The organism is Streptomyces sp. CA-251247, assembly GCF_050952975.1.
Lineage (GTDB): Bacteria > Actinomycetota > Actinomycetes > Streptomycetales > Streptomycetaceae > Streptomyces > Streptomyces achmelvichensis.
Genome location: NZ_CP191861.1, coordinates 4,261,373 through 4,374,053, shown reverse-complemented (window position 1 = coordinate 4,374,053; position 112,681 = coordinate 4,261,373). Strand labels below are relative to the sequence as shown.

Genomic DNA, 112,681 nt, shown 5'->3' with positions numbered 1-112,681 from the left:
ACCACAGTCCGACCGCGCGCGCCCGGTCGTCCGGATGGAAACTGGCCTGGATCAGCGCGAGCGATCCCGGGGTGAGGAGCGCGCCGCCGACGCCCTGGAGGGCGCGGGCGAGCACCAGGACGATGTCGTTGGGCGCCAGGCCGCACAGCAGCGACCCGCCGGCGAACCAGATGACACCGATGACGAAGACCCTGCGCCGCCCGAAGCGGTCACCGAGTGCCCCGCCCAGCAGGATCAGGCCCGCCAGCGCCAGCGTGTACGCGTTCACGGTCCACTGGAGGACCTCCAGGTCCGCATCGAGATCCTCGCCGATGCGCGGCAGGGCCACGTTGACGACGGTCGAGTCCAGCAGGGCCATGGCGGAACCCAGCACGGTCGTCATGATCACCCACCGGCCGGTGACCGAGGAGAGTCGGATGTCGCCCGGGCGGTTGTCCATACCGGGATCATCCCAGTGGCGGGCGTCTCATTCGAGTCGGCGGAGGGCGCGAATCAGCGCGTCCACCCCTTGTTCGGCCTTGGCGCGGGGGCAGCCGACGTTCAGCCGGACGAAGCCCTCGCAGCCGTATGTCGTACCCGGCATGATGGCCACTTTCTCGCGCTCGATCAGCTCCCGCTGAAGCTCCGCGTCATCGATCCCGAGGGCCCGCAGATCGATCCAGGCGAGGTAGCCCGCCTGGGGCGGCTCCCAGCCGAGCTGCGGAAACGCGGCGGTGAGCCGCTCGGCGACCATGCGCAGATTGCCGGCGACGTACGAGTCGAGCGCGTCGAGCCACGGACCGCCCCGGCGGTAGGCGGCGATGTGCGCGGTCAGCGACAGCACGGCGGGCGAGGCGAGCCCCTCCCCGGTCTGCATCCGGCGCAGAAACGCCGCATGGTCGTCGGGATCGCCGATGATGCCGTACGAGCCGCTCAGCGCGGGGAAGTTGAAGGCCTTGGTGGCGGAGGTGATCAGGGCCCAGCGGCCCGTGCCGAAGCGCGTCCAGGGCAGATGCCGCTGACCTGGGGCCACGAAGTCGGGGTGGACGAAGTCGGCGTGGATCTCGTCGCTGACGACGGCGACTCCGTACGCCGCCGCCAGCCGTGCCGTCTCCGTCAGCTCGGCCTCCGTCCACACCCGGCCGGTCGGGTTGTGCGGCGAGCAGAGCACCAGCACGGTGCTGTCGGGCCGGGCGAGCTGCCGCTCCAGAGCCGCCATGTCACCGGCGGGCACCCCGCGCAGCTCCCGCCCGAGCCCGGATATCGCCTTCAGGAAACCGTCGTAGGTGGGGGTGTGGACGACGATCCCGTCACCGGGCTCGCTCCACATCCGCAGCAGCTGCGAGAGCTGGTTGAGCACGGAGGGCCCGTAGACGAGCCGGCCGGTGTCGATCGCGGTGTCGTAGCGGCTGCTGAACCAGTGGCCCACCGCGGACAGGAAGTCCTCGTGACGCCAGTCGGTGTATCCGAAGACACCGTGGGCGACGCGCTGCTGGAGCGCGTCGAGCACCTCCGGCGGGGAGGTGAAGTCCATGTCCGAGATGGTGAACGGCAGCAGCCCGTCCACCCCGAAGCGCTCGGCGACCCCGTCCCACTGGATGCACCAGGTGCCGCGGCGGTCGACGACGGTGTCGAAGTCGTACGTCATGGTGAGATCTCCTGACGGCATGCCGCGGGCCCGGCACCCCGGGAAGGGGTGCCGGGCCCGGCGGGCGCGAGACTGCGGTGCGGACGGTGCTTACTTGAGCCTGGTGCCCGTGGAGCGCAGGGCGGCGCAGGCCTCGGAGACACGCTTGGCCATGCCGGCCTCGGCGGCCTTGCCCCAGGTGCGCGGGTCGTAGGTCTTCTTGGAGCCGACCTCGCCGTCGACCTTCAGCACACCGTCGTAGTTCTTGAACATGTGGTCCGCGACGGGGCGGGTGAAGGCGTACTGGGTGTCGGTGTCGAGGTTCATCTTGACGACGCCGTTCTCCAGCGCGGTCGCGATCTCCTCGGCCGTCGAACCGGAACCGCCGTGGAACACGAAGTCGAAGGGCTCGGCCTTGCCGAACTTCTTGGCGACGCCCTCCTGGAGGTCCTTCAGCAGCTCGGGGCGCAGAACGACGTTGCCCGGCTTGTAGACGCCGTGGACGTTGCCGAAGGAGGCGGCGAGCAGGTAGCGGCCCTTTTCGCCGAGGCCGAGCGCCTCGGCGGTGCGGATCGCGTCGTCGACGGTGGTGTAGAGCTCGTCGTTGATCTCGTGGGTGACACCGTCCTCCTCGCCGCCGGTCGGGGTGATCTCGACCTCAAGGATGATCTTGGCGGCGGCGGCCTGCGCGAGCAGCTCCTGCCCGATGGCCAGGTTGTCCGCGAGGGTCTCGGCGGAGCCGTCCCACATGTGGCTCTGGAACAGCGGGTTCCTGCCCGCGGCGACGCGCTCGGCGGAGATGGCGAGCAGCGGACGGACATAGCCGTCCAGCTTGTCCTTGGGGCAGTGGTCGGTGTGCAGGGCGACCGTGATGTCGTACTTCGCGGCGACGATGTGCGCGAACTCGGCCAGGGCGACCGCTCCGGTGACCATGTCCTTGCTGTGCTGGCCACCCAGGAACTCGGCACCGCCGGTGGAGATCTGGATGATGCCGTCGCTCTCGGCCTCCGCGAAGCCGCGCAGCGCAGCGTGCAGGGTCTGGGAGGAGGTCACGTTGATGGCCGGGTAGGCGAACTTGCCTGCCTTCGCCCGGTCGAGCATCTCGTTGTAGACCTCGGGGGTTGCGATGGGCATCTGTCCGCTCCTTGGGATGTGCGGGTGTTAAGTGCTGGCCCTGACATGGGGGCGACGTCATCGTCGGCGCCTATCTTTCCAGACTCTTCACCGGACTCCACCCCGCCCGGTCTGCGCGTATGCGAGAAGGGCGGACCGTTTCACGTGAAACAGCCCGCCCTTCATCGTCTTCGCAGGTCAGAAGCCCTCGTCGGTCAGGCGAGGCCCAGCTCGTCCAGCGAGTACGCGTACAGATACGGCACCCCGGCCGTGCCGCTGATCTTCTCCCCGGCGCCGGTCGCCCGGTCCACGATCGTCGCCACGGCCACGACCTCGCCGCCGGCCTCGCGCACGGCCTCGACAGCCGTCAGCGGCGAACCGCCGGTGGTGGAGGTGTCCTCGACGACGAGGCAGCGCCGGCCCGTGATGTCCGGGCCCTCGACGCGCCGCTGCATGCCGTGCGCCTTGGCCGCCTTGCGGACGACGAAGGCGTCCACGCGCTGTCCACGCGCGGCGGCAGCGTGCAGGATCGACGTGGCCACGGGGTCGGCGCCCAGCGTGAGCCCGCCGACGCAGTCGAAGTCGAGGTCGGCGGTCAGGTCGGACATGACCTGACCGACGAGCGGCGCGGCGGTTCCGTCGAGCGTGATCCGGCGAAGGTCCACGTAGTAGTCGGCCTCAAGACCCGACGAGAGGGTCACCTTGCCGTGCACCACGGCCTTGTCCTTGATCTGCTGGAGCAGCTCAGCGCGTACGTCAGTCATGCCCACGAGCTTAGGGTCTTCCGCAGGCCTCCCCGACGGTCACAGCCGGCGCCAGCTCCAGGTCGTGGCCATCTCCAGCGGGTCGATCGGGGTGACGAACCGCGGATCGGAGTCGAGACCGTTCGGCGGACCGGACTGGGGTTCCACGCACACGGCCTCGTCCTGCTCGTCGTAGACCACGACCCACTCGGAGCGGCTGGCCACGGTCAGCTCCAGCTGCTCGGGCCAGGTGAGGGTGACGAGAACACCGTCGGGCATGCCGAAGCAGTCGTCCCACGGGCTCGGCTGGGGCGGGATCCGGTGGCCGGTCGGGAGGTGGTCCTCGCCGCGCTCCTCCTGCCAGGCGGCGGTGAAGTCGATGCGCACATCCTGGCCACCGAGAGTGCGCAGGAACCAGGGGTGCCAGCCGGCCTGCGCGGGGAACGAGGTGTCGTACGTCTCGACGCCCATGGTGAGCGTCAGCGAGTCCTCCGTCAGCTCGAAGGTCTGCGTGACGCGCCCGGTGTACGGCCAGGGCTCGGCGAGTTCGAAGGTGAAGGCCGCCTCGTCCTTGCCGGCGCGGGCGGTGCGCCAGGCGACGTCCCGGCCGGTGCCGTGAATGGCGTGCGGCGGGGAGTTGAGCGGTAGTTGATGCACCACGTCACCGTTGCGGAACCGGCCGTCCCCGACCCGGCCGCACCACGGGACCATCGGGAAGGAGCCGTACCGCTCGCCCTGCCGGAGCACCTCGGTGCCTCCGATGACCAGGCTTGCGACGCGGCAGCCGTTCTGCGGATGCACGGTCAACTCGACGTCTCCGGCGGCCAGCCGGACGCTCTCTTCGCTGCTACTCACACGACGACACTACTGTTCGCCGCGCCGCCGTACGGCGGACTCCCCGGTCCCGGTGGCCGGGACGTGCGCGGTCCGCGGCGGCGCGCGGTGACCTACCTGCGGCGGCGCAGCGCCCGGCCCACCACGACGGCCGACGCGACCGCGAGGGCCGCGGCGGGTGCGAGCCAGCGCAGCGGCACGCCCACACCGGTGGCGTCCGGGGCGGGCAGGGGCGCGTACCGGCCGCGCGGCGGCGCGTGGTCGACCTCTTCGGCGCTGCGTCCGATCATGGTCCGGCGGGCGTGCGCGGCTTCCGCCATCGGCTCGTCGGAAGGGCCGGGGAGATCGTCCAGATCGTTCTCCTCCAGCTCGTCTGCCGCGCCGGGAAGATCCGTGTCGAATTCGTCGTCGGCGAGCGGTCCGAGCGAGGGCGGCGGCACCGGGGCGTCGAAGACCGTCTCCTCCGTCGAGGGGGTCTCCTCGTCCCCGGGCTCCTCCTCGTCGAGCGGGTCGGGGGCGATGTCGTCCGTCCCGGCGGTCGCGCTCTGCGTGGCGCCCCCGGCGCGCGCGTCCCCCGCCGGCGCCGCGTCCTCGTCGTCCACGAGTCCGAGGCGCTCGGCGTCGTCCGAGCTCACGGGCCCCGGGCTCTCGCCGCCGCCGGCCCCCGCGGGCGGCTCGATCGCCACGGTCGCCAGACGCTCCGCGAACCGGTCGAGCATGCGGTGGGCCGCCTGCTGCGCGGACTGCTCGGACAGCTCGGAGAGTCTGCCCTTCGCCGTGGACGTGCCGGTGAAGCCGATGGTCGTGCCGCCCTCCGCCTCGGTGGGGCGGATCGTGAGCGTCACCTGCACCGAGCCCGTACCGCGGGACTCCACACCGTCGCCCTCGACCGTGAACACATCGTCCCGCTCGACGATGCGCAGGGCACCGCGATAGGTGATCGAGTGATTGGCGATGCGGACCTTGAGCCGGCCGGAGAGCGGGCCCGCGGACTCGTCGGCGTCCTGTTGGAGGCCCGTGACACAGCGAGCGACCCGGGCAGGGTCCCTCAGCGTCTGTCGGACGGTCTCTGCCGGAACCGGAACGAACACCTCATGGTCCATGGAAGTCGAGCGTACCCAGAGCGACCGCTCACGTCTGCGATTCACTCCGTGTATCGCGGATGGACCAGCGTCGACGGCGGCAGGTCCCGGCCTCTCGTGCGCTCGGCGCCCCAGGCCTCGGCGGCCAGCACGGCCCGGCTGAGCGAACGCAGGCGCGGCGCGCGGGGATCGAGCCCGAGCTCCGGGGTGCGTCCCGGCGCGGCCAGCAGAAGCCCCCAGTCGTACGGCTCGAAGGCCCGGCCGGTGGCCCGGTCGGGTCCGGCGGCGAAACCGGAGGCCCGCGCGGTGGCGCGATAGGGGCTGGTGCCGAATCCCGCCGCGCGCAGGGTCGCGTCGACCGTCCAGTAGGTGCGCGGGCGCGAGGTCACGGGCCCCGCGTGCACGGCGAGCCGGCCGCGGTCCGCGAGCACCCGCGCGATGAGTCCGTAGAACTCCTGGGAGTAGAGCTTGGTGCTGGGGGTGATGCCGGGGTCGGGCAGGTCGGCGATGACCACGTCGTATCCCCCGCGCGCCGAGCGCAGCCAGCTGAAGGCGTCCTCGGTGACCACCCGTGTCCGCGGATCGCGGTAGGCGCGGTCGTTCAGCTCGGTCAGGGCCGGGTCGGTGCGGGCGAGCCGGACGACACCCGGGTCCAGCTCGACGACCGTCACCGAGGTGACATCGCGGTAGCGCAGCACCTCCCGCGCGGCGAGCCCGTCCCCGCCGCCGAGCACCAGCACCCGGGCGTGCGGGCCGCGCATCGCGGGGTGCACCAGCGCCTCGTGGAAGCGGTACTCGTCGCGGCCGCTGACCCGCAGCCGTCCGTCGAGGAAGAGGTCGGGCGGCCCCGACGGGCGGCCGGTCAGCACCACTTCCTGGATGTCGGTGTGCACGGCGACCCGCACCTGGTCGCCGTAGACCGCGCGGCGCGCGGCCCGCTCGAAGTCGTCGACCAGCGCGGTCGCGGTGGCGAGGACGGCGAGCACCAGTACGTTCGCGACGAGGAGCCAGCCGCGCGAACGGGGGGTCAGATCCCGGCGGAAGAGCCAGAGGACGAGCGATCCGCCGGCGATCGCGTTGACCGCGCCGGTGAGCAGTCCGCCGGTGAGCTGGCCGAGCCAGGGCAGCAGCAGAAAGGGGAAGGCGAGCCCGCCGACGAGGGCGCCCACATAGTCGGCGGCGAACAGGTCCGCGACCGTGCCCTCGGCGTCCCGCCGGGAGATGCGCTGGATGAGGGACATCAACAGCGGGATCTCCGCGCCGATCAGCACCCCGATGGCGAGCGAGAAGGCCACCAGCACGACCCGGGACTCACCGATCCACGCGAACGCCGCGTACATCACCATCGCCGAGCAGCCGCCGACGAGCGCGAGCGTCAGCTCCAGCAGCCCGAACCCGACCGCGGCGCGGCAGCGCAGCCGCTTGGCCAGCAGCGAGCCGATGCCCATGGCGAAGACCATCACGGAAAGGACCACGGAGGCCTGGGTGACCGAGTCGCCGATCAAATAGGAGGCGAGCGCGACCAGTTCGAGCTCGTACACCAGTCCACAGGCGGCGCAGACGAAGACCGCCGCCAGGACGAGGAACCGGCCGGCATCGGGGCGCACGGGCAGGCACACCGCGCTCTGGGGCGGAGACAACTGCTCCTGCCGGTCGATCATGCTGTAACGCTACGTCACGGTTCGGGCGCACCCTGTCACCCACAAGGGTGCAACTAGGTGCAACTAGAGGGACGCGGGCTCGAGGAGGGACGGGGACGTGCGCCGGGCGGGCGAGAGCGCGCCCACGCGTGTGCGGGTGACGACGAGGCGGCCCTCCTGGGGATAGGCGTGCCAGGTGCGCCACCGCACCTGGCCCTCGAACCGCTGCGCCATCATCGCGGTAAAGGCGTGCGGTGAGCCGGGAAACGTCCCGGCCAGCGAATGAGGATGGTCGGCGACAAGAGCCAGCAGTTCCTGCGCCCGGCCCGCGAACGAGCCCTGCGACAGCGTCTCGACGCGGGCGGCGAACTCGTACTCCCAGTCGCCGAGTCTCTTGGCGACACCCAGCGGCAGCGGCGTACTGCTTCCGGGCATACAGGCAACGGTCTCGGAACAGCTGCTGCCGTCTTCCTGGAGCAGCACCTGGTGGGAGGCGCCCAGCAGCCTCAACTGCAGTTTTGCCCGGCCCAGTTCGAGGTCGAGAACGGCCAGGGCGGGGAGTGGCTCCCGGCCCAGGGCCCAGGCGAGGTCGGCGGCACGGGTGTCGGTGTAGGCAGTCTGAAGGGTCGTAAGCATGGGTCGGCTCCGCAAACATGCTTCGGCGGGGGTGGACACGTGGACCTGGGGCGCCCCTGACAGGGAGTTCAAGAGGTTCCGGGGACCGCTGCGCTCGGGTCGGGTCCGAGCTGGTCCAAGGGCTTGATGGTTCCAACAGGTTCCAACAGCGAGGGAATCACGAAGTAAGCGGCGCTCACCGCGTTTTTACCCAAGTTGGAGTGGTTTCCATCCCCTCGGGGGCCTTACGGTTCAACTGTTCAACAAAAAGCTCCGGGCGGGTCAACGTGACGCCGGTGGCCTCCGCGCGGTACCGGGGCGGGGCGCCGCTCGTGCTGCGCACGCCGCCAACGCCGAAAACGCCGACAACGCCGCACGGCAGCAGCACCGACAGCACCGACACACAACAGGGCACCCGGCGGTGGTTGCCCACCGGGTGCCCTGTCGATGTGCACGGACCAGCTGCCCCGTGTCAGCTGCCTCCGCCTCCGCAACCGCCGCCGCCTCCGCCGCACGACGACCCGCCGCCGCAGGACGAGGATGAGCCACCGCCGCACGAGCTGCTGCCGCCGCCGCCGTCACTGCCGGCCCACCAGCTGCCGCCGCCGCCCGCCCCGCCACTGCTCCGGGCCGTACGCCTGCGCCGCGTGCTGCTGCTGCCGCCCCTGACCACCGAGATGATCACGACCAGCACGAAAATGCCCACCAGAATGCCGAAGAAAGCCGGCATCGCTCTCACCGTCCTCTCGTTCCCCCGAAGCGAGACCCCCGCGTCTTCGCGTGACCGCTTCTTGCGTGGGAGGGAGATGCCCCCGGCGTCTCGGGCCCAAAGCAGACTTGAGGAACTCCAGAGCTTGCGCACAGGATGGCGACCATGAACGTACGCGCGCCCGAGCCCCGGCCCCTGCTCAACCGCCGTCTCGCGGAGTTCGGCACGACGATCTTCGCGGAGATGTCGGCGCTGGCCCTGCGGACCGGATCGATCAACCTCGGCCAGGGGTTCCCCGACACCGACGGACCCGACGAGATCCGGGAAGCCGCGGTCCGGGCGCTGCGCGACGGGCGCGGCAACCAGTACCCGCCGGGCCCCGGCGTGCCCGAGCTGCGCACCGCGATCGCCGACCACCAGCGCACCCGGTACGGCCTCGTCCACGACCCCGACACGGAGGTGCTGGTCACCGCGGGGGCGACCGAGGCCATCGCGGCCTCGCTCCTCGCGCTCGTCGAACCCGGCGACGAGGTCGTCGCGCTGGAGCCGTACTACGACTCGTACGCCGCCTGCATCGCGATGGCCGGCGGCCGCCGCGTGCCGGTGACGCTCCGGCCGCGGGACGGCGCCTACCACCTCGATCTCGACGAGCTGCGCGACGCCGTCACCGACCGGACCCGGCTGATCCTGCTGAACACCCCGCACAATCCGACCGGCACCGTGCTCAGCCGCGAGGAGCTGGCCGCGATCGCCCGCCTCGCCGTCGAGCGGGATCTGCTGGTCGTCACGGACGAGGTGTACGAGCACCTGGTGTTCGACGGCGAGCACACGCCGATCGCCACCTTCCCGGGGATGCGGGAGCGCACGGTCACCATCGGGTCGGCGGGCAAGACCTTCTCGTTCACCGGCTGGAAGGTCGGCTGGGTGACCGCCGCGCCGGAACTCGTGGCCGCCGTGCGCTCGGCCAAACAGTTCCTGACCTATGTGTCGGCCGGGCCGTTCCAGTACGCGGTGGCCGAGGCACTGCGGCTGCCGCAGACGTACTTCGACGGGCTCCGCGACGACCTTCGGGCGAAGCGGGACCTGCTGAGCGCCGGGCTCGCGGACGCCGGCTTCGCGGTCTACCGGCCGTCCGGGACGTACTTCGTCACCACCGACATCCGGCCGCTGGGCGAGGACGACGGCTTCGCGTTCTGCCGTGCGCTGCCCGAGCGGTGCGGCGTGGTCGCCATCCCCAACGCGGTCTTCTACGACCACCGCGACCAGGGAGCGCCCTTCGTCCGGTTCGCCTTCTGCAAGCGGGAGAACGTACTCCAGGAGGCCGTGACCCGTCTCAAGGGGCTCGCTAGCGGCTAGAGCCGCGCCTGTCACGGCCGACACGCGTCCCTTCGACCGACCGGGTAGGAACCGGCCCCGTCGGCCGGTCAGCGCGTGCGTGTGCGGCCGCGGCCGCTCATGGTCGGATTGTCCGACCCATGTGCGCGCCCGGAGGTGCACCCTGTCCGCCGAGACTTTCGACCGAGCAGCGGCGGCGGGCGCACGGCCCGTACCCCGCTGGCGCGCCGCACTGCTGCGTGCGGCACCGGCGCTGGGGCTGTTCGCCGCGGCGAGGCTGACCGGGCTGCTGGTGATGGCCGGCTGGGCCTGGCACATCGGGCGCTCGCCGCGGGCGATCATCGCCCGGGCCTGGGACTCCGACTGGTACATGCTGATCGCCGAGCACGGCTACGGGCGCACGCTGTACTGGCCGGACGGCGCGGTCCAGAGCGACCTCGCCTTCTTCCCGCTCTATCCGGCGCTGATCCGGGCGGTGACCACCGTGCTGCCGGTGACCAGCGGGACCGCCGGGCTGCTGATCTCCTGGTCCGCGGCGGGCGCCGCGGCCTGGGGCATCTACGCCGTCGTGGAACGGCTGCACGGACGACGCACGGCGACCGTGACGGTGGTGCTGTGGGGGCTGCTGCCCCATTCGATCGTGCTGTCCATGGCGTACACGGAGCCGGTGCTCACCGCCTTCGCCGCCTGGTCGCTGTACGCGGTGCTCACCCGCCGCTGGCTGTGGGCGGGGACGCTCGCGACGCTCGCCGGTCTGTCGCGGCCCAACGGGATCGCGGTGGCGGCAGCGGTCGTGGCGGTGGCGGCGTACGAACTGGTGCGGGCGGCCCGCACGGGCGAGCGGGCCGGGTGGCGCCTCTGGACGGGCGCGGCCGTGGCACCGCTCGGCTGGTGCGGCTATGTGCTCTCGGTCGGCTTCCGCAAGGGCGATGTGCTGGGCGGGTACTTCGCCGTACAGCGCGGCTGGACCTCGAAGTTCGACTTCGGGGTGGGGGCGCTGAAGGTGGTGCGGGACATCGTGCTGAAGCCGACGCTGTTCTCGCTGATGGTGGCGCTGCTGGTGGTCGCGGCGGCGATGCTGCTGTTCGCGCTGCTCCTCCTGGACAGGCCACCGGCCGCGATCGTCGTCTACACGGCGGTGCTGCTGCTGATCACGCTCGGCGGCTCGGGCTTCTTCGAGTCGAAGCCGCGCTTCCTGCTGCCGGCCTTCCCGCTGCTGCTGCCGCTCGCCCGCGCGCTGACAAAAACCCGGCCCGGAACGGCGGTCGTGATGACCGTCGCCCTGGCCGGGCTCTCGTTCGCCTACGGGACGTATCTGCTGACACTGTCCCCCATCGCGCTGTAGCCGGGGCTCAGGCGTCGTCGGCGGGCTTCTCCTCGGCCGGCTCGAGGCCGAGCTGCTCGACGAGCCACTTGTCGAACTCGATGGCGGCGCGCACCCAGCTGACGGTGGAGGACACAAAGTGCTCCAGGCTGACGCCCGTGCCGGTCAGCATCTGCGCCTCGCCGATGAGACGGATGGTGGCGGGGGTCTCCTCCTCGTCGTGGAGGTGTGTGTAGACCTTGGGCCACAGGGTGCGGCGGTTCCAGTCGTCGATCACGTCGAGGATCTTCTGCTTGTCCTCGACGGGCAGCGGCCGGTCGTAGAAGGTCCGCACCGAGAAGACCTGCTGGTCGTCCTCGCCACGGAACATGAAGTACGTGCGGAATTCCTCCCACGGGGCGGCGAGGTCACCCTCGTCGTCGACGACGTACTTCAGCTCCATCTGGTCGAGGAGCTGCTTGACCAGGTCCTGGTCGGGAACGACGGGGCCCGCCGGTCCTGCGGCCTGAGGCTGGTTCTGGCCCCCGAAATTCGGAATCGAGGACGGATCGATGGTCACCGTGGATTTCCCTTCGTACGGATGTGGCCATCCTCCCCCATGCGACGCGGGGGCTGGCAACCCCTACCGGCGACGCGGCGCGATCTCCCCGCTCCGGGTCAGTGCGCGGAGCGGGGAGACGGGGTTCGGCGACCCTGACCGGAGGTCTTGCCGGCGGCCGGTCGTAGAGCGCCTTGCCGGTCGCCGCGCTAGAGCGTCTTGCCGGTGGCCGGGCCGACGATCAGACCGTCCCCGACGCGGTCCACCCGGACCGTGTCGCCCTCGGTGACCTCGCCCGCCAGGATCTCCTTCGCCAGCCGGTCGCCGATCGCCGTCTGGACCAGACGCCGCAGCGGCCGGGCGCCGTACGCGGGGTCGTTGCCCTCGTCCGCGAGCCACTCCAGGGCCGCCGGGGTGATGTCCAGCGTGAGGCGGCGCTCCGCCAGGCGCTTGGCGAGCCGCTCGATCTGGAGCTTCGCGATGCGGGCCAGCTCGTCCTTCGACAGGGCGGAGAAGACCACCAGGTCGTCGAGACGGTTGAGGAACTCCGGCTTGAACGAGGACCTCACGACCTCGAGGACCTGTTCCTTCTTCTCCTCCTCGCTGGTGAGCGGCTCCACCAGGTACTGGCTGCCCAGGTTGGAGGTGAGGACCAGGATCGTGTTGCGGAAGTCGACCGTGCGGCCCTGCCCGTCCGTGAGACGGCCGTCGTCGAGCACCTGGAGCAGGATGTCGAAGACCTCGGGATGGGCCTTCTCCACCTCGTCCAGCAGGACGACGCTGTACGGGCGCCGGCGCACCGCCTCGGTGAGCTGGCCGCCCTCCTCGTAGCCGATGTAGCCGGGAGGCGCGCCCACCAGGCGGGCGACGCTGTGCTTCTCGCCGTACTCCGACATGTCGATGCGGACCATCGCCCGCTCGTCGTCGAAGAGGAAGTCGGCGAGGGCCTTGGCCAGCTCGGTCTTGCCCACGCCCGTGGGGCCGAGGAAGAGGAACGAGCCCGTCGGGCGGTCCGGGTCGGCGATGCCGGCGCGGGTGCGCCGTACCGCGTCGGACACCGCCTCCACCGCCTCGGACTGGCCGATGAGCCGCCGGCCCAGCTCGGCCTCCATCCGCAGCAGCTTCTGCGTCTCGCCCTCCAACAGGCGTCCCGCCGGGATGCCGGTCCAGGAGCCGACCACGTCCGCGATGTCGTCGGGGCCGACCTCCTCCTTGACCATCGTGTCGTGGCGGACCTCGGCCTCCGCCTCGGAGGCCTCCTCCAACTCCCGCTCGACGGACGGGATCTCGCCGTACAGCAGCTTGGACGCGGAGTCGAAGTCGCCGTCGCGCTGGGCGCGTTCGGCCTGGCCGCGCAGCTCGTCGAGCTTCCCCTTCAGCTCACCGACGCGGTTGAGACCCTCCTTCTCCTTCTCCCAGCGGGCGTTGAGGCCGCGCAGCTCCTCCTCCTTGTCGGCGAGGTCGCGGCGCAGCTTCTCCAGCCGCTGCTTGGAGGCGGCGTCGGACTCGTTCTTGAGCGCCAGCTCCTCCATCCGCAGCCGGTCGACGGCGCGCTGGAGTTCGTCGATCTCCAGCGGCGAGGAGTCGATCTCCATCCGCAGCCGGGACGCGGCCTCGTCCACGAGGTCGATCGCCTTGTCGGGCAGGAAGCGCGAGGTGATGTACCGGTCGGACAGCGTCGCCGCCGCCACCAGCGCGGAGTCGGCGATCTGGACCTTGTGGTGCGCCTCGTAGCGCCCCTTGAGGCCGCGCAGGATCGCGATCGTGTCCTCGACGGTCGGCTCGGCGACCAGCACCTGCTGGAAGCGCCGCTCCAGCGCCGGGTCCTTCTCGATGCGCTCGCGGTACTCGTCGAGGGTCGTCGCGCCGACCATGCGCAGTTCACCGCGGGCGAGCATCGGCTTGAGCATGTTGCCCGCGTCCATGGCGGAGTCGCCGCCGGCGCCCGCGCCCACGACCGTGTGCAGCTCGTCGATGAACGTGATGATCTGTCCGTCGCTCGCCTTGATCTCGGAGAGCACGGTCTTGAGCCGCTCCTCGAACTCACCGCGGTACTTCGCACCTGCCACCATCGCGCCGAGGTCGAGGGCCACCAGTCGCTTGTTCTTGAGCGACTCGGGCACGTCCCCCTTCACGATCCGCTGGGCGAGTCCTTCGACGACGGCGGTCTTGCCGACGCCGGGCTCACCGATGAGCACGGGGTTGTTCTTGGTGCGCCGGGACAGCACCTGGACGACCCGGCGGATCTCCTGGTCCCGGCCGATGACCGGGTCGAGCTTGCCCTCGCGGGCCGCGGCAGTGAAGTCCGTACCGAACTTCTCCAGCGCCTTGTACTGACCTTCGGGATCGGGGGTGGTCACCCGTCGTCCTCCCCTTGCCGTCTCGAACGCGTCCAGCAGTTTCTTCGCCGACGCGCCCTGCTGCGCCAGCACTTCACCGGCAGCCCCGCCCTTGGCCGCGAGGCCGATCAGCAGGTGTTCGGTGGAGAGATAGTCGTCCCCGAGCTCCTTGGCCCGCTGTCCCGCGTCGGCGACGACGGCGAGCAGCTCGCGGTTGGGCTGCGGCGGAGCGACGGTGGACCCCGTGACCCTGGGCTGCGCGGCCAGCAGCCGCTCCACCCCGGACCGCACGGCGGCCTGGTCCGCCTCCACGGCGGCCAGCAGATCGGTGATGTTGGCGTTGTCCTCACCCGTGAGGAGCGCCAGCAGCAGATGCGCGGGGGTGAGATCGGGATGGCCCGCGGTCACCGCCTGACTGGTGGCGGCGTTGATGGCATCCCGGCTCTTGTTGGTCAGCTCGGCGTCCACGTGCGCTCTCTCCTCCTTGCGGGTGGGGGTGTTCCCTCAACACTGACTCAGCGAACTTGCACAAAGTTGAGTCTATTCCACTCAACCAGTCGCGCGTCACCGCGGCATGGCCTTCGGTCCGTCCACCGCCGGACCCGACCTAGCCTGGGGCCATGGCCACAGACGTATCCCATCTCAGTCCCGAGTACCTCGCGTTCTGGCGTGAACACCATCTCTGCACCCTCACGACCCTGCGGCCGGACGGCAGCCCGCACGTCGTGCCGGTGGGGGTGACCTTCGACCCGCAGACGGGGACCGCCCGGGTGATCGCCAACCGGCACACGCGCAAGGTGGCCCATGTGCTGGCGTCGGCCCGGGCAGAGGGGGAGGCGGAAGGCGCGCAGGGGCAGGGCGCCCGGGTGGCCGTCTGCCAGGTCGACCGCAGGCGGTGGGCGACGCTGGAGGGCCGGGCGAGGGTGCGCACGGAGCCGGACGCGGTCGAGGACGCGGTGCGGCGCTACGCGGAGCGCTACGGGCGGATGCCGAAGCCCAACCCGGACCGGGTGCTCATCGAGATCTCCGTGGAGCGGGCACTCGGCAAGGCCTGACCGGAGCGCCGGCGGGCCGGAGGCGCCGTGGAGCGCAGGGCCCGCGTGGAGCACCGCGGAGCGCAGGGCCCGGGGGGAGGCCGCCGAGCAGTACGGGAAATGCACAGCGGCGCCATCGTGTTTCAGGTCCACGATGGCGCCGCTGTGTGGGGGAAGCACCCGAGCGATTTACAACGACGGGGGAATCGCTCAGGCACTGCGGGGGGTGGCAGTGGTGGTGTCTGGCTCGACCATCTGGTGGTCTCGCTGGTCGAGATTGACAAAAATCATGCCGTAGCGGATGGCGCAGCGGACGGGCTGCGGCGCTCCACGGGGCCGGCGAAGGCACCGGTAGGCACGGACGTCCTCGTCCTCCTCGCGCGCCACGACGATCGGCTCTCCGAACAGGGTGACCATCAACGAGTCGCCACGGTGGGGGATTGCCGTGACGAGGTCGATGAAGTGCCACCCCGATCGATAGGCCGTAGCCATCTCGCGCCGGAAGACCCGGTCGTCCGGGGGAACCGTCATGCTTCTGTGCTGGTCGGAGGGACGACTCCCCAGGAAGGCTCGCCAAGGTCGTTGACGACCTTCGCGGGCGCCGAGGCACCCCAGGACGGCTCGGGCGGAATTCCCGCCACTTCACCCGTGGGCACGGAGGCGGCCTGCGCCGTCGCCACCGTGTCGGCGGAAGTGCCGCTCCAGGAGGTCTCGCCGGAAGCCACCGCGCCTAGCGCGGCCGCCGCTAGGGCAAAAGCACAAAGAGCACGTAGCGTCCTAGACATGGGTGATCTCCACCTCTTTTGATCATTCCTCCTCCCCCGCGAATAAGACGATGTCTCACTCCGAACGCTTGCACCAGCGACGGCAGGCATCATGTTCCTGTATTGCAGGAGCCTGAGGGGGTGCGTATGACAGCAAACGAGGGCGAAACCGGACACTCTCACGCAGACGGTGAGCTGTGCGAAGCGGGGAAAAGTCTGTACATCACCGCTCTGCGTACCGGGCGTATAGCCCGGTCAGAGGCAGCGGCCACACCGTGCCTCTTCGATCTCGCCCTGCTGCACCCGGATCCCGACGACGCCCAGTGGCTCCGGCCGGTTCCGCCGACCACCGCGCTGACACAGCTGATACACCCCATCGAGCGGGAGATCCAAGAGCGCAGGCGCCGAACTGTCGCTCTGACCGATGCTCTTGAGCCATTCATGGCGTTCACCGCTCAGAACTCCACCGTCCCACAGGGGATCACGGTCCTCGAAGGCCTCAACCGGATCAACACAACCCTCGACCAAGTCACCGCAGACTGCACCGAGGAGCTTCTCACGGTCCAGCCCGGCAGCGGGCGGCAACCGCATGTTCTGGAGAAGGCCCTGCGCAGGGTGGAACCGCTGATCGAGCGGGGCGTTCGGATGCGCACGCTCTACCAGCACACCGCCCGCCACCACCCCGCCACGCTCGCCTACATGGAGGCGGTCGCGCCGGCCGGAGTGGAGGTGCGCACCCTGGAGGAGATCATCGAGCGGTTGATCATCATCGACCGCAAAGTCGCGTTCATCCCCGCGAGCAGCGACCGGCTGTCCGCGCTGGAGCTGCGGCACAAGGGGATCGTCGATTACCTCGTCGGTGTCTTCGAGCAGTTCTGGCTGCACGGCATCCCATGGGAGGAGCCGATCTCGTACGGACCGGTCGTCGACGGCATCACCGGCGTCCAGCGCTCCATCGCGAAACTGCTGGTCGAAGGCCATGTGGACGAGGCGATCGCGCGGCGTCTGGGGATGAACGTACGGACCTGCCGCGCCCACATCGCCAAGCTGGGCTCGTCACTCGGCAGCGGCAGCCGCGCCCAACTGGGCTATCTCATCGCCCGGTCGGGGATTCTGGAGCAGGACGCGGAGTCGATTCCCGTCAGCCGCTGACGCGTTCGGGGCGGTGCACAGACGACCGGAATCCGTCGCCCCCGGGGGGCGGGGCGACGGATGGCGTGTATGGCGTGTGCATGCCCGCGCCGAGCGGCGACCTGTGTCGGACGGGCGCGTGCTCGCGGCAGGCGGCGACCTGTGTCGGACGGGCGCGTGCTCGCAGCAGGCGGCGAGTTGTGTCAGGCGGGCGCGTGCTCGCGGCAGGCGGCGACGATCTCCTCCAGATCGGTGACGGCCGCGGGCACTCCCTCGGTCAGCAGCACACCCGCCGGGTTGAGCATCACCTCGTCCACCCCGGCGGCCCGGTAGCCGGCGAGCGCCTCGGCGATCTCCCGTGGGCTGCCGGTGACGACGACCCGGTGGTCCAGGAGCGCGGCCGCGCTCGCCGCCGGGTCGTGCGGGTCGACGGCGACGCCCGCCCGGCTCAGCATCGCGGCGTAGTGCGGCGCCTTCAGGTGTTCGCCGGCCGCGGCGAGCGCGATCCGGCGGGGGTCCCGGCCGGGCCGGGCCACGGCCACATGGACGGCGGTCGCGATCCGGGGCCGCAGGGGCCCCTCAGCGGCCCCCTGGCGGCCTGCGGCGCCCTCGGCCAGCGCGGGGGCCAGCACCCCCTCGATGTAGCGCGGAGGGGTCATCCAGGTGATGGCCACATCGGCCACCGCGCCCGCGGTACGTGCCATCCCCGGCCGAAGCACTCCGGCACCGATCTCGACGCGGGAATGGCCCAGCGGCAACAGCCCGCCGTGGAGCCGGTGGTAGGGCCCGTCGTGCTCGACCCGCTCGCCGTCGAGCAGGGCCCGTACCGAGGTCAGATAGTCGTGCACCGCCGTGCGGGGACTGGCGTACGGGCTGCCGGTGAGCCCGGCCACGAACCCCGGATTGCCGATGCCGTAGCCCGCCACCACCGGTTCGCCGGTGAGCAGGGCGAGCGAACGGGCCTGCAACGCGGCCTCGTACGGGTGGCGCAGCGGCAGCAGCGTCACGGAGGTGCCGAGCGGGACGTTGTGGCCCATGCCCGCGAGGTAGGCCATGACCTGGTGGGTCTCCGCCTTGAACGACTGGCACAGCCACAGCCTGCGGGCGCCGGTGCGCTGCACCAGGGCGGCGAAGGGGGCGACCAGTTCGGGGTGGTCGGGCTGGAGCGGGTAGAGAACGGCGGGGTTCGTCGGGGAGTTCGGCGTGCTCATCGGGGAGTTCGGGGTGCTCATCGGCCTTCCTCGTCGTACGTCGCGATCACGGCTTTCGAGGGATCGAGGAAGTGGGCCGCGGCCGCGGCCACTTGGGCGTGGGTGACCTCGGCGAGCACGCCGCGGTAGGCATCCAGCCAGTCGAGCGGAAGCCCCGCCGCGGCGAAGCCGGCCAGCGCGCTCGCCTCCTCCGTCCTGGTGGCCAGGGCGAAGCGGGTGAACCCGGTGGCGTAGGCGCGGGCCCGATCCACCTCCCGCGCCGTGGGACCGGCGTCGGCCAGCTCGCGCAGGGCGTCGGTCACCTCCGCGGCCGTCCGGGCCGCCGTGCCCGGGGCGCCGGAGCACTCGACCTCCAGCCAGCAGCCCGCGCGGTACTCGCGCAGTTCCGCGGAGACCGCGTACGCCAGCCCGTGGCGGTCCCGCAGCCGCCGGGCGAGACGCGAGGAGGCGTGCCCGCCGAGCAGCAACTGCGCCAGATGCAGGGGTGCGTGGCCCGGGTCCGCCGCCGGCACCGCCGGTCCCGCGGTCAGCACCATCGCCTGTGCGGGGTCGTGCGAGGAGAGCGTGACCCGGCCCGGGAACGGCTCGGCCCGCTCGAAGCGTGGCAGCGTCAGCCCGGACGGCCCACCGCTCCAGCTCTCCAGGCGCTCCCCGGCCAGACGCAGTACCTCCTGCGGATCGCGGTCCGACATGACCAGCAGGACGGCCCCGTCGGGGACGACGGCGCGGGCGTGCAGCGCCTCGACCTCACGCCGGGACGGCGGGTCGTCGACGGGGGCGGGGTGGGGGCGGGTGAGCGGATGGCTGCCGAAGGCGTGCGCGAGGACCGAACCCCGCAGCCTCCCCAGCGGCCCCGGGGCCCGGGACGCACCGGCTCCGCGCCGCCGGGCGAGGGCGAGTTCGTCCTCGGTGTACCGGGGGCGCGTCAGGAGATCGGCGAGCAGGTCCAGCGCGCCGGGCAGCCCGGCAGAGAGCACGCTCGTCGCCAGGACCATGGACTCGGCGGTGACGACGGTGCTCAGCTCGGCGCCGAGATCCGCCGCGCGGTCGGCGATGTCCTGCCGGGTGCGCGCCGGGGCGCGGGTCCCGGTGCCCAGGCAGGCGGCGAGGAGCTCCCGGGTGGCGGCGAGCCGGCTGTCGCTGCACGCGTACGGCAGAACGAGCCGGGTCTCGGCGAGGGGCGCGCCGGGGGCCAGGACGGCCACCAGGCGCAGCCCGTTCGCGAGGACGGTCTCGGCGGTCTCGCGGTTCACCGCGGCCCTCCTACGAATTCGGTCACGACGGGCGGCGCGGCGAGCAGCGCCCGGGCGGCGTCGGCCACCTGGAGCGGGGTCACCGCGGCCAGTTCGGCGGCGGGTGCGCTGAGGTGCCCGCCGAAGAGCAGCGCGGCGCGGCCGTGGCCGACGGCCCGCGCGACGAGCGCGTCCTCCTGCCGGTGCGCGGCGACGAGGAGGGAGTTGAGGGCACGGCGGTGTACGTCGGCGTCCACCGGCCCGTCGGCGACGGCACGCAGCACCTCGCGCCACGCGTCCACGGCCTCCGCCGCTCCGGTCCCCGGAGCGCACCCCACCCGTACGAGCGCCACATCGGGTGCGGCCGAGGCGAGCCACTGCCCGTACAGGCCGCAGCTCATTCCGGCGGCGGTGAACCGGGGGTCGCGCCGGACCAGGCGCGGGAAGTGCGAACGCGCGAGGACCTCGGCGAGGACGACATGGGCGAGGTAGGCGGACCGCGAGGCGACGGGGTCGGGAAGGCGGTGGCCGAGGGCGACACCGTCGGTGGCGACGGTGAGGTGCAGAGGTACGACTGCGGCCGTCGCGGGGCGCGTGCTCCGGGGCGGCGGCCGGGTCGACGCCGTCCCGTCCGACGCGGGCCGCGCGCCCGCGAAGAGCGAGCCGACCGTCGCCGTCACGGCCGCCGTGTCGACGTCACCCACGACCGAGAGGACCATCCGGTCCGCCGTGTAGTGGCGGCCGAAGAAGGCCAGCGCCTCCTCCCGCGTCGTACGGGCCAGTTCGGACGCCGTGCCGAAGCTGTCCCGGGCGCCGGGTACGACGGACGCCAGGACGGTGTCCCAGATCCGGCTCCCCGCCGCACCGCGGATCTCCTCGGCGATCACCTCCGTCTCCGTGCGGATGGCCTCGGCGGACGGCGCGAACTCCCGCAGCCGCCGCGCCTCCCAGGCCAGCACGTCGTCGAGCATCGACGCCGGCACCGTCGTGTGGAAGACCGTGTGGTCGCGGTGGGTCTCGGCGTTGCACACCCCGCCCGCCCCCTCCACCCGCGCGACATGACTGTCCGTCGCGTCGTCCGCCGCGGACCCGCCACCGTCGTACGCCTCGCGCATCTCGTACGCCTCCGCGCGCGGGAACATCAGGTGCTCCACCAGGTGCGCCATGCCGTGGCGGCCGGGCGGGTCGTCGTCGCCGCCCGCCGCCACGGTGAGCGCGACGGCCGCGAGACCGCGTGCGTACGGAACGGACTCGACGACCAGGACCGGGCCGTCGGCCGGCCGCTCGACGTGCAGGCTCACGTCAGCGGCCGGAACACGGAGACGCACATCTTGCGGCTGTCGCCGCCGTCGAAGGGCTGCTCGCGCCAGCCCGCGTACCGCGCGGTGAGCTCCAGGCCCGCGATCGCGGCCAGCAGATCCAGCTCGCTCGGCCACAGATACCGCATGACCGTCGTCGCGGACCGGGGCGCATCGCCGTCCAGGAACAGCGTGTTCTGGAGCATCATGTTCTGCGACGCGGGCAGCACGCCGACCGACTCGATCATCACTCCGCGGTCGCCGACGGGGTACGTGGTGACCTCGTTGCTCTTGCGCACGTGGTAGTCGCTGGGGTCGAACGTCTCGACCACCACCGCGCCGTCCGCCGCCGTGTGCCGGGCGATCGCGTGCATCAGGGCGATCTGCTCGTCCACCGCCATCGCGCAGCACAGGACGTTGAAGGGCGCGAGGACGACGTCGAAGGTCCGGCCGAGGTCCAGGCCCGCGAAGTCGCCGCGCACCGGGGTGATCCGACCCTCGGGGTCCTTCTCGGCCAGCCGGGCGAGCATGCCCTCGGACGACTCGACGCCATGGACCCGAAAGCCCTGGTCGGCGAGGGGAATCGCCACCCGGCCGGTGCCGACGCCCAGTTCGAGGACGCTCGCGCCCTTCGGGGTGAGGGTGAGGAGGAACTCCCCGATGTCGGCGAGGTCCGGTGTGGCGGGGTAGACGTCGTCGTACACCGCGGCGAGCGCGTCGCTGTAGGCGGCGGTCACGGCGGCTCCGAAACCGCCCATGTCCGCGGGCAGTTCGGTGGCCCCGGCCGCGTCGGTGTCCGCGGGCAGTCCGGTCGCCGGTTCAGCGGTCTCGGTCGTCATCTCGGCTTCCTTCGTTCGCGGTGAGGTTGTTCTCGGGGTGGAGCGGGTCGATGCCCGCCTCGGTGAAGGCACGGGCGACGCGCTCCTCCAGCGATCCACCGTCCGGCGATCCACCGTCCAGCGGCCCGCCGTCCGTCGTCGCGTGGTCCGTCGTCGCGTGGTCGGACGTCGCGTGATCGGACGTCGCGTGATCGACGAGAGCCGTTGCCAGCGCAAAGCTGCGGTGCTGGCCGAAACTCATCCCTCCGTGCCCCGGCCGCGGGTCCTGCGGGTCCCACGCCGCGGCGACGCCGGGCGCGAGCTGCCGGGTGAAGAGCGAGGTGCTCTCACCGGCCCCGAGTCCCGCGACCGCCTCGACGACGGCGGCTTCCGCCTCCTCGTGGCGGCCATGCAGATAGATCACGATGCCGTCCCGGCGCGGGAAGTCGTCCGGGTCGGAGAGCGCCTTCGCGTGGTACCGCGCCCCGGTCCGCTCCAGCGCCCTGAGGGCGGCGGCCCACAGCCGTACCGCACCGTCCGTGTCCGTCGCGTGCAGAAAGAGCCGGCGTACGGGACCCGGAGGACTGGGCAGGGCGCGCGAGCCCATCACGTAGAAGAAGCCGGGCGACAGCGCCGGACGGCTCGCCTCCAGCGCCAGGTCGACGAGCTGTCCCGGCTCGCAGGGGCCGGGGGTGAGCAGCCGGTCGGCGGGCACGCGGGCGGTGATCTCCGGCAGTCGTACGACGAGTTGGTCCCCGTCGGGCCGGCGCAGCACCTCGATCAGCCGGCCGCGCACCGGCGTCGTGGCGTGCGGCACCCCGGCGGCGAGCCGCCCTTCGAGGCCGGCGTCACGCAGGCTGCGGCGCGGCGGGGTGTCCGCCTCCCGGCGGTGGGCGCCGTTGCCGGCGTGGAACTCCTCGTACAGCGCGTTGCTGAGCCGGCCGCGCAGATCGCGCGGACTGTCGGCGGTCAGCGGCCGGCCCGCGACGGCGGCCGCGAGGCCGTCGGCGCGCACGGACACCCGGTCCAGGGCGGCGGCGAGCCGTGGGGCAAGCGTCTGTGCGGGCGCTTCGGCGGTGAGGGTCATGGGGTGCTCCCGGACGAAGGGCCGAGCCGCAGCGTCGCGACGGCGGCGGCGGGGTCGAGCAGAAGGGTGCGGCCGATGCCGGCAGCGGCGCGGGCGACGGGGTTGAGGACGGCGTGCGCCTGCGCGGTGGCGATCAGCCGGTCGTACAGATGCCAGCCCGCGAAGGCGACGGCCCGCTCGGCGAGACCCGGATCGGGGTCGCGGCACTCCAGATAGCCCTCCCAGAACGCCGCGATACGGGGGATGTGGCGGCGCAGCCCGGCCGATCCGCGCTCGACGATCTCCTCGTGTGTGAGGTCGAAGCCGAGGGCGGGAGCGTCCTTGTCACCGGTCGGCGCGAACACCGAGTACGTCGCCTGGAAGAGCCACTCCCCGGCGAACGCCCCGACGTCCCGTGCGGCGTCGGCCAGCCGGAACTCCTCCCAGTCGCACAGGTGCAAGGTGCCCTCGTGCAGGATGAACTGGTCGAAGCGCAGGTCGCAGTGGGCCGGTGTGCGCGGCGCCGCCCGCTCGGCCTCCCGCAGCCGCCGGAGAGCGGCCACGGCATCGGCGTCGTCCTGCACGAGCTTCCACGCGGCGATCTGCGCCATGCTGCGGTCGCCGACCTCGCTCCAGGGGAATGCCTCCAGCCAGCGCAGCGGCGGCAGCGGGGCCTCGCTCGTGTCGATCCCCTCCACGCCCTGCGGGTCGAGGGAGTGCAGGGTGGCGACGGCCCGGCCGGCGGCCCGGCACAGGTCCTCGCCGAAGTCACCGTCGAGGGCGGCCTCCGAGCCGGATCGCGCGCCGGGCAGCAGCCGGTAGGCGCTGATCGCCGCGTCCTCGTGGGTGCCGAGATGCTCGGGAACCCGCAGCGGGGACTCCGGCGTCAGCCCGGCGGCCAACTGCTCGAAGACAAGGGCGCGTTGCAGTTCGGGGCTGGTGCCGTCGGGGCCACGGGCCACGGTCTTGACGAAGACCTGTGCGCCGCCGCCGGTGGTGCCGGCCCAGTTGTCGTTGCGTCCGCCGAACGACGTGAGCCCGTCGGGCACGAACGGCCCGAGGCCCAGACGCTCCAGCAGCTCGGTCACCTGCGGAGCGGCCTCGGTGGGCCGGTACCGCAGCAGAGCAGGCTCGGTCGTGGTGGTCATGACTCTCCCTGGGGGACCGCGCGGCGGCCCTCCTCGTCGATCAGCTCGGCGGTGAAGTCGAGATAGCCGTGCAGCTCGTCGCTCCACCCGCCGTAGGTGGCGAAGTCCTGCATGTGTGTGGCGACGCGCAGCACGGCGCACCGCCCGACGGCCACCGGGTCGGGACCGGGGCCGTACGTGTCGAGAAAGCCGCGCCGCAGGTCGTCGTTGCCGAAGTACGGCATGGCCCAGGCGAGTTCGACGAGATCGCCGAGCATCCACCCGAGGTCCAGTTCGGGCCGGCCCACGGCCAGGTCCTCGCCGGTCAGCAGCGCCACGCGGCCCCGGCTCAGGGGCGGTATCAGCGCGCCGACGGAGGCCCAGCCGTGGACCAGGTGTGTGCCCCGGGCGGCGTCGTCCGCCCAGGAGGCCAGCCGTGCGGTCCGCCGCTCGCCCCAGACGTCCCGGGCGAGCTCCCGCAACCGTCCTGCGGAATCCGGGAGTTGTTCCCCCGCGATCCACGCGCCGAGCCGTCGCAGTCCGGGCGGGGTCCGCGGCGGGCCCGGTACGCGGACCCGGTGCACCGCCCGCAGGGTCCGGGCGGCCGAGACCAGTGAGTGGGCGGCGAGCCGCCTGGCCTGCGGACGGGGGTCCCGCAGCCAGGCGGCGAGGGAGGCCGACCCGGCGGCCCGGTGGAGCAGCCCGTCGCCGTACGGTTCCGCGACGGCGGCGAGCGCGGCCCCCGTCTCGGGACCGAGGCGCGGTACGAGGGGTGCCAGGGGTGCGGTGAGCGGCCGGGCCGCGAGCGGTCCGGGCAGATGCCACCAGAGGAAGCCGCCGCCCGGATCGTGCAGGACCCGGGTGAGCTGGAGGTCCGTCCCGTACTCGGCCACGGGAGCCGCGGTGGTCACACGGCCGCCTTCGCCGTGGCGCGCGCGACACACAGGTCGTACAGCTCGTTGAGCGGCGCCGAACCGCCATCCGCGACCTCGCCCGTACTGGCGCTCTCGGCGACGATCGTGGGCGCGAGCACCACGCCCGGCCGGTTGCGCAGCACCTCCAGATGTCCTTGGACCACGGGGCTCTTGAGGGAGCCGGGCGGAAGAGAGGGTGCGACACCCACCAAGGCGTCGGTGGAGTGGAGGGCGAGCATCAGTGGTGTGTCGGCGGCGCCGAGCGCGAACCTGCTCACGAAATTCAGGGTGGCGGGATGCACCAGGACGAGATCGGCCCAGCCCGCGATGTCCACGTGCGGGACATTCGGCCCGGAGAATTCGTTCCAGTCGTCGACGACGACATCCCTTTTGGACAGTACGGACACGGCGTCCCGGGAAACGAAACGGCATGCGGACCGGGTGAGCGCGACCCGTATCTCCGTATCGGGAAGGGAATTGTTCAGCCAGTTGATCCAGAAGGGCAGAAAGGCCACCTGGAGCGCTCCCGTTCCGACGACGAGTACGCGTCCGAACCGTGTGTCCGGAAGATCCATGACGCCTCCTCGTGGGCTCGGCGGACGGGACGGGGCCGGGGTCCGGCCGGCAGCGCGGGCGCGCCGGCCGGACCCCGAGGCTCAGCTCACGGCAGGCGTGATCAGCACTTCTTCTCGACGGTCTTCGCGGCGAGGGAGCCGAGCGCGGCGGCACACTGCTGCGAGGAGCGGGCGGTGATGATGGTGGCGCGGATCGCCCACGGGATGGTGGGGCTGAACGCCGGGGCGGCCTCCTTGCCGTCGTGCAGGCCCAGCTCCTCGGCCGAGGTGTAGGCGGTGTAGCCGTCGAACAGGTCCTTCTCGGAAACGTTCTGCATGAGAATTCCTTCGGTGGGTAACTGCCCTTTCGGGCTTATCCGTTGCGGACAGATCGATAGTGGCCCACCTCGCGGACCCGGCACCATTGGCTGTTGCGGCAACGACCGTTGCGGCATTGCCGCTCGGGGCATGGCCGGTCACGGCATAGCCGCAAGCGCCCATTCCCCCCGCACATATAGAGGGACTAGAAATACCGGGGTGAACACACCTGACGCAGAACAGCCTCCGGCCGAGCGGCCCGCGCTGCGCGCGCTGCTCTCGTATGCGCGGCCGCACCGCGGAGTCCTCTCGGTGGTGCTGCTGCTGACCCTGCTGGGCAGCGCCGCCGGCCTCGCCCAGCCCATGGTCATCCAGTCGGTTCTCACCAAGCTGATGACCGGCAGCAGCCTGCGCGACGACATCCTTCTGCTGGTCGGGCTGCTGGTCCTGTCGGTGGGACTCATGTGGTCCCAGGCCTGGTTGAGCGAGCGCACTGCCGAACGCGTGGTCCTCCAGGTCCGCCGCGGCCTCATCTCCCGGCTGATCCGGCTGCGCACCAGCGAGCTGGACCGCACCGAACCGGGCGGCCTGACCACCCGCGTCACATCGGACTCCACGCTCGTGCAGCACGCGGCCACCGGCGGGCTCATCCAGCTCGTCGACGGATCGATCCATCTGCTCGCCACCATCGTGCTGATGGGCATCACCAGCCTGCCGCTGCTCGGCATCACCTCGGGCGTGCTGCTCGTCATCGGCGTCGCCATGGGCGTGGTCATGCCGCGCATCCGCCGCGTCACCACCGAGGCACAGCGCTCCGTCGGCGACATCGGCGCCGCCCTCGACCGCTCGCTGGGCGCCGCCCGCACCGTGAAGGCCAACGGCGGCGAGGCGAAGGAGACCGAACGCGCCACGGCGGCCGCCGAGAGCGCCTACCGCGCCGGACTCACCGGCGCCCGCTACCACGCCATGATCGCCGTGCTCTCCGGCCTGATCGTGCAGGCGTCGTTCCTCGCGGTCATCGGGTTCGGCGGCGCGCTCGTCGCCACGGGCACCCTGGACCTGGCGGCCCTGATCGGCTTCCTGCTCTATCTGTTCAACCTGGGCGGGCCCGTGCTCTCGCTCGTCGGCGGAACGACCGCGCTCCAGCAGGGGCTCGGCGCCCTCGCCCGTATCGAGGAGGTGCGCGAGATGGAGGCGGAGGACGACGTGGACGAACAGCCCGCCGCCCCGGTCGGCCCGCCGCCCCGGGTCACCGTCGAGAACCTGACGTTCGGCTATCCCGGACGGACGCCCACGCTGGTGGGCACCAGCTTCACCGCGCCCGCCGGCGAGGTCACGGCGATCGTGGGCCCCTCCGGGTCGGGGAAGACCACCGTGTTCTCCCTGATCCAGCGGTTCTACGACCTGGACGGTGGCAGCATCCTCCTCGACGGCACCGACATCCGCTCGTTCACCCGGGCCGAGCTCAGACGCCGTATCGCCTATGTGGAGCAGGACTCACCGATGCTTGCCGGCACGATCCGGGAGAACCTCCTGTACTCCGCGCCCGACGCGAGCGAGAACGACATCGCGGACGTGCTGCGCAAGACGCTCCTGGACGGCTTCGTGGCGGGCCTGCCCGACGGGCTCGACACCGCCATCGGCTCCCGCGGCCTCGCCCTGTCGGGCGGGGAACGCCAACGCCTCGCCATCGCCCGCGCGTTGCTGCGTCGGCCCCAGGTGCTCCTCCTCGACGAGGTCACCGCGCATCTGGACGGCCTGAGCGAGACGGCCCTGCGCAAGACCGTCGAACAGGCCGCCGAGGACTGCACGGTGCTGCTCATCGCGCACCGGCTGTCCACCGTGACCTCCGCCGACCAGCTGATCCTCTTCGAGGGCGGCCGGGTTCGCGACCACGGGCTGCACCAGGACCTGCTCGCAAGGAATGATCTCTACCGGGACCTCACCGCGACCCAACTGGCCGCGGCCCACTGAGCACCACCCCGACACACTGTCGTGAACCGTCAGTTCTGACCACACTGAAGGACCGAAGGACCCCCCATGAACGACACCGCCCCCACACCCGCCCCCGTCCAGGACGACCGCTTCGGAGAGCTGCGCATCCGGCTGGAGGGCCAGGAATCCCTGCTGGTCGAGGGCGAGGGGATCCCCCGGATCACCCTCGACCGCACGCCGGACTCGGAGAAGGACGACCACATCGCCATCGGCACCCGTGATCCCGAGCAGCTGACTCTGCGGATCGACGGGACCCCGGCGAAGCTGACCCCGTCCAAGGGCCGTCTGACCCGGCGCTCGTACGCCGTGGACGTCGACCACGCGGGTACGTCGTACCGCCTGGTCCCGGACTCCGTCCCCAGCAGCCGCCTCGTCCGTGACGGCCGGCACATCGGCGACTTCTCCTCGGACGGCGACGGCCGCGTGATAGCGGAGTGGCGCGAGGGCGCGGAGATCGAGCCGCTGGACGCGTCGGTGGGCTACGCCCTCGCGGCGGCCTTCGGCACGGGGGCCCAGCCCATGTGGATGATGGCGATCGACGCGGTGGCCACGGCCCTTCCGTAGCGGGCGACTTCGGGCGCAACGGCGCCGAGCTGTGCGGACGCTCCGGCGCGGAGCTGTCCGTGCGCTCCGGCAAGGAGCTGTCCGTACGCACCGGCGGCCGGCGGGCTGTCCCCGAGCAGGCGCCCGGAGACGCGAAAACGCCGGACAGGCGGGGAGATCCCCGGCCTGTCCGGCGTTCGCGCTCACGCGATCGCAGGCGCTCGCCTCGCCGTCAGACGCGTACGCCCCTGATGTCGTCCGCGTACAGGTTCGACACGAGCGCCGCCTCGAAGCGCGACTTCAGATTCAGCTTCCGCACGATGCTCGTCGTGTGCGCCCTCACCGTGCGTTCGGCGATCCCCAGCCGGCGCGCCACCCACCGGTTCTGCTCGCCGCTCGCCAGCAGGAGCAGCACCTCCAGCTCACGCTCCGTGAGCCGGGTGAAGTCCAGTACGTGTCGATCGGTCACTGATATCAAGGCTGCCTCCTTCATTGATCGTTCACCGTCCCCCGTCCATCGACCGGTCCGGGCCCTCGCAACGTCTTTACCGTTGAATTACCCTCTCCTTGATCACTTCGGTGGCTCGCGCAGCATCTGACCCATGCCCGCCGGGCCATCGGCAGGACGGCACGGGGGGCAACAGTGAGCGGCGCAAGCCTGTCCATACTCGGACTGACAGCCACGGAGGAGCGTGTCTACCGGCACTTCCTGAGGAATCCGGACACCTCCGCCGAGGACATCCATGTCCTCCTCCACGCAGCGCGCGAGGAAGTCGAAAAGGTGCTGGAGCGGCTCACGGAGCTGAGCCTGCTGCGCACGGGAGAGAGCGGCGGGACCGTCGCCGCCGACCCGGAGAACGCGGTGGACCGCCTCACCGATCTGCGGCTGCGTGAACTCCACGACCAGCTCCGCCAGGTCACCCAGTCCCGGCATCTGATCGCCGGGCTGCGGGCCGAGCAGGACGCGCGCCCGCTGGTGACCCAGGGAGTCGAACGGCTGGAGGTCCTCGCCAGGCTCCGCGACCGGATCGACGACCTGGCCTTCTTCGCCCGCGAGGAGATCCTCTCCGTCGAGCCGTACACGGCTCTCACCCCGGAGAACATCGCGCACTCCAGACCGCTCGACACCCGCTGTCTGCGGCGCGGTGTCCGCATCCGCAGCGTGGTGCTGCGCGAGGCGCTCGACCATCCTCCGACCGTCGCCTATCTGCGCGAACTGACCGTGCAGGGCGCCGTGATCCGCGTCGCCGACAGTCTCTCGGAGCGCATCCTCGTCTACGACCGGCAGACCGCGCTGGTCCCCGTCGATCCGGTGGACACCGCCCGCGGTGCGCTGGTCACCCAGCAGGCCGGGCTGGTCTCCAACATCCTGGCGCTCTTCGAGAAGATCTGGGACCACGCGACGGATCTGCCCGCCCTCACGGACACGGAGTCCACGTCGTCGGGCGTGCTCTCCGGTGTCGAGCAGCAGGTCCTCGAGGAGATGTGCCGGGTGGCCAAGGACGAGACGGGCGCCCGGAACCTGGACATCTCGGTCCGTACGTACCGCCGTCATGTGGCCGATGTGCTGCGCATCCTGGGGGCCAGCAGCAGACCGCACGCGGCCCTGCTGGCCCGGGAGAAGGGCCTGATCTAGCAACGGCGGGCGGCCGGCGTCACGAACGCGGCGCCTCGGCGGGCGGCCGGCGTCACGAGCGCGGCGCCGCCTCCCGCCATCCCGGCGATCCCTCCCTGAGCGCGGCCGTGAGCCGCTCGTGTACGACATCCGTTCCGGCTCCCCCCGCCGAATGGACCCGCAACCAGATGCGGTCCTCCTCCACCCGCTGCCCGCAGACCCAGTCCGCGGGCAGCATCCCGATGAGCCTGATGACGGCGATCTCCCCCGGCGCCGCGTCGGCGGCGACGCGGACGGCGTGCAACTCGGTGCATCCCCCCGCTGCCGCGAACCCCCCTGCCCCCACAGGCCCTTCCACCCACGCGGGCTCGCCGGTCTCCGCGAACCCCCCTGCCCCCACGGCCCCTTCCGGCCCGGCGGGTACCTCCCGCGCCCTCTCGACCGGCACCCTCACTGCCAGCCGTTGACGCACATCGCCACGCTGCCCACCACAGTGGAGAAGGGCTTCGGCAGGGGCAGCCCACAGAGCTTCGCGGCCACCTCGGCCGCCCTCCCCGACTGCCCGTGCACACCCTGACCGCCGATGTTCCCGGCCTCTGCCGGGCCGGCCAACGCCTGGGCCGGCGCCGCCAGTGCGAGCACGGCCACGCCCGAGATCAGAGCCGTGGTGCTCTTCCTGGCAACAGTGCTGACGCTCATCGCTCATTCCCCCACAAACCTCGCGTGCTGACTCTTTCCTGCCGGCGAGTTCCAGCCTGCCAGCGGGTCCGGACGCACTCCACCGAGATCGCTGTCAGCTTGCTGCACCGGGGGGTCAGCTATATGCCAGCGGACAGCACGACGGCGGGGCCGGAGAGCATGTCGCTCTCCGGCCCCGCCGGGTGTCCTGCTGAAAGCCCTGGACCGGCAGCCCCGGACCGAAAGGCCCTACTCGGAGGTCCGCTTGGGCCGCCACACCACCAGCGCGCTCGCCTGCTGCACATCCTGGTACGGCACGAGATCGCGCCGGTACGAGGCGTGCACCTGTGCCTCACGCTGCTGCATGGCCGCCGCCGCGCCCTCGACCGCCGAAGCCAGCTCGGCGACACGGGACTGGAGCGCCGCGACCTGGTTCTCCAGCTCGATGATGCGCTTGATACCGGCCAGGTTGATGCCTTCGTCCTGCGACAACTGCTGGACGGTGCGCAGCAGTTCGATGTCGCGGGCCGAGTAACGCCTGCCCCGGCCGGGGGTTCTGTCGGGAGAGACCAGACCGAGCCGGTCGTACTGACGCAGGGTCTGGGGGTGCAGGCCGGACAGCTGGGCCGCCACCGAGATCACATACACCGGTGACTCTTCGGTCAGCTGATAGGGGTTCCGGCTGCGTCCGCTCCGGCCATCCATCTCATGCTCCCTTCGCGGCCTGGAACAGCTCGGCCCGCGGGTCCTCTTCCGCGGTGGCTTCGCGGTAGGCCTCCAGCGCTTCCTTCGCCTTGTCGCTCAGCTCCTTGGGGACCGCGACCTCGACGGTGACCAGCAGATCACCGCGGGTGCCGTCCTTGCGGACGGCTCCCTTGCCACGGGCCCGCATCGTACGGCCGTTGGGGGTGCCCGCGGGCAGTTTCAGCGTGACCGGCGGGCCGCCCAGGGTGGGCACCTTCACCTCGCCGCCGAGCGCCGCCTCCGTGTAGGTGACGGGCACGGTGACCGTGAGGTTGTCGCCCTTGCGGCCGAAGACGGGATGCGCGTCGACGTGTACGACCACGTACAAGTCGCCCGCGGGACCGCCCCGTTCGCCCGGGGCTCCCTTGCCGCGCAGCCGGATCCGCTGGCTGTCGGAGACACCCGCGGGGATCCTGACCTGCATGGTGCGCGAGGAGCGGGCGCGCCCGCTGCCCTTGCAGACCTCGCAGGGGTCCTGCGCGATGAGCCCGCGGCCCTTGCAGTCCACACACGGGTCGGTCAGCGAGAACGAGCCGCTGCCGCCGCGCGAGACCTGGCCGGTGCCGACGCAGGTCGGGCACACCCGGGGTGTGCCGTTCTTGTCGCCGGTGCCCGCACACGCCTTGCACGCCGCCGAACTGGACATCCGCAGCGGGACCGTGGCCCCGTCGACCGCCTCGGTGAAGCTCAGCGTCACCTCGGACTCGATGTCCTGGCCGCGGCGGGGCTGCGTCCGCGTACCCGCGCCGGTGCCGGCGCCGCGGTTGAACAGCCCGCCGAAGACGTCGCCGAGGCCGCCGCCGAAACCGCCGGCGCCGCCGCTCTGCGGCCCGCCCTGGGCGCCCCCGAAGAGGTCGCCCAGGTCGAAGTTGAAACTGCCGCCGGCGGCACCGGGCCCGGCCCGGAAGCCGCCGTTGCCGAAGAGGGCGCGCGCCTCGTCGTACTCCTTGCGCCGCTTGGGGTCGCCGAGTACGTCGTTGGCCTCGGAGATCTCCTTGAAGCGCTCCTCCGCCTTGGTGTCGCCCTTGTTGGCGTCCGGGTGGAACTCGCGGGCGAGCTTGCGGTACGCCTTCTTGATCTCGGCCTCGGTGGCGTCCTTGGGGACGCCGAGAACCTTGTAGTAGTCCTTCTCGACGAAGTCCTTCGTGCTCATCGACGTCCCTCCTCTCGGACGATCATTGCGTCAGCCCTCGTCCGGGCCACCGCTCTCCTCGTCGTTCGCCGTCTCGTCCTTGGGGGCCGCGCCCGGCTGGGGCTCGGCCACCGCGACCCGCGCGGGGCGGATGGTCCGCTCGCCGATGCGATACCCCGGCTGAAGCACCGCGACGCACGTGGTCTCGGTGACGTCCGGTGCGTAACTGTGCATCAGCGCCTCGTGGATCGTCGGGTCGAAGGGCTCGCCCTCCTTGCCGAACTGCTGCAGGCCCATCTTGGCGGCCGCCGTCTCGAGAGATTCGGCGACCGACTTGAACCCGCCCACGAGTTCCCCGTGTTCACGGGCGCGGCCGATGTCGTCGAGCACGGGCAGGAGCTCGGTCAGCAGAGCCGCCGTGGCGATCTCCTTGACCGTGATCCGGTCGCGCTCCACACGACGGCGGTAGTTCTGGTACTCGGCCTGGAGCCGCTGGAGGTCGGCCGTGCGCTCGTTGGCAGCCGTACGGACCTGGTCCAGCTGAGCCGTCAGACCGGCAATCTTTGCTGCGTCCCCTGCCGGGGCCGCCGGGCCCTCCTTCTCGGAGGGCTCGGCGGGCTCGGCGGCGTCGTCAGATGTCGCGCCGGAGGGGACGGAGGGGTTCTCGTCGTGCTCGTCGAACCCCGGAGTCTCCTCCGTCACGCGGCACCACCCTGACGCCCGGAGTCCTTCTCGTCGTCGACGATCTCGGCGTCCACGACGTCATCGGCGGCGTCCGCGGACTGACCCGCGGCACCGTCCTGCGCGCCCTCGGCGCCACCGGCGGCCTGGCCGGCCTGGGCGTCGGCGTACATGGCCTGGCCCAGCTTCTGCGAGACGGCGGCGACCTTCTCGGTGGCGGTGCGGATCTCGGCCGAGTCCTCGCCCTTGAGCTTCTCCTTCAGCTCGCCGAGCGCCTCCTCGACCTCGGTCTTCACATCGCCCGGGACCTTGTCCTCGTTGTCCTTGAGGAACTTCTCGGTCTGGTAGACGAGCTGCTCGCCCTGGTTGCGGGACTCGGCGGCCTCGCGGCGGCGGTGGTCCTCGTCCGCGTACTGCTCGGCCTCCTGGCGCATCCGGTCGACCTCGTCCTTCGGCAGCGAGGAGCCGCCGGTGACGGTCATCTTCTGCTCCTTGCCCGTGCCGAGGTCCTTCGCGGTCACGTGCATGATGCCGTTGGCGTCGATGTCGAAGGCGACCTCGATCTGCGGGACCCCGCGCGGGGCCGGCGGCAGACCGGTCAGCTCGAACATCCCGAGCTTCTTGTTGTACGCCGCGATCTCGCGCTCACCCTGGTAGACCTGGATCTGCACCGACGGCTGGTTGTCCTCGGCCGTCGTGAAGATCTCGGACCGCTTGGTCGGGATCGTGGTGTTGCGCTCGATGAGCTTGGTCATGATGCCGCCCTTGGTCTCGATACCGAGGGACAGCGGGGTGACATCGAGGAGCAGGACGTCCTTGACCTCACCCTTGAGGACACCGGCCTGGAGCGCGGCGCCGATGGCGACGACCTCGTCCGGGTTCACGCCCTTGTTGGCGTCCTTGCCGCCGGTGAGCTCCTTGACGAGCTCGGCGACGGCGGGCATACGGGTCGAGCCACCGACGAGAACGACGTGGTCGATCTCGGAGAGCTGGATGCCCGCGTCCTTGATGACGTTGTGGAACGGCGTCTTGCAGCGCTCCAGCAGGTCCGCGGTCAGCTGCTGGAACTGAGCGCGCGTCAGCTTCTCGTCCAGGTGCAGCGGGCCCTCGGCCGATGCCGTGATGTACGGAAGGTTGATCGTCGTCTCGGTCGAGGACGAGAGCTCGATCTTCGCCTTCTCCGCGGCCTCGCGGAGACGCTGGAGAGCCATCTTGTCCTTGCCGAGGTCCACGCCGTGACCGTTGGCGAACTGCTTCACCAGGTAGTCGACGACACGCTGGTCCCAGTCGTCACCACCGAGGTGGTTGTCACCGTTGGTCGCCTTCACCTCGACGACGCCGTCGCCGATCTCCAGCAACGAGACGTCGAAGGTGCCGCCACCGAGGTCGAAGACCAGGATGGTCTGGTCGTCCTTGTCGAGGCCGTACGCCAGCGCGGCCGCGGTGGGCTCGTTGACGATGCGCAGCACGTTCAGACCGGCGATCTCGCCGGCCTCCTTCGTCGCCTGACGCTCGGAGTCGTTGAAGTACGCCGGGACGGTGATCACCGCGTCGGTGACCTTCTCGCCGAGGTAGGACTCCGCGTCGCGCTTCAGCTTCTGCAGGATGAAGGCGCTCATCTGCTGCGGGTTGAAGTTCTTCCCGTCGAGCTCGATCTTCCAGTCGGTGCCCATGTGGCGCTTGACCGACCGGATGGTCCTGTCGACGTTGGTGACCGCCTGGCGCTTGGCCACCTCGCCGACCAGCACCTCACCGTTCTTCGCGAAGGCGACGACGGACGGCGTGGTCCTGGCACCCTCGGCGTTGGTGATGACGGTGGGCTCGCCGCCCTCCAGAACGCTGACGACGGAGTTAGTCGTGCCCAGGTCGATGCCGACCGCACGTGCCATGTCAATTCCTCCAGCAGACTTGAGTAGATCTGGCTCAAGGATGCACGACCCGGTCTTCGTAGTCAACAGACCTGAGTCGACCCCACTCAACTTTTATCCCGCTCTTATATGCATACTTCGCCGTGACCGGTGCCGCATGCCCGGCCGAACGGCCTCACACGCGTGGCGCAGCGATCGAATGGCGTTCGTCTGCCAGAGTCGTAGCCGCAATACCGCCAAACGCGCAAAAATACGGTCAAGGCCAGTCAACAGCGGAGGAAGGGTGTGCGCCCATGATGCCGGTCGAGCGGCTGACGCCCGTCAGGCGTGTGTCCGCCAAACGCCTGATGGATGTGACGGGCGGCCTGCTGCTGCTCCTTCTTCTGACCCCACTGATGGCCGTCATCGCGGTCACGGTCGCCCTGACCTCACGGCGGGCGGCCCTCGTCCGGCACCGGCGCATCGGTCTCGCCGGCCGCCCCTTCGGCATACTCGCCTTCCGCGCGGCCCCGGGCACCCGCACCGGACGCCTCCTGCGCCGCCACTTCCTCGACGAGCTGCCACAGCTGGTCCATGTCGTCCGTGGAGAGATGTCGCTGGTGGGGCCCCGCCCGCTGCGCCCCGAGGACGCCGACCCCGCCGTCGGCGGGCTCCGCACCCGCCTCGGGGTGCCGCCCGGCCTCACCGGCCTCTGGCAGGTCAGCGGCCGCTCCGACATGCCCTGGGAGGAGAAGGCCGTCCTCGACCTCCACTACGTCGAACAGCACTGGCTGGGACTCGACCTGGCGATCATGGTCCGCACGCTGCCCGCCGCCCTCGTCGGACGCCGCCCGCGCGTCCCGGTGAGGCATGCCTGAGCGACACAGATCACCGGCCGCCCGGCTACAGTGCGGCGGAATAAGTGGGTACTCTCAGCACGGACTGGATAAGTTACCGCTTAGTAGTGCTGGATAGTTTCCCACCCTCGCAGGCCCGAGGAGCCCCCTCATGCAACTCGCCGCGATCATCGTGTCGTTGGTTCTGACCGTGGTCGGCGTTGCGCTCATCGCCCGAGCCGTCGCGCAGATCTACCGGTTCGTGAAGCTCGGCCAGCCCGTGCCTGCGGGCAGCCGGACCGACGACCCCAAGCAGCGCACGATCACCCTGGTCAAGGAGTTCCTCGGCCATACCCGTATGAACCGGTGGGGGATCGTGGGCTTCGCCCACTGGTTCGTCGCCATCGGCTTCCTCACCCTGCCGCCCACACTGGCGCAGGCGTACGGGCAGCTCTTCGAGGCCGACTGGGTCCTGCCGATCCTGGGCGGCTTCCTGCCGTTCGAGATGTACATCGAGTTCATCGGTCTGATGACGGTCGTCGGCATCGTCGTCCTGATGGCGATCCGGCTGCTGAACCTGCCCTCCCGCGCGGGCCGCAAGTCCCGCTTCGCCGGCTCGAAGGCCTGGCAGGCCTACTTCGTCGAGTACGTCATCCTCACCATCGGACTCGCCATCCTCGCCCTGCGCGGGCTCGAGGGCGCGATCCACCACGTGGACCACTACGAGGCCGCGTACTTCGTCTCGTACCCCCTGGTCCTGGCCTTCGAAGGCCTGAGCGTCTCCACGCTCCAGACGCTGATCTACTTCACCGCGATGATCAAGATCGGCACCTCGCTGATCTGGATGATCACGGTCTCGCTCAACACCAACATGGGTGTCGCCTGGCACCGCTTCCTCGGCTTCCCGAACATCTGGTTCAAGCGGAACGCCGACGGCTCCACCGCCCTCGGCGCGCTCCAGCCGATGACGAGCGGCGGCAAGGAGATCGACTTCGAGGACCCGGGCGAGGACGACGTGTTCGGCGTCTCCCAGGTCGAGCAGTTCTCCTGGAAGGGCATCCTCGACTTCTCCACGTGCACCGAGTGCGGCCGCTGCCAGTCGCAGTGCCCCGCCTGGAACACCGGAAAGCCGCTCTCCCCGAAGCTGCTCATCATGTCGCTGCGCGACCACGCGCACGCCAAGGCCCCGTACCTGCTGGCCGGCGGCGGCAAGACGATGGAGGGCGAGGAGAAGGCCTCCGAGGAGCAGCTGAAGGACGTTCCCGCGGCCGCCCTCGCCGAGGCCGAACGGCCGTTGATCGGCACGCTCGAGGAGAACGGCGTCATCGACCCGGACGTGCTGTGGTCCTGCACCACCTGCGGTGCGTGCGTGGAACAGTGCCCGGTCGACATCGAGCACATCGACCACATCGTCGACATGCGCCGCTACCAGGTGATGATCGAGTCCGCGTTCCCGTCCGAGGCGGGCACGATGCTCAAGAACCTGGAGAAGAAGGGCAACCCCTGGGGGCTGGCCAAGAAGCAGCGCGTGGAGTGGACCAAGGAGGTCGACTTCGAGGTCCCGATCGTCGGACAGGACGTCGAGGACCTCACCGAGGTCGAGTACCTGTACTGGGTCGGCTGCGCCGGCGCCCTGGAGGACCGGGCCAAGAAGACCACCAAGGCCTTCGCGGAGCTGCTGCACATGGCGGGCGTCACGTTCGCGATCATGGGCGGCGACGAGAAGTGCACCGGTGACTCGGCCCGCCGCCTCGGCAACGAGCCGCTGTTCCAGCAGCTCGGCCAGGAGAACGTCGCGATGCTGAACATGGCGTTCGGCGAGGACGACGAGGACGAGTCGACGAAGAAGCCCAAGGCTTCGAAGAAGATCGTCGCGACCTGCCCGCACTGCTTCAACACGATCGCGAACGAGTACCCGCAGCTGGGCGGCGAGTTCGAGGTCATCCATCACACGCAGCTGCTCCAGCACCTCATCGACGAGGGCAAGCTGATCCCGGTGACCCCGGTCGAGGGCCTCATCACCTACCACGACCCCTGCTACCTGGGCCGCCACAACAAGGTCTACACGCCGCCGCGCGAGATCATGTCCGCCGTCCCGGGCCTGCGCCAGCAGGAGATGCACCGCCACAAGGAGCGTGGCTTCTGCTGCGGCGCCGGCGGTGCGCGGATGTGGATGGAGGAGCGGATCGGCAAGCGCATCAACACCGAGCGCGTGGACGAGGCGCTGTCCCTCAACCCGGACATCGTCTCCACCGCCTGCCCCTTCTGCCTCGTCATGCTCACCGACTCCGTCAACGGCAAGAAGAACGACGGCAAGGCGAAGGAAGGCCTCCAGGTCGTCGACGTCGCGCAACTCCTCCTCGACTCCGTCAGGACACCGGCCGACCCGGCGGCGTCCGAGGAGCCGGAGGACGCACCGGAGCCGGAACCGGTGAAGTAGCAGGCACACGCGACAGGCGCACACGACGGGTGCGCACGCTGGGTGCCGCGGCGCCCACGGGTGAAGGAAGCGGCCGGATCTGCCTCGGGGGCAGAACCGGCCGCTTCTTCGTGTTCGTGGGTGTTCCGCGGGCGTGGGGGCGGGGCCGGACGAGCATCATGGGGCGGCAGGGCGAAGCCGAGGCGTACGGAACGAACGGGGCGGTTGGCTGTGCGGACGCACGGGGCGGTGGGACGGTGACCGGGACACGCAGGACGCACCGGCCCTCCGGCGCGCACAGGACGTCCGCGCTCGGCGCGCTCGGCCTCTGCGTCCTGCTGGTGGCGGGCTGGACGTCCGGGTGTACCTCCGCGGCGGAGCCGGCCGACCCGACCAGTGCCGGGGTGGGTGCTGGGGCGGGGGCCAAGAACGGTGACGCCCCGCCCCCCGCCGGGCGGACGGCGGGCGACCTGCTCCCGGTCCCCCGCGGCAGAGGAAGCCGCCTCCCCGACGACTTCAACGGCGACGGCCACCGCGACCTCGTCCTGAACGACCTCGTCGTGGCGCCCGGCGAGAGCCGCGCCGACGGCAGGAGCAACGGCGGCGCCCCCGACGACGCGGGCATCGGCATCGTCTACGGCACCGCAGGCCCGCACGCCCTCGACCCCGCCGTACGCCGCCTCCTCACCCCGCGCGCCCACGCCACCGCCGTCCCGGGCAGGCCCCCCGCCGCCTTCGAGGCCGCTGCCTCGTGCGACCTCGACGGGGACGGCTTCGCGGACCTGGTCATCGCCACGGACACCCCTCCGTACGACGGCACCGACCGCCCGCCCGCGGCGCTCCACCTGCTCTTCGGCTCCCCCACCGGCCTGTCCGGCACGCCGGTCGCGCTGCACATCCCCGAGCAGGCGCGCCTCGGCGACGCACCGCCGGACCACCCCGTCTGCGGCGACTTCGACGGCGACGGCAGCCCGGATCTGGCGGTCACCGCCTCCGCGCGCGGGGCCGGCTTCCAGGTCGGCTTCCTGCGCGGTCCCTTCTCCCGTACCGGCGCCCCGCGCGCGGCCGGAGCGACCGTCTCCGTGGCAGGTCCGGCCCTGTCCGCCCCGCCCACGGGCCCCGACACCGACGCCGACGGTTACGACGACCTCGTGGTCTTTGCCCGCGCGCCCCGGCCCGGTACGGCGGCCGAGGGCACCCTCCTGCTGGGCGGCCCGGACGGCCCCGGCCGCGCGGGCGGCCCGTACCGCACCGAGCCCCTGCCGCTGCCGGAATCCCCGGCGTCCCCGGCGGGCGGGGCTCCGATCACGGAACTGCTGCGCACGGCCGACTTCGACGGGGACAAGCGCCCCGACCTGGTGACGCGGACGACGTACCGGGGCGGGCGGACGGACGTGGTGGCGCTGTACACGGCGGGGCGCACGAAGCCGGTGATCACCTTCAGTACGTCGGTCTTCCTGCGCTGAGGCCCCCTGCAGGGGCTCTGCGGCGGCCCCCGGCGCGGGGGCCCGGCAGGTCCGCGAAGCCCTTCCGGCTGACCCCCCGGGGTTCCCTTAGGGGATGTCACAGCTCAGCAGCAAAGGCCCGCCCGATCCCGCTCCGCTCCACCCGGCGCCGCCGGACCGGGTACGTTCGAATACGTGGCTGGATTCAGGATCGGACGCGGCCGGGACAACCGCACGCAGCAGCAACCCCCGCAGGCACCACCGCCCTACGGCGGCGGAGGAGGCCGTGGGGCACCGCCGTACGCACAGCAGCAGCGGCCGCAGTGGCCTCATGCGGGCGGCGGCGCGCAGCAGGGACCGTACGGCGAGCCGGAGTACTTCGGCGACCCGTACCAGCAGCACCCGCACCAGGGCGGCCCGCAGGGTGACCCGTACGCCAACAACCCTGGTCACACCCAGGCGTTCAGCGTCAACGAGGACCCGTACGGCCACGGCGCGACCTACCAGGCGGGCAACACCCCCGCCGCCCCCTCGGGTCCGCGGCTGCACTGGAAGCAGCTGCTGAGCGGCATCGTGCTGCGCCCGGGAGCGACGTTCTTCCAGATGCGCGACTACGCGGTCTGGGGCCCGGCGATCGTCGTCACGTTCCTCTACGGCATGCTCGCGATCTTCGGCTTCGACAAGGCCCGCGAAGAGACCATCAACGCGACGATCTCCACGGCGATCCCGTACGTCCTGACCACGGCCGTCGCGTTCGTGATCGGCGGCCTGATCCTCGGCGCCGTGACCCACACCCTCGCCCGCCAGCTCGGCGGCGACGGCGCCTGGCAGCCGACGGTCGGCCTCTCCATGCTGATCATGTCCATCACGGATGCCCCACGGCTGGTCTTCGCCCTCTTCCTGGGCGGCGAGAACTCCCTGGTCCAGATCCTCGGCTGGGCGACCTGGCTCGCGGCGGCGGCCCTGTTCACCTCGATGGTGAGCAAGTCGCACGACCTGCCGTGGCCGAAGGCGCTGGGGGCGTCGGCGATCCAGCTGATCGCGCTGCTCTCGATCATCAAGCTGGGCACGATCTGACCCGCTGAGCACACGGAGAAGGGCCCCCGCCGGCATCGGCGGGGGCCCTTCCTTCCGTTGCGGCCGTAGGTCCTCCTGCCGACCGCTCAGGCGTCGAGGATCTGACCGGCCCGGCGGACGACGGGCTTCTCCACGCTCCAGGGGAAGTTGATCCAGTCATCCGTCCGCTTCCACACGTACTCGCACTTCACGAGCGAGTGGGACTTCTCGTAGATGACGGCGCTGCGCACCTCGGCGACGGTGTCGACGCAGAAGTCGCGGACCAGCTTCAGCGTCTTGCCGGTGTCGGCGACGTCGTCGGCGATCAGGACCTTCTTGTCCGAGAAGTCGATCACGTTGGGCACCGGCGCGAGCATCACCGGCATCTCCAGGGTGGTGCCCACCCCGGTGTAGAACTCCACGTTGACCAGGTGGATGTTCTTGCAGTCGAGCGCGTACGCGAGCCCGCCGGCGACGAAGACGCCACCGCGGGCGATGGACAGCACGACATCGGGCTCGTACCCGTCGTCGGCGATGGTCTGCGCCAGCTCCCGGACCGCGCCACCGAACTTCTCGTACGTCAGGTTCTCTCGTACGTCACTCATGCGTCACACCTGTGTCCGATGGAAATTCTGGAACGACCGGGAGGCGGTGGGACCGCGCTGCCCCTGGTAGCGCGAGCCGTACCGCTCGCTCCCGTACGGGAATTCGGCCGACGAGCTGAGCTGGAAGAGGCACAGCTGGCCGATCTTCATGCCGGGCCACAGCTTGATCGGCAGCGTCGCGAGATTCGACAGCTCCAGCGTGACGTGCCCGGAGAACCCGGGGTCGATGAACCCGGCGGTCGAGTGGGTGACCAGCCCGAGCCGCCCGAGGGAACTCTTGCCCTCCAGCCGCGAGGCCAGATCGTCGGGCAGCGAGATGACCTCGTACGTGGAGGCCAGCACGAACTCCCCGGGGTGCAGGATGAACGCCTCGTCCCCGTCCGGCTCGACCAGCCGCGTCAGATCGGCCTGCTCGACGGCCGGGTCGATGTGGGGGTACCGGTGGTTCTCGAACACCCGGAAGTAGCGGTCGAGCCGCACATCGATGCTCGAGGGCTGCACCATGGATTCGTCGAACGGGTCGAGGCGGACCCGCCCGGCGTCGATCTCGGCCCGGATGTCCTTGTCTGAGAGAAGCACTCCCCGAGGATACGCAGAGCGCGCGACCCCGCCGCACCCGGCAGCCCGCGCGCCTCTGCTGTCCCCTGCTGTCCTCCGCTGCCCTCCGCTGTCCTCTGCTGTCCTCTTGTCTGCGGTTACCGCTCGACCGACTCCACGGGCACGACGCTCCGCAGCCGCGCACACCGCGGACAACGGATGAGCCGCCCGGGCCCGATCCGGGCGTTCCCGAGCTGCTGCATCGGGAACGAAGAGGTACTGAAGACATGCCCTTCGGCACAGCGGACGACGGTGCGCTCCATCAAGTCCATCGGTTCCCTTCCCCAACGAATGCGGACGAACGACCACATTAGGGGATGTACGGGACGACGCTGCGGGCGGCACTCCGACCAGAAGGCGACTCCAACGGTACGCCCCAACTCCCGCGCCCCGCAGCCGCATCCAGGGCCACCCCGGACCGACGAACGCCACGCAGGCCCCGCGGCGTCATTCGCCGGGGGCCTGCGATGAGGTAGAGTGAGCGACGCTGCGGGACCGATCACGGTCCGCAAGGCGGGTGTAGTTTAATGGTAGAACATGAGCTTCCCAAGCTCAGAGCGCGGGTTCGATTCCCGTCACCCGCTCCATGGAAAAGGCCCAGGTCATAGACCCGGGCCTTTGTTGTTGTCTAGACCGGATCAGGCGTCGCGCACCAGATCCGCACCAGAAGGCCCCTCGCGGCCCTTCTGCCGGGCGGCCCGCACAAGCTCATCGAGCCCGCTCGCGACTTCCTGCTGCCGGTCGAGGTCCGAGTGCTGATAGATCAACGCGGCCTTCTCCGAGGACTGCCCGGCACGAACCATCGTGTCCTTGAGCGTGGCTCCCGATCGCGTCGCCAGGGTGTGCCCGGTGTGACGGAGATCGTAGAAGCGGAAGCCGTCCGGCATGCCGACGAGATCGCGGGCCTTGCGCCACTTCCGTCCGAAGGAGGTGCGCCGAAACGGGGCGCCCTTCTCCCCCACGAACAGCAGTCCATCCGGTCCCTTCTCCGCGTACCAGTCGAGATGCCGCCGAAGGTCGGTCCGCAGAAAGGCCGGCAGGACCACGAATCGCTTGCCCGCCTCGGACTTCGTGTCGCCCGGAGCTCGGCGGCCGGTGGCCAGCTCGGGCGCGGCCATGCGGACCCGAATGGTCATGGCGTCCAGGTCGACGTCCTTGCGGCGCAGTTCGGCCTGTTCCTCCGGTCGCATCGGACCGTACGCACCGAGGTAGACCATCAGACGCCAGCGGGGCCCGAGGGCATCAGCGAGCGCGTCGACCTGGTCGACGGTGGCGATCTGCCGCTCGGCAGCAGACTCCTTGCCCGCTCCTCTGATACGGCAGGGGTTGCGCCGGATCAGCTCGTCATCAACCGCGGTCTCCATGATGGCCTTCAGCAGGCGGTACGCCTTGGCAACGGTCGTGGCGGCACCGGTACTCGCCAGACGATCGGCCCGCCAGGTGCGAACGCGAGGCGCGGTGATCTCATCGAGGTCCAGGCCCTCGAAGGTGGGGAGTAAGTGCAGCCGAAGGAGCCGGCGGTACAGCTCGTCCGTGGTGGCGGACAGGCCCCGCTCATCGACCCACTGAAGCGCGTACTCCTTGAAGTTCACGGCTCCTGCGTCCGGGTCCTGCCAGTCGCCACGCGTGAGGTCGGCCTCGACCTGGGAGAGCCAGACCTCGGCATCCTTCTTCGTTTCGAACGTCTCGGGCGCGCGGAACTCCTGCCCGTCCGGACCCAGGTAGCTAGCGGTCCAACGCCCGGACCGGTACTGACGGACCGAGCCGAAACGCCGGCGGCTTCCCTTCTTGTTACCCATCAGGCGGCCCTCCCGTAGCGCGAGCGGCGACGGCGAACGGGGTGAACGGTGTTGGCGTCGATGAAGGCCACCAAAGCGCCTTCAGGGATGCGGACATGTCGACCGACCTTCACGAAGGTCACGCGCCGCTCGGCAATCAGGCGACGGGGAAAACGCTCGCTCGTGCCCAGCCGCTCAGCGGCTTGCGCGACGGTCAGAAGCCGCTCAGCCATGGGTGGGTTCTCCTTCCGTACCGAGGGCAGGGGCGAGTGAGGCGGATAGCCACTCCTCGCCGCGGGTGAGGCCGATGCCGGCGAAGGCCCAGTGCGCGACGACGTACGTCGTCTCCTCGTCTTGGTCGACGTCGATCGAGCGCAGTTCCTCGGGCATGGCCGCGAGTGCCTGGGCACGCCTCCACTCGGCTCGGGCATTGCGCAGCGCTCCGAGAGTGGTCGAGTAGCGGCGCGTCTTGGTCGAGAAGTGGCCGCGGAAGCCGAGCATGTGGGCCCACGCCCTCAGTCGCAGCTCAGCCAGGTCTTTGCGCGCGCCGAGCTGCCAGGCCGTCTGGATCATTCGCCGGGCGTGGTCGGTGATGCGCGCGTAAGCGAGCTCGGCCAGGAACTTGATCGGCCGGTCCAGGGTGCCGGTCGCCGCCTCAGCGCCTTTGGTGGCGTACTTGGCGATGTAGGCAGCCACGGCGCGTTCGGTCAGTTCGGCCGGACCGTCGAAGTCGGCCGAGCTGATGGGGCGCACGTCGAGCTGTCGACCGAACCCGAAGGCGTGCGGACGACGGTCGATGACAGGCCCATTGACGGCCGCACTGCGAGCAGCGGCACGGATCGCGTCGGTGAGCAGGTCGGTCGTTGCCCATGGCGGAGGTGAGCTGTGGCTGCCGTCCGGGCCGTCGATACGGATCACTGCGTGAAAGTGGACCGCGCCGCGCTTCTGGTACTCGGCCACCTTGGCGAATGAGACGCGGGCGGCCTGGGGGAAGTCGCGCTGAGTTAGCCCGGCGCGCTTGGCGATCTCTCGTCGCAGGTAGATGGAGAAGCGTCGCCAGAGCATGCCCGCGTGGGCGTTCCACAGGACGGCGGCCTCGTAGTCGTACGTCGCCGGGTCCAGGGGCACCCCGAGTAGGTCGTCGTCCTGGTCGTGCAATGCACCGCACCGGCAGGGCCGTACGGTTCCACGCCGATCGGTGGGCCGGTTGTGAACAGCCCCGAAGCCGGGCGCGGTGAACGTGGCGAACACCCTGGGGTGTTGGGCGACCGTGTCAGGGTTGCCCTTACCGCCCCGCAGGCCGGCCGTGACGAGCTGGAAGGTGTCCCGGCGGTAGACCTCTGCGCAGGCCGCGCATCGAGTCGCCCGGCGGTTGTTGCAGCGAACCAGGAGACGGCCGGCCGGGAGCTCTACCGAGTTGAGGTGGTGCAGGACCCGGCCGATCTCACCCGTTCGCGGGTTGAGTTCGTATTCGGTGCGGTGGCCGTCGAGGCGCACAGGGCTCGTGCAGCCACCCAGGCCGCGTAGTTGACGGACGAGGGCAGGCATATTGCCGAGTGCTGCGAGCCCGCCCAGGTCTTTGAGCGGCGGTGGAGTGTGTCCGGTAGTAATCGAGCTGTCCTTTCGACAGTGGTCGGGAGGGTCGGTGCCTGCCGGGGCGGCGGGATGCTTGGCGGTATCGAGGCCGCCCCGGCAGGCCGGTCAGCGTGCTCGCGCGCGACCGAGCAGAGAACGCAGCACCAGGGCCGCGATGGAGACGGAAACGGCCGTTACGGCGACCGTGGCCAGCAGCGCGGTCAGCACGACGCCGACCACGAGTACGGCGGCGACGGCTCCGACGCCCAGGCCCACGTACGGGACGACCGGTCGCGCAGCGGAGGCCGCCGGAGTGTGGCGGCAGGCACGCGGGGCGGAGTGAGGCCGTTCGGTGGGCAGCTCCGAAGTGATCAAGTGCGCGGTCGGGACCGGCGGAGCGTCGGGCATCTTGGGGCGGAGCAGCACGGCAGTTCCCCTCTCACTTGTTGGTGCCGTTGACGACGTCGACTCCAGAGCGCGTGCCGGACTCGATCGCCGGGGCGAGGAAGGTCTGGGAGAGCCAGAAGCCGAAGAGGGCGACGACGACAGCGACCCAGAGGCGGATGCCGAGGAACTTGATTGCGGCCCAGGCGACGACACCGAGGACGAAGACGAGCGGCAGACTGACGGTCACTGGAAGCTCCTCAGCGGACGGAACAGCGGTGTGTACGTGCCGCCAACTCGGCGGCAGCGCGGCTGTCGAAGTCGGTAGAGAAGCCGCAGCGCGGAGCCGTACAGGCGGCGGTGTGCTTCTCACGGCCCCGGCCGTCGTAGTAGGTGCCGACCTGGACCGGTCCGACGCGGGTCACTCGTCGGAAGCGCGGCTGTGTGGGCATGAGCGGGTCCCTTCTTGGGTGAGTTCGGCGGTGTGGTCGATGAGCCATCGGCGGATCTCGCCGGCTTCCTGCTCGTCGGCGCTGAGGATCACCGGCTCGGCGAGGAGCACGGCTTCAACGAAACGGTTCTGGCGGGTCAGTTCGGCCGCGCGCTTGAGCGTGCGGAGCGTGGACGGACGCAACGGCATTTCCTTGTCGGTCAGCTGAGTTGGGCGGCGATGGCCTCGGCGAGCGGCATCGGAACGCCGAGCCGGGCGCGAAGGGTGGCGGTATCGATCGGAGATCCCGTACGGGTGAGGTGTTCGGCCGCGACCTTTCGGGCATGGTCGACGAGAGCCGCTGGGGGCTGGGCAGTGGTGCGGGGCGCTTCCGGGGCCGCAGGTAGCGCGGGTGACTCCGGCTCGACCGCATGCAGCGAGTCCGCTTCCGTGACGGCTTCCGTACGGTCACTCGGCCCGTGAGCGAGCAGGGTGCCGCCGAGGAAGGCGACCGCCGGCCAACCGGCCACCGTGATGCGGAGCCAAGCCGGGACGTTGTCCAGGTCGAGAAGCCCGGCAGTGGCAACGTTCGCCCCGAGACTGGCCGCGATGGCCACCAGGAACCATGACCACCCGGCCGCCCTCGACTCCCCCGTCCGCAGCCGCTTCCAGGCAGCGACCATCAGCAGGTCGACGCTGACCGGATAGGCCCACGCCTTCCAGCCGTCCTGGCCCGCTGCCACGGCCAGGTCATGGAGATGCGCGAAGGACAGCGCGGCGGCGATGACCGCTTGGATCAGTACGGCGTCAACACGGACAGGCAGCGCGCGCACGGCAGGACTCCTCCGGTTTTGGGCATGGCGGGGTAGGGACTTGGCACGAGGCGGTCGCGCCAACCGAGGGAACAGAGCGCTCAGCCGGCGGGGACCAGCTCGACCGGGGCGTACGGCCGGAAGGGCTCCAGCGCCGGTATGTGTGGGGCGAGATGGGCCGACTCACGGCAGGCAACGGCAGCGTCGGCGAGCGAGAGGTACGGCGTACGAATGCGGGACCAGCCGCCCGACGAATCGCCGACGACCGCGACCCCCGGCGCCTCGGGAGCGATGGCGGAGGCGACGTACACCGCCTCAGGAGCGATGTCGCCGAGCGCCATCTTCGCCGATGCCTCGTCGTTCACTCGGTGGCAGACGCGACCGGTGAGCTGGGCCCGGAGCATGGTTGCCCCCTTGCCCAGCTCGGCCCCGAAGCGTTGTCCGCAGACCTCCAGGTAGATGCCCGCGGCCCGCCCGAGCTGCGCGAGACGGATGAGCTGGGTGACCATCTCGTCACGTCGTTCCTCGTCCTTGCGGGTGGCAACGAGGAACAGTTCCGCCACCTCGTCGACGAAGAGCACGATCGGAGCCGGCCGTTCGTCGTCGGGCAGGCCCCAGATGTCGGAGGTGATCTCCTCGTCCGGGATGCCAGGGGCAATGCTCTGACGGGCCCGGATCAGGTCGTACCGGTTCTCCATCTCCTGCACGAGTACCGGCAGCAGCTCGGCAGCCTCATCCGGGTCCGTGGCCAGGGCGGAGAGCCGAGACGCGAAGGGAGCGAGCTCCACACCGCGCTTGCAGTCGATGCCGACGAGCGCCACGGATTGCGCAGCCAGCGCCGCCAGCAGATTGCGAAGGAACATGGACTTCCCCGAGAGCGTGGCCCCGAGGACCAGCTGGTGAGGTATCGCCCGGTAGTCGCGCACGAACGGGGTCGCGTCCTCCCGGAGAGCTACGGGTACGGAGAGAAGCCGTTTCTCCGTGTGGCGTGGCATCTTCACGTCCCGTAGGACGTCGAAGCCGACGAGCCGCAGTTCGACCACTCCCGGCTTGATGCTCCGGACATGGACGGCGTGAACGCCCCAGGCGTGCCGCAGCCGCTCGCATGAGGCAGCTACGTCCGCCGGCTCCTGCCCCGGGGCAAGGCGGAGCCGTACCCGGAGCCCCGTCGCGGTCGGGCGGACCAGACCACGACGGGGAGGGACCGGGCGTACCTCGCGGCGAGTGGCTGTCCTTAGGGCGAGCGCCCGCAGTCGGGACGGTGGAACCGTGAGTCCGCACGCGTCCATGGTGGAGCCGTACGAGACCAGCAGCCGCGCCGTCGAGACGGGAAGGCCGACCATGGACCAGTAGACCGAGGGATGCGCTTTGCGGGCGTAGGCCACCCCACCAACGGCCGTGCATGCTCCGCCGAGTTCGGCGAGCGTCACCAGGTCAGCCACGGGGATCAGCCCTCCTGCCCAGCCGGGTAGGCGCCGGGGGCGACAGCAGCCGCACGGAAGGCAATGCCGTGACGGGCCTGACCGTTGAAGATGCTCTCCCACGGTCGAGCAACCAGTCCCGGCAGCGAGACGGGCGCACCTACGGCGAGCCCCTCCGTGACGCCGCTCTGCGGAACGGTCACCGCGATCAGGGAGGACTCCCCCTGGTCGATGTAGACGACGCCGACTGTCATCAGAGCTTCGCCGGTCACGGCGTCCTTGGCGATCTCACCGGTCTGCCGGTCGCGCAGTTTCGGCGCCGGAGACTCCGTCAACAGGACCGTCGCCGTCGAGGCGTCGATTCGCATCATTCGCACTGAGATTTCTCCTCTGTGTGGACACCCGCCAACACCTGACAGGTTGACTTAGCAAGTTCGAAGCTAGGGATGCCAGGTTGACTTGTCAAGTGATTCAAGTGGCCGACAGCGCAGATCAGTTGGGTGGATCTCAGCTGAGCCGGTACGTGTCTTCGAGTTCCTGCCGGTCCGCCGGCAGCAGCACATCGGTCACTTGAAGAGCCTGCCCGGAGGCATCGAAGGCCACGACGAGCACGCTGAGCAGCGGGTCTCCCGCAGCCATGCCGAGGAGGTCTCCCTCCTCCTTGGTCGCGAGTCGAGCGGAAACGCGCTCTGTCACGTGGTCGAAGCGCACACGCCTTCTCGACTCCAGGTGCTCGCGAAGGCCGCCCTGAATGGGCGCGGGGCCGGCAAGGTCCGTACCGTCGGCGAGACTTGCCGGGAAGTACGACGAGGCAAGCTCGACCGGTTCCCCTTCATCCTCGATCAGCAGTCGCCGTACGAGAACCTTGCCCCGTTTTGGGACGCCGAGCAGCGAGGCCAAACGCGGGGGCACGGGCACTTCTCCCACCTCGACGAGGCGGCCCGCGGCCTGGGACTCATCGCGCTCCAGCGCTTCGCGACCGCGCCGGTCCTTCTGCTCGACGGCTTCCCGTTGGCCGCGCACGATGGTGCCGTACCCCTGCCGCGACTCAAGCCAGCCATCCCGCTTGAGGAGTTCAAGGGCTCGGACGACCGTCGGGCGGGACATGCCGAAGGTCTGGACGAGCTGGTTCTCGCTGGGCACACGAGTACCGGGCGGGTAGGTCCCGTCCTCGATTCGAGCTTGGAGCGTTTGCGCCAACCGCACGTACTTCGGTGCAGCCACTTCGTACGCCATAGCCCCGCCTAGCCGGAATCCGCCAAGTCAACTTGTCAACCAACCTACTCACGTGAGTAGACAGTCGCCACCCTCGGCGCGCTACTTGTGGGCAACGGCTCAGTGCTTCCAAGCGCCGGCGACCACGAATGAGACCACTGTCCCTCCGAGCGGACTCGGTCCGGCACTCCAGGAGTCCGACAGCTCATCCACCAGGCAAAGCCCTCGCCCATGCGCCTCGTCGGCGGCGGGTTGCCGCATTCGCACATGGGCCGGAAACCCGGGATTGTGCACGTCGACCCGCAACGCTTCCCCTACGCGCCACCACTCGACGCGCACCCGCCACGCATCCTCGGCCTCGCCGTAGAGGATCGCGTTGGTGACCAATTCGGAGACCATCAGGACGCAGTCGTCCAGCGAGCATGCCAGGCCGTACGGGTCTAAGAACTTCCGGAACCAACGACGGGCGCGAGAGACCGATTCGGGCTCGGGATACAACGTCATGCGGCCGATCGAAACGGGCTCTGGACCCGGGTCGGCGAGACCTTCAGCGACACCACTCATGCGCTTCTACTCCCTACCGGTGCCGTCACAGTCGAGACAGCGCCGCTTGGACGTGGCACGAACGCGACCATCGGCAGCGGAGAGCGCCAGAGCGGAGCGAGAACCAACGCGCTTCCAACCCTGTCCCCGGCATGCAACGCAAGGCGCATGCGCGGAGCGCGCTAATCCAGCACCTTCGTGGATCACAGTCGTGCCCCCTTCCACTAAGTGGCCTTAGCCACTTAGTGGATAGTGGCATTGGCCACTTGAGAGGCGCAAGCGCTTCTCCAACAGTGGAGCGACTTTCAGGTGATCGGGTAGCCCTGCTCGAAGGCCCAACGCCCCGGCGGATAGGTGGCTTCGGCGAACTCCAGCGGGCGATCCTGCAGGTCATAGACGACGTGGTGCACAATCAACACGGCCGACCCAGCAGGCAACTTGAGGTCAGCCGCTTCCTCATCAGTCGCTGCCCGTGCGCACATACGGTCTTCCGCGTAGCTGCCCTGCCGGCCCGTCATGCCCTCGACGTACATGAGCGTGCCTTCGCGGATACGGTCCGGCTCCAGGAGCTTTGGTGCACGGTTGCCGACCTCGGCACCGAACCACGAAGTGGACAGCGTGATCGGCCCTGCCTCGTTGTTCGTCACTCGCCGACGGTGGACCGCTCGACTGCCGGCCGCCAGACTCAGGGCTTCAGCAACGTGCTCAGGAGCCTCCAGCCACCCGGCCGAAGTGATCACCGCGTACTCGCCTGGCGTGTAGATCTTGCCCGTTTGTCTTGCCCGACCGTACAACTCACGGGCACGGCGGTTCACTTGAAGCCCGCGAACGTAGGTGCCCGAGCCTTGACGCTTCTCGACGAGGCCCTGATGGCTCAGCGCTTCGAGGGACCGGGCGGCCGTGGGTCGCGACACCTTCCAGTCGGTCGCAAGTTGCCGCTCCGACGGGACCTCATCTCCCGGCCGCAAGTCACCGCGCAAGATCTGATCGCGGATGTGGTGCGCGATCTGCAGGTACTTGGGCTGGGTCTCTTCAATCTGCGGCATCCGAGCCCCTTCCCTAAGTGGCTATTACCTCTAGCCACTATAGGGTGAGTGGCCAGCAGGGTAACCCGTACGCTGACGCGGGTGACGCGCTTGATCGTGGCAGCAGGTGGAGGGGGCGACGCAGTCGCCGCCGCAATGCTCGACGCCGCCCTGTATGGCACCGAGGGGCCGGCCGTGGTTCTCACCTACGCGTGGGACCGCCTCCTGATCGATCCAGTGCCGGGTCCACGAGGCCCAGCGAGCTTCACCGGCTTGCGCCCTCTGACCAGAAGCGTCCAGGTCGTACCCGGCGATGCACGTCCAGTGGCCCCCGCAGGGTCGACACTCCCGCGCCTCGCTGCGGAGCTCCCGCAGACCTTCGCTCTGATCGACCCGCACCACGGAGCCGAGGGCATCACACGCCAGCTCGAAGAACTCATCCAGCAACTGGAGCCCGAGTCGATCGACCTCCTGGACGTCGGCGGCGATATCCTCGCCCGCGGTGACGAGCCGACGTTGCGCAGTCCACTCGCCGACGCTCTCACTCTCGCGGCGTGCTGCCAAGTCAATGCAGCCGTACGCCTCCTGGTCGCAGGCCCCGGCTTGGACGGCGAGATCCCAGCCAAGGACCTACGCGACCGCACCGGCCCCACTCTTCTGACCCTGACGGCTGAGCACGTTGAGCCGGTCAGCTCGGTGCTGGAATGGCACCCCTCGGAAGCAACGGCCATGCTCGCCGCGACAGCCCGAGGAGTCCGCGGCCTCTGCGAAGTCCGCGACGCCGGCCTACCCGTCCCGCTCACCGACCAGGGCCCCACCGTCCACGAAGCCGACCTGGACGACGCGCTCACCCGCAACGAGCTCGCCCGCGCCATTCTCACAACGGAAACCCTCGACGAGGTCGAACAGCAAAGCCGCGAAATCTGCGGCTACTCAGAGATCGACTACGAGCGCAACAAGGCCAGTTGGCTCGGTACCCAGACAGAGCAGAAGCTCGACCCGGAGACGACGCTCCGCCAACTCGGCCAGTTCGAAGCCGAAGCCCGCACCCGCGGGATCACGCACACGACGTTTCGCCGCCTCACCGAAGCACTCGGCCTCAATGGCAAGCAGCGCCAGGACCTCAGGGCGCTCCTGCTCAGCAACCGGCCGGAGCAGTACCAAGCCCCGCTCTGGCACATCCCACCGGCCGCCTGAGTAACAACTTTCTTCACGGGTTCAAGGCGCTTCTGCCGCGCAAGCGCGGCAGCGCGCGGCCCGTCGGCCGGGCCGCCGCTCCTGTCTTCGCCCCACGGCCACCCGACCGCCGGCCGCACGCCGAAACGGCGAAGGGTTGACGGTGGAGGAAGCCCGATGTGGCTGGGGCGGTCGGCTCCACGGCTTTAGGCAGCCACCATGGGGCGAGCCTCCAAGATCATGGCCCCGATCGGGCAATTGCGGGCAGGCGAGGAGCCAGCCCGATTCGCGGGTCAGCGTAAGGGGCCATGATCTCTCGCCCCATGGCAGCTCCCGCCCAAAGCCGCTACACCGACCTAAGTTCTCGTCATCCCCGTGCGAACCAGTAGCTGGGGCGGTCTTGACGACGGGGCCGAAACTTGCGCGCATCGAATGCAATCCGGGCTTTCAGCGCCTTCTCAGCTTCATTAAAGTTCCATACGGGTTTGAACGCATGGCGGTCCCGAAGGCCAGTCAGAGCCGCATAGGTGAGAAAGCTGTGCTGAAGGCCGAGGGCGACCACTGCCTGCATCGCCGCCTCCTGCTCGGCTGCACCCACAGCCGGGGTGCGAATCTGCACCGCGTCGAGAATCATGTCGACTCGCTGCAGCGCGGTCACATCGAGCGACCCCTGTACCTGAGCACCGAGATTTGCGCGTAACTGATCTGCAAGAAGACCCGTCTGCAACAGAGCCTCAAGGAACGACCCGTCCGTCACTACGGGCTCGCCCCGAGCGTGGGCGCGACTCATTAGTTGAACGAACGACGTGGCGATACGCGCGTCCGCCTCAGCCACTCCGATACGGGCTAGTCGACGCTCCTCACGCCACTTGCCTGTGAACTGAAAGATCGCTACCAGCACCGCGGCTGCGATCGTGGCCGCCCCAGTCACGACAGCTGTCGTGATCTTCGGATCCATGCCGAAAACTTAGTGGGACCGCTCCACCTTCGGAGTGGCTTTGCCAGAAGAGCGAAATTACGCGGGCCGTCCGAGGTCAGCCGAAGGCGACCAACGTTGACAACCTTCGACGGCTAAGCCACAGGTCACAGCGTTGGCCGCTCAGGAGGCCGCAGGTCAGCGAGGCCATGCGTCACTTCTTCGGCTACTGACGACCTCAGCAGAAGGGGGACTCAACCCATAAGGACGCCACCGACCCGTTTCACGGGAGGTTTCACGATCTTGAAGGAAGTCGAAATACGGTCGCTGCGAACGCTTCGACACGTCGTCGGTCGTAGCCAGACTACGCATTCCCCAGCGTGCAAAGTAAAGACCCAGCAAAGCCGACTTCCGACAATTCCGGCAAAGGGTCCGAGATCCTGGCACTGGGAGACCGGGATTGTCAGTGGTGAGTGATATAAGCCCACACATCTCGCGAAGCCGCAGGTCAGCGACCCGTACGGCTCGAACACCCCAAGGGTAGCGCCAAGTTGCTTGCGATGAAGGCGTACTCGACGAGCATCGCGAGCAACTTCCCTTCCCCTGCCCCCTGGCCAGCCCCAACACGTCACCATGGAGCCACCACGAAAGAGCCCACCCGAACCGCGCTGGCTTCCAAACGAGAGCGGCAGGGTGGGCAACGAACCTTGGAGGTCCAATGTTGAGTGTCCCCCGTGTCGCCCCTTGGCTGTCAACTCGCACACAGCAGTCGGTCTTGGTGATAAGCGTGATCGTCTGCGTCCTCTGGGGTGCGCTCCCGCAAGTTCAAGACCTGATCACATCACTGATCGTGCTCAACGCCATTTGGTTGGCTCGAGCGGCAGTAACGCGGACAGTAAGCGCTCCGTCGTCCCAAGTCGCCAACCAGTAGCAGACACGCCCAGGTTGCAGCGCGGGCGTCCGTACCCCCGGAGAGACCTGATGACCTGCACTCAGTCCACGGCCGCCGGCTATGGCTCACGAGCTTCGTGCCACTACCGCGCCAGATGGGGCGGGGAACCACGGGGAGCTGTGGTCGCCAATGGCGACCAACGCTGCCAGGGCCTGCTATCGGCGAGCAGCAGGTCAGGGCACCACCGACTCCACCTCGCTCCTAAAGCGGGTGTCGCAGGTTCGGATCCTGCCGCGGGTAGAGAAGGAACAGTCCAGAGCCCCTTCTGCTCACTGGACGGAAGAGGCTCTGGGCTTGCGCCGCGCATCGGGCGGGACGGTGGCCGAGCGCCCCGCAATGACAGCCACCCGACCACTCGACTTCGCCCGCGTCCGGGGCGGTCAGCCTCCCAGGGGCAGGGCAGCCGCTATCGCGTTCCGATCCTTGCGACTCACCAGCGGAAAGACGATCTTCAAGCCCTGCTCATTGTCCGGCGAGGAAACGACGAAGGATGAGTTGAGCACGCGCTCCTTGACCACCGAGCGAACGAGACCGGCGCGCGGAATCGTCATCAAATGCTCTTCCGGCCGGGCGAAAGTCGGGTTCGCCCGGAAGACGAAAACGCGGCGGTCGGTCATGGCCAGATACATGGGGGTCGGCGTCGGGATCACGGCCATCCCACCACCGCTCATGATCGCCGATGCTGCCCCGAAGACAGCTGTCCGGCGCACCGAGACCGAACTCAGGTTCACGATGGTCGCCACCTCGACCTGCTCTCCGGGCTCGAGCATGGGGTCGATAGCAGCCAGCAGCAATCTGCGACGCTTTCCGTTCACGGGGTACTCCTGCGATGTTGCATGGGAACCGGACGGGGGATGCTTCCGCCCGGCAGTCAGCAGTCCGCCCTCCGGGCGTCGCCGCAGGATGTCGTAACCCGTGAAGCAACCATGGGTCGGACTCCCTTGCGAGGCATGGCCGGCGTGAGCTGTCGGCATACCTTGCCACACGCACTCCCGGACCCCGCCTCAGCATCCGACCTCCGATCCCAGCCAAACAGCGATCGGATGAGACAGCTCTAGTCAAGACCGTGCGCGGCGGCTGACACCAACAAGCCGAAACGGCAGCGGTCGAGGCCGGATCTCGGTGAACGATCGGTCGAGGCACGGAGGCGGTCGCTCGACGTTGGCGGACCCGTGTGATCGACCTGACAAAGATGAGGCCACAGGTTCAAATCCTGCGGCCGGCCGGGGGGCCTTCAACGGAGGAGCGTCTCCGGCTTGACTCGGTCATTGAGACTCCGCCGCCCGTGCTGTCGCCCTTCCTAGCTTTCGCCTAGTCGTCATCTTCAGCAAGGGGACCAAACGGGGTTAGCGTCGTCCAATTCTGCCGTGTAGGAGCGTCATTCCAATGCGTGATAGTACGCCCCTCGGTTGCGAACACTTGGCAGCCTCTTCGACTCAGAGCGTTGACCACTTTGGGCGACGGGTGCTTTTCCGAGATTTTCGCTGAACTGATGAATGAAGTGACATCAGAGTATGATGCCCCTCGTTCGCCAAGGATCCTGTCGAGCACAGTGGGTCCAAGATTCCTGCGGCTTCCGTGGTGCGGTGCCTGGAAAAAGCTAAGAGGTGCGACTGAGAAGTCGCCGATGGTTCGCTCATACCGCTCACACGCTGCCTCGAGAGCCAGAATTCCCGCATCCCCCGTGAACATAAGCCTATCCGTCCCGACGCGCAGAAGACTGATTACGGAGGTGTTGTTCCGAGGGCTCGTCTCTCCGTCGTCACTTAGCGTCTCAATCGGCAGGTAAGAGAGTGTCTTTGAGAGTAGGCCTCGAACCACCGAGCTGAAACTAGCTTTGGAGGCGCGAGACAGGCCGCTCCGCTCCTCTGCGAGATGCTGTTCGAGGAGCTCCTCGTAGTAGGAGCGTGTGGGGCCGAGCACTGAGAACTGTCCACCAAATCGACTCAAGCCGGTGAATGGTTCAGCGATGCGAACATTACGAGATTTGGCAAGCGCGATAAGCGAGTCCAATGCCTCCAAGTTGCTGAAATCGCTCACATCGTAGGTGTGCAGCCTAGGCTGATGAATCAACAGCTCTTTCGCCTGCACCTTTTCGATCAGTGTGGACAGTCCGTTGAGGTGATCGGCGTCTGGATGGGTGGAAACTACGAGGTCTACAACATCCGTCTCGTAGTATTTGGCGATGTGATCGGCGAGGTTCTCGCCAATATGTGAAAATCCCCCATCGATCACCACCACAGCGTTTCTCTGCTCGGCTTCTACAGTGAAGCGAAGTGTGATGGCGTCACCACTCTTTGACCCTGGCCCTGATTCACTCTCTACCGGAAGGAAGTCGACCTCGTACACAATGCCCCCTTTGTCGCTTCGGTTAAGGCTGGCTGGAGGGACTATTGCCCTGAGGGTTCTCCTGTGGAGAAAGTGGTAGTACATCCAAAGCGTCAAGGAGGCGTTCAGCGTAGTCGTTAGCTGCCGACTTAACCCACTCGGCGTTCACAATTCGCCACCAGAAAAACGCCAACCCTAGGCTGGCGCATGCCACCAAGGCAAACCCTGGTTTCCAGATGAGTAGTCCGTAATAAGAAGCGACCACTCCTGCTACTCCTGCGACACAAACAACCAAAGAGATCGACAGGCCGATGGTGCGCATCCCAAGCATGTTGCGCCTGAATCCGTAGTGGCAATTTTCGAGAAAAATGAGTCGAAATTGCGATGTATCTCGGGTCTGAGAAATCAAATACCTTACGGCGACCTCGTAGGCTTCATCCGCCCTGGCTGGATTTCGAGTCTCCTGTCTCTTGGAAGGCATTGCTAGCTCTAGAAGGCTGCCGATTTTCTGGTGTCGGCGGGCCAGCAGAGTTTGATTTTTTGCGCCGTCGTGCCGCAAAGCCAGAGTAGTCGGAGGGCCGCCCCAGGAAGCCCAAAGGTCCGGCTGAATAGCGCGCCCTCGATCCCGCACTAGCTGATCCACAAGAATCACGGCCCCGCTAGCTACCACCAAGAGCCACAACTTTTTCCAATTAACTAGAGTGGGCGCCAGGGCAAGGCATACAAGGATCGCCGGAAAGGCGCCGATGAGCGCTGGAGTGAGACGTGCTTTGCGGCTATACCCGTCAAATAGGTGGCCTATGCTAGAACCCAGTCCGGACAAAGGACCTCACATTTCGAAGCCAGTGCCTGTCGTCTGGGGAACTGACGTTCCCACGGCAGGAGAGTCGCCGGTGGGGCGGCAAACGTTCCGCACTCACATGTTGAAGCATCGGTCCGACCTTGGGTAGTTGTTTGCGAAACTTCGATCACGTGACCACTGGCGCGTGGCGAAGGACCGGTGGAGGTACGAGTGCTGACGTGCACTGCCAGCGTCCCGGGCAGCCCTCTCGGCATCCTGGCGGCCAACTGAGGGTTCCTGTACTGGCAGAGAACGCAGCTGTGAGTCCCTGGGCCGATCAGAGCTGATCAGCGCTGACAATTTCTTCGGTGCAGGCGGCCGAGGGCGGTGAGGTACTCGAGCGCGAGTTGCCAGCGATGGTGACTAGGTGCGCAAGGCGGCCTACTTCTCTTGCGGCTTCCTCGGGTCAAGCAGCAGGACGTGCACGACTGTCGTGATGATGAAGGCCCAGACAGCGACTGCGAACCATCCGTTCACCTGGGGTTGCACGATGGCGAAGCCGAGGACGGTCGCGCTCAGGACGGTGTACACAGCCGCGATCCGCCACCCGACAACGTGCCGGTACGAAGCGACGATGAAGGGGAGACAGGCGAGGACCGACATGCTGACGAGCGGGACAACGGCCCAGGCATACCGGTGCCATGGCCGGCTGAACATCCGCGGTCGAGTCGTCTGCGTCAGGTACGGGCTGAGGTGGTCTGCCATGCAGCACAGCATGGCCGCTCTTGGGCTGCTTGGTCAGGAGTTGGCAAGCATTGATGTGAATTAGCCGCGCTCAGCAGTCTGCCGACTAGCTCATTACTCATGCTTCTGTGACTCGAACGGAACCAGTGGTGGTCACTGCGGGCACCTTGGATCCGGGGCCAGGTCGCCGCCCGGTCACCCAGACACGGCAGATCGCACTCGCCCTCGCACCAGAAGGGCACCAGATGGTGCGGCGAACTGCGGTCAACAGCGGTTCAGTTCTCCGACTCCCGCGAGAGCGCCGTGCGCTGTTCTGCCTGGCCAAGCGCCCCGGTGTCCCGAACTGCCCCGTGATTCCCAAGCTCAGAGCGCGGGTTCGATTCCCGTCACCCGCTCCATAGAGAAGCCCCAGGCCAGCGGCCCGGGGCTTTGTTGTTGCCCCAACCGGGCCGGGTGCGTCGCAGCAGATCTGCACCACGTGGTTGATCGTCCGCGATTCTTCGGGTCGAGGCCGAAAGCGACCGCCCGGCTCGCTCCGTCGCATCCATGAGCGCCGGCCCCCGGACCGGGTCGTGCACCCTATGCTCCACCGGATGAGTCATAGCGCCCACGAAACGCAGCCAAGACCCTTGCACTCCGTGTCGGTGGCCGGGGCCGTGATGCGCGAGGACGGCAGACTCCTGGCGATCCGCCGGGCGGACAACGGGACTTGGGAACTTCCGGGCGGCATCCTGGAGCTCTCCGAGTCACCCGAAGCAGGAGTCAGACGCGAGGTCCTGGAGGAGACGGGCATCCAGGTCGAGGTGGGCGAGCTCTCCGGCGTCTACAAGAACACGGCCCGCGGCATCATCGCCCTGGTCTTCCGCTGCAAGCCCTCCGCCGGCACCGAGCGCACCTCCGACGAGTCGACGGCCGTCGCCTGGCTCACGCCCGAGGAAGTCGCCGAGCGGATGTCCGAGGTCTACTCGGTACGACTGCTGGACGCCTTGGACGAGGCAGGGCCTCACGTGCGCAGCCATGACGGCAAGCACCTCGCGGGGTCCGTATGACCCAGGCCCCGCGTCAGCTCCACGAGCTTCACGATGTCCACGACTTCCTCGACGAGATACGGCTTCGACCCGGCATATGGGTGCGCTGGAGATCGTTGCAGCACCTCGACTCCATGCTGATCGGGTACCACGCAGCCATGAGCGTTCACGGAGTCGAAGAGGACTTCCCCTTCCGGACCCCAGGCGCTGTCTCACCCTTCGACCAGTGGCTGTGGCACCGCAACGGCTACGAGAGTTCGCTGGGCTGGGCCACAGAGATCGAACGCGAGGCGGAGACGGCCGGAACGCCGGCGATCGAGCTGTTCTTCAGCCTGCTCGACCAGTACCGAGCTGAGCGTCGCGACGCAGTGCGGTAGTACTTTCTCTACGAGATCAAGGTGCGGCCCCGACGCTGCTGTCTCCGCCCCGCTCCGTCCCCTGCTACGCCGGTCGCGCGGCTGGAGCGAGACATCTTGGCCGAGGCGAAGACGGCCGAAGCGATCAACCCGGAACAAGGAGGGACACGCTGTGTGGGATGACCTCGTTGCGCAATACGCCTGGGCTGACGCAGACGAGCCCGAGGCGTACACCTTCTCTGTGATCTCGGGGAAGACCGAGGACGAAGTGATCGGGGCTTTCGGTGGTGATCCGGCAGCGTCTCGGACGATGACGTTTGCCGAGAGTGTCGACGAGCAGGCAAGTCATCTCTACGAGGACTACGAGCTACTGCGCGTGGTCACCGTTGACAGGCACGTCATCGCCATCGAGTGGGGTTTCCACGGCAGTATTCCGGAGATCGCCAGGCGAGCCTCAGCGGGCGGTGGTGAGTTCTTCAGCGTCTACCGGAACGTCAACGCTCGCTATCAGGTGCTGCACGCTCTCGACGGCCGGGTGGACGGCATGTTCGACCCCTTCGATCTGGAGGATGCAGCGTGGATGGACCCCAAGCCAGAGGTGCCCGTATGGGCGGAGGGCGTCACGTTCCACATGGGGGGCCTTGTGCGCCGAATCCTTCGCGCTCATGGAACGCACGATGGGCGTAGCTGTCGATCCCGCCTGGATGGACGCCTCACTCCGCACCGTGCTGCTTGCTTCACCTAGCACGCTCGGCAGCGACCCCGAAGCGGCGTGGCTCCCGTGACTCCTGTTGGACTGCTCGTGACATCAATGGCTGACACCAACAGAGGCGAATCGGAGCGTTCTCCGGCGATCACTTCTGCCGCGATCCGCAGGCACCGGCTGCCTCCCTTGCCGCAACCCGGATCTCGGACCGACCTGATAAGGATGCGGCCACATTTTCAGGTCTGCGGCCGGCCAGGCCGAAGTCTCGTGCTGTAGAAGGGGATATCGCCGATCAACGATCCCAGCCATCCTCGCCGCCTGGACCAACCATGAGCGAGGCGACACCGTGGCCGGTCAGATGCCAAGACTCGAACTGAGGGTCGGGACCGATCCAGAGCCCTGCGCCATCGTGAAAGTCGATGACCAACGCACCCCGGTCGCGCACGTCGACCGCAGCGACCGACTGCCCGTAAAGCGCTAGAACAGGTGCGAGACACACCCCTGTGCCAGGATCCAACTCGTGCCACTCGCCGGCAGCGTCCCGGAACAGAAACGGCGTCTCCAGTATCAACTCGGCGTCCAGCCGGTACCCCTCGTCCGGATCCAAGGCACACAAGGTCAGCCGCACCTGCTGATCAAACGACGTGCGCTCTACCCGAGAGCCGATCAAGGCCACAGGAACCTTCATGCCGTCCCCCACATCCCGAAACAAGCCGACAGCCCGACGGCCAGAATAGGGCTGTGGATCAGAGGGTGCCCGTGCCACTCTCGCGCCAGAACGGGTGGGGACTCACGGGGGGGCCGAGGTCCGCAGGGGTGAGTTCGGCCGGGACTCTGCCCACGGTACGAATCTGCAGGTCACCCACAGGATGGCCCAACGTCGCTCCTCAAGCGGTGCTCCTGAGAGTGCCGGCGCCTCCTCAGGCTGGGGTCGCTAGGCTCGGGCTCGTGAGCGAAGACGGCCAACTCATAGCGAACTACCGCGTCCACGTCGTGCCCGTGGTCTTGGCTCTGGCCAATCCACCGTGGCAACGGAACGTGTGGCTCGACCCATCAGCGTTTGAAAGCATGGACCATGTCTTCCACACCCTCTTCGATGACTTCTGTGACGCCGACGAGCCCGAGCGATACCTCGGCGTCAGTCTGAGAACTGAGGAAGAGGTTGCCCTGATGAGGGAGCTCGGCGTCGCGCTCAATGCCGCAGCGGACGAGGCGCCCAACGACACCGACGCGGAGTATCTCGCGTCAGCCGCCTGGCCGGGAGTCGTGGCCGTCGCCGGACGTCTTGCCCAGGTCATGGTCACAAACGACCTGACACAGCTTGCTGCGTTGGTCGGTGTCGGACAAGCGGGGAAGCCTGCGGACCATCGCAGCAGGTGAGAGGCGCCTCTTTCGGCGTACCTGTCGGGGCGCCCCCGCAACTCGACGTGAAAAAGGCCGGCAGGACGACGAGCAACCTAGTCACGCGACTAACAGTCACCACCCTTGGCGCGCTATTTGTGGGCAAGGGCTCAGACCTTCCAAGCGCCGGCGACCACGAATGAGACCACTGTCCCGCCGAGCGGACTCGGTCCGGCACTCCAGGAGTCCGACAGTTCATCGATCAGACAGAGCCCTCGCCCATGCGCCTCGTCGGCGGCGGGTTGCCGCATTCGCACATGGGCCGGAAACCCGGGATTGTGCACGTCGACCCGCAACGCCTCCCCCACGCGCCACCACTCGACGCGCACCCGCCACGCATCCTCGGCCTCGCCGTAGAGGATCGCGTCGGTGACCAACTCGGAGACCATCAGGACGCAGTCGTCCAGCGAGCATGCCAGGCGGTACGGGTCAAAGAACTCGGCACCGAGCGCACCTCCGACGAATCGACCGCAGTCGCCTGGCTCACGCCCGAGGAAGTCGCCGAGCGGATGTCCGAGGTCTACTCAGAACCCGCACGCGGGACGGCATCAGCCAGTTGGTACGGGCCGCCGAAGACCGCCGCTGAAGCCGCCCCCGTGCAGCCCTGGTCGGGAACGCCTAGCAGCGGCGCAGAGTGCCGCTCTCCTTGGTGAGTTTGATGCTGTGGACCCAGCCTTCGGTGTTCGTCCCATCGAAACGGGCGTAGATCCACTTGTTGCCGTGGGCGTTGGTGACGTAGCAGTGGTAGTAGAGCTTCGCACCGGTCTTGACCACGGTCACGTACTGGCATTCCGCGTACGGCCCGGTGTAGAGGTGGGTCGTCTCGCCCAGGGTGCCGTAGCCGTCGCTGCGGTTCTCGTGGGCCCAGCCGGTGCAGGCCGTCGACACCGGGGTGGGTTCCTTCACGGTCGGGCTGGGCTCAGTCTCCGGGGAGGCCGACGGGCTCTCGGTCGGCTTGTCGTCTTCGCCGCCGGGCTTCTTCGTGGAGCCGATTTCCTCGTCCTCACGGCCGTCAGGCTCCTCCGTGGCCGATGGCTTCGAGGACGTTCCGGGAAGACCGGCGGACGCCGGGGTGCTGCCCGCCGTCGACCGGGGGCTGTCCGAGGGGGAGCCGACGACCGGCGGCGTCGCCTGTGCGCCGTCCGTGGTCGTGCCGCCCTGTGGGGACGTCAGGGCGTAGGTGATGCCGCCGCCTGCGGCGAGGAGCGCGACGGCGGCCGCTGCCGCGACGACGGTGCGGTTGCCGCGGCGCCGTGCGCGACGGGCTGCTGTCCGGCCCGTCTCGGGAGCGGGGACTCCGGCGTGGCCGGCGCCCGGCGCGCCGTGCTGCGGCAGCGTCGGCGGCAGGTCGGGCTGCACGTAGCCTCCGTGCGGAGGCTCAGGCTGGGGGAACAGCGGGGGACCGAACCCGGGGACCGGTGCGGCCGCGGGACCGGGACCCGCCGGGGGCGCGGGAGCGGGTGCCGGCGTCGGCGCAGCGGATGCGAGGTGCACCGTCCCGCCCGAGGCGACGCGCTCCAGCATGCCGCGCGCCTGTTCCGCGGTGGGCCGGTTCTCCGGCTCCTTCGCCATCAGCGCCTGGAGCACCGGCGCGAGCAGTCCCGCCCGGCGGGGCTCCGGAAGAGGCTCGGTGACGATCGCCGAAAGGGTGGACCACGCGGACGTGCGGCGGAACGGCGAAGTGCCCTCCACGGCTGCGTAGAGCGTCATGCCGAGCGACCAGATGTCCGACGCGGGACCGGGCTCCCTGCCCTGCGCACGCTCCGGCGGCAAATAGTCGAGGGAACCGACGAGTTGGCCGCTCTGGGTCAGCTTGGCCATGGCGTCGTCGCCGGAGGCTTCCATGCTGGCGATGCCGAAATCGGTGAGCACGACCCTGCCGCCGTGCTCGATCAGCACGTTTCCCGGCTTGACGTCCCGGTGCAGTACGCCGACCCGGTGCGCGGCGTCGAGCGCGTCCATCAGCTTCGCGCCGATCGCGGCGGCTTCGTGGGGCTCCAGTGTGCCGCGCTCCGTCAGCACGTCGTCGAGCGAGGGCCCGTCGACGAGTTCCATGACGATGACCGGGAGGCCCTGCTCCTCGGTCACGTCGTGCACGGTGACCACGCCGCTGTGCCGGATACGGGCGGCGGCCTGCGCCTCCCGTTGCATCCGGGCCCGCACGTCGGCCAGTTCGGCTGCTGAGGTGTCGGTGAAGGCCCGCAGGACCTTGACGGCGACCTCTCGGTTCAGGAGTTCGTCCACCGCCCGGGCGACCACTCCCATGCCGCCGCGCCCGATGATGGAGGTCACCCGGTAACGCCCGCCGAGTACCTTGCCCGTCAGCTCTCCGCCCTGCGCTTCCCCCGCGGTCACCGCACGCTCCGTTCCGTGGTTGTTCGTGAACCATCAATCCGAAGTCCTCAAGGGTAGAGGCAGGGGCGTGAGGGGAAGGCGGCGGCCGTGCGCAGGTTTGTGGCCGCCCATCGAGGTGTCGCCCCTGGCGGGCACGGAGGTCCCTGGGCGTGCGTCTCGGCCGGCGTCGGATGTCCGAGCCGGGTACCAACTTCCGCTCGGCGTCACCGCCTGGGACGACGCTCCTGTCTCCGCCCCGCTCCGGGGCTTCGGCGGCCCGGGCGGCGTCGGCGCGCTCGGCCGGGGTGAGCTGGTCACGGACGATCGTGTGGGTGAGGCGGTGCATCTGCACCGTCCCACCCTGGACCCGAGCCCATGGTCGAGCGGCCTCTCCAGCGCTTCGGGGCGGGCAGCCGGCAGGCCATCCACCGTCGATGCGCCCGGTGACCCCGCCCCTGCCTCACATCGCATGCCGCCAAGGTCGGCGGAACCGCTGGTTCATGCCGAGCGTGGTGTCCTACGGTGTCCGGGATCCAGGACCACGCGGCAGTGGCACATGAACGGAGGCTCCATGGCTGACGGGACAGCGCTGACGGATCGGATAGCCGAGCGGCGGGCCGGGGTGGGAGATCCCCGCGCGCTGGTCGGGGAGTTGCGGCGGGCACTGGTCCTGGTGCCGTACGACGGCGGTGGGCTGTGGACGGCCGCGTTCGGCGGGGTGCGCTGGATCTGCGGGTTCACGGACGAGCAGGCGCTGGCCCGGTTCGCGCAGTCGCGGGACACCGGGGACGGGCGGGAGACCGGCCGGTCGTGGGAGTTCGCCGAGATGCGCGGCGCGCGGCTGCTGGACGAGGTCGTCCCAGCCATGGGCGAACCGGCGGGGCTGGCACTCAACATCGCGGATCCCGCCGGGGCCATGCTGTTCCCGCCGGTGACGGGCATCGTGCCCGATGCCGCCGCTGTCGACGAGAGCGGACGCGACTGATGGGCGGCGCCGAGGACCTGAAGGTCGACAAGGAGAGCGTTCAGCGGATCACCAAAGGGCTGCGGGCCGCGGTGTCCGAGCTGCGGGATGTCGGCACCGGCAGTGGTTCGGTGCTGGGCAAGGGCTTCTCCGACATGTCGATGACCGGCATGGAGGCGGGCCACCACGGGCTCTCGGTCGACTTCGAGGACTACTGCGAACGCTGGGAGTGGGGTGTTCGGGCGCTGGTCCAGGACGCCAACACCATCGCGTCGAAACTGGGCCTGGCGGCCGGGCTGCTCTGGGAGGAGGACCAGTACGTCCAGGGCGCGTTCAAGATCGCGGTGAACTCCGCCGTCGGCAATCCGCACGCCTCCGAGGACGACATCGTCAAACAGAACTGGGGCGATGTCTTCACCCCGGACTATCTGAACCCGGACTACAGCGCGGAATCGTTTCAGAAGACCCGCGACGAGGCCGCGCAGACCTGGAAGGACACCGGTCGGGCTCTGCTGACCGAGGGCAACGGCGGGCGTCAGTCGAGCATGCTCAACGATCTGATCGGGGTCGACCAGGGGGACTTCGACCGGGCGGTCGACGAGACCTTCGGCCCTTCGCCCGAGGAACGGGCCCGCCAGGCGGAAGAGCAGGGCAACGGGGGGAACTGATCCATGGGCATCGGCGATTTTGTCAGTGACATCACACCGGATGTCGTCGAGGACGCGGTCGAGGACGGCGTGGAGTGGGCCGGCGACCGGGTCGAGGACGCCGGGAACTGGACCGCGGACCGGCTCGAGGACGTGGGCTGGGACTCCGGCGCCGACTGGGTGCGTGAGCAGTCCCGTTCCCTGGCGAACCGGATGGGCGCCGAGGTCGATGAGATGGACCTGGGCCAGACCGAGGACAAGACGAAACTCATCTACGGCAGCGCCTCCAAGATCCGCTCGACCGCCTCACATCTCAAGGATTTCCAGAGCGCGTTCAGCAATGTCGCCGGTGGTCTCGGAGGACTGGACTCCTCCTCGCTCAAGGGCGAGGCGGCGGACGCCTTCCGCGCGACGGTGAAGATCGAGCCGCCGAAGTGGCACAAGGCGGCCGACGCGTGTGAGAAGGCCGCGGGTGCGCTGGAGGCGTTCGCCGGGACCGTGGAGTGGGCGCAGGGCCAGGCGCAGACCGCCATCGACAAGTGGAAGGCGGGCACCAAGGCGTCCGAGGACGCCCTGAACGCACACAAGTCGAAGGTCGACACCTACAACAAGGCCGCCGACCAGTACAACGCGCAGCCCGCCGACCAGCGCAACCCCGCCTCGCTGCCGCCGAAGCCGGGTGAGTTCACCGACCCGGGCAAGGGACGGATGGAGGAGGCCCAGCAGATCCTCGCCGAGGCCCGCAAGCAGCGCAACACGGCTGCCGAGACGGCCCGTACCGCGGTCCGGGCGGCGCGGGACACGGCCCCGCCCAAGCCGTCGTACGCCGAGCAGGCCAAGGACGGCCTGGACGAACTGCAGATCATGCAGACCCATTTCGGCGGCGGCATCATCAAGGGGACCGCCGGGCTGCTCAGCTTCGTCCGCAGCGTGAATCCCACCGACCCGTACAACATCACGCATCCCGCTGAATACGCGCTCGCCCTGAACAACACCGCCGCGGGGCTCGTCCAGGTCGCCAACGACCCCTGGGGCGCGGGCAAGCAGATGGTCACCGACTTCATGAAGGACCCCGCCGAAGGATTCGGCCGGCTCATCCCCGACCTGGCGCTGACCGCCGCCACCGGAGGCGCGGGCGCCGGGATCAAGGGCGTACGCCTGGCCGACGAGCTGGCCGACGCGGCCAACGCGTCCCGCCGGGCCCGAGGGCTGGTCGACGACGCCCCCAACGGCACCCACAACCGCCCCGACGGTGAGCGCACCGCCGACGGCACCGACCCGGTCGACCTGGCCTCGGGCCGCATGTTCCTCCCCCAGACCGACGTGGTGCTCCCCGGGGTGCTGCCCCTCGCCTTCACCCGCCGGGTGGAGTCGGGCTACACCGCCGGCCGGTTCTTCGGCCCCTCCTGGTCGTCAACCGTCGACGAACGCCTGGAGATCGACGCCGCCGGGGTCATCCATGTCACCGACGACGGCCTCCTGATCACCTACCCCCATCCCGTCCCCGGCCTCTCCACCCGTCCGGAGACCGGCACCTCACGCAGCGTCCTGAGCCGCGACGAGACCGGTGACTACACGCTCACCGACCCCGAGACCCGGCTGACCAAGCACTTCGCCGGCCCTCCCGGGGCGGACCCCGGCGGCGACGGTGACGGCTGGCTCGTAGAGGTCGCCGACAGCAACGGCAACACGGTCGCCCTGGACCGCGCGGACGACGGCACGCCCCTGGCGCTGGTCCACTCGGCCGGCTACCACCTGTCCCTGGCCACGGCCGAGGGCCGCGTCACCGCACTGGCGCTGACCGGAACGGACGCCGGGCCGGACGGACAGCCGGCCCGGCCCGTCATGGCCTACGGCTACACGGACGGCAACCTCACCGAGGTCACCAAGCCCTCGGGTGCCACCCTCACCTTCGCGTACGACGAGCACCACAGGGTGACGGGCTGGGTCGACTCCAACAGCCGCGGCTACGCGTACACGTACGACGACCGGCACCGGGTGACGTCCGAGGGCGGAGAGGCCGGACACTTCCGCGTCACCCTCAGCTATGGCGAACCCGACCCGGCGACGGGCCACCGCACCACCACCTTGACCACCGCCGAGGGCCACACCACCTGCCACCTCATCGGCGAGGGCAACCGCGTCCTCGCGACCACCGACCCGCTCGGCCACACCACCCGTTTCACGTACGACACCCGAGGCAACCGGCTCAGCCGCACGGACGCGCTCGGGCGGACGACCTCCTTCGCCTACGACGAGGAAGGCCGGCTCTCCACCCTCACCCGCCCCGACGGAAGCACGATTCACGCGGAGCGCGACGCCTCGGGCCAGGCGACCGGGATCAACGCTCCCGGCGGTGCCCGGTGGCGGCAGGAGTTCGACGACCGCGGCAACCGGACCGCTCTCACCGACCCCGCGGGACGGACCACGCGCTACACCTACGACGCACACGGCCGCCCCGAGACCGTCGTCGACGCCGTCGGCGAGGTGACGACCGTACGCTGCGACCGGTCCGGCCTGCCGCTGGAAGTGACCGACCCGCTCGGCGGCACGACCCGCTACCGGCGCGACGCCTTCGGCCGCCTCCTGAGCGTCACGGACGCCTTGGGAGCGGTCACCGGCTTCGAGTGGAACGCCGACGGCCTTCTCTCGCGCCGCACCGCGCCCGGCGGCGCCGCCGAGTCGTGGACCTGGGACGGCGAGGGCAACTGCCTCAGCCACACCGACTCCCTGGGCCACACCACCCACTACGAGTACACCCACTTCGACCTCCTGACAGCGCGAACCGGCCCGGACGGGTGCCGCTACACGTTCGACCACGACGCGGAGCTGCGCCTGACCCGGGTGACCAACCCGCAGGGCCTGACGTGGAGTTACGCGTACGACGACGCGGGCCGGGTGATCGCCGAAACGGACTTCGACGGCCGCACGCTCGGCTACGGACTCGACCCCCTCGGTCAGGTGGCCCGCCGCACCACGCCGACGGGCGAGACCATCCACTACGAGCGCGACATCGGCGGCCGGGTGACCCGCAAGGTTGCGGGCGGCCGGACCACCGGTTACACGTACGCCCCTGGCGGCGGGCTGCTCCACGCCTCCGGTCCGGACGGCGAACTCAGCTATCAGTACGACCGCAGTGGGCGGGTCAAGACAGAGCTGGCCGACGGCCGGGTCACCACGCACGCCTACGACGCCCTGGGCCGCCGCACGCGCCGGGTGACCCCCAGCGGACAGGTCACCACGTACTCGTACGACGCCGCCGGGAACCTCGTCCGGCAGACCAGCGGTGGACACGAGGTGGACTTCGACCGTGACGCCACCGGCCGCGAACTGACCCGGCAGTTCGGCGAGATGCTCACGTTCACGACCGAGTGGGACGCGGCCGGACGCGTCGCCGGGCAGGAGACCTCGTCCGCCGGGCGCAGCCTCAACCGCCGTACCTACAACTATCGCGCCGACGGGCTGCTGACCGGCATCGACGACGAGCTCTCCGGGCCCCGGCGTTTCGACCTCGACCCGGCCGGTCGCGTCACCGCGGTCCACGCGGACGGCTGGAGCGAGACGTACGCCTACGACGAGGCGGGCAACCAGACGGCCGCCTCGTGGCCCGCGTCCATGCCCGGTCAGGAGGCGATGGGTCCGCGCACGTACGCGGGGACCCGCATCACCCGCGCCGGCGACGTCCGTTACGAGCACGACGCCGCCGGCCGCATCGTCCTGCGCCAGAAAACGCGGCTGTCACGCAAGCCCGCTACGTGGCGCTACACCTGGGACGCCGAGGACCGCCTGACGGCCGTCACCACCCCGGACGGCACCCGGTGGCGCTACCTCTACGACCCGCTCGGCCGCCGGACCGCCAAACAGCGGCTCGCACGCGACGGTGTCACCGTGGTCGAGCAGGTGAGCTTCACCTGGGACGGCAGCACCCTCTGCGAACAGACCACCACCTCCGCCGACCTCGCGCACCCGGTCGTCCTCACCTGGGACCACTCCGGCATGCGCCCGCTGGCCCAGACCGAACGCATCACTGGGGCCGATCCCTCCCAGGAAGAGGTCGACCGGCGCTTCTTCGCCATCGTCACCGACCTCGTCGGCACGCCCACCGAACTCGTCGACGAGTCCGGCGACATCGCCTGGCACACCCGCACCACGCTGTGGGGCACCACCACCTGGTCGCGCACCTCCACCGCGTACACCCCGCTGCGCTTCCCCGGTCAGTACTTCGATCCGGAAACCGGTCTGCACTACAACTACTTCCGCCACTACGACCCGGAGACCGCCCGTTATCTGACGCCGGATCCGCTCGGGCTCGCGCCCGCCCCGAACCCCGTGGCCTACGTCAACAACCCCCACACCGCGGCCGACCCCCTCGGGCTCGCACCCGTCGGGTGCCCGGACGAAACGGTGACGGTCTACCGCAAACAGACGGATCATCCGCTGAGCCAGCGCGTCCACATCGGGGAGAACGGCGAGGTGACGATCACCGGGCACGGCAAGCTCTATCTCAATATGAGCGGGGACATGAAGCACACCGTCGAATTCCGTTCCGACAGCGGGCAAATTGTTTCGTACGACGTTCCGAAGTCCTATCGCGATTCCATTCACGACGACGCGCTTCCGCAGAACAAGGACGACCATCCCGACGGTTCCGCGTTCACCCGACAGGAATGGAAAGCCCTCCTGAAGGAATACCCCGAGATATCAGACCCCACAAAGGGTCCCCACCTCTACGGAATTCCTGACAAGCTGCTCGACGGGCTGAGGGATGCTATTATCCCCGGATCTGGACGCGTGGTCCGAGAAGGGTGACCCTCATCAAATGATGCACACCAGCGACAGTCTGGCCTCGGAATTGCAGCGACTCCGGGATCGCCCGAGTGCCGAATCCGCGCCGCCCGTCCTCTCCCTCTTCGTCGTTCATGTCTCCGGCGACGCCGCGGAATACGAGGAGCGTCTGCGTTCGGTCCTTTCGCCTGCTGTGCGACTGGGGGCCACCGCGGATTTCGAGCAGGAGAGTCTTCCGGCCGACGATGTTCCGGACTGGTTCGTGGCCGTGAGTTCCGGTGACGAGGCGCGGGCCCCGCAGTTCGCCAGGGCCGGCCGCGACGGATATGTGGAGCACACGGGAGGCGGCCGGCCGTGGGAACTGCAGAACTGGCTGTACCGCTTCGACCCCGACGAGGAATCGCGAGGCTGGGAGTGGTGGGACGCCACACGGGCCGGACCGTCCCGCGTCCACATCTGGGTGGACAGCTGGGGGGAATCCTTCTTCGGCTGCCAGGACCTGCTGTGGGCCGCCTACGCGGCGGGCGCGGTCCGGGTCGACGGCCCGACGATTCAGAAATCCGCCGTGTGGTCGGCAGAGCGGGAAGCCACGCGCTGACGCACCCGGCCCGGCAGGTGCGGACGCCCCCCGGTCCTCGTCACTGCCCCACCCGTCCGTCGACGCACTCCCGCAACAGGTCCGCGTGGCCGCAGTGGCGGGCGTACTCCTCGATGCGGTGCACCAGCAGTTCGCGCACCGCGATGTCCTCCTTGCCCACCCGCGCACCCAGGTCCGGGTGCTCGGCCAGGGCCGCGTCCGTGGCCGCCTGTTCGCGTTCCAGGTCCGCGTACGCGGCGTCGACCACCGCCTGATCGGCGACGGCTCCGGTGAAGTCCGCGTCGCGTTCGCCGTACAGCTTCGGTACCGGATCGCCGTCGGTGATCCAGTTGCGCCAGTCGCGTTCGACCTCGGCGAGGTGTCGGAGCATGCCCAGCAGCGACATCGTCGACGGCGGGACCGACCGGCGGGCCAGTTGCTCCGGGGTCAGGCCCTCGCACTTCATCCGCAGGGTCATGCGGTAGTTGGTCAGGAAGTCGTCCAGCGTCGCGAGCTCGCCGTCCGGGCTGGCACCCTCGCTGTTGCGCGGGTCGTCGTTCGGGTCGGCCCACATGTCGGGGTAGACGGTTGCCTGGGTCCATCGTGCGGGTCGGTCGCTCATGCGCTCCCTGTTCGTCCATGGGACGGCCCAAGCGCGCGGGTGCCCCGAGTCTGCCGCCCAATGTGTCAGGGACGACCACCTGGGCGCCCCCCAATTTCCGCGGCAGGGGTGGCGGCGGCCGGGTCGGATCGTGTCGAGAAGCCCCGCCCCGCTCCGACGTCTCCTGCAGAAGGGCTCCCGGGGCACCCCGGAGCCGTAGACACCCGGGGCCACACCCGCGAAGGGGCAGCTGTGCAGACACTGACGGTCGATGTGTTTCTCTCGGTCGACGGATGGGCCGGCGGGGCCACCTCGCCCGGGTATTTCGGGTACTTCGGACCCGAGCTCGATGCGTGGATCAAGGGTGAGGTGAACCGGCCGCAACTGGTCATCCTGGGGCGGCGGACCTACGAGGCGCTTGCCGGGCTGCCACGGGATCCGCGGGATGCGTCGTGGGAGCGGATGGCCGGGCTGGACAAGGTGGTGTTCTCATCGACGCTGGAGTCGGCCTCGTGGCCGAACACCCGCGTCTGTCATGAGGACCTCGTCACCGAGGTCGGCCGGCTCAAGCGTGAGAGCGACGTGCCGCTGCGCACGATCGGGAGTCTTTCCGTGGCACGGCAGTTGTGCCGCGCGGGGCTCGTCGACCGGTTGAGGCTGATGACGTTTCCCCTCCTGGTGGGGGAAACGGGCCGTGAGCCGTTCTTCGCGGGGGTGGCGTCCGCCGACCTGGAGCTCGTGGGGCATCGGGCCCTGGACGACCGGGTGCTGCTGATCGAGTACCGGCCGACCGGGCGTGGCATTCCGCGGGCCTGAGCGTGGCCGCACCGGACACGGACCAGGGCCGGGCCCCGGTCAGGAGGGGTCCGGCCCTGGTGTCATACGGTGCGGCCCGGTTCAGGCCGAAGGTGCGCAGCGCCTACGCGGCTGCCCGCCGTGTCAGCGACGGTTCCACGACTTGCTGTCGACGACGTGGCCGCGGCGGTCCTTGAGGATGGCCTTGTCCTTGTTGTCCCAGACGTAGTTGCGACGGTCCTGGAAGACGTCGCGCCGGGTGTCGTGGCCGATGCCCGTGTGGACGCGGACGGTGGAGCGGCCGGCGAGGGTGAAGTGCCGGAACGTGTAGCGGTGGCCCGCCTTGTCGGTCAGGGTCCAGCCGTTCAGCTGGACCGGCTTGCGGGAGGTGTTCTTGATGTCCACCCACTCCGCGTTGCGGGACCGGTTGGAGTTGTCCTCGCGGCCAGGGCTGTCGTACTGGATGCGGCCCAGCTCGATCGCCGACTTGGCGTGGCCGCGGTCGTGCCCGCGGTCGTGTCCGCGGTCGGCCGCCGCGGCCGGCATGGCCAGGGCGGTCACCACCGCGCCGGCGGCCAGGCTGGTGGCGACAAGAGTGCGAGCGGTACGAGAAGCAGACAAGAGAAAGCCCCCTCGAATCAGGGGCACAACGGTCCGTTCGGCCCGTTGTGCTGTACGGGTTCCCGGCCGTCCCCGGGCCGAGGACCCAAACTCTGCGGCCCCGAGGCGCCGGTCCGCAGGTGCTCCGCTTCGTGTTACTGAATGCGGACATTTCCGTAACACTTGATTGCGTCGTTCAACTAACTGGTGAAGTGACGTTCCAGACAAAACGTGCCTGCTGCACCAACCCGGGCGGTCACTGACAGCAAGCCTTTGCGAGCTCCGGCGCACCACCCCCCGCGCCACCCCGCTCGCCACCGAGGGCAGAGCTTCGCTCCAGGTAACGAACCGGAGCGGCCGAAACTCGAACGGCCTGCCCCATGTCGTATGCAGGTACGAGAAATTGCGGGTCGAACGGGCTCGCCGCGCATCCACGGGTCCGGCTCATTTATTCGGATGCCGCCGCGAGCGGCGCCGGGTAGCGTCACGTCCCGCGCCTTCCGATGCGCCGCGCCCCGGTTACTTCCTGAAAACGTCCACCGGTGCGCATATCCGATCTCGGAAGGCGCACACCGCCGAGTCCTCGACCCACGTCCTCGACCCACGTCCTCGGACCCGTGCCCCTCGACCCGTGCCCCTCGATCCCGCGCTCACCGGTCCGACGTATGCCGTCCCGTGCCCGCGCACCGCTGTGGCCCACCGCCGTGACCCACCTCTTCGACCCGTCGCTCCCCAGGGGGACTTCTGCATGACCCGGTTCAGCCGCCCGCGGACCAAGGCCGACGCCAGGGCGGAGATCCAGGCCGAAGTACCGGGCCTGACCGCGCGCGGAGTGACCTCCCCGCTCTCCACCGACGGCCGGTGGGCCACCCCGCCGCGCGGTGCGTCCGCGCCGGTGGTCACCCGGTGGCTGCCGTGGATCACCAACCACCAGGGCGGCGCCGGGTACGTCCGGGAGCCGAAGGACGCGCTCTTCCTGCTCGCCGTCGCCAACATGGTCGGGCGGAACACCTTCTACGAGAGCGCCGAGTCGCGCGATGACCGCTACCTGCGGCTGATCCGCGAACTCGCCCTCAGCGAACCGGCGTGGACCCTCGGGCTGCTCGGCTGGCTGCGGACCGACGCCCGGATGCGGACGGCCTCGCTGGTGGGTGCGGCCGAATTCACCCGTGCGCGGCTGGAGGCGGGAGAGGCGGGGTTCAGCCGGCAGGCGATCAATGCCGTACTCCAACGCCCCGACGAACCGGGTGAGTTGCTGGCGTACTGGACGTCCCGGTACGGCCGGCGGCTGCCCCAGCCCGTCAAGCGCGGGGTCGCCGACGCCGTACGCCGGCTCTACACCGGGCGGGCACTGCTGAAGTACGACAGCGATTCGCGGGCCTACCGCTTCGGCGACGTACTGGAGTTGACGCATCCCGCTCCGGCCGCGGACCGGCCCTGGCAGGGAGAGCTGTTCCGGTACGCACTGGACCGGCGGCACCGGCCGCACCGCGCCGTGCCGCCCGTCGGCGAAACGCTCCTCGGCGCGCACCACGCGCTGATGGCCGTGCCGGTGGCCGAGCGGTACGCCCTGGTCACCGGGCCGGACGGGGCCGATCGGCTGGCGGCGGCGGGGATGACGTGGGAGGCGCTGGCCGGCTGGCTGCGCGGGCCGCTCGACGCGGCGGTGTGGGAGGCCGTGATCCCGTCGATGGGGTCGATGGCCCTCGTCCGCAACCTGCGCAACTTCGATCTCGCGGGCGTCAGCGACGAGGTCGCCGCGCAGGTGGCGCGCCGGATCTCGGACCCCGACGAAGTGGCCCGCTCACGGCAGTTCCCGTTCCGCTATCTGGCCGCCCACCGCAACGCACCCTCGCCGCGCTGGGCGCAGTCCCTGGAGACCGCCCTCAGCCACTCGCTCGCCCATGTGCCCGCGCTGCCCGGCCGGACCCTCGTCCTGGTGGACCGCTCGGGCTCGATGTTCTGGCAGCCCAGCGAGGGGAACGACCTCACGAGGGCCGATGCCGCCGCCATTTTCGGCACCGCCCTGGCGATCCGGGCCGAACACGCCGACCTGGTCGAGTTCGGTACCGGCAGCCGCACGGTCGAGATCGGACCGGGTGAGTCCGTCCTGGGGGCCGTGGACCGGTTCCACGACCTCGGCGGCACCAACACCGCCGCGGCGGTCAGGCAGCACTACCGCGGGCACTCCCGGGTGGTCGTCGTCACCGACGAGCAGGTGCAGTCGACGCACTGCAAGGATCCGCTCGCCGCGGTGCCCCGCCATATTCCGGTCTACACCTGGAACCTGGAGGGCTACGCCGCCGGGCACTCCGCCTCCGGGCCGCACCGCCACACGTTCGGCGGCCTCAGCGACGCCGCCTTCCGGCTGATCCCGCTCCTGGAGGCGGCGCGGGACGCGAAGTGGCCCTGGGAGCAGCCCGTCGACGCCCGCCCCTGATGTGCACCCGGTGCGCGGCAGCACCGCACACCGGGTGCACGACCTCGTGCGGGACAGTGCCGGACCATGGGTACGACCACCGGCCGCCGGTCAGCTCGTCACCACCACCGTCGTCGTCACCAGGACCGCCACCATCGCCGCCTCCATGTTCCGGATGGCGGTGCGCACGCTCTCGCCCGCCCACTGGCCGTTGGCGATCTCCTCCATCCGCGGTGAGACCTCCTTGCGCGGCAGGTCCGGGAAGGCGAGCCGGTGCAGCTTCGCCGCATGGATCAGGGCGATCAGGCCCGCCGAGCGGTCGTCCGGAGTGGCGTTGTGCAGGACGAGGGCGGCGAGGCGGCTGCGCAGCTCGCGCTCGGCCGAACCGTCGGCCTCGGGGTAGCGGCGGACCGGGAAGAGGCCGAGGACCTTGCGCTGTTCCTCGCTCACCAGGCCCCGCTCGCGAAGGCTGTCGATCGTGGCGGTGACGGCCTTGTCGTGGTCCCTGGTCAGCCAGTCGGTGATCTTGGGCGGCCTGCTCTTCTTCGACGCCCAGGCGTCGATCAGCGCGAGCCGCTCGTCGAGCAGCCGGGTGCCGGTGGGCGTCGTGTCCTTCACCGTCAGCCGTTCGCGGTCCACCGCTATGCGGCCGGCGAGGACGAGTTCGAGCACGATGCCGCCCGCGACGGCCCAGCCCGCGGCCTGCCGCTCCTTCGCCGCTCCGGACTCGTCGTCCAGCGACAGCAGCATGATCTCCTCGCCCAGCGTGACCGTCATGCGTCTGTTCCCTTCCGTCGTTTCCCCCTGCCCTGTTCGACGCCCGGGGTGGGCCACCAGTTCCCGCACCGGTCCCCGCGGCGCCGAAAGGCGGGTGATCGCCACGCCGTCCGGTCACTTCGGCCGCCCCTATACGCTGGGAGATTCGCATCGACGAGTTGGGGGGCCATCCATGGCACTGTTCGGGAACGCGCACACCATCGACCCGGCGGCGGCGCAGCAGGACTACGCGCGGCTGCTCGGGCAGGGCGAGCAGGTGCACGCCGCGTATCTGCTGATCCGCGACACCATCCTCTTCACCGACCGCCGGCTCCTGCTCATCGACAAGCAGGGCATCACCGGCAAGAAGGTGGAGTACCACTCCGTGCCGTACCGGAGCATCACGCACTTCGCGGTGGAGACCGCCGGGACGTTCGATCTCGACGCCGAGCTCAAGATCTGGGTGTCGGGCACGCCGGCCCCGATCCAGAAGACCTTCACCAAGGGCGTCGACATCTACGAGGTGCAGGCCATCCTGACGCAGTTCGTGGCGCGCTAGGGACACGAGCCAGGGCCTGACATTCGGAGCGTGCCGGGCTGCTCGCGTGCCCGGGGACGCGCGCGGGCGGGAGGCCGCCGTGCGCCGAGGGGGGTCGGCGCGAGAGGGTTGGGGCGTGTCCTCCTCCCTTGCACCCGCGGCCCAACAGCCCGTGCCCGCCGGGCAGATGATCGTCTGCGGTGACGACGCGCTGGCCACCCGGCTCGCCGGTGAACTGCACAGCGTGTACGGCGAGCGGGTCACCCTCGTCGTACCGCCGGCGCGGTCGTCGGCGAGCAGTCCGGCGGCCGCGGTGCCGAACCGGATCGCCTCCGCGCTCTTCGGGCGGGTGAGCGCCGCGATGAACCGCCCGGGGGCGGCGGACGCGACCGGGTCCAGCGGCGAAATCCTGCTGCCCGTGCGTGAGATGGAGGCCGCCGAGCCGACCGAGGAGGCGCTGCGGCTGGCCGGAGCGGAACAGGCCGCCGCCGTCGCTCTCGTCTATGACGACGACGAGACCAACATCAGAGCCGCGCTCGCCGCGCGCCGGCTCAACCCGCGGCTGCGGCTCGTGATCCGGCTCTACAACCGCAAGCTGGGCCAGTATCTGGAGGCGCTGCTCGACCAGGCCTCCGTGGTCGCCATGCCCGGGCTGGACGCGTCCGAGCTGGACGCGTCGACGACCGTGCTGTCCGACGCGGACACGGCGGCGCCGGCGCTGGCGGCGACCGCCGTGGCCGGTACGAGCAAGGTCGTCCAGGCCGACGGTCTGTTGCTGCGGGCCGTGGAACGGCCGCCGCACCGGCAGGGCGAAGCCCCCGACTCCGGTCTGTGCACCCTCGCGCTGCTGTCGTCCTCCGGCGACGGCCCCTCCGGCAGGGCCGGTTCGGACATCGGCGCGGACAGACCACTGCTGCTGCCCGACGACGCGACCGTCGCCGCGTCGTCCCGGCGGGGCACGGTGGTGCTGGAGGCCGTGTCGCACAGCGGGCCCGCCGTGCCGACCCGGCGGCTGGCCGGACGGGGTGCGCCGCTCGGCGAGATCTTCTCGCGACGGCTGCGCTGGGCGCTCGCCGGGATGGGGGCGGCCGTACTCGCGCTCGCCGTCGCCTCCTGGCTGACGACCGGCGAACACCCGCTGCGGGCCGCGTATCTGACCCTGCTCGACCTGTTCGCCATCGGTGACCCGGCCGTCGGGGAACCCACCGCCCGTCAGGTGCTCCAGCTGCTGTCCGGACTGGCCGGGCTGGCGCTGCTGCCGGTGCTGGTGGCCGGCGGGCTGGAGGCGCTCGGCGCGTTCCGCGGGGCCGCGGCGCTGCGCCGTCCTCCGCGCGGCCTGTCGGGCCATGTCGTGCTCCTTGGGCTGGGCAAGGTCGGCACCCGCGTCCTGGTCCAACTGCGGGAGCTGGGTATCCCGGTGGTGTGCGTGGAGGAGGACCCGGAGGCGCGCGGCATCCCGCTCGCGCGGCGGCTGCGCGTTCCCGTGGTGCTGGGCGATGTCACGCACGAGGGCGTCCTGGAGGCGGCGAAGATCCACCGTGCGTACGCGCTGCTGTCCCTGACCAGCGTCGACACCACCAATCTGGAGGCGACGCTGTACGCGCGGACGGTCAAGGCGGATCTGCGGGTCGCCCTGCGGCTGTACGACGACGACTTCTCCACCGCCGTCTACCGCACCCTGCGCGTGGCCCATCCCGACGCGCTGACCCGGAGCCGCAGCGTCTCCACACTCGCCGCTCCCGCGTTCGCCGGCGCGATGATGGGCCGGCAGATCCTCGGCGCCATCCCGGTCGAGCGCAAGGTGCTGCTCTTCGCCGCGCTGGAGGTGGCCGGGCACCCGCAGTTCGAGGGGCGGACGGTCGCGGAGGCGTTCCGGCCGGGGGCGTGGCGGGTGATCGCCCTGGACACGGCGGCTCCCGACGACCGCCGCCCCGACCTCGCCACCGCCCGCCGCGACATCCGCCGCGAGCACGCCGGCCGGCTGCTGTGGGACCTCCACCCCGGGTACGTCCTGCGGCCCGAGGACTGTGTGGTGGTGGCCGCCACCCGGAGAGGAATGGCCGAACTCCTGGGCCGGCAGCCCGAGTCGCGTGCCGTACGCGGCACGACCCTGACGGACGGGTGACCTGCGACGCGGCGTTTCCGCCCGGGCCGGCTGTGCGGTTCGACTGGGACCCGCACAGGTTCGTCCGCCATACTGCCTGCCGTGGAGCAGCGCATAGGTTCGATCATCCCGCCGACGGCCGCCGCCGGACTCGACCCGGCACACATCCCCGGGCTGGTGCCCCCGCGCCCCGCGGAGGGCGACGAGACGGACGCGGCCGTCCCCGAGCAGGCCACCGACGCGGAACAGGCCGAAGAGGCGCCGCCGGAGGACGCCGCGCCCGAGCGCGTGACGTCCGAGGGAAAGGGCCCCGACGCGGAGGGGTCCGTGCCCGAGGACCCCGGGAAAGAGGGGTCGGCCGGGGACGACGGGCCCGTCTTCGAGGCCTCCGACCGCCGGGGCGCCATCGTCGCCGACGCGGAAGGGATCACCTTCCGTCTGGACGCGGAAGAGGCCCGCTTCGGCTGGGACGAGATCGGGGCGGTGGAGATCGGCACCCCGCGCTTCGGCCGGCGGTTCGGTGTCACCGTCTACGTGTCCAGTCAGCGCTGGTTCGAGAACGACGTCGAGGCCTCGTCCAAGGCGGAGTTGAAGCAGTGGGCGGCGGAACTCGACGCGGTGCTGGACGCCCGTTTCGAGGACTCCGACGCGTAGGACCTGATGCGCAGGACCTGATGCGTAGGACCTGAGGCGCAGGACCCGCCGCGCGGGGCCGAACGCACGGGACGCGATGCGTAGGTCCCGGCGCGCGGGGCCGAACGCGTAGGTCCTGGCGGGCGGTTCACGTACTCCGACGCCGCCGGTCTCACCTGGAGGACCCGACGTCCCGTTCACGCCCGAGCGTGTCCGGCATCAGCACAGAGCCCCGGGCCGCCGGCCCGGGGCTCGCTGCCGTCCACCGCCGTGTCACACCCCCGTCGGCACGACACTGCGACCGGTCTCGTGCGCGTACAGCGTCGCCCGGTCGTGCAGGGCGGCATGGACCGCCATCCGTGCGTCGCGGCGGCGCTGCGCCGGGCCGTCGGGCAGATGCAGGACTCCGGCGTTGCCGCGGGAGCCGCGCTGGATCTCCGCGGTGCGCGGGATGCGCAGCGACTCGTAGTGCGCGAGCCGGGACGCGACCGTTGTGCCGGAGTCGTCGGCGAGGCAGGCCGCCAGGTCCATCGCGTCCTCGATCGCCTGGTTCGCGCCCTGGGCCATGAACGGCAGCATCGGGTGCGCGGCGTCACCGAGCAGCGTGATGTGGCTGCTGGACCAGGTGCGCAGCGGAGGCCGGTCGTGCAGCGCCCACTGGTGGGTGCTCTCCACGGCCCGGACGATGTCGCCGACCAGGCCGTTCCACGTCCCGAAGGCCTGTGTCAGGTCCTCCGGGTTCCCCGGTGCCGACCAGGACTCGGCCGGTGCCTCGGTCATCGGCACGGTCGCCGCGTAGCTGATGTACTCGCCCGAGGAGACCGGGTAGCAGACGAAGTGCCCGCCAGGGCCGAGCCACAGACGGACCAGCAACTCGCGGGCCTCGGCGGGCAGACGGTCCACCGGGACGAGACCGCGGTAGATGCCGAGGCCGGCGAAGACCGGGGCGTCGCGGTGGAACGTCTCGCGGACCGTCGAGTGGATTCCGTCCGCGCCGACGACGACATCAGCCGGGCGGACGGTGCCGTCGTCGAAGGTGAGCCGTGCTCCCTCCGAAGTCTCCTGTGCGGCGCGCAGCCGCCGGCCCAGGTGCAGGCTGTCACCGTCCACCAGGGAGAGCAGGGCCTCGTGGAGGTGGGCCCGGTGGATGGTCAGATAGGGCGCGCCGAACATGCGCTCGCAGTCCCCGCCGAGCGGGGTGCGGGCGATGGGGCGGCCGGTCCAGCCGCGTACCTCCATCGCCTCGATGCGTACCGCGTGCTTGCGCAGCGCGGGTTCGAGACCGAGGCGGACCAGGGGGCGGATCGCGTTCGGGGAGAGCTGGACGCCCGCCCCGACCTCGGCCAGCTGCCGGGTCTGCTCGAAGATCTCGTACGGTGTGCCGTTCGCGGACAGCGCGCCGGCGAGTGCCAGGCCTCCGATGCCCGCGCCGACCACGGTGATCCGCGGCCGTTCCACTTCGTCCACTTCCCCGAACTGCACGTCTGTGACCGCCTTCCGCGTCGCCGCACCTGTCGGCGGAGCGGCTCTCGCACCGGCCCCGCCCCATGAGAATGTGCGGCAGCCACCCCGGCGGCAACGCGGGTCACGCCCTCCCCTGACAACTGTCGCCGGTTCCATGACGTCCGTCACCGGCTCCCCTCCGCGCCCTCCTGGAGGCCCCCGGCCCGGTCCTAACGTCCTGAGTGCGCCCCGGAGTTCTGTCTGCGGGCGACCCACTACGCCGGGAGGAAAGACAGTGAAGGAACCGGAGGGACCGCGGTGACCGCGGTGGCCGTGGAGGGCCTGCGCAAGCGCTACGGAGACCACGAGGCCGTACGCGGTGTGGACTTCACCGTCTCGGAGGGCGAGATCTTCGCCCTGCTGGGTCCGAACGGCGCGGGCAAGACCACCACATTGGAGATTCTCGAGGGCTTCCGTGAACGCGACGGCGGCCGGGTCGAGGTGCTCGGGCGCGACCCGGGGAAGAAGGCGGACGGCAAGTGGCTGCGCGGCCGGATCGGTCTCGTGCTCCAGGACATCGCCGTCGAGCCGTATCTGTCGGTACGGGAGACCATCGCGCGGAACGCGGGCTACTACCCGGCGCCGCGCGGCGTGGACGAGGTGATCGACCTCGTCGGTCTCCAGGAGAAGCGCGGCGCGAAGGTGAAGGACCTCTCAGGAGGGCAGAAGCGGCGTCTGGACCTGGCGTTGGGCGTCATCGGTGACCCGCAGCTGCTGTTCCTGGACGAGCCCACCACCGGTTTCGATCCGGGCGCCCGCCGCGGTGCCTGGGACGTGGTGCGCAACCTCCGGGACGCCGGCACCACGATCGTGCTGACCACCCACTACATGGACGAGGCCCAGGCGCTCGCCGACTCGGTCGTCGTCATCGCCGGCGGCGAGATCGTCGCCACCGGCACCCCGGAGACCCTGGGCGGCCGGGACAGCGCGCTGGCCCGCATCAGCTTCGCGCTGCCGCGCGGCGCCGTGGCGTCCGACATCCCGCTCTCCGTCACATCGGTGGAGGACGGGCTGGTGACGGCGGAGGCCGAGGAGCCCACCGCGGCCCTGCACCGGCTCACCGACTGGGCGCTGCGCCGCGGTACTCCGCTGGAGCGCCTCAGCGTGGTGCAGCCGACGCTGGAGGACGTCTACCTGGATCTCACGCGCCCGTACGCAGACGTCACAGACAAGGAAGCACCCTCGCCGTCCTTGGACCGAGGGCGGCGCCGACCGAGGCGGAGCCGCTCATGACCACCCTGACCCCGACCACGGCCACGCGCGCCGACCGCTCTGCGGCCCGCGGCTCAAGTGGCCAACTGTCCCTGCTCGTCCACCAGATCCGCTTCGAGCAGCTGTCGTTCTGGCGCAACCCGCAGTCGATGGTCTTCACCTTCGTCCTGCCGATCGTCATCATCGGGATCTTCGGCGCCGTGTTCAGCGGTGGCAGCGGCGAGACCTTCTTCTTCGGCCTCACGGGCATGCAGTACTACACGCCGACGATCGCCGCGGTGTCGGTGCTCGGTGCCTGTTACGGCCAGCTGGCGATCGTGCTGGCGATGCGCCGCCAGCAGGGCATCCTCAAGCGGCTGCACGCCACCCCGCTGCCCGCCTGGATCTACTTCGCCGGCCTGCTGGTCCACTGTGTGGTGGTCAGCGTCGTCGACGTCGCTCTGGTCATGGGCATCGGTTCGCTGTACGGCGTGACGCTGCCCTCCGCCTGGGGGCCCGTCGTGCTGACGCTGGTGCTGGGTGCGGCGAGCTTCTGCGCCCTGGGTGTGGGCGTCGCCTCGCTCATCAAGAACTCGGAGGCGGCCCCGGCCGTCGTGCAGTTCATCCAGTTCCCGCTGGTCTTCATCTCCGGCAGCTACTTTCCGATCCACGCCGACGTGTTGAACACGATCGCGGGTCTGCTGCCGGTGAAGCCGTTCAACGACGCCATGCTGGCGCCGTTCGCCAATGACGCCGGCTACCAGTGGAAGGAACTCGCCGTCCTGGCGGCCTGGGGTGTCATCGGCGCCCTGATCGCCGTGCGCCGCTTCCGCTGGGACCCGCGTCCGGAGTGAGGAATCCGCGCGAACACCGCACCGCTCACGACAAGGGGGGCCTCCCTGGGAGGCCTCCCTCGGTGCGTCGGGTCCCGGTGCACCGCGCGCTCCCCCGCCGGCGAAAGGCCCGTGGGCGCACGAGAAGGCCCGGCCGGAGGGGGATCCGGCCGGGCCCTGTCGTCCCGCGGGGGGGTCAGGCGGTCCGCGTCAGTTCCCCGAGGCCGTGCGCGCCCTCGGGGAGGGGGAAGACATGGGCGAGCCAGGCGTACGTGCGCAGCTCGTCCAGCAGGCTCAGGCCGAGCCGGTTGTGGAGCATGTGGGCGTGCGAGAAGAGGACCATGCCCGGGTGGGTCGGCGACTTCTCCTCGATGAGGTCCTTCAGGGACACCAGCGCCGTGTGCCAGCCGGCGAAGGGGCCGTGGCCCGCCGGGTCGACATCTTTGGCGGAGCCGTCCCGGGTGACGGTGGTGATCCTGTCGAGCACATCGTCCGGATAGCCGGCCTCCGTCGCCCAGGCGCGCCACGCGCCCAGGCCGTGCGCGTAGTAGTACGAGCGCTCCGCCGGACCGCCGAGGGCGCCGGCCGCGGCCATCGTGCCGCGCAGGGCGAGCATCGCGCGCTGTCCGTCGGTGGAGATCCGGGGTGCGAACCCGAGGACGAGTTCACTGGCGAGCCGGAAGAGCCGCTCGGTGGCGGGCATCAGGGCCGCGCCGCCGTAGCGCTGGGTCTCCGGCTCGTAGACGGCCCGGAGGACGCCCGGCTCCCGCAGCTCCTGCACAAAACGGTTGTCGCCCGTCTCGCCCGCCGCGGCCAGCCGGCCCGCGCCGAGGCGGTAGGCGTCCGCGTCCAGCGGCTCCTCGCCGTCGGTGAGCCGGCCGGCGACCGCAAGCCGCTCGGTGAGGGCCTGCTCGAACCGGTCGTACGTCCGCGGGTCGAGGTCGCCGACCCGCAGCCGGATGTGCGGCCCGGACTGCCAGTACCGCATGAAGAACCAGGGTCTGTCCGGGACCAGTTCGCGCACCGCCGGGCCCACGACCTCGGTCAGTACGCGGTCGTGGGCCGATCGGGCCGTGGTGCCGAGGTGCAGGTGCCACGCGTTCCAGTCCGTGGTCCCGCCGGGCGGGGTGGTGCGCCCGGTCGTGTCTCGCTGCGTCATGTGTCGCTCCTTCGCGCTCCGAGCCGTCAGACTCTGAGGTCGAGCAGCGCGCCACCGGTGTCCTGCGGGACCCCCACGACCGCCGACAGGACGATCGCCTCGTCCTCGTCGAGGCCGATGACGCGTTGCGTGGGTATCTCCTTGAACGCCCTGACGGGGCGTGCGAACAGGCCCGACGCGGCCGCGGACAGACACAGCCCGTGGACCGCCCAGCCGCAGGCGTGCTGGGCGGCGCCCCAACCGGCGGGGCCGAGCCGGGCGAACAGCTCACGGGGCCGGATCGAGAAGAAGACGGTCATCGGGGCGTGCCGGATGCGGCAGCCGTTGACGGGCGAGACCCCGTAGCCGTAGTTCTCCTCCAGCGCTCCGGGCGCCGAGGCGTCGGCGCGCACCAGGCGGGCCGTGCCGTCCTCGATGCGGTGGACCCCGTCGTCGTACCCGTCGATGCCCTGCACGACGGCGGTGACCTTCACCGCGTCGAAGGCGGCGCCGAGTTCGGGGCCCGGCGGCGGGACGGCCAGCCAGCTCATGGCGGTGTGCAGGGCCTCGGCGGGCAGTCGGGCGGGGCGGCCGCTCATGCCGTGCAGTGCGCGCGGCATTCGTCCCGAGTGGCGGCTCCACAGCAGCTCGGCCCAGTTGGGTGTCCGGCCGGAGGACGGAAGGCCCGCGGGCACGGCGGTGGTCATGGGCACGGGTGAACCGCCGTACGTCTGGCTCCGGTTGACGCGCACCAGGTCGGCGAACGCGGGGTCGCCCGCGCCGATGCCACCGGGTACGAGGTCCGGGCCGCCGGTCGTCCGGGGAGTGGTGACCACGGGGGCACCGGGCGTACGGGCCGCGGGGGCCGCCGGGACCGGGTCGCCGAGGTCGAGCACGAAGGGCAGCGACCACTCCCAGGCACGTTCCGGCCCGAGTTCGCCGATCAGCGCATGCGCGTCGGTGTCGGGCAGCCGCAGCGCGGCGGGCACCCCGAAGAGCTCCAGACCGATGCCCAGGGCCCGCAGCACGATGCCCAGTTCGATGGCGACCAGCGAACCGCGGAACCACTGGTAGGCCGCCGGGATCGCCGTATAGCGGCCGGTCAGCGCGATCCGCCGGATCTGCCCGGACTCCGGCGCCCCGGTCAGCGCGTGCAGGTCCGGCTCCAGCAGCCGCCAGGGGTCGCCGCCGCCCCCGTCCACGAAGGCGTGCACCGGGAACAGGCAGCGCGGCGAGGCGTAGGTCCGGTGGTCGTTGTACGGGTTCTCCGGCTCACGCCGCTGCGGGCCGAACGCGGTGACCAGGGCCCGGCCGGGCCGTTCGGCGTCCGGCACCGCGAGGGCGGGCGGCCCGCACGGGACCGGACGGGCGGACGGGACCCGGGGGAACGGCATCCGCTCCAGCAGCCCGGCCGTGCCGAGGGGCAGCGTGGTGCGGGCGCCCGCGCCCGTCGGGGGCGCGGGCGCGACATGTGTGTCCGGGGGCGGGGTGGCGTCCCAGGTCCAGGACGGCGGCTCGGGCCGGTCGTCGCCTGCGCCGTAGGCGTACCAGAGCGGTTCGCGCGCGATGCTGTTGTCCCCTTCGGGGCCGGGCAGATCGACGGGCGAGCGCCGCACCGGCGCGGCCGCTCCCGCCCCCGAGCCCCGCGCGGCCGAACCCGCCTCGGTCACCGGCGCCGTCACGGGAACGGGTGGGGGTCGTAGGGAATCGCCCGGTGCTCCTGGCCCGTGCCGCGCAGGGCGGCCTCCAGCCGGGGCAGCCCCGCGAGGCGCTGCTGGGCATGCCCGAAGCACATCGGCAAAATGCCCGGTACGACGGCACGGGCGACCGAGATACCGGCGTCGGCGTGCTCGCGGCTGGTCTGGTCGACGAGGACGATCCTGTCGAGGCCGGCGTCCGCGAACAGGCTCCGTACGAACTCCAGCGCTCCGCGGACATCGCCCCCGGATGCCTCCGCCAGGCGCCGCGGCCAGTCGGGGAAGGCCTCGTCCAGCGTGACCCGGGTGCCGCCGAGGGCCGCCGTGGCACGAGCGGCGGTCTCGGGCAGCGAGGAGAACCGCACGTGGTCCTCCAACTCCTGCACCAGCCACGGGTCCTCGACCATCGCCTCCACCTGCTCGCGGGTCCAGTCCACCGGGTTGGTGACGAGCTGGGCCACCTCGCGCAGGGCTCCCCGGATCGCGGACTGCGGGTCGGCGCCCGACCCGGCGGACGAGAACGTCGCGGGGAAGGGGTTCAGCCGGTTCACCGCGAGCACCCAGACCACGGGCAGCGCGATGTCCTGGGTGGCGACCAGCAGATGGACGTCGAAGCCGCGCGCCCTGATCAGTTCGATCATGCCGCGGCTGGTCGGGTCGGTGATCGACGACTCCGGGATGTACGGCAGGGGCGCCGCCCGGTACCAGGAGGTGAGGAACGCGTCGCGCTCCGCCAGCTCGAACAGCGAGTGCAGCGCGGCCTCTTCGAGCCCGGCGCCGACCGCACATCCGCTGGAGGACTCGTAGAAGTAGTGCTTGCGCTCCGTCGGACCGACCTCGCGCGCGGCCCGCCGGTCCCGGCGGAACGCGTACTCGTACTGGTAGAAGGCGTGGTCGGCGGGGACGAGCAGGGCTCTGCCGTCCGCCAGGTCGTGGCCCCACACCCAGTCCATCGGCGTGTGTTCGTCCGACGGCGTCACCCGCGAGGTGGGGTGCGCGAGCTGCTCCGCCGTGTACCGGCCGAGGGTCGCGGGGTCCACGGCGTGATCGGCGATCTCCGTGTACGCACGGCCCGTGAGGACCGGAATGTCGTACGGGAAACCACCGAGGCGTTCGTACGCCTCCAGGACGGCGACGGGCTCGGTCTCGGCGAAGGTCTGCGCGCGGCCGTGGCCCATGGCCGGAGCGTCGGGCACCACGGCCATGCTCATCGCGAACGGGGTGTGGGACTCGCGCAGGATCGCGCGGACCGGGCCGTAGCGGTCGTCGACGAGCCGGTCGCGCAGCAGCCCGCGCTCCACGAGCCGGCTGTGTGCCGAGCGGGTGGGGTCGCCGGACGAGGCGGGCCGTGCGCGCAGCGCGAGCGGCAACGGCACGGCCGTGCCGTCCAGTTCGGCCTCCGTCGGGCCGCACACCGGGCAGTGGAAACTGCGCGCGATGCGGTGCCGGCGCAGGCCGCGCGGCGAGACGGCGTAGAGCTCGCCGGGCCCCAGCGGCCGCTGTGCCAGGTGCTCCAGGGTCGCCCGGAGCAGTTCGGGCAGCAGCGGCACGCTCGGGGACGGGGCCGCGGTGGCATGGGTGAGGTCTCCCACGAGGGGGTGTTCGAGAATGGTGCGGTCGCGCACCTCGGCACAGCCCGCGCATCCGGCGTCGGTGCCGGACACCCACAGCGGGCCGACGAGGACCTCGTCGCCGTGCACCCGGACGGAGAGGTGGGAGCGGCGCCGGGCGGCGGCTTCGTCGAGGCGCTCGCGCTCGAACGCGAGGTCCCAGCCGCGGTTCACGGCGACCGCGCCGTCGGTGGCCTCGGCCAGGGCGGCGAACGCGGTGTGCCATGCCTCATCGTCGTACGGGGGTGAGAGCCCGGGGCCGTACGCCGGTGCGCCGGCCCGGCTCGCGGGGAGGTCAGTTCGCATCCTGGGTCTCCTGCGTGTCCTGGTGCTCCGGTGTGGGTGCAGCTGCCTCCACCGGCCCGTACCAGAGGGGGAGTTCGCCGAGCACGGCATCGGTCCGCACGGCCCGGCCGCGGTGGACGCGGCCCGATTCCCCGGCGTGGGCGGTGAGTTGCTTGCGCAGAGCGCCGAGGACGTCGGCACCGGCGAACAGCAGCGCGTCGGTGGACACGTCCGCGACCGGCTCCTCGCCGTCGCCCGCCGTCTGACGACGGGCGAGTGCCGTGCACAGCGCGGTACGGGTGGCCTCCTGCGCGCTCGCGCCCCAGCCGAGTCCGAGCGTGGACCCCGCCCCGGCGACGCGGGCGAGCCGCCAGTCGAGGCCGGGGACGTGCAGGAGCTCCAGGGTGGGCGCGGCGGGCAGCAGCGGGCGCACCGCGGCGAGGATCCGGGCGGCCTCCGGGTCGAGGTCGTCCGGTGTGACGCCCGCCAGGGGTGCGGCCGACGGCGTGAGCCCGCGCAGGGCTCCGTCCAGCAGCCAGTGCTCCTCGGTGAGACCGGCGGCGGGCGTGCCGCCCTCGGGCGACCTGGCGCGCAGGGCCTGGAGGGCGGCGGCGATCGTCGCCGTCTCCTGGTGTCCGGCCCAGCCGACGACGGTGGCCCTCCGGTCCGCGCGCGGCTCGGCCGGGCGCAGGGCGAGCGGCATCTGCGGCAGGTCCTCGCCGGCTCCGGAGGCGAACAGCCCGGTCCAGCGGCGGGTGAGGGCGCCGGCGGCGGCCAGCGCGTCCTCGGGTTCGGGCATCGGCTCCGCGGGGGCGTCCTCGAGGGAGCTCGGCCGGCCGGGCGCGGCCGCCATGTGAGCTCCCTCGACGGTGACCCGGTCCGCGACCAGGGCCGTCCCGTGCACGACATGGGCCTCGCCCATGTCCCCCGTGCCCGTCAGGGCGTCGAAGACGAGTTGTCCGGCGAGGGCGCCGGCGAGGGCGTCGGCGACCGGGCGGGCCGCCGGCTCGGTGTTCTCCGCGGCCGCCCAGCCGAGTGCGCGGTCCCGGAAGGCCTGCCAGGTGCGGCTGCCGTCCGGGCCCGTCGCGGCGGGCCCGACGAGGGCGACGCGCTGGCCGAGCAGCACGGGGATCACCGGGACGCCGTCGGGGATGCCGGACGGGAGCGCGGAGGTGATGCCCGCACCGCAGACGACGACGGCGTCCACGGTCTTGGCCGAACCGCCGTACGCAGCAGGGGAGTCGGCGACCGTCACCTGCCCGACCCCGGCCCGGCGCAGGCCGCGCGCCGCGGGCCCGGTCGCCGTGGCCGGCCCGGTCAGCAGCACGGTCGCGGCACGCAGCCGCGCGAACGCGGCGTACGGGTCGTCGAGCAGGGTCTCCAGCCGGGCGATCGCCTCGGGGTGGCGGGAGCGCTCCGCGGCGTCCGGCGGGGGAACGGTGAACGCGGCCGGGTCCAGCAGCATGCGGTTGGACCGCAGCCGGTCCACGAGATGGCGGACGGCGGGCCGGGCGCGCTCGGTGCCGATCGCGGTGACGAGCTCGTCCTCGGTGGCGCCCTGCTCGAGGAGGGGTACGCACCCCTCCGCCACGGCGAACAGCAGCTCCGAGCCGCGCAGCACGAACTGCCCGTGCGTACCGCTGACGTACACCCCGCCGGGCACCGGCGCGAAGTGCAGGTCCGGGCGTGCGACGAGCCTCATGACCGCTCCCCCGCGTCGTAGGTGAAGCTCCCGCCGGGCTCGCGGCCGACCTCGACCACCCACTCGGTGGCGTGGGTGCCGTCCACGACGGCCGGCAGCGCCTCCTCCAGATAGCTCCCGCCGGTGTCCGCGCCGCGGCGGTCCAGCATCCGCGGCAGCACCCGTGCGCTGAGGGCGCTGGTGAGGTCCACGTACTGCGGCTTCTGCTGGAGCCGCTTGGACTGGACGTCGGGTGCGCCGACCGAGAGGGGGCCCTCGTCCTCGGGGGTGGTCTTGATGACGACCTCCTCGGGGACACCGTGCCGGGCCCGCCAGGCGTTCAGCGCGAGCAGCCGGTCGAGTTCGTCCGGGCCGGCGGCGACGGCGGTGGCCAGTTCCTCGCCGCCGTACCAGCGGCGCCGACCGATCAGGACCTCCCCGACCGCCATCCGGGGTGCCGTCCTGGTGGTGCCGCGGTCCCAGGGGGTGGCGGCGTGCCAGCTGTTGGGCAGGGCGTTGAAGAGGCGGCCGCTGATGACCAGCCCGGAGGCGACGGACAGCGGCGGCGGGAAGAGGCCGGGGTGACCGGTGCCGAGCGGCAGGACCCGCAGGGGCCGGCCGTCGGCGTCCTCGACCCTGAGGGTGTCGGTGTCCGGGTCGTGCGCGAGGCGCAGTCCGAACCAGTCCTCGGGCCGGAGCCCGCCGGGCAGGATCGGCGTGTGCGCGTTGACGTTGAGCCGGTGCAGACCGAGGTCCTCGGTGACGCGGTGGCCGTCGGAGCCGTAGGCGCGCTGAAGATGGCCGGCGAGGAGCGGCAGGGCCCGGCCGCCGAGCCTCCGGTCGGCTTCCAGGAAGCGGGCGTAGAGCATGCCGTGGCCCGGCAGTCCGTCGTTGAGGATCAGCTGCTCGCCGGCCTGCTGGAGCAGGACGCCGTAGATGAGGCGGTCCTGGCGGAACCGGTCGGGCAGGGCCGCCGTGAGCTCCCGGACGTCCTCGGCCGTCAGCCGGAGGGTGTCCTCGCCGGCGTCGACGGTCTTGGACAGACGGGCGTGGACGGCCTCGGTCAGCTCGCGGCGCAGCAGGTACATGCGTTCCAGGGAGCCGTCGGCCGGGCCGATGCCGTCGAGGGCGGCGACGTCGCCGGTGCCGTCGGGGCCGTAGGCGGCGGCCATCGCGGCGGCGCGGCGGGAGACCTCGCCGACGACGAACGGCGCGTTGGCGGCGAGCGGCACATTGGCCCCGGCGCCGAACCGCTCGACGAACGCGGCGGTCATCAGGACGCGCACATCATGCAGCCAGTCGAAGACGGTGAGGAGTTCGACAGCCGGTCCGAGGTCGGCCAGGGGGCGGTGCCACCGCTCGGTCGCCACCGTCAGCGGCGGCATGACGTAGTCCTCCTCGACCGTGATCTGGGCGGGCCGGCCGGCGAGGTGGCTCAGCTTGCCGAGGCTGCCGCGCAACTCGTCGAGCACGGCGCCGCGTTCGGACGCCGGCGCGGTGGCCAGCGCGGGCAGACCCGCCCGGATGGCGGCGGTCAGGTCGCCGGCGCGCGGATCGTCCGGCGTCAGCAGGTCGTCGTAGTCGGCGGAGCCGTCCTCGGCCTCGTGGAAGCTGCACAGCACGCCCTGCCCGAGGGCGTGGCGTACGCGCCGCTCGGCGTCGTCGGCGGAGCAGCCCGCGCGTTCGGCGACGTGCGCCACGACGGAGGGGTAGGGCCGCGGTCCCATGGACACCGCGTCGAGCAGATCGCCGACGGGCCCGTCCAGGGGTACCGCGAGGCGGCGCATGCCCGTCTCGCCGAGCTTGAGGAAGAAGAGCTTGCCGGCCGCCTCGTCGGGGGCCGAGGTGGGCGGCAACCCGATCCACAGCTGGGTGAGTTCCGCGTCGCCGGGGTCGGGCAGCCCGCCCAGGACGTAGCCGAGCATGACGCGGTCCAGGCCGGGGAAGGCGGTCGCGCCCTCGAACGGCACGTCGCCCGGGTCGACGCCGTCCGGGCCCGGCTCGGCGATGCCGACGGCCGTGAACCGGGACAGCGGGCTGGTGCGCACCATGGCCCGGGTGACGTACTGGATGAGTCCGCGCTCGGACTTGCGGGTGCGGGCGGTGATCTTGCCGGGACCGAGGACGGCGGCGCGGTAGCGCACGGCCTCCTGGTGGACCTCGGGTGCGATCAGCGCCAGCGAGCGCAGCAGGTCGTCGTCGCCCAACAGGGCGGCCAGGCCCTCGCGTTCGCGGTCGGCCGCCGCCGCGTAGCCGGCGGACATCTCGGCGCGCAGCCGCTCCCTGCTGTCCCGGGTCTCGAGCCACCGGGTCACGGCGGGGGTGGCGGGGTCGGGCGCCTTCTTCGGGGCGCGGCCGTTGTGGATGGAGCGGCGCAGCGCGATGAGCTCGCGGCGCTCGGTGTCGTCGGTTTCGGCGGCGATGCGGTGGTAGAGCTCCTCGGAGCACTCCTCGGCGGCGGCCGTCAGTGTCTTCTCGACGGCCGCGAGTTCGTCGAGGAGACGGCGCTGGGCCGGATCGCTCAGCCGGTTGCGGCGCAGCGGATTGACGCGCAGGAACCACAGGGGTTCGCGGGCGGATGCGGTCGTGGTCATCGCGGGGCTCCCGTGGTGTCGGCTGTCGTGGCGGCGGTCATCCGGTCCCGCTGGGCGTTCAGCCGGTCCTGCCAGGACACGCCGAGGACCTCGTCGACCGTTTCGGCGATCGCGAAGCACATGTAGTAGCGCTGCATGGGAGAGACGGTCAGCAGCGGCAGTTGCTCGTAGAAGAGGTTCGTCAGCAGCCGGAAGGCGGCGAACCACCGTGACGGGCTGGCCACCACCCCCGATGCTCCGACGGCGCGGTGGAAGTCGGTGTCGGGCTGGTCGCCCTGCGGCACGGTGCGGGTCGCGCCGGGCGGGCCCATCTCGCTGCGGTCGACGCCGTCGGTGACGGAGTCGAGCAGGTCGAGCGTGAGGGTGCCGGAGGCGACCGCGCTCTCCAGGGTTCCGGAGCTGTAGGCGAAGGCGGTGCGCCACTCGGCCGCGGCCGGCGACACCTCGCCGCTCAGGCGCTGTTCGACCACGGCGCGCAGCCGGGGGGCGTCCCGGGTGAGCCGCTCCTGGAACAGCGGCCTGACGTCCTTGGTCGGGGCCGCCCACGCGAGGAACGCCTCCACGTGCGAGCGCGGCGAGAACACTCCGTGCGCGGGGCCGAGGAGATGGGTGTCGGCGAGCGCGGCGAACGCCTCGGCGAGGCGGACGGTCGCGGTGGCCGGCTCCGCCGTGATCCCCTCGATCGTGCGCAGCAGCGGCTTGGTGAGGGCGCCGAGGACCACGGTGCGGAAGCGGTCGAGCCGCGGTTCGCGGGAGGCGGTGTCGGCGGGCCCGAGGTGGGCGACGGCGCCGTGCTCGCGCAGCGGAAGGTACGGGGGCCGGACGGCTTCGAGGCGGCCGAACTCCCGTGCCTGCTGGAGGTATGCCTCCTCGGTGAGGGCACGGGGCGGGTCGAGCGGTCCCGCGTCGAGCGCGGCCGCCGTCGCGTCCCAGTCGGCGCCGCCGGGCATTCCCGGGACGTTCAGGGCGAGGATGTCGACGTGCGGACCGTGCAGCCAGCCGCGGCGCAGCTGGACGGCGGGTGCTCCCTGCTCGCTCAGGGCGCGGGCGACCGGCACGATGCGCTGGGTCAGCCACGCCGGTGTCACCGGCATCCGGGTGTGGAGCCGTACTCCCGTCAGGCCGGCGGAGTCCGGCTTCACGGCAGTGCGCTCCGGCGCTTCAATCCCCATGCTTTCGCACCTTCCGAGAAATCGAAAACAAACGTCTGACAGGAATCTTCGGGCGATTCGTCCGGCCCGAGAAGTGAATGCGAAGGGGCCGCTTACATACGTCACGGTTTCCGTGACACCGGTACGCACCCCGGCGCCGGGGCAGCCGATTGCGGCCTCTCGGCGGTTGGCCGAAACCCGTCAGAATGAACGGAATGGCGTTGTACTCTCGCGCAATGACTACGGAGCCGGAGTGTCAGACGCTCACGCAGAATCTGCGCCGCCGCGGAGCGATCGTTCTGGCGGTGTTCGCCCTTGTTTGGGCATTCGCCGGCGGGTCGGGGATAGAGGCGGCGGCGGTGTCGGTCGCCGTCGGAGTGGTGGCCGCCGCGCTGAGCGTCGCGGGTGTGGTGCTGGCCTTCCGCGGGGCCGCGGCACCGGCGGTCCGCAGCGTGCGTCTGCCGGAAAAGTGGAACCGCGGTGTGGGCATCGTCAACGCGGCGGAGGTGGTGGCCGTCTTCGCGGTCATCGCCGCGTCGAACGCGACCGGCCGGCCGGAGCTGATCCCGCCGGGCATCTGCCTCGTGGTGGGGCTGCACTTCTTCCCGCTCGCGCGCCTCTTCGACCAGTGGCAGTACACCTGGACCGCCGTCGCACTGAGTGTCGTCGCGGTGGTGGGGTTCGTGGCGATCGCGGCCGGCACGACCAGTGAGACGGCGCGCGTCGTGGTCGGCCTGGGGGCCGCGGTGGTGCTGTGGCTCTCGTCGTTCCATGTCGCGGTGCGGGGCTGAACCGCCGGGATACGGAATCCGGCCCGCGACCGCGGGCCGCGCCGGGCCCGGGGACGGGACTCGAGGAAGAGCACCCGTCCGGACACAAGGATGTACCCATCCAACCGGCCGGCTGGATGGGCGCATCCTTTGGTGCAACTTCCGATCAGCAACCCGAGCAGGTCGACGACGAGGACGAGGTCCCGATCGAGCCCGTCGAAGCGCCCATCTCGGGAAGTGCGACGCCTTGCGCGACTTCGAGGGTCTCGAGTTCTTCGACGTCGAAGCTCTCGAATGCCGCCGCCACGTCTTCCCCGTACTCCCAGTCGTTCCTGCTCATTCCTGGTTCCTTCCGGTGATCCGCGGAGCGGGTTCTCAGCAGGCGGAGCAGGTGGAGGACGAGGACGACGAGGTGCCGATCGAACCGCTGGAGGCGCCCATCTCCGGGAGAGCCACACCCTGCTCGACCTCAAGGGTCTCCAGCTCGTCCGCGTCGAAGCCCTCGAACGCCTTGGCCGCGTCGTCACCGTTCTTGATGTCGTTGATGCTCATTTTGAATTCCCTTCCGGATTCTTTTGCCGCCGTGTTCGGCTGCTGAATTAATCATGCGCTCGCCGTCCATCCGTGGCTAGTGTTCCCGGCTCCGTCCTGACATTTATCACGGCGGATATAACGGCTGTCATGCCGAATCAGTTGCCGGCCGAATACAAAAGCGCCGCTTATCCGTCCCCGCAGGGGGAGGAAAAGCGGCGCTTTGACGCAGGTCGGGGCCGGGGCGGGCCTTGTCCATCGCCTATGTGTCCGCCGGGAGCGACCACTCCGGGCTGTTGAGCAGCCGCCAGCCCTCCTCCGGCTCGCCGGCCACCGAGTCGCCGGGACTGCGGCTGCCGAGCAGGAAGTCGCCCACGGAGGACTCCCGCAGATAGTCCAGGCCCAGCACCCGCGCCGACATGTCGGCGTCGCCGTTGCCCAGCCCGCACGGCGCCAGGCCCAGCGCCGTCGCCACCAGATACATCGTCTGGTAGAGCACGCCGGTGTGCCGCAGCGTCGTCGCGTAGGCAATGGCGCGGTACTTCCACGACATGCGCTGGAAGCGTGCCGTCACGGTGACGAGCACGTCGGGACGCGCCTCCATACCGGTGGCGCGCGACGCCACATGGAACAGCGACTCCCGGTCCACGGCATCGCTGTTGACGAGGACGAGCCGGTGGCCGACGGGGTCGTAGTAGTAGATGCCGGCCGCAAGGCCGGCGCAGCGCCGCACCGTCACATACAGCTCCAGCTCGTATCCCTGACCGCCGCTGGGATAGGGCCGGGAGACGACCTCGTCGCGGTCGCTGCCCTCGCCGGGCGTGAAGTGGGCACGGACCCGGGCGACGCGGTAGAGGAACTCGCCGAGCTCCGCGACCGTCAGCTCCCGCTCGCCGTAGGAGCGGATGGAACGGCGCGTCTCCAGCGCGGTGGTGAGCAGCGGGTCGCGGCTCTCGATCTCCTCCAGCGTCGGCCGGTACAGCTCGGTCACCGGGCCGTCCGGGACGGGCTTCACCGCCGGCTGCGGCTCGATCTCCCCGCGGTAGGGGTAGACGGCGCCGAACAGCTCGTCGTAGCGCCCGGAGCGGATACGGGAGTGGAACAGCAGGTCGTGGAAGTCCCATTGGCGCAGTGTCGGGTCGCTGTCGGAGACGAACGCGCCGTCGGCGTCCGCCGGTTCGACGAAGCCGGCGCCCGCCAGATGGCCGAGCACGTCCAGTACCTCGTCGCCGCCCAGGGCGACTGTCTGCGTGAGACGTGCCACGGTGGCCGGGGCCCCGAGCTCGGCCACCAGGTCGCGTGCGGCGCCGTCCACCAGGACTGCGCGGTACTTCACCAGAGGCGACTCCAGCACCAGGGCGCCGCCGCGTGACCGGCAGAACGCGAACCGGGAGAGCCGCACGGTCGTATCGGGCCCGAGCGGCGCGAGCCGGTGCTCGCCGTCGCGGGCGACCGCTTCCAGGCGGACGAGTTCACGCCGCTTCGGACCCTCGTCCCGGCTGAGGACGCTGTGCGCCAGAAGATGGCCCGCCCGGTCCAGGAACCTCTGCACCTGGACCTGTTCGGCGGGCAGCAGCCCGTCGAAGAGTTCGTCCATCGGCGCCGGACCCTCGGTGAGCCGGACCAGCGCGGTACGGATGCCGCCGCGCACCGGGCGCAGTGTGAACGAGGTGACCGGGCTGGTCAGCGTCGCCGACTCGCCGTCGAACGCGACCCGTACGTCCTCGCGGAATACCGGTGCGATACGGGGCGGTGGAGCTTTCTCTGTCGTCATACGGAACTCCGGGGTGCGCAGGGAACAGACGTCGGAAAACACTCTGACGCCGCGCGCAAGGTGTGGTGCCGGCCGCCGGAAAACCGGTGACAGAGACCATGTCCGGCCATGACAACCGTCACGCGGAAAGGCCCGTTCCGCTGAGGTGATCGAGGTCATGAATGACGTGACAGATGACAGCAGCAGAACCCTCTCGCTCGGACATTCACCGGTTCCGCCGCATGCTCGTAGCACGAATTCACCTCGCCACTAAGGAAATCTCGTGCTCACTCGTCGTCATGCAATACGACTCGGTCTCACCACGGGTGCCGTCGGCGCGGTCGGCGCGGCCGGCGGGGTGTTCCAGACCCTCTCCACCCCCAGCGGCACCGCGAAGGCGGCAACGGCGGCCGGCGCCCCGGCCGTTACCCCCTTCGCGGTGCCGCTCCCTGTGCCCAAGGTCCTCAAGCCCTATCTGCGCACGGGGACCACCGACTTCTACGCGGTCACCATGAGCCGCACCAGCCACGAGATCCTGCCCGGCCGGCGTACGGACGTCCTCACCTACAACGGCTCGTTCCCCGGCCCCACCATCAGGGCCCGTTCCGGGCGCACGGCGGTGGTCAAGCAGATCAACGCCCTGGAGATGCCCACCTCGGTGCATCTGCACGGCGGCAACAACCCGGTCGCACACGACGGCGGCATGATGGACACGATCGCCCCCGGGCGCAGCAGGACGTACGTCTACGCCAACAAGCAGCCCGGCGCGACCCTGTGGACCCACGACCACGCCCACCACATGGAGTCCGAGCACGTCTACCGCGGGCTGTCCGGCCTCTATCTCCTCGGCGACGCGGCCGAGGACCGCCTGGGGCTGCCGTCCGGTGCGTACGAGGTGCCGCTGATCCTGCGGGACGCGCAGTTCGACGACGCGGGCGCGATGGTCTACACGATGGACGACGCGTTCAACCGCACCACGATCATGGTGAACGGACGGCCCTGGCCGTACATGAAGGTCCAGGGACGCAAGTACCGCTTCCGGATGCTCAACTCCTCCAACCTGCGCATCTTCATCCTGCGGCTGTCCGACGGCAGCCAGATGACCCAGATCGGCTCCGACGGCGGCCTGCTGCCGACCCCGGCGCCCGCCCCGGTGCTCGTTCTGTCCCCCGGCGAACGCGCCGACTTCGTCATCGACTTCGCGCAGTACGCCCCCGGAACCCAGCTGGTCCTGGAGAACCTGATCGGTCCCGGCCCGGTCGAGCAGGTCGGCAAGGTGATGCGTTTCGACGTGGGCGAGAAGGTGGCCGACCCCAGCCGCGTCCCGGCCGTCCTCACCACCCTGCCCGCCCTGGCGAAGCCGACCGTGGAGCGCACCTTCGAGCTCCAGATGGACGAGCCGGAGACCGGCGGCCACCAGGCGTACATCAACGGGAAGACGTTCGACGCGAAGCGCATCGACACCGAGATCCGGTGGGGCACCACGGAACTGTGGACCGTCACCAACAAGAGCGCGACCATCCCGCACAACTTCCATACGCATCTGGTGCAGTTCCGCATTCTCGAACGCGACGGACAGCCGGTCTATCCCGCCGAGGCCGGATGGAAGGACACGGTGCTGCTCTTCCCCGGCCAGACGGTGAAACTCCAGCTCACCTTCGATTCGCACCGCGGGGTCTTTCCCTATCACTGCCACATGATCGACCACAGCGCCATGGGAATGATGGCGCAGATGAAGATCACGTGACCGGCCCGCATTCCCGGGCCCCTTCCTCCTCACTCACCCGACCTGTGATGCACCGACTTTGAAGATTGGAGGGTCATGGCCACCCGAAACAGCACCTATGCGCAACGGATTCTGGACGCACTGGAACGGGATCCGGCCCGTGCCGTCGTGCACGGGCCGGGCACCACCGTCGCGGCGGGTGAACTGGGCGACTCCGTCCTCGGCACGACAGCCGTCCTGCACGCCCGCGGCATCGGACACGGCGACGCGGTGGGCGTGCTCACCGGACCGAACCATCCCCTGATGCTCAGCGCCCGCTACGCCGTCCACCTCCTGGGGGCCACGTCCGTCTACATCCGGTCGATGAACCCGAGGACCGACACCGAGACGTTCTCCCTGGCCACCCAGACCGAACTGCTGCGGGACATCGGCGCGTTCCTGCTCCTGGTGGACGAGGAGAGCGCCCAGCGCGGGCGGTGGCTGGCCAGACGGCTGCCCGGACTCACCGTGCTGCCGATCCCCCGGGAGGCGCCGGCGCGCGCCGCCCTGCCCACGCACTTCCCGCCCGTACGGCCGGAGGCGCTCGCCTCCGTCGAGTTCACCAGCGGCAGCACGGGCCGCCCCAAAATGGTGGCCCAGCGCTACGGCACCCGTGAGGAACTCGTCGACCGCCTCGCCCATGGCCTCGATCCCCGGGGACCCGCGACGCTGTTGTCCGTCACACCCATCAGCCACACGACGGCGCCGATGGCGGACGCGGTGCTGTCCACCGGCGGCACGGTGGTCCTGCACGACGGCTTCGAGACCGAGGCCGTGCTGCGCGCCTTCACCGAACACCGGGTCACCGACGTATATCTCGCGGTGCCCCACCTCTACCGGCTGCTCGACCATCCGGGCATCACCACGGCCGACCTCACCTCGCTCCGCCGCATCACCTACAGCGGCACCCCCGCGGCCCCGGCCCGGGTCGCGCGCGCGGTCGAGATCTTCGGCGATGTCCTCATCCAGGTCTACGGCTCCACCGAGGCGGGCGGCATCACCTGTCTGACCCCGCTGGACCACCGCGAACCCGAGCTGCTCGGCACCGTCGGCCGGCCCTTCCCGTGGGTGGCACTGGAGATCCGGGTGGCCGGCAGTCCGGTCCCGGCCGAGCGTGGGCAGACCGGCGAGATCTGGGTGAAGTCGCCGACCGTGACGGCCGGTTACCTGGACGACGAGGAGCTCACCGGCGCCACCCTCAAGGACGGCTGGCTGCGCACCGGCGACCTCGGGCACTGGGACCGCTACGGCTATCTGCGTCTCGACGGCCGCGTCGGTGACGTGATCAAGCACGGCGGTCTCAAGCTCGACCCGGCGGCGATCGAGGGCGCCCTGCTGCGGCATCCGCAGGTCCGCCAGGCCACCGTCTTCGGGGTCCGCGACAGCGACCTCGTCGAGCAGGTGCACGCCGCGGTCGAGCTGCGCAACGGCGCCCCGCGCACCTCCTGCGACCTCCGGGGATTCGTGGCCGCGACGCTGACTCCGGAACACACCCCCGTCCGGATCTCGGTGTGGCCCCAGCTTCCGCTCACCCCCTCGGGCAAACCCGACCGCGCCTATCTGCGCGCCATGACCACCCCGGCCCACGACACCCGGACGCCTCCTCGCGCCCGGTCCGACCACGGAGGTGCACCACGACAGAACGAGCAGCCGACCTCAGGAACCCCGCCCACGATCACGCCCACCCGCGAACAAGAAAGGGCGCTTCATGACCACATTCGGCCATTTCGCCCGGTCACTGCGGCTGCGACGGCTCTATCGCCACAGCACGGCCGGCCTGATGATCACCCCTCTCGACCACTCGATCCATGACGGCCCGGTCGTGCCGAAGGGCACCACCCTCGACCAGCTCGCCGGCCGACTCGCGGCCGGCGGTTCGGACGCCGTCGTCGTGCACAAGGGCAGTGTGCGGCACATCAGTCCGGAGCGGTTCGCCGCGATGTCGCTGATCATCCACCTCAACGCGAGCACCAGTCAGGCACTCGACCCCACCGCGAAGTACATCGTGGCCGGGGTCGAGGAGGCGCTGCGGCTCGGCGCGGACGCGGTCAGCGTCCACGTCAACCTCGGCTCCGACGACGAGCGCCAGCAGATCGGCGACCTCGGGCGGATAGCGGACGCCTGCGACCGCTGGAACCTCCCGCTGCTGGCCATGGTGTACCCGCGCGGCCCACGCATCACCGACCCCCGGGACCCGGCGACCGTCGCGCACGCCGTGACGATCGCCGCCGACCTGGGGGCCGACCTCGTCAAGACCGTCTTCCTCGGGTCGACGGCGGAGATGCTCGACCTCACCGCCGCCTGCCCGGTGCCGGTTCTCGTCGCGGGCGGCCCTGCCCTCGCACGGGAGGAGGACGTCCTCGCGTACGTCCGGGACGCTCTCGCCGGCGGCGCGGGCGGGGTGGCGATGGGCCGCAACATCTTCCAGGCGCGCGACCCGCGCCGGCTGGCCGCCAAGGTCGCCCGGCTCGTCCACCACTTCCCCGAACAGCACTTCCACCCGGGTCCGTTCGTGGCCGGACAGCTCGACGACGAGCGGCTCGCCGACGAACGGCTGACCCCCGACCACGTCGACGACAACGAGATCCACCACACGACAGGAGGGCCCCACCATGACGGACGCCAAACTGTGCTGGCTTGACATCCGCAACGCCGGCACCGCGACCGCGGCAGTACTCGAAGAAGCTCTGCACCAGCGCATCGACGGCATCGTCGCCGCCGACCCGGCCGCCTTCGCCGGCCTGCCCCCGACAGTCCGCAAGATCCTGCTCTTCGAGGACGGCGTGGTCCCGGACGACCTCAGCGGCGCCGACCTCGTGATCGTCCCCGGCGGCCGGGACGCCCGCGCCGAGCTCGCCGCCGCCCATCCGGACGTCGAATTCGGACGGTACGTCGAGATCGTGGACGCGGACACCCTCGAGGACGCCTGCCTCGCGGCCCGCCTGGAGAACTGGAGCATCCTCAACTTCCGTGACCCCACGAAGATCCCGCTGGAGATCGTCATCGCGGCCGCCACCGGCGCCCCGGGCTCGATCGTCACCACGGCGTCGAACCCCGAGGAGGCCGAGATCATCTTCGGCGTACTCGAACTCGGCTCGGACGGCGTCCTGATGCAGGGGCTGACCGTCGGCGACGCCACCGCCCTGCGCACAGCGGCCACGTCCCGCACGGGGAAGATCGAGCTGGTGGAGCTCAAGGTCACCGCGGCCAGTCACATCGGCATGGGCGAGCGCGCCTGCGTCGACACCACGACGTACTTCCGCAAGGACGAGGGCATCCTCGTCGGGTCGCACTCCAAGGGCATGGTGCTGTGCGTCAGCGAAACCCATCCGCTGCCGTACATGCCCACGCGCCCGTTCCGGGTCAACGCCGGCGCCCTGCACTCGTACACCGTCTCCCAGAACGGCCGGACCCACTATCTGAGCGAACTCCACGCCGGCAGCACCGTGCTGGCCGTCGACGTCAAGGGCCAGACGCGTCCGGTCAGCGTCGGCCGGGTCAAGATAGAGACCCGTCCGCTCATCTCGATCGACGCGGTCGCGCCCAACGGCCAGGCCGTCAACCTGATCCTCCAGGACGACTGGCACGTCCGGGTCCTCGGCCCGGGCGCCGCGGTCCTCAACAGCACCGAACTGAAGCCGGGCGACACCATCCTCGGTCACCTTCCGACGGCCGACCGCCATGTCGGCTACCCGATCAACGAGTTCTGCCTGGAGCAGTAGCAGCAGTCCGTGCAGACGGACGAACAGCTCCCGGACGCCCCGCCCCGGCACGCCTGGTGCCGGGGCCGGCGCGTGTCCGGACCTCTGTCGCCGCCTCACAGCCACCCCTGTTCCACCGCGATGCGGGCGGCATCGAAGCGGTTGCGCCCGCCGAGTTTCTTGATGGCCGCCGACGTCAGATTGCGCACGGTCCCCGAGGCCAGATAGAGCTCCCCCGCAATCTCCTTGACGGTGGCTCCGCCCGCTGTCAGCCGCAGCACGTCCAGCTCGCGGATGCTGAGCGAGGTGTCGCCCGTGACCGGCGGCCGGATCAGGGCCGGGTCGACGGTGAGACAGCCGCCGGCGACGCCGATCAGCGTGGTGATCAGCTGCGGCAGCCGGCCGTTCTTCGGCACGATGCCCAGGGCGCCCGCCGCCACCGCACGGTCCACCACGGCCGGAGTCGCCGTGCCGACCATCAACGCGACGCCGCAGCCGGGGTGGTGGGAGCGGACATCGGTCGCGATCCGCAGCGCCTTGCCGCCCATGGTGCTCTCGCCGAGCAGGAGAACGGTCGGCCTGCACCGTTCGACGGTGGGCAGTACGGCCTCGAAGGTGGTCGCGAGGCCCACCACCTCCAGACCGTCCGTTCCGTTGAGTGTCTCGGCGAACGCTTCCAGCACGAGCTGGTGATCACCGGCGACGACGACGCGTATCGACATGCTGTGCCCCCACAATCAGTGTGCTGTGACCGGTGGCCCGGCCGACGGCAGTGCGTCCGGCGGGCAGTCCGCTCCGCTGAGAAGCTGTTCGACCACACGGCGGGCCAGTTCTTCGTCCTGGCCGGCGCCGGCGGCGGTGTCCGATGCGAGTTCGATGTGCCGGGCTCCCTCGGGGAGTGCGGCGGCGATCACCCGGGACGCGGCGCGGAACCTTTCCGCGAGCCTGTCCGTTCCCGGGCCGGACGGAATGACGACGACCGAGGCCGAGACCGGCCCGAGGTCGGAGGCGATCTGCGCCGGCAGCTCGCGCACCATGTCGAGGTCGTCGATGTCCGTCCGGTACGGCAGCGCCACACGATCGATGTCCGCGAGTTCCTTGCACAGGAAAGCCGCCTTGGTGGCCGCGTCGTCGCCCCGCCCGGGGTGTCCGGCCCCGACGACGGCGACCGCGGCACCGGCCGCACACAGTCGTGCGGTCACGATCCGGCCGGCGCCCGTGGTGGCGTCGACCACGAGCACGATGCAGCCGTCGAGCGGCGCGGGAGGGTGGGGCCCGGCGAACGGCATGAGGACTCCTGAGGATGTGCGCGGGCAGAACCCGGCGGCAGTCGTAGATCCCTTTTGGTGGGTACGACGAGCAGGTAACGTGCCAAATGTGTGAACAGATGGGGCCCGCCCGTGAAGCCGACTTGCTCGCGCGGGAACCAGGTGCACCTCCGCGTGCGTGCCCTTGTTTCGCAGTGAAGTTCCGTTCAACCGTGGTTCAAGGGGGAAATGCCACGTGGACGAGGTTTCGTCATTGGATCAACAGACCCTTGGCGTCTATCGCGCGATCCTGTTCCACAAGGAACACGACCCCGTGCAGCTCGCCAAGCTTCTGGACAGCACACCGGAGGAGGTGGAGGCCGCACTCGGCCGGCTGTCCAAGCTCTCTCTGCTGGCACCGTCCCGGGACAGTCCGGGCCGGCTGCGGGCCGTCAACCCGGCACTCGGTCTCAAGGTCCTGCTCCAGCGGGAGCAGGACGAACTGGCCTGGCGCCAACAGCAGATCGAGCAGAACCGCACGGCTCTCGCCGCTCTCGCCGCCGAATACACCGCGTCCGGGGGAACCGAGTCGCTCGGCGGCACGGAACACCTCGACAACGTCGACGACATCCGGATCCGCCTCGAAGCACTGGCCGAGTCCTGTGTCGCGGAGTCCCTCGCCTTCCACCCCGTCAACGCACTGACGGAGGAGTCGATCGAGGCCGGCCGGCCGCTCAACGAACGAGCGCTCGCCCGGGGAGTACGATTCCGCTCCATCTATCTCGACAGCGTCGCCAACGACCGGGTGACCAAGGCCCACGCTCAGTGGATGGCCGAGCGCCGCAGCGAGATACGCACCTCGCCGACCCTGCCGATGCGACTGCTCATCGTCGACACCACGGCCGCGGTCGTCGCGGGTCTGCCGGGACAGGCACAGCCGTCCGCGCTGCTGTTCAGCAACCCGCCCGTGGTGCACGCCATGCGCGCCCTGTTCGAGGCGTACTGGGAGCATGCCAGCCCCCTCAACACCCCGGCGGACTCACACCCCGGCGGACTGACCGCGCAGGAACGCAAGTTGCTCCAGCTGCTGGCCACGGGTCTCACCGACGACGCGGTGGCGCGTGCTCTGGGTATCGGTGTCCGCACCGAACGCCGCATCGTGGCCGAGCTGATGGACCGGCTGGGCGCGTCGAGCCGGTTCGAGGCCGGCGTGCAGGCGACCCGGCGGGAGTGGATCTGACGAAGCTGCTGCGCTGACAACGTAGTCACCTCTTCGGCGGGGTCGGCCAGACGAAGTCGTCCGGGATTCCGGGAAGGCCCGGGAGGTCGGGGAGTTCGCCCAGGATCGGCCAGACGAAGTCGTCCGGGACGCCCGGCTCGCCCTGGGGCTGCGGCCACACGAAGTCGTCCTTGCCGTCCTTGGCCGCCGTCCGGTCCGCGCCGCGGGCGCTCTGCGCACCGTCCGTGCCGGGCTCGGTCTTCGGCTGCGGCCAGACGAAGTCGTCCTCGCCGCTCGGCGTCTGGGAGATCTGCACCGACGCGGCCGGCCCCTGCTGCCCGGCGGCCTGCGCCGGCGAGGAGAAGAGAAGCGAGCCGAGAACGGTGGCGGCTATGACGGAAGCGGCGGCGGTACAGCGGGTTACACGTGACATTGATCGTCTCCATTCGTGCGGTGGATACGAATGCGGCAGTGTTTCCATTCGGAAGAAGTTGTCCGGCGGCCGGCCGGCCCGGGGGCCTTTCGACTGCGTAACAAGAGGAAATCACCGACCCCGTGCTGTTGTCTGCTTTCGGCCAGACCAGGAACCTGCCTGGCATGAAGGTGCCTGCCGCGGACGTGGCCGGTTCATGCCGGACAGCGGCGCCAACTCCGGCCCCTGTGGGGAGAAACAGCAGTTCAGGACGGTGCAATGGTCAGGCCGTGGCGAAGGACGGGTCTGCGCGGTGGCCGAGCGCACCGGTCCCGGACAGCGTGCGATCGGTGATCATCTGCCATTCCTCGGCGGAATGCTTGCCACCGGTAAGGAGGCGTCCGCTTCTGCCCCTGTCATTTCAGGAATTCCTGAAACGCGGGGCGTCCCTCAGGGTCGGGCCGGGCGATGAGAAGCACGTCGGTGGTACGGCGGACACCCTCGGATGCCGTCTGGTGGCGCGCCGGTTCCGACCATAGGTTCGGTCCGGACAGGCTCGCGTCGAGGAGGCACACGCAGTGGGGAAGTTCGACGGCAAGGTCGCGTTGATCACCGGTGGCGCGCGGGGGCAGGGACGGGCGCATGCCGTGGCCCTGGCGCGTGAAGGCGCCGACATCGTGACGTGCGACATCGCCGGGGAGTTGGAGAGCGTCCCCTATCCGCTGGGCAGCGAGGCCGAACTGGCCCGCACGGTCGACCTGGTGGAGTCCACCGGCCGGCGCTGCATCGCCCTGATGGGCGACGTCCGCAGTCTCCAGGAGATGGAGAACGTCGCGGCACGGGCACGGGAGGAGTTCGGCCGTATCGACTTCCTGCTGGCCAACGCCGGGATCGCGTCCGCCTCCCCCCTCGCCTCGATGGAGGCCCTCCAGTGGCAGGAGATGATCGACGTCAATCTGACCGGCGTCTTCCACTCGTTCCGCGCGGTCGTGCCGCACATGATCGAGCAGGGCTACGGACGGATCGTCGCCACCTCCTCCATCGTCGCCCGGATGGGCGCGAAGAACAGCGCGCACTACGCGGCTGCCAAGTGGGGCGTGATCGGGCTGGTGAAGTCCCTGGCGCTGGAGGTGGCCGAGCACGGCATCACCGTGAACGCGGTGCTGCCCGCCGGGGTGAACACGACGATGATCCACAACCGGGCCACGTACCGGCTGCTGCGGCCCGATCTGGACGACCCGGCGCGGGAGGACGTCCTGCCGGTGCTGGAGGGTCAGGGGCCCGGGCTGATGGAACCCGAGGACGTCACCGCGGCGGTGCTCCATCTGCTCTCGGACACCGGCGGATTCCTCAACGGCGAGGCCATGACACTGTCCGCCGGGCTCAGCGCCTCCAACGCCGGCTAAGGGCTGTCCCGCCGGGGATGACGGGACAGCCCTTGGCCCCTTCGTTCGGATCGGGCCGGGTCATACGGGAGCGAGCTCCGCGGCGCCGAACGAGACGTCGAAACGGTCGCACCAGATGCTCACGCTGGTGTAGTCGGCCGGATCGACGTCTCGCGGCAGCGCGTAGTTCTGGTCGCCCTTGTTGCCCTTCAGCTTGCCGACAGCCGTGTGCTTCCCGTCGTCGAAGACACGCCACCCGGCCGTGCCCTCCTTCACCGGAGCATCCGCCAGCAGGACGCGCAGATCGGGGCCGTTGCTGGTGTCGAGGTTCTCCAGCCGGAGCACGTGCGAGCCGTCGGCCAGCCGCACGATCTTCACCGTGCCGGTCGTCCGGTGCTCATGGCTGATCAGCTCACCGGTGGCCAGGGTGCGGGGCTGGGCCTGCGCCGGGGGGTCGGCAGCGGCGCCCTGCTCCGGCACCCCGGCGGGGGCCGCCGCCGGCAGGTCCTCGCGTACGGTCTCGTCCACCCACAGCTTCCACGGCTGGAACCACACGGCACCGACGGCGCCCGCGGCCAGCCCCAGAAGCAGCAGTCCGACGACCACCGGCCGTCGCAGCATCGCCCGCATGTGATCCACTCCCCGTCGTGTCTCCGGCGTCGTCCCCCGTCGGGATCCGCTCGGCCCTCCATGGCATTCAACGGCAGCGGAGGCCGCGACGGTGGCCATGGGCCGGTGACGAAAGTCTGACGTCCTCCGCGCGGCGCTCGAACACGCAGGCACCCGAACGCCGGGCGACCGCCCCGCCACCGAAGCCCCCACCTGCGCCGACGACAGCGGACACGCTCGGGTGGCACACTGACCGGCGGTCGTTCGAAGGAGCTCCGCCGTGCCGATGATCCGCACCCTGCGCCGTGCCGTGGGGCGTGCGCACAAACCCCGCGTCGACCTCAGCCACCCGGCGAGGTCGCCGCTCGGCAGCTCGGTCGTCAACTGCGTGGTCTACGAGGACGGGAAGCGTCTGTCGGGCCACGCCTCCGCCGAGGACGCCCTGCGCCAGGTCCGCAAGCACGAGGGCCGCTTCGTCTGGATCGGGCTGCACGAGCCGACGGAGGCCGAGTTCGCCGGTCTCGCCGAGCTCTTCGGGCTGCACCCGCTCGCCGTGGCGGACGCGGTGCACGCGCACCAGCGGCCCAAGCTCCAGCGATACGAGGGGGACGGCACCCGCAACGGCACGCTGTTCGCCGTCTTCAAGACCTGCCGCTATGTCGAGCACGAGGAACTCACGTGCTCCAGCGAGGTCGTGGACACCGGCGAGCTCATGGTCTTCACCGGGACGAACTTCGTCATCACCGTCAGGCACGGCAGCCACGGCTCGCTCGGCCCGCTCCGCGAGGCCCTCGAAGCGGACACCGAGCAGTTGTCCCAGGGGCCGGCCGCCGTGCTGCACGCGATAGCCGACCGGATCGTCGACGACTACCTCGTCGTCGCCGAGTCCGTGCAGACCGACGTCGACGACGTCGAGAGCACCGTCTTCGACGCGTCGGCGGGGCGGGCGGACCCCGGGCGGATCTACCAGCTCAAGCGCGAACTGCTGGAGCTCAAGCGGGCCGTGGCGCCGCTGGACAGGCCGATGCGGGCCCTGGCGACCACACCACTGCCGCCGGTCGGCCCGGAGATACAGCCGTACTTCCGCGACCTCGTCGACCATCTGGCGCGGATCAACGAGCAGATCACCTCCTACGACGCCCTGCTCGACTCGATCCTCCAGGCGCATCTGGCGCAGGTGACCGTCACCCAGAACGAGGACATGCGGAAGATCACCGCGTGGGCGGCGATCGTGGCCGTACCGACGATGGTGTGCGGTGCGTACGGAATGAACTTCGAGCACATGCCGGGGCTGCGCTCGCCCTTCGGCTATCCGGTGGTGATGGCCGTCATGGTGGTCGCCTGTCTGGTGATCCACCGCAGTTTCCGCCGCAACGGCTGGCTGTGAGCCGGCCCGGCCGACCGCCGCTCACAGGAGCGTGACGAACATCCCCAGCGTCCCGACGGCGACCGCACAGCCGTACAGCGCGAGCGTCACGGCACGCGCTTCGTCGGAGGGATCGCCACGGCCGGTGCGTGCCAGGCCGAGGGCCGAAGTGACCAGCAGGGCGAGTGCGCCGGCCGAGCAGGCGGCGACCATGGCGACGATCAAGGAATCCCTCACCCGGCGACCGTCTCACGGCCCGTCAGCTCCCGCACGCCGGACTGCTCCGTCCTCGGCAGGCCACCCCCGTAGCCCTGCCGAGAACGGAGCTGTCCGGTCCGCCTGATCGCGATTCTCATCGGACAGCCCCGCCGGCGCGAGCTTTTCGATGAGAGTCGAAAGGTCGCACGCCCGTGCGACGAGGGTTCGACAGCCTGCGACGGCCTTCGACGAGCACGGGCGGCCGCGCGTCCCGGCCGGGACGCGCCGGGTTCAGGGCGTGGCGGGTTCAGGGCGTGGCGGGCAGCGCCGCCAGGGTCTCGGTGAGCCACTTCGTCCAGAACGACTCCAGCTCGATGCCCCCGCGCAGCACCATGTGCCGCAGCGCGTCCTGCTCGGTGACGGTCCGCTCCGGCGCGAAGTCGCGCTCCTCGATCTCGCGGTATTGCTCCAACTGCCGCCGGTGCAGAGCGAGATGGCGCTCCAGCTCCTCCCGGAGCCCGGTGCCGCCCACCACGCCCGCGGCCCGCAGCCGCAGCAGCAGCGGGTCGCGGACCGGCCTCGGGTCCTCCGGCCGCGCCACCCAGGCGGCCAACTCGGCACGGCCCGCGGGCAGCACCTCGTACTCCTTCTTCTGACCACGTGTCGGCTGCGCCGCCGGCAGCGCCCGGATCTGGCCCGCCTGCTCCAGCTTGCCCAGCTCGCGGTAGATCTGCTGATGGGTGGCCGACCAGAAGTAGCCGATCGACTTGTCGAAGCGGCGGGTCAGCTCCAGGCCCGAGGAGGGCTTTTCGAGCAGGGCCGTGAGGATGGCGTGCGGGAGCGACATGGCCCGATCCTAGGGAGTGTCCGGAAAGCGCCGTCGGCCGCCCGAGGACCGCGACGGAACAGGCGGGACGCCGAGGGCACCGCCCGAAGAGTTGTCCGTGAGCCGGCGACGGACCGTCACAGCGCGGCCGCGAGGCGGGTGCCCTGGTCAATGGCGCGCTTCGCGTCCAGCTCGGCGGCCACATCGGCGCCGCCGATGAGATGGACCGAGCGGCCGGCCGCGGCCAGCTCGTCGAACAGTCCGCGCTGCGGCTCCTGGCCCGCGCACAGCACCACCGTGTCGACGGGCAGGACCGTGGCCGTGCCGTCGACCGTGAGGTGCAGTCCCTCGTCGTCGATGCGCTCGTAGGTCGCACCGGGGGTCATCGTCACCCCGCGGTGCTTGAGCTCGGTGCGGTGGATCCAGCCCGTCGTCTTGCCGAGCCCGGCGCCGACCTTGCCGGTCTTGCGCTGGAGCAGATGCACGGCCCGGGCCGGTGCGGTGCGCTTCGCCTCGGTGAGCCCGCCGCGCCCCTGGTACTCGGTGTCGACGCCCCACTGACGGAAGTACGTCCCCGCGTCCAGGCTCGCGCCCTCGCCGTCGTCGGTGAGGAACTCCGCCACGTCGAAGCCGATGCCGCCGGCGCCGATGACCGCGACGCGCTCGCCGACGGGTGCGCCGTCGCGCAGGACGTCGAGGTAGCTGACGACACTCGGGTGGTCGACGCCCGGGATCTCGGGGGTCCTCGGCGTCACTCCGGTGGCGACGACGATCTCGTCGTACTCGTCCGCCGCGAAGGTGTCGGCGGTGACGCGGGCACCGAGGCGGACCTCCACGCCGTGCGTCTCCAGCTGGTTGCGGAAGTAGCGCAGCGTCTCGTCGAACTCCTCCTTGCCCGGGATCCGCTTGGCGATGTTCAGCTGTCCGCCGATCTCGTCGGCGCCGTCGAAGAGGGTGACGGTGTGTCCGCGCTCGGCGGCCGAGACCGCGCACGCGAGACCGGCGGGCCCGGCGCCCACGACGGCGACGCGCTTGCGCAGCCGGGTGGGGAAGAGCACCAGCTCGGTCTCGTGGCAGGCGCGCGGATTGACCAGGCAGGAGGTGAGCTTCCCGCTGAACGTGTGGTCCAGGCAGGCCTGGTTGCAGCCGATGCAGGTGTTGATCGACTCCGCGCGGCCGGCCTGCGCCTTGGCCACGAACTCGGGGTCGGCGAGGAAGGGCCGCGCCAGCGACACCATGTCCGCGCGGCCCTCGGCGAGCAGTTGCTCGGCGGTCTCGGGGGTGTTGATGCGGTTGCTGGTGATGAGCGGCACGGAGACGGACCCCATCAGCCGGCTCGTGACCCAGCTGTAGGCACCGCGCGGCACGGAGGTCGCGATGGTGGGGATGCGGGCCTCGTGCCAGCCGATGCCGGTGTTGATGATGGTCACGCCGGCCGCCTCGATCTGCTGGGCGAGCGTGACGACCTCCTCCAGCGTGGAGCCGCCGGGGACCAGGTCGAGCATGGAGAGCCGGTAGATCAGGATGAAGTCGGGGCCGACCCGTTCGCGCGTACGGCGGACGATCTCCAGCGGCAGCCGGATGCGGTTCTCGTACGAGCCGCCCCAGCGGTCGGTGCGGTGGTTGGTGGCGCTCGCGATGAACTCGTTGATGAAGTAGCCCTCGGAGCCCATGATCTCGACGCCGTCGTAGCCGGCGGACTGCGCGAGCGCGGCGGTGCGCACGAAGTCCTCGATCGTCTCCTCGATCTCCTCATCGGAGAGGGCGTGCGGCACGAACGGGCTGATGGGGGCCTGCAGCGCGCTGGGAGCGACGAGGTCCGCGTGGTACGCGTACCGGCCGAAGTGCAGGATCTGGAGCGCGATCCGGCCGCCCTCGGCGTGCACCGCGTCGGTGACGGTGCGGTGCTGGGCCGCCTCGGCCTCGGTGGTGAGCTTGGCGCCGCCTTCGTACGGCCGGCCGCGGTCGTTGGGCGCGATACCGCCGGTGACGATGAGCCCCACGCCGCCACGGGCGCGGGCCGCGTAGAAGGCGGCCATGCGCTCGAACCCGTTCTCCGCCTCTTCGAGGCCCACATGCATCGAGCCCATCAGCACGCGGTTGGGAAGCGTGGTGAACCCGAGGTCGAGCGGGCTCAGGAGATGGGGGTACGGGCCGGTGCTCGGCTGGCTCATCGGGGCCTCCACGGGACGGGTCGTGGCTTTCAGTTCTATCCGTCGATCACTTGTTTTGCAACAAGGTGCAAAACCTTGTGGGCACCGTCACGGAGAGGCCGGTCCGACAACCGCATGATTCACCTATCAGTGTGAAAGTGGCCCCCTCTGCCCGGTCTTCACCCGTAACGTGCCGATGTGGCGGGATGGGAGCAGTTGAGTGCACTGGGGATCGTTGCGATTCTCGGCTCGCAGGGGATCGGGGCAGTAGCGGCAGTGGCGGACGAGGCGGTTCCGGCCGCGTCCGTCTCCAGGACGGAGGCCGAGCCGGCCACGGGTGATTCCGACCCGGCCGAGCCGCGGCCGGGTCCGGCCCCGCCGGATCAGGAGCCGGGGCCGGAGGCGAGCTCGGCGTCCCGGGCGGGTGCGGAATCCGATACGGGGCCCGAGCCCGGCCCGGTCCGCGAGCACGAGGCCGCCGGCGATGGCGACGCCGACGGCGAGGGCGTTGCGCCGCCGGGCCGTGAGAGCGAGGACAAGGGGCCGGTCCGGGAGGACGCGGGCGCGGGCCCGGCCGAGCGGGACACGGCCCCGGCGCCTCGGACGCACGCCCCCGCCCCGGACGCAGGCGCGGGTGCGGGTGCGGTTGCCGGCGCATCGACGAGCGCGGGTACGGATGCGGACGACTCCGGTCACGACCGGCCGCGCCCCGCTCCGGCGACACCCATCGGCCCGGTTCTCCCGGATCCCGGCTCCGTCGTCCCCTCCTTCGGCGCCCTCTTCGCCGGCACCGTGAGCGTGGCGCACCTGTCCCCGCACGGCGGCACCTGGTCCGTCCATCTGCCCGGTCTGGTGTGCGCGTCGGTGCAGGTGTCCGTGGGAGGCCGGCCCGGAGCCGGCGACCTCCTGGTGGACGTGTCGGTCGACGTGGGCGTGTCCGTGCACCTCTTCACGCACTGCCCGCCGCCGCCACCGCCGCCGGAGCCGTGTCCGACCGAACCGCCGCCCACCGAACCGCCGCCGACCGAGCCCCCGAGCCCGCCGCCGCCCAGCAGTCCGCCGCCGGTGCCGGAACCGCCCGCGCCGACCACCCCGGCACCGCCTCAGCCGCGGCCGACGCCTCCGGCGCCCGAACCCTCACCCGTACCGCCGGCTCCGCGGCCGCCCGCGCCGGTCGTTCCCGAGACCGAGCCGGCCGTCGTACCGCCGCCTCCCGCGGCCGGTCCGCCCGCCGCTCCGCCGCAGGCCGTGACCGTACGCAACCACCGGCCGTTGCCCGGTAGGCCGGAGCGCGAGGGGATGCCCCTCGTCGTCCTGGTGCTCGTCACCACGACACCTGCCGTGCTCGCCGCGGCCCTGCTGCGGCCGGGGCGCGGCCGCGCCTGAGCGACACCCACCGACCGCACCACCACATCTTTCGGAGTGAGCCCATGTCGGAATGGCTGGTCCTGGCCATCGCGATGGCCGCCGCCTGCGCCGTCGTCCTCATCGCCACCCTTCTCCTCCAGCGCCGGCGGCACGACGCCGAGGAAACGGGCGTGGAGCCCGCCGAGACCCCCGACGTCCTCGAGTACATGACGATGATGGTCGGCGTCGTGTACGCCATCGTGCTGGGCCTCGCCATCGCCGGCGTGTGGGAGGCCCGCAGCGCCGCGCAGGACGACGTACGCCGTGAGGCGCAGGCCCTGTACGAGGTCACCCAGCGCGCCGAGGTCTATCCGCCCGACGCCCAGCGGCAGCTCCGCTCGGACATCGACCGTTACGTCGCGCACGTCGTCCACCAGGAGTGGCCGCGGATGATCGACGGCCACGAGCTGACCGGGCGGGGCGCCGAGCTGCTCGACGTGGTCCGCTCGGACATCGCCCAGCGCGTGCCCGTGGGCGAGCTGGAGGCCCAGGCGTACCAGCCGATGCTCGACCAGGTGGCGGTCGCCGACGACGCGCGCAATGCCCGGGAGTCGAACGCCGGGGCGACCCTGCCGGGCGTGGTGTGGTTCGGCCTCATCACCGGTGCCCTGGTGACCGTCGGGCTGATCTTCACCATGCAGATCGGCCGCTCCTACCGCGAGCTGCTGCTCGCCGGCCTGTTCAGCGCGCTGATCGCGTTCCTGCTCTTCCTGGTGTGGGACTTCGACGCACCGTTCGGGCGCTCGGGCTCGGAGTCCGCCGACGCCTTCCGCCAGCTGTTCCCCGGCGCCGCG

The 112,681-nt window shown here is 70.4% G+C and carries 107 protein-coding genes, 1 tRNA gene and 2 pseudogenes (2 of these 110 cut by a window edge); 39 read left to right on the top strand and 71 right to left on the bottom strand.

The features are described 5' to 3' along the window. The 10 genes from ACQPWZ_RS19325 to ACQPWZ_RS19280 all read right to left on the bottom strand — a co-directional run. Positions 1-439 carry the start of an MFS transporter gene (locus ACQPWZ_RS19325; protein ID WP_433571973.1) on the bottom strand. It extends 1,058 nt beyond the left edge of the window, so only the first 439 of its 1,497 coding nucleotides appear in the window; the start codon lies at positions 437-439; its stop codon lies off the left edge, out of view. 27 nt (positions 440-466) lie between these two features. Further along, a complete protein-coding gene (locus tag ACQPWZ_RS19320) occupies positions 467-1,627 on the bottom strand; it encodes a MalY/PatB family protein (RefSeq protein ID WP_405571435.1) in 1,161 nt (386 codons plus the stop codon). Positions 1,628-1,717: 90 nt separating this feature from the next. Continuing rightward, positions 1,718-2,740 carry a class II fructose-bisphosphate aldolase gene (gene fbaA, locus ACQPWZ_RS19315; protein ID WP_340474334.1) on the bottom strand — a complete coding sequence of 341 codons (1,023 nt, stop codon included), beginning with the start codon at positions 2,738-2,740 and terminating at the stop codon, positions 1,718-1,720. Positions 2,741-2,934: 194 nt separating this feature from the next. Continuing rightward, complete coding sequence (gene pyrE / locus ACQPWZ_RS19310) at positions 2,935-3,483, bottom strand: orotate phosphoribosyltransferase (protein WP_340474333.1); 549 nt, start codon at positions 3,481-3,483, stop codon at positions 2,935-2,937. A 39-nt stretch (positions 3,484-3,522) separates the two neighbouring features. Then, positions 3,523-4,317, bottom strand: coding sequence for an aldose 1-epimerase (locus ACQPWZ_RS19305; RefSeq protein WP_340474332.1), 795 nt, complete (start codon positions 4,315-4,317; stop codon positions 3,523-3,525). Positions 4,318-4,409: 92 nt separating this feature from the next. Next, positions 4,410-5,399, bottom strand: a complete 990-nt coding sequence (locus ACQPWZ_RS19300) for an SRPBCC domain-containing protein (protein ID WP_383234525.1) — start codon at positions 5,397-5,399, stop codon at positions 4,410-4,412. Between the two features lie 41 nt (positions 5,400-5,440). Beyond that, positions 5,441-7,039 (bottom strand): polyamine aminopropyltransferase, encoded by a 1,599-nt coding sequence (locus tag ACQPWZ_RS19295; protein WP_340474330.1) that lies wholly within the window; start codon positions 7,037-7,039, stop codon positions 5,441-5,443. Between the two features lie 63 nt (positions 7,040-7,102). Next, complete coding sequence (locus tag ACQPWZ_RS19290; RefSeq protein ID WP_356703657.1) at positions 7,103-7,654, bottom strand: DUF2617 family protein; 552 nt, start codon at positions 7,652-7,654, stop codon at positions 7,103-7,105. A 175-nt stretch (positions 7,655-7,829) separates the two neighbouring features. Beyond that, the gene (locus tag ACQPWZ_RS19285) at positions 7,830-8,036 is read right to left on the bottom strand and encodes a hypothetical protein (protein ID WP_433571972.1); all 207 of its coding nucleotides are present in this window, start codon (positions 8,034-8,036) and stop codon (positions 7,830-7,832) included. A 69-nt stretch (positions 8,037-8,105) separates the two neighbouring features. Beyond that, complete coding sequence (locus ACQPWZ_RS19280; protein WP_433571971.1) at positions 8,106-8,363, bottom strand: hypothetical protein; 258 nt, start codon at positions 8,361-8,363, stop codon at positions 8,106-8,108. 144 nt (positions 8,364-8,507) lie between these two features. On the opposite strand from ACQPWZ_RS19280, the gene ACQPWZ_RS19275 reads away from it, so the two are divergent. After that, positions 8,508-9,698: a pyridoxal phosphate-dependent aminotransferase gene (locus ACQPWZ_RS19275; protein ID WP_340474326.1), complete on the top strand. Its 1,191-nt coding sequence runs from the start codon at positions 8,508-8,510 to the stop codon at positions 9,696-9,698. A 121-nt stretch (positions 9,699-9,819) separates the two neighbouring features. Further along, entirely contained in the window at positions 9,820-11,022 is a 1,203-nt protein-coding gene (locus ACQPWZ_RS19270) for a glycosyltransferase family 39 protein (protein WP_433571970.1), read from the top strand. Between the two features lie 7 nt (positions 11,023-11,029). Here the strand turns inward: ACQPWZ_RS19270 and ACQPWZ_RS19265 are convergent, their stop codons facing one another. Both ACQPWZ_RS19265 and clpB read right to left on the bottom strand, forming a co-directional pair. Then, entirely contained in the window at positions 11,030-11,560 is a 531-nt protein-coding gene (locus ACQPWZ_RS19265) for a YbjN domain-containing protein (RefSeq protein ID WP_313945099.1), read from the bottom strand. Between the two features lie 188 nt (positions 11,561-11,748). Further along, on the bottom strand, positions 11,749-14,346 hold the full coding sequence (gene clpB, locus ACQPWZ_RS19260) for an ATP-dependent chaperone ClpB (protein ID WP_433571969.1): 2,598 nt from the start codon (positions 14,344-14,346) through the stop codon (positions 11,749-11,751). A gap of 152 nt (positions 14,347-14,498) precedes the next feature. Here clpB and ACQPWZ_RS19255 point away from each other — a divergent pair, with 152 nt between their 5' ends. Then, entirely contained in the window at positions 14,499-14,933 is a 435-nt protein-coding gene (locus ACQPWZ_RS19255) for a pyridoxamine 5'-phosphate oxidase family protein (protein ID WP_340474321.1), read from the top strand. 189 nt (positions 14,934-15,122) lie between these two features. Here the strand turns inward: ACQPWZ_RS19255 and ACQPWZ_RS19250 are convergent, their stop codons facing one another. Continuing rightward, a complete protein-coding gene (locus tag ACQPWZ_RS19250) occupies positions 15,123-15,443 on the bottom strand; it encodes a (2Fe-2S)-binding protein (RefSeq protein WP_190120959.1) in 321 nt (106 codons plus the stop codon). Between the two features lie 380 nt (positions 15,444-15,823). Between ACQPWZ_RS19250 and ACQPWZ_RS19245 the strand changes: the two genes are divergently transcribed. Further along, positions 15,824-16,828: a helix-turn-helix transcriptional regulator gene (locus ACQPWZ_RS19245; RefSeq protein ID WP_340474320.1), complete on the top strand. Its 1,005-nt coding sequence runs from the start codon at positions 15,824-15,826 to the stop codon at positions 16,826-16,828. 182 nt (positions 16,829-17,010) lie between these two features. On the opposite strand, the gene lxmJ is transcribed toward ACQPWZ_RS19245, so the two are convergent. The 9 genes from lxmJ to lxmA all read right to left on the bottom strand — a co-directional run bounded on the left by lxmJ (position 17,011) and on the right by lxmA (position 25,365). Beyond that, positions 17,011-18,039 (bottom strand): F420-dependent peptide dehydroalanine reductase LxmJ, encoded by a 1,029-nt coding sequence (lxmJ, locus tag ACQPWZ_RS19240; protein WP_433571968.1) that lies wholly within the window; start codon positions 18,037-18,039, stop codon positions 17,011-17,013. After that, positions 18,036-19,271 (bottom strand): M16 family metallopeptidase, encoded by a 1,236-nt coding sequence (locus ACQPWZ_RS19235; RefSeq protein ID WP_433571967.1) that lies wholly within the window; start codon positions 19,269-19,271, stop codon positions 18,036-18,038. Before ACQPWZ_RS19235 ends, lxmJ begins: the two co-directional genes overlap by 4 nt. Beyond that, a complete protein-coding gene (locus ACQPWZ_RS19230) occupies positions 19,268-20,551 on the bottom strand; it encodes a M16 family metallopeptidase (RefSeq protein WP_433571966.1) in 1,284 nt (427 codons plus the stop codon). The genes ACQPWZ_RS19235 and ACQPWZ_RS19230 overlap by 4 nt, the downstream gene beginning before the upstream one ends. Beyond that, entirely contained in the window at positions 20,548-21,387 is an 840-nt protein-coding gene (locus ACQPWZ_RS19225; RefSeq protein ID WP_356703649.1) for a class I SAM-dependent methyltransferase, read from the bottom strand. Before ACQPWZ_RS19225 ends, ACQPWZ_RS19230 begins: the two co-directional genes overlap by 4 nt. Next, positions 21,368-22,453 carry a T3SS effector HopA1 family protein gene (locus ACQPWZ_RS19220; RefSeq protein ID WP_433571965.1) on the bottom strand — a complete coding sequence of 362 codons (1,086 nt, stop codon included), beginning with the start codon at positions 22,451-22,453 and terminating at the stop codon, positions 21,368-21,370. Before ACQPWZ_RS19220 ends, ACQPWZ_RS19225 begins: the two co-directional genes overlap by 20 nt. Then, a complete protein-coding gene (gene lxmK, locus ACQPWZ_RS19215) occupies positions 22,450-23,580 on the bottom strand; it encodes a class V lanthionine synthetase subunit LxmK (protein WP_433571964.1) in 1,131 nt (376 codons plus the stop codon). Before lxmK ends, ACQPWZ_RS19220 begins: the two co-directional genes overlap by 4 nt. Further along, a complete protein-coding gene (locus ACQPWZ_RS19210) occupies positions 23,577-24,470 on the bottom strand; it encodes a hypothetical protein (RefSeq protein WP_433571963.1) in 894 nt (297 codons plus the stop codon). Before ACQPWZ_RS19210 ends, lxmK begins: the two co-directional genes overlap by 4 nt. After that, entirely contained in the window at positions 24,467-25,048 is a 582-nt protein-coding gene (gene lxmD, locus ACQPWZ_RS19205; protein ID WP_433571962.1) for a peptide terminal cysteine decarboxylase LxmD, read from the bottom strand. The genes ACQPWZ_RS19210 and lxmD overlap by 4 nt, the downstream gene beginning before the upstream one ends. A 101-nt stretch (positions 25,049-25,149) precedes the next feature. Then, positions 25,150-25,365 (bottom strand): lexapeptide family class V lantibiotic, encoded by a 216-nt coding sequence (gene lxmA / locus ACQPWZ_RS19200; RefSeq protein WP_313945110.1) that lies wholly within the window; start codon positions 25,363-25,365, stop codon positions 25,150-25,152. 199 nt (positions 25,366-25,564) lie between these two features. On the opposite strand from lxmA, the gene ACQPWZ_RS19195 reads away from it, so the two are divergent. Then, positions 25,565-27,319 carry an ABC transporter ATP-binding protein gene (locus ACQPWZ_RS19195; RefSeq protein WP_433571961.1) on the top strand — a complete coding sequence of 585 codons (1,755 nt, stop codon included), beginning with the start codon at positions 25,565-25,567 and terminating at the stop codon, positions 27,317-27,319. A 66-nt stretch (positions 27,320-27,385) separates the two neighbouring features. After that, a complete protein-coding gene (locus ACQPWZ_RS19190; protein WP_340474311.1) occupies positions 27,386-27,904 on the top strand; it encodes a hypothetical protein in 519 nt (172 codons plus the stop codon). 211 nt (positions 27,905-28,115) lie between these two features. Here ACQPWZ_RS19190 and ACQPWZ_RS19185 read toward each other — a convergent pair whose 3' ends face one another. Beyond that, complete coding sequence (locus ACQPWZ_RS19185) at positions 28,116-28,352, bottom strand: LuxR C-terminal-related transcriptional regulator (RefSeq protein ID WP_313945113.1); 237 nt, start codon at positions 28,350-28,352, stop codon at positions 28,116-28,118. A 174-nt stretch (positions 28,353-28,526) separates the two neighbouring features. Between ACQPWZ_RS19185 and ACQPWZ_RS19180 the strand changes: the two genes are divergently transcribed. Then, positions 28,527-29,519 carry a helix-turn-helix transcriptional regulator gene (locus tag ACQPWZ_RS19180; RefSeq protein ID WP_405571395.1) on the top strand — a complete coding sequence of 331 codons (993 nt, stop codon included), beginning with the start codon at positions 28,527-28,529 and terminating at the stop codon, positions 29,517-29,519. Between the two features lie 52 nt (positions 29,520-29,571). Here ACQPWZ_RS19180 and ACQPWZ_RS19175 read toward each other — a convergent pair whose 3' ends face one another. The 6 genes from ACQPWZ_RS19175 to dnaK form a co-directional block, all read right to left on the bottom strand. Continuing rightward, positions 29,572-29,802 carry a hypothetical protein gene (locus tag ACQPWZ_RS19175; RefSeq protein ID WP_340474309.1) on the bottom strand — a complete coding sequence of 77 codons (231 nt, stop codon included), beginning with the start codon at positions 29,800-29,802 and terminating at the stop codon, positions 29,572-29,574. Between the two features lie 146 nt (positions 29,803-29,948). Then, positions 29,949-30,197 carry a hypothetical protein gene (locus ACQPWZ_RS19170; protein ID WP_433571960.1) on the bottom strand — a complete coding sequence of 83 codons (249 nt, stop codon included), beginning with the start codon at positions 30,195-30,197 and terminating at the stop codon, positions 29,949-29,951. Positions 30,198-30,425: 228 nt separating this feature from the next. Further along, entirely contained in the window at positions 30,426-30,881 is a 456-nt protein-coding gene (locus tag ACQPWZ_RS19165; RefSeq protein ID WP_340474307.1) for a heat shock protein transcriptional repressor HspR, read from the bottom strand. Position 30,882: 1 nt separating this feature from the next. Further along, a complete protein-coding gene (dnaJ, locus tag ACQPWZ_RS19160; protein ID WP_340474306.1) occupies positions 30,883-32,073 on the bottom strand; it encodes a molecular chaperone DnaJ in 1,191 nt (396 codons plus the stop codon). Between the two features lie 30 nt (positions 32,074-32,103). Next, positions 32,104-32,754, bottom strand: coding sequence for a nucleotide exchange factor GrpE (gene grpE / locus ACQPWZ_RS19155; protein WP_327682033.1), 651 nt, complete (start codon positions 32,752-32,754; stop codon positions 32,104-32,106). Continuing rightward, positions 32,751-34,622 (bottom strand): molecular chaperone DnaK, encoded by a 1,872-nt coding sequence (gene dnaK / locus ACQPWZ_RS19150; RefSeq protein ID WP_340474305.1) that lies wholly within the window; start codon positions 34,620-34,622, stop codon positions 32,751-32,753. Before dnaK ends, grpE begins: the two co-directional genes overlap by 4 nt. A 272-nt stretch (positions 34,623-34,894) precedes the next feature. Here dnaK and ACQPWZ_RS19145 point away from each other — a divergent pair, with 272 nt between their 5' ends. The 4 genes from ACQPWZ_RS19145 (at position 34,895) to ACQPWZ_RS19130 (ending at position 40,357) form a co-directional block, all read left to right on the top strand. Then, complete coding sequence (locus tag ACQPWZ_RS19145) at positions 34,895-35,458, top strand: sugar transferase (RefSeq protein WP_433571959.1); 564 nt, start codon at positions 34,895-34,897, stop codon at positions 35,456-35,458. A gap of 130 nt (positions 35,459-35,588) precedes the next feature. Then, positions 35,589-37,856, top strand: coding sequence for a heterodisulfide reductase-related iron-sulfur binding cluster (locus tag ACQPWZ_RS19140; RefSeq protein ID WP_433571958.1), 2,268 nt, complete (start codon positions 35,589-35,591; stop codon positions 37,854-37,856). A 236-nt stretch (positions 37,857-38,092) separates the two neighbouring features. Next, positions 38,093-39,301 (top strand): FG-GAP repeat domain-containing protein, encoded by a 1,209-nt coding sequence (locus ACQPWZ_RS19135; protein WP_433571957.1) that lies wholly within the window; start codon positions 38,093-38,095, stop codon positions 39,299-39,301. A 174-nt stretch (positions 39,302-39,475) separates the two neighbouring features. Beyond that, positions 39,476-40,357 carry a Yip1 family protein gene (locus ACQPWZ_RS19130; RefSeq protein ID WP_433571956.1) on the top strand — a complete coding sequence of 294 codons (882 nt, stop codon included), beginning with the start codon at positions 39,476-39,478 and terminating at the stop codon, positions 40,355-40,357. Between the two features lie 86 nt (positions 40,358-40,443). Here the strand turns inward: ACQPWZ_RS19130 and ACQPWZ_RS19125 are convergent, their stop codons facing one another. Next, positions 40,444-40,941, bottom strand: coding sequence for a phosphoribosyltransferase (locus tag ACQPWZ_RS19125; RefSeq protein WP_327682046.1), 498 nt, complete (start codon positions 40,939-40,941; stop codon positions 40,444-40,446). A 3-nt stretch (positions 40,942-40,944) separates the two neighbouring features. Further along, positions 40,945-41,520, bottom strand: a complete 576-nt coding sequence (dcd, locus tag ACQPWZ_RS19120; protein WP_340474301.1) for a dCTP deaminase — start codon at positions 41,518-41,520, stop codon at positions 40,945-40,947. Positions 41,521-42,051: 531 nt separating this feature from the next. On the opposite strand from dcd, the gene ACQPWZ_RS19115 reads away from it, so the two are divergent. Further along, a tRNA-Gly gene (locus ACQPWZ_RS19115) sits at positions 42,052-42,125 on the top strand. Between the two features lie 51 nt (positions 42,126-42,176). Here ACQPWZ_RS19115 and ACQPWZ_RS19110 read toward each other — a convergent pair. From ACQPWZ_RS19110 to ACQPWZ_RS19050, 13 genes are all read right to left on the bottom strand, one after another. After that, positions 42,177-43,337: a tyrosine-type recombinase/integrase gene (locus ACQPWZ_RS19110; RefSeq protein ID WP_433571955.1), complete on the bottom strand. Its 1,161-nt coding sequence runs from the start codon at positions 43,335-43,337 to the stop codon at positions 42,177-42,179. Next, the gene (locus ACQPWZ_RS19105; RefSeq protein WP_433571954.1) at positions 43,337-43,549 is read right to left on the bottom strand and encodes an excisionase family DNA-binding protein; all 213 of its coding nucleotides are present in this window, start codon (positions 43,547-43,549) and stop codon (positions 43,337-43,339) included. The genes ACQPWZ_RS19110 and ACQPWZ_RS19105 overlap by 1 nt, the downstream gene beginning before the upstream one ends. Then, the gene (locus tag ACQPWZ_RS19100) at positions 43,542-44,864 is read right to left on the bottom strand and encodes a replication initiator (protein WP_433571953.1); all 1,323 of its coding nucleotides are present in this window, start codon (positions 44,862-44,864) and stop codon (positions 43,542-43,544) included. Before ACQPWZ_RS19100 ends, ACQPWZ_RS19105 begins: the two co-directional genes overlap by 8 nt. Positions 44,865-45,017: 153 nt before the next feature. After that, positions 45,018-45,314: a SpdD protein gene (locus tag ACQPWZ_RS19095; RefSeq protein WP_433573839.1), complete on the bottom strand. Its 297-nt coding sequence runs from the start codon at positions 45,312-45,314 to the stop codon at positions 45,018-45,020. A 16-nt stretch (positions 45,315-45,330) separates the two neighbouring features. Then, positions 45,331-45,525, bottom strand: a complete 195-nt coding sequence (locus ACQPWZ_RS19090) for a hypothetical protein (RefSeq protein WP_313945130.1) — start codon at positions 45,523-45,525, stop codon at positions 45,331-45,333. A gap of 10 nt (positions 45,526-45,535) precedes the next feature. Beyond that, positions 45,536-45,727 carry a mobile element transfer protein gene (locus tag ACQPWZ_RS19085; RefSeq protein ID WP_433571952.1) on the bottom strand — a complete coding sequence of 64 codons (192 nt, stop codon included), beginning with the start codon at positions 45,725-45,727 and terminating at the stop codon, positions 45,536-45,538. Next, the gene (locus ACQPWZ_RS19080) at positions 45,697-45,909 is read right to left on the bottom strand and encodes a hypothetical protein (RefSeq protein ID WP_433571951.1); all 213 of its coding nucleotides are present in this window, start codon (positions 45,907-45,909) and stop codon (positions 45,697-45,699) included. Before ACQPWZ_RS19080 ends, ACQPWZ_RS19085 begins: the two co-directional genes overlap by 31 nt. A gap of 17 nt (positions 45,910-45,926) precedes the next feature. Next, positions 45,927-46,538 carry a DUF2637 domain-containing protein gene (locus ACQPWZ_RS19075; protein WP_433571950.1) on the bottom strand — a complete coding sequence of 204 codons (612 nt, stop codon included), beginning with the start codon at positions 46,536-46,538 and terminating at the stop codon, positions 45,927-45,929. Between the two features lie 80 nt (positions 46,539-46,618). Beyond that, on the bottom strand, positions 46,619-47,959 hold the full coding sequence (locus tag ACQPWZ_RS19070; protein ID WP_433571949.1) for an FtsK/SpoIIIE domain-containing protein: 1,341 nt from the start codon (positions 47,957-47,959) through the stop codon (positions 46,619-46,621). A 5-nt stretch (positions 47,960-47,964) separates the two neighbouring features. Continuing rightward, positions 47,965-48,315: a hypothetical protein gene (locus ACQPWZ_RS19065; RefSeq protein WP_313945135.1), complete on the bottom strand. Its 351-nt coding sequence runs from the start codon at positions 48,313-48,315 to the stop codon at positions 47,965-47,967. A gap of 130 nt (positions 48,316-48,445) precedes the next feature. Then, a complete protein-coding gene (locus tag ACQPWZ_RS19060; RefSeq protein ID WP_433571948.1) occupies positions 48,446-49,174 on the bottom strand; it encodes a GntR family transcriptional regulator in 729 nt (242 codons plus the stop codon). Between the two features lie 99 nt (positions 49,175-49,273). After that, positions 49,274-49,717: an ATP-binding protein gene (locus ACQPWZ_RS19055; RefSeq protein WP_433571947.1), complete on the bottom strand. Its 444-nt coding sequence runs from the start codon at positions 49,715-49,717 to the stop codon at positions 49,274-49,276. Positions 49,718-50,001: 284 nt separating this feature from the next. Next, positions 50,002-50,742: a GntR family transcriptional regulator gene (locus ACQPWZ_RS19050; protein ID WP_313945138.1), complete on the bottom strand. Its 741-nt coding sequence runs from the start codon at positions 50,740-50,742 to the stop codon at positions 50,002-50,004. Positions 50,743-50,877: 135 nt separating this feature from the next. On the opposite strand from ACQPWZ_RS19050, the gene ACQPWZ_RS19045 reads away from it, so the two are divergent. Further along, complete coding sequence (locus ACQPWZ_RS19045) at positions 50,878-51,918, top strand: DUF1152 domain-containing protein (RefSeq protein WP_433573838.1); 1,041 nt, start codon at positions 50,878-50,880, stop codon at positions 51,916-51,918. Positions 51,919-52,264: 346 nt separating this feature from the next. Here ACQPWZ_RS19045 and ACQPWZ_RS19040 read toward each other — a convergent pair whose 3' ends face one another. The 4 genes from ACQPWZ_RS19040 to ACQPWZ_RS19025 all read right to left on the bottom strand — a co-directional run bounded on the left by ACQPWZ_RS19040 (position 52,265) and on the right by ACQPWZ_RS19025 (position 57,639). Further along, positions 52,265-52,855, bottom strand: coding sequence for a hypothetical protein (locus ACQPWZ_RS19040; protein ID WP_433571946.1), 591 nt, complete (start codon positions 52,853-52,855; stop codon positions 52,265-52,267). 1,290 nt (positions 52,856-54,145) lie between these two features. Further along, a complete protein-coding gene (locus tag ACQPWZ_RS19035) occupies positions 54,146-54,580 on the bottom strand; it encodes a hypothetical protein (RefSeq protein ID WP_433571945.1) in 435 nt (144 codons plus the stop codon). Between the two features lie 496 nt (positions 54,581-55,076). Then, entirely contained in the window at positions 55,077-56,114 is a 1,038-nt protein-coding gene (locus tag ACQPWZ_RS19030; protein ID WP_433571944.1) for a ComEC/Rec2 family competence protein, read from the bottom strand. A 1,201-nt stretch (positions 56,115-57,315) separates the two neighbouring features. After that, positions 57,316-57,639, bottom strand: a complete 324-nt coding sequence (locus ACQPWZ_RS19025; RefSeq protein WP_433571943.1) for a hypothetical protein — start codon at positions 57,637-57,639, stop codon at positions 57,316-57,318. 560 nt (positions 57,640-58,199) lie between these two features. On the opposite strand from ACQPWZ_RS19025, the gene ACQPWZ_RS19020 reads away from it, so the two are divergent. The 3 genes from ACQPWZ_RS19020 to ACQPWZ_RS19010 all read left to right on the top strand — a co-directional run bounded on the left by ACQPWZ_RS19020 (position 58,200) and on the right by ACQPWZ_RS19010 (position 59,747). After that, on the top strand, positions 58,200-58,667 hold the full coding sequence (locus ACQPWZ_RS19020) for an NUDIX hydrolase (protein ID WP_433571942.1): 468 nt from the start codon (positions 58,200-58,202) through the stop codon (positions 58,665-58,667). Continuing rightward, on the top strand, positions 58,664-59,023 hold the full coding sequence (locus tag ACQPWZ_RS19015) for a hypothetical protein (protein ID WP_433571941.1): 360 nt from the start codon (positions 58,664-58,666) through the stop codon (positions 59,021-59,023). The genes ACQPWZ_RS19020 and ACQPWZ_RS19015 overlap by 4 nt, the downstream gene beginning before the upstream one ends. Positions 59,024-59,174: 151 nt before the next feature. After that, on the top strand, positions 59,175-59,747 hold the full coding sequence (locus ACQPWZ_RS19010) for a DUF6461 domain-containing protein (RefSeq protein WP_433571940.1): 573 nt from the start codon (positions 59,175-59,177) through the stop codon (positions 59,745-59,747). Between the two features lie 253 nt (positions 59,748-60,000). Here ACQPWZ_RS19010 and ACQPWZ_RS19005 read toward each other — a convergent pair whose 3' ends face one another. Further along, a complete protein-coding gene (locus tag ACQPWZ_RS19005; RefSeq protein ID WP_433571939.1) occupies positions 60,001-60,396 on the bottom strand; it encodes a DUF6188 family protein in 396 nt (131 codons plus the stop codon). A gap of 260 nt (positions 60,397-60,656) precedes the next feature. Between ACQPWZ_RS19005 and ACQPWZ_RS19000 the strand changes: the two genes are divergently transcribed. Then, positions 60,657-61,088 carry an SCO4402 family protein gene (locus tag ACQPWZ_RS19000; RefSeq protein ID WP_433571938.1) on the top strand — a complete coding sequence of 144 codons (432 nt, stop codon included), beginning with the start codon at positions 60,657-60,659 and terminating at the stop codon, positions 61,086-61,088. A 131-nt stretch (positions 61,089-61,219) separates the two neighbouring features. On the opposite strand, the pseudogene ACQPWZ_RS18995 reads toward ACQPWZ_RS19000, so the two are convergent. Then, positions 61,220-61,549, bottom strand: a pseudogene (locus tag ACQPWZ_RS18995) (ATP-binding protein); the annotation flags it as partial. Between ACQPWZ_RS18995 and ACQPWZ_RS18990 the strand changes: the two are divergent. Beyond that, positions 61,550-61,636 (top strand): annotated as a pseudogene (locus ACQPWZ_RS18990) (NUDIX hydrolase); the annotation flags it as partial. 91 nt (positions 61,637-61,727) lie between these two features. Here the strand turns inward: ACQPWZ_RS18990 and ACQPWZ_RS18985 are convergent. Next, positions 61,728-63,464: a protein kinase domain-containing protein gene (locus ACQPWZ_RS18985; protein WP_433571937.1), complete on the bottom strand. Its 1,737-nt coding sequence runs from the start codon at positions 63,462-63,464 to the stop codon at positions 61,728-61,730. 550 nt (positions 63,465-64,014) lie between these two features. Here ACQPWZ_RS18985 and ACQPWZ_RS18980 point away from each other — a divergent pair. From ACQPWZ_RS18980 to ACQPWZ_RS18965, 4 genes are read left to right on the top strand one after another with little or no spacing between them, the layout of a single operon-like run. Beyond that, the gene (locus ACQPWZ_RS18980; RefSeq protein WP_340474278.1) at positions 64,015-64,428 is read left to right on the top strand and encodes a hypothetical protein; all 414 of its coding nucleotides are present in this window, start codon (positions 64,015-64,017) and stop codon (positions 64,426-64,428) included. After that, positions 64,428-65,075 (top strand): hypothetical protein, encoded by a 648-nt coding sequence (locus tag ACQPWZ_RS18975; protein ID WP_340474277.1) that lies wholly within the window; start codon positions 64,428-64,430, stop codon positions 65,073-65,075. Before ACQPWZ_RS18980 ends, ACQPWZ_RS18975 begins: the two co-directional genes overlap by 1 nt. A 3-nt stretch (positions 65,076-65,078) precedes the next feature. After that, a complete protein-coding gene (locus ACQPWZ_RS18970) occupies positions 65,079-69,863 on the top strand; it encodes a putative T7SS-secreted protein (RefSeq protein WP_433571936.1) in 4,785 nt (1,594 codons plus the stop codon). Positions 69,864-69,873: 10 nt separating this feature from the next. After that, the gene (locus tag ACQPWZ_RS18965) at positions 69,874-70,437 is read left to right on the top strand and encodes a hypothetical protein (RefSeq protein ID WP_433571935.1); all 564 of its coding nucleotides are present in this window, start codon (positions 69,874-69,876) and stop codon (positions 70,435-70,437) included. 40 nt (positions 70,438-70,477) lie between these two features. On the opposite strand, the gene ACQPWZ_RS18960 is transcribed toward ACQPWZ_RS18965, so the two are convergent. Beyond that, positions 70,478-71,038 (bottom strand): DinB family protein, encoded by a 561-nt coding sequence (locus ACQPWZ_RS18960; RefSeq protein ID WP_383233737.1) that lies wholly within the window; start codon positions 71,036-71,038, stop codon positions 70,478-70,480. 231 nt (positions 71,039-71,269) lie between these two features. On the opposite strand from ACQPWZ_RS18960, the gene ACQPWZ_RS18955 reads away from it, so the two are divergent. Next, positions 71,270-71,833, top strand: coding sequence for a dihydrofolate reductase family protein (locus tag ACQPWZ_RS18955; RefSeq protein ID WP_433571934.1), 564 nt, complete (start codon positions 71,270-71,272; stop codon positions 71,831-71,833). A 123-nt stretch (positions 71,834-71,956) separates the two neighbouring features. On the opposite strand, the gene ACQPWZ_RS18950 is transcribed toward ACQPWZ_RS18955, so the two are convergent. After that, positions 71,957-72,433, bottom strand: coding sequence for a lamin tail domain-containing protein (locus ACQPWZ_RS18950; protein WP_433571933.1), 477 nt, complete (start codon positions 72,431-72,433; stop codon positions 71,957-71,959). 727 nt (positions 72,434-73,160) lie between these two features. Here ACQPWZ_RS18950 and ACQPWZ_RS18945 point away from each other — a divergent pair. Beyond that, entirely contained in the window at positions 73,161-74,852 is a 1,692-nt protein-coding gene (locus tag ACQPWZ_RS18945; RefSeq protein ID WP_433571932.1) for a TROVE domain-containing protein, read from the top strand. A gap of 90 nt (positions 74,853-74,942) precedes the next feature. Here the strand turns inward: ACQPWZ_RS18945 and ACQPWZ_RS18940 are convergent, their stop codons facing one another. Next, entirely contained in the window at positions 74,943-75,608 is a 666-nt protein-coding gene (locus ACQPWZ_RS18940; protein ID WP_405571320.1) for a GOLPH3/VPS74 family protein, read from the bottom strand. Between the two features lie 172 nt (positions 75,609-75,780). On the opposite strand from ACQPWZ_RS18940, the gene ACQPWZ_RS18935 reads away from it, so the two are divergent. From ACQPWZ_RS18935 to ACQPWZ_RS18925, 3 genes are all read left to right on the top strand, one after another. Beyond that, positions 75,781-76,146, top strand: a complete 366-nt coding sequence (locus ACQPWZ_RS18935; RefSeq protein WP_313945166.1) for a PH domain-containing protein — start codon at positions 75,781-75,783, stop codon at positions 76,144-76,146. A 166-nt stretch (positions 76,147-76,312) separates the two neighbouring features. Then, the gene (locus ACQPWZ_RS18930; protein ID WP_433573837.1) at positions 76,313-78,250 is read left to right on the top strand and encodes an NAD-binding protein; all 1,938 of its coding nucleotides are present in this window, start codon (positions 76,313-76,315) and stop codon (positions 78,248-78,250) included. 81 nt (positions 78,251-78,331) lie between these two features. After that, positions 78,332-78,883, top strand: a complete 552-nt coding sequence (locus ACQPWZ_RS18925) for a hypothetical protein (RefSeq protein ID WP_433571931.1) — start codon at positions 78,332-78,334, stop codon at positions 78,881-78,883. 252 nt (positions 78,884-79,135) lie between these two features. Here the strand turns inward: ACQPWZ_RS18925 and ACQPWZ_RS18920 are convergent, their stop codons facing one another. After that, positions 79,136-80,344: an FAD-dependent monooxygenase gene (locus ACQPWZ_RS18920; protein WP_433571930.1), complete on the bottom strand. Its 1,209-nt coding sequence runs from the start codon at positions 80,342-80,344 to the stop codon at positions 79,136-79,138. 279 nt (positions 80,345-80,623) lie between these two features. Between ACQPWZ_RS18920 and ACQPWZ_RS18915 the strand changes: the two genes are divergently transcribed. Together ACQPWZ_RS18915 and ACQPWZ_RS18910 are read left to right on the top strand one after the other, a co-directional pair. Then, entirely contained in the window at positions 80,624-81,598 is a 975-nt protein-coding gene (locus ACQPWZ_RS18915) for an ABC transporter ATP-binding protein (RefSeq protein ID WP_340474266.1), read from the top strand. Beyond that, entirely contained in the window at positions 81,595-82,410 is an 816-nt protein-coding gene (locus tag ACQPWZ_RS18910; RefSeq protein ID WP_383233750.1) for an ABC transporter permease, read from the top strand. The genes ACQPWZ_RS18915 and ACQPWZ_RS18910 overlap by 4 nt, the downstream gene beginning before the upstream one ends. A gap of 175 nt (positions 82,411-82,585) precedes the next feature. On the opposite strand, the gene ACQPWZ_RS18905 is transcribed toward ACQPWZ_RS18910, so the two are convergent. From ACQPWZ_RS18905 to ACQPWZ_RS18880, 6 genes are read right to left on the bottom strand one after another with little or no spacing between them, the layout of a single operon-like run. After that, positions 82,586-83,548, bottom strand: coding sequence for a thiopeptide-type bacteriocin biosynthesis protein (locus tag ACQPWZ_RS18905; RefSeq protein ID WP_433571929.1), 963 nt, complete (start codon positions 83,546-83,548; stop codon positions 82,586-82,588). Positions 83,549-83,574: 26 nt separating this feature from the next. Next, the gene (locus ACQPWZ_RS18900) at positions 83,575-85,209 is read right to left on the bottom strand and encodes a hypothetical protein (protein WP_433571928.1); all 1,635 of its coding nucleotides are present in this window, start codon (positions 85,207-85,209) and stop codon (positions 83,575-83,577) included. Next, a complete protein-coding gene (locus ACQPWZ_RS18895) occupies positions 85,206-87,140 on the bottom strand; it encodes a TOMM precursor leader peptide-binding protein (RefSeq protein WP_433571927.1) in 1,935 nt (644 codons plus the stop codon). Before ACQPWZ_RS18895 ends, ACQPWZ_RS18900 begins: the two co-directional genes overlap by 4 nt. Then, positions 87,130-88,821 carry a hypothetical protein gene (locus ACQPWZ_RS18890; protein WP_433571926.1) on the bottom strand — a complete coding sequence of 564 codons (1,692 nt, stop codon included), beginning with the start codon at positions 88,819-88,821 and terminating at the stop codon, positions 87,130-87,132. The genes ACQPWZ_RS18895 and ACQPWZ_RS18890 overlap by 11 nt, the downstream gene beginning before the upstream one ends. Continuing rightward, a complete protein-coding gene (locus ACQPWZ_RS18885) occupies positions 88,818-91,394 on the bottom strand; it encodes a lantibiotic dehydratase (RefSeq protein WP_433571925.1) in 2,577 nt (858 codons plus the stop codon). Before ACQPWZ_RS18885 ends, ACQPWZ_RS18890 begins: the two co-directional genes overlap by 4 nt. Further along, a complete protein-coding gene (locus ACQPWZ_RS18880) occupies positions 91,391-92,566 on the bottom strand; it encodes a hypothetical protein (RefSeq protein ID WP_433571924.1) in 1,176 nt (391 codons plus the stop codon). Before ACQPWZ_RS18880 ends, ACQPWZ_RS18885 begins: the two co-directional genes overlap by 4 nt. A gap of 215 nt (positions 92,567-92,781) precedes the next feature. Here ACQPWZ_RS18880 and ACQPWZ_RS18875 point away from each other — a divergent pair, with 215 nt between their 5' ends. After that, a complete protein-coding gene (locus ACQPWZ_RS18875) occupies positions 92,782-93,336 on the top strand; it encodes a hypothetical protein (RefSeq protein ID WP_340474258.1) in 555 nt (184 codons plus the stop codon). Between the two features lie 145 nt (positions 93,337-93,481). Here ACQPWZ_RS18875 and ACQPWZ_RS18870 read toward each other — a convergent pair whose 3' ends face one another. The 3 genes from ACQPWZ_RS18870 to ACQPWZ_RS18860 form a co-directional block, all read right to left on the bottom strand. Then, positions 93,482-93,655: a thiazolylpeptide-type bacteriocin gene (locus ACQPWZ_RS18870; RefSeq protein ID WP_340474257.1), complete on the bottom strand. Its 174-nt coding sequence runs from the start codon at positions 93,653-93,655 to the stop codon at positions 93,482-93,484. A 35-nt stretch (positions 93,656-93,690) separates the two neighbouring features. Next, positions 93,691-93,867 carry a thiazolylpeptide-type bacteriocin gene (locus ACQPWZ_RS18865; protein WP_313945179.1) on the bottom strand — a complete coding sequence of 59 codons (177 nt, stop codon included), beginning with the start codon at positions 93,865-93,867 and terminating at the stop codon, positions 93,691-93,693. Positions 93,868-94,108: 241 nt separating this feature from the next. Beyond that, positions 94,109-95,620: a SagB/ThcOx family dehydrogenase gene (locus tag ACQPWZ_RS18860; protein ID WP_433571923.1), complete on the bottom strand. Its 1,512-nt coding sequence runs from the start codon at positions 95,618-95,620 to the stop codon at positions 94,109-94,111. A gap of 262 nt (positions 95,621-95,882) precedes the next feature. Here ACQPWZ_RS18860 and ACQPWZ_RS18855 point away from each other — a divergent pair, with 262 nt between their 5' ends. The 4 genes from ACQPWZ_RS18855 (at position 95,883) to ACQPWZ_RS18840 (ending at position 101,086) form a co-directional block, all read left to right on the top strand. After that, positions 95,883-97,346: a multicopper oxidase family protein gene (locus tag ACQPWZ_RS18855; RefSeq protein ID WP_433571922.1), complete on the top strand. Its 1,464-nt coding sequence runs from the start codon at positions 95,883-95,885 to the stop codon at positions 97,344-97,346. 75 nt (positions 97,347-97,421) lie between these two features. Further along, a complete protein-coding gene (locus tag ACQPWZ_RS18850) occupies positions 97,422-99,176 on the top strand; it encodes a class I adenylate-forming enzyme family protein (protein WP_433571921.1) in 1,755 nt (584 codons plus the stop codon). Beyond that, on the top strand, positions 99,073-100,005 hold the full coding sequence (locus ACQPWZ_RS18845; protein WP_433571920.1) for a 2-amino-3,7-dideoxy-D-threo-hept-6-ulosonate synthase: 933 nt from the start codon (positions 99,073-99,075) through the stop codon (positions 100,003-100,005). Before ACQPWZ_RS18850 ends, ACQPWZ_RS18845 begins: the two co-directional genes overlap by 104 nt. Next, on the top strand, positions 99,977-101,086 hold the full coding sequence (locus ACQPWZ_RS18840) for a 3-dehydroquinate synthase II (protein ID WP_356704776.1): 1,110 nt from the start codon (positions 99,977-99,979) through the stop codon (positions 101,084-101,086). Before ACQPWZ_RS18845 ends, ACQPWZ_RS18840 begins: the two co-directional genes overlap by 29 nt. 95 nt (positions 101,087-101,181) lie before the next feature. Here the strand turns inward: ACQPWZ_RS18840 and ACQPWZ_RS18835 are convergent, their stop codons facing one another. Next, the gene (locus ACQPWZ_RS18835; protein WP_313945186.1) at positions 101,182-101,787 is read right to left on the bottom strand and encodes a response regulator transcription factor; all 606 of its coding nucleotides are present in this window, start codon (positions 101,785-101,787) and stop codon (positions 101,182-101,184) included. A 15-nt stretch (positions 101,788-101,802) separates the two neighbouring features. After that, entirely contained in the window at positions 101,803-102,354 is a 552-nt protein-coding gene (locus ACQPWZ_RS18830) for a hypothetical protein (RefSeq protein ID WP_383235065.1), read from the bottom strand. A gap of 232 nt (positions 102,355-102,586) precedes the next feature. On the opposite strand from ACQPWZ_RS18830, the gene ACQPWZ_RS18825 reads away from it, so the two are divergent. Next, positions 102,587-103,552 carry a LuxR C-terminal-related transcriptional regulator gene (locus tag ACQPWZ_RS18825; protein WP_433571919.1) on the top strand — a complete coding sequence of 322 codons (966 nt, stop codon included), beginning with the start codon at positions 102,587-102,589 and terminating at the stop codon, positions 103,550-103,552. 25 nt (positions 103,553-103,577) lie between these two features. On the opposite strand, the gene ACQPWZ_RS18820 is transcribed toward ACQPWZ_RS18825, so the two are convergent. Continuing rightward, positions 103,578-103,964: a hypothetical protein gene (locus ACQPWZ_RS18820; RefSeq protein WP_356704778.1), complete on the bottom strand. Its 387-nt coding sequence runs from the start codon at positions 103,962-103,964 to the stop codon at positions 103,578-103,580. Positions 103,965-104,521: 557 nt separating this feature from the next. Here ACQPWZ_RS18820 and ACQPWZ_RS18815 point away from each other — a divergent pair. Further along, positions 104,522-105,349 carry a mycofactocin-coupled SDR family oxidoreductase gene (locus tag ACQPWZ_RS18815; RefSeq protein ID WP_356704779.1) on the top strand — a complete coding sequence of 276 codons (828 nt, stop codon included), beginning with the start codon at positions 104,522-104,524 and terminating at the stop codon, positions 105,347-105,349. 60 nt (positions 105,350-105,409) lie between these two features. On the opposite strand, the gene ACQPWZ_RS18810 is transcribed toward ACQPWZ_RS18815, so the two are convergent. After that, positions 105,410-105,949 carry a DM13 domain-containing protein gene (locus ACQPWZ_RS18810; RefSeq protein ID WP_433573836.1) on the bottom strand — a complete coding sequence of 180 codons (540 nt, stop codon included), beginning with the start codon at positions 105,947-105,949 and terminating at the stop codon, positions 105,410-105,412. A 274-nt stretch (positions 105,950-106,223) separates the two neighbouring features. On the opposite strand from ACQPWZ_RS18810, the gene ACQPWZ_RS18805 reads away from it, so the two are divergent. Next, the gene (locus ACQPWZ_RS18805) at positions 106,224-107,324 is read left to right on the top strand and encodes a magnesium and cobalt transport protein CorA (protein WP_340477926.1); all 1,101 of its coding nucleotides are present in this window, start codon (positions 106,224-106,226) and stop codon (positions 107,322-107,324) included. 21 nt (positions 107,325-107,345) lie between these two features. Here ACQPWZ_RS18805 and ACQPWZ_RS18800 read toward each other — a convergent pair whose 3' ends face one another. From ACQPWZ_RS18800 to ACQPWZ_RS18790, 3 genes are all read right to left on the bottom strand, one after another. Continuing rightward, on the bottom strand, positions 107,346-107,540 hold the full coding sequence (locus tag ACQPWZ_RS18800) for a hypothetical protein (protein WP_356704782.1): 195 nt from the start codon (positions 107,538-107,540) through the stop codon (positions 107,346-107,348). A 268-nt stretch (positions 107,541-107,808) separates the two neighbouring features. Further along, on the bottom strand, positions 107,809-108,348 hold the full coding sequence (locus ACQPWZ_RS18795) for a PadR family transcriptional regulator (RefSeq protein ID WP_340474242.1): 540 nt from the start codon (positions 108,346-108,348) through the stop codon (positions 107,809-107,811). Between the two features lie 116 nt (positions 108,349-108,464). Beyond that, positions 108,465-110,501, bottom strand: a complete 2,037-nt coding sequence (locus ACQPWZ_RS18790) for an FAD-dependent oxidoreductase (RefSeq protein WP_433571918.1) — start codon at positions 110,499-110,501, stop codon at positions 108,465-108,467. Between the two features lie 177 nt (positions 110,502-110,678). Between ACQPWZ_RS18790 and ACQPWZ_RS18785 the strand changes: the two genes are divergently transcribed. Then, complete coding sequence (locus tag ACQPWZ_RS18785; protein WP_433571917.1) at positions 110,679-111,866, top strand: hypothetical protein; 1,188 nt, start codon at positions 110,679-110,681, stop codon at positions 111,864-111,866. Between the two features lie 44 nt (positions 111,867-111,910). Beyond that, positions 111,911-112,681, top strand: partial view of a hypothetical protein gene (locus ACQPWZ_RS18780; RefSeq protein ID WP_340474239.1) — the 5' portion only. It continues 12 nt past the right edge of the window; only the first 771 of its 783 coding nucleotides appear in the window; its start codon is at positions 111,911-111,913; its stop codon lies off the right edge, out of view.

Excerpts from the sequence above, each read along its gene's own strand:
- ACQPWZ_RS19320 (WP_405571435.1), bottom strand. The coding sequence starts at position 1,627 with ATGACGTACGACTTCGACACCGTCGTCGACCGCCGCGGCACCTGGTGC.
- fbaA (WP_340474334.1), bottom strand. The coding sequence starts at position 2,740 with ATGCCCATCGCAACCCCCGAGGTCTACAACGAGATGCTCGACCGGGCG.
- pyrE (WP_340474333.1), bottom strand. The coding sequence starts at position 3,483 with ATGACTGACGTACGCGCTGAGCTGCTCCAGCAGATCAAGGACAAGGCC.
- ACQPWZ_RS19300 (WP_383234525.1), bottom strand. The coding sequence starts at position 5,399 with ATGGACCATGAGGTGTTCGTTCCGGTTCCGGCAGAGACCGTCCGACAG.
- ACQPWZ_RS19295 (WP_340474330.1), bottom strand. The coding sequence starts at position 7,039 with ATGATCGACCGGCAGGAGCAGTTGTCTCCGCCCCAGAGCGCGGTGTGC.
- ACQPWZ_RS19290 (WP_356703657.1), bottom strand. The coding sequence starts at position 7,654 with ATGCTTACGACCCTTCAGACTGCCTACACCGACACCCGTGCCGCCGAC.
- ACQPWZ_RS19280 (WP_433571971.1), bottom strand. The coding sequence starts at position 8,363 with ATGCCGGCTTTCTTCGGCATTCTGGTGGGCATTTTCGTGCTGGTCGTG.
- ACQPWZ_RS19275 (WP_340474326.1), top strand. The coding sequence starts at position 8,508 with ATGAACGTACGCGCGCCCGAGCCCCGGCCCCTGCTCAACCGCCGTCTC.
- ACQPWZ_RS19255 (WP_340474321.1), top strand. The coding sequence starts at position 14,499 with ATGGCCACAGACGTATCCCATCTCAGTCCCGAGTACCTCGCGTTCTGG.
- ACQPWZ_RS19250 (WP_190120959.1), bottom strand. The coding sequence starts at position 15,443 with ATGACGGTTCCCCCGGACGACCGGGTCTTCCGGCGCGAGATGGCTACG.
- ACQPWZ_RS19245 (WP_340474320.1), top strand. The coding sequence starts at position 15,824 with ATGACAGCAAACGAGGGCGAAACCGGACACTCTCACGCAGACGGTGAG.
- lxmJ (WP_433571968.1), bottom strand. The coding sequence starts at position 18,039 with ATGAGCACCCCGAACTCCCCGATGAGCACGCCGAACTCCCCGACGAAC.
- ACQPWZ_RS19225 (WP_356703649.1), bottom strand. The coding sequence starts at position 21,387 with ATGACGACCGAGACCGCTGAACCGGCGACCGGACTGCCCGCGGACACC.
- ACQPWZ_RS19220 (WP_433571965.1), bottom strand. The coding sequence starts at position 22,453 with ATGACCCTCACCGCCGAAGCGCCCGCACAGACGCTTGCCCCACGGCTC.
- lxmK (WP_433571964.1), bottom strand. The coding sequence starts at position 23,580 with ATGACCACCACGACCGAGCCTGCTCTGCTGCGGTACCGGCCCACCGAG.
- lxmD (WP_433571962.1), bottom strand. The coding sequence starts at position 25,048 with ATGGATCTTCCGGACACACGGTTCGGACGCGTACTCGTCGTCGGAACG.
- lxmA (WP_313945110.1), bottom strand. The coding sequence starts at position 25,365 with ATGCAGAACGTTTCCGAGAAGGACCTGTTCGACGGCTACACCGCCTAC.
- ACQPWZ_RS19190 (WP_340474311.1), top strand. The coding sequence starts at position 27,386 with ATGAACGACACCGCCCCCACACCCGCCCCCGTCCAGGACGACCGCTTC.
- ACQPWZ_RS19170 (WP_433571960.1), bottom strand. The coding sequence starts at position 30,197 with ATGAGCGTCAGCACTGTTGCCAGGAAGAGCACCACGGCTCTGATCTCG.
- ACQPWZ_RS19165 (WP_340474307.1), bottom strand. The coding sequence starts at position 30,881 with ATGGATGGCCGGAGCGGACGCAGCCGGAACCCCTATCAGCTGACCGAA.
- dnaJ (WP_340474306.1), bottom strand. The coding sequence starts at position 32,073 with ATGAGCACGAAGGACTTCGTCGAGAAGGACTACTACAAGGTTCTCGGC.
- dnaK (WP_340474305.1), bottom strand. The coding sequence starts at position 34,622 with ATGGCACGTGCGGTCGGCATCGACCTGGGCACGACTAACTCCGTCGTC.
- ACQPWZ_RS19145 (WP_433571959.1), top strand. The coding sequence starts at position 34,895 with ATGATGCCGGTCGAGCGGCTGACGCCCGTCAGGCGTGTGTCCGCCAAA.
- ACQPWZ_RS19140 (WP_433571958.1), top strand. The coding sequence starts at position 35,589 with ATGCAACTCGCCGCGATCATCGTGTCGTTGGTTCTGACCGTGGTCGGC.
- ACQPWZ_RS19125 (WP_327682046.1), bottom strand. The coding sequence starts at position 40,941 with ATGAGTGACGTACGAGAGAACCTGACGTACGAGAAGTTCGGTGGCGCG.
- ACQPWZ_RS19110 (WP_433571955.1), bottom strand. The coding sequence starts at position 43,337 with ATGGGTAACAAGAAGGGAAGCCGCCGGCGTTTCGGCTCGGTCCGTCAG.
- ACQPWZ_RS19105 (WP_433571954.1), bottom strand. The coding sequence starts at position 43,549 with ATGGCTGAGCGGCTTCTGACCGTCGCGCAAGCCGCTGAGCGGCTGGGC.
- ACQPWZ_RS19100 (WP_433571953.1), bottom strand. The coding sequence starts at position 44,864 with ATGCCTGCCCTCGTCCGTCAACTACGCGGCCTGGGTGGCTGCACGAGC.
- ACQPWZ_RS19085 (WP_433571952.1), bottom strand. The coding sequence starts at position 45,727 with ATGCCCACACAGCCGCGCTTCCGACGAGTGACCCGCGTCGGACCGGTC.
- ACQPWZ_RS19060 (WP_433571948.1), bottom strand. The coding sequence starts at position 49,174 with ATGGCGTACGAAGTGGCTGCACCGAAGTACGTGCGGTTGGCGCAAACG.
- ACQPWZ_RS19055 (WP_433571947.1), bottom strand. The coding sequence starts at position 49,717 with ATGAGTGGTGTCGCTGAAGGTCTCGCCGACCCGGGTCCAGAGCCCGTT.
- ACQPWZ_RS19050 (WP_313945138.1), bottom strand. The coding sequence starts at position 50,742 with ATGCCGCAGATTGAAGAGACCCAGCCCAAGTACCTGCAGATCGCGCAC.
- ACQPWZ_RS19045 (WP_433573838.1), top strand. The coding sequence starts at position 50,878 with ATGCTCGACGCCGCCCTGTATGGCACCGAGGGGCCGGCCGTGGTTCTC.
- ACQPWZ_RS19040 (WP_433571946.1), bottom strand. The coding sequence starts at position 52,855 with ATGGATCCGAAGATCACGACAGCTGTCGTGACTGGGGCGGCCACGATC.
- ACQPWZ_RS19025 (WP_433571943.1), bottom strand. The coding sequence starts at position 57,639 with ATGGCAGACCACCTCAGCCCGTACCTGACGCAGACGACTCGACCGCGG.
- ACQPWZ_RS19020 (WP_433571942.1), top strand. The coding sequence starts at position 58,200 with ATGCTCCACCGGATGAGTCATAGCGCCCACGAAACGCAGCCAAGACCC.
- ACQPWZ_RS19015 (WP_433571941.1), top strand. The coding sequence starts at position 58,664 with ATGACCCAGGCCCCGCGTCAGCTCCACGAGCTTCACGATGTCCACGAC.
- ACQPWZ_RS19005 (WP_433571939.1), bottom strand. The coding sequence starts at position 60,396 with ATGAAGGTTCCTGTGGCCTTGATCGGCTCTCGGGTAGAGCGCACGTCG.
- ACQPWZ_RS18980 (WP_340474278.1), top strand. The coding sequence starts at position 64,015 with ATGGCTGACGGGACAGCGCTGACGGATCGGATAGCCGAGCGGCGGGCC.
- ACQPWZ_RS18975 (WP_340474277.1), top strand. The coding sequence starts at position 64,428 with ATGGGCGGCGCCGAGGACCTGAAGGTCGACAAGGAGAGCGTTCAGCGG.
- ACQPWZ_RS18970 (WP_433571936.1), top strand. The coding sequence starts at position 65,079 with ATGGGCATCGGCGATTTTGTCAGTGACATCACACCGGATGTCGTCGAG.
- ACQPWZ_RS18965 (WP_433571935.1), top strand. The coding sequence starts at position 69,874 with ATGATGCACACCAGCGACAGTCTGGCCTCGGAATTGCAGCGACTCCGG.
- ACQPWZ_RS18960 (WP_383233737.1), bottom strand. The coding sequence starts at position 71,038 with ATGAGCGACCGACCCGCACGATGGACCCAGGCAACCGTCTACCCCGAC.
- ACQPWZ_RS18945 (WP_433571932.1), top strand. The coding sequence starts at position 73,161 with ATGACCCGGTTCAGCCGCCCGCGGACCAAGGCCGACGCCAGGGCGGAG.
- ACQPWZ_RS18940 (WP_405571320.1), bottom strand. The coding sequence starts at position 75,608 with ATGACGGTCACGCTGGGCGAGGAGATCATGCTGCTGTCGCTGGACGAC.
- ACQPWZ_RS18935 (WP_313945166.1), top strand. The coding sequence starts at position 75,781 with ATGGCACTGTTCGGGAACGCGCACACCATCGACCCGGCGGCGGCGCAG.
- ACQPWZ_RS18930 (WP_433573837.1), top strand. The coding sequence starts at position 76,313 with ATGATCGTCTGCGGTGACGACGCGCTGGCCACCCGGCTCGCCGGTGAA.
- ACQPWZ_RS18910 (WP_383233750.1), top strand. The coding sequence starts at position 81,595 with ATGACCACCCTGACCCCGACCACGGCCACGCGCGCCGACCGCTCTGCG.
- ACQPWZ_RS18905 (WP_433571929.1), bottom strand. The coding sequence starts at position 83,548 with ATGACGCAGCGAGACACGACCGGGCGCACCACCCCGCCCGGCGGGACC.
- ACQPWZ_RS18895 (WP_433571927.1), bottom strand. The coding sequence starts at position 87,140 with ATGCGAACTGACCTCCCCGCGAGCCGGGCCGGCGCACCGGCGTACGGC.
- ACQPWZ_RS18890 (WP_433571926.1), bottom strand. The coding sequence starts at position 88,821 with ATGAGGCTCGTCGCACGCCCGGACCTGCACTTCGCGCCGGTGCCCGGC.
- ACQPWZ_RS18885 (WP_433571925.1), bottom strand. The coding sequence starts at position 91,394 with ATGACCACGACCGCATCCGCCCGCGAACCCCTGTGGTTCCTGCGCGTC.
- ACQPWZ_RS18880 (WP_433571924.1), bottom strand. The coding sequence starts at position 92,566 with ATGGGGATTGAAGCGCCGGAGCGCACTGCCGTGAAGCCGGACTCCGCC.
- ACQPWZ_RS18875 (WP_340474258.1), top strand. The coding sequence starts at position 92,782 with ATGACTACGGAGCCGGAGTGTCAGACGCTCACGCAGAATCTGCGCCGC.
- ACQPWZ_RS18870 (WP_340474257.1), bottom strand. The coding sequence starts at position 93,655 with ATGAGCAGGAACGACTGGGAGTACGGGGAAGACGTGGCGGCGGCATTC.
- ACQPWZ_RS18865 (WP_313945179.1), bottom strand. The coding sequence starts at position 93,867 with ATGAGCATCAACGACATCAAGAACGGTGACGACGCGGCCAAGGCGTTC.
- ACQPWZ_RS18860 (WP_433571923.1), bottom strand. The coding sequence starts at position 95,620 with ATGACGACAGAGAAAGCTCCACCGCCCCGTATCGCACCGGTATTCCGC.
- ACQPWZ_RS18850 (WP_433571921.1), top strand. The coding sequence starts at position 97,422 with ATGGCCACCCGAAACAGCACCTATGCGCAACGGATTCTGGACGCACTG.
- ACQPWZ_RS18845 (WP_433571920.1), top strand. The coding sequence starts at position 99,073 with ATGACCACATTCGGCCATTTCGCCCGGTCACTGCGGCTGCGACGGCTC.
- ACQPWZ_RS18840 (WP_356704776.1), top strand. The coding sequence starts at position 99,977 with ATGACGGACGCCAAACTGTGCTGGCTTGACATCCGCAACGCCGGCACC.
- ACQPWZ_RS18835 (WP_313945186.1), bottom strand. The coding sequence starts at position 101,787 with ATGTCGATACGCGTCGTCGTCGCCGGTGATCACCAGCTCGTGCTGGAA.
- ACQPWZ_RS18830 (WP_383235065.1), bottom strand. The coding sequence starts at position 102,354 with ATGCCGTTCGCCGGGCCCCACCCTCCCGCGCCGCTCGACGGCTGCATC.
- ACQPWZ_RS18820 (WP_356704778.1), bottom strand. The coding sequence starts at position 103,964 with ATGTCACGTGTAACCCGCTGTACCGCCGCCGCTTCCGTCATAGCCGCC.
- ACQPWZ_RS18810 (WP_433573836.1), bottom strand. The coding sequence starts at position 105,949 with ATGCTGCGACGGCCGGTGGTCGTCGGACTGCTGCTTCTGGGGCTGGCC.
- ACQPWZ_RS18805 (WP_340477926.1), top strand. The coding sequence starts at position 106,224 with ATGATCCGCACCCTGCGCCGTGCCGTGGGGCGTGCGCACAAACCCCGC.
- ACQPWZ_RS18795 (WP_340474242.1), bottom strand. The coding sequence starts at position 108,348 with ATGTCGCTCCCGCACGCCATCCTCACGGCCCTGCTCGAAAAGCCCTCC.
- ACQPWZ_RS18790 (WP_433571918.1), bottom strand. The coding sequence starts at position 110,501 with ATGAGCCAGCCGAGCACCGGCCCGTACCCCCATCTCCTGAGCCCGCTC.